The organism is Flavobacterium sp. (assembly GCF_035299005.1).
Lineage (GTDB): Bacteria > Bacteroidota > Bacteroidia > Flavobacteriales > Flavobacteriaceae > Flavobacterium.
Genome location: NZ_DATGXL010000013.1, coordinates 57672 through 173014, shown reverse-complemented (window position 1 = coordinate 173014; position 115343 = coordinate 57672). Strand labels below are relative to the sequence as shown.

90 protein-coding genes and 2 tRNA genes (2 of these 92 cut by a window edge) are annotated in these 115343 nt (G+C 32.2%); 42 read left to right on the top strand and 50 right to left on the bottom strand.

What is annotated here, in order from left to right; genetic code table 11:
- A protein-coding gene (locus VK164_RS08745; protein WP_324208974.1) for a TonB-dependent receptor plug domain-containing protein crosses the window boundary here: on the top strand, positions 1 to 471 show its 3' end. Its footprint begins 1728 nt before the window's first position; the window shows 471 of its 2199 coding nt (coding positions 1729-2199); its start codon lies beyond the left edge, outside the window; the stop codon is at positions 469 to 471.
- Between the two features lie 53 nt (positions 472 to 524).
- On the opposite strand, the gene accD is transcribed toward VK164_RS08745, so the two are convergent.
- The 3 genes from accD to VK164_RS08730 all read right to left on the bottom strand — a co-directional run bounded on the left by accD (position 525) and on the right by VK164_RS08730 (position 5122).
- Positions 525 to 1379 carry an acetyl-CoA carboxylase, carboxyltransferase subunit beta gene (gene accD / locus VK164_RS08740; RefSeq protein ID WP_324208973.1) on the bottom strand — a complete coding sequence of 285 codons (855 nt, stop codon included), beginning with the start codon at positions 1377 to 1379 and terminating at the stop codon, positions 525 to 527.
- 66 nt (positions 1380 to 1445) lie between these two features.
- Positions 1446 to 2513 (bottom strand): class II fructose-bisphosphate aldolase, encoded by a 1068-nt coding sequence (gene fbaA, locus VK164_RS08735; protein WP_324208972.1) that lies wholly within the window; start codon positions 2511 to 2513, stop codon positions 1446 to 1448.
- Positions 2514 to 2560: 47 nt separating this feature from the next.
- On the bottom strand, positions 2561 to 5122 hold the full coding sequence (locus VK164_RS08730) for a BamA/TamA family outer membrane protein (RefSeq protein ID WP_324208971.1): 2562 nt from the start codon (positions 5120 to 5122) through the stop codon (positions 2561 to 2563).
- A gap of 36 nt (positions 5123 to 5158) precedes the next feature.
- Here VK164_RS08730 and VK164_RS08725 point away from each other — a divergent pair, with 36 nt between their 5' ends.
- Positions 5159 to 5881, top strand: a complete 723-nt coding sequence (locus tag VK164_RS08725; RefSeq protein ID WP_324208970.1) for an RNA methyltransferase — start codon at positions 5159 to 5161, stop codon at positions 5879 to 5881.
- Positions 5882 to 5885: 4 nt separating this feature from the next.
- Here the strand turns inward: VK164_RS08725 and VK164_RS08720 are convergent, their stop codons facing one another.
- The 15 genes from VK164_RS08720 to pdxA form a co-directional block, all read right to left on the bottom strand.
- On the bottom strand, positions 5886 to 6578 hold the full coding sequence (locus VK164_RS08720) for a porin family protein (RefSeq protein WP_324208969.1): 693 nt from the start codon (positions 6576 to 6578) through the stop codon (positions 5886 to 5888).
- A gap of 1 nt (position 6579) precedes the next feature.
- Positions 6580 to 7311, bottom strand: coding sequence for a bifunctional demethylmenaquinone methyltransferase/2-methoxy-6-polyprenyl-1,4-benzoquinol methylase UbiE (gene ubiE, locus VK164_RS08715; protein WP_324208968.1), 732 nt, complete (start codon positions 7309 to 7311; stop codon positions 6580 to 6582).
- 53 nt (positions 7312 to 7364) lie between these two features.
- The gene (locus tag VK164_RS08710; protein ID WP_324208967.1) at positions 7365 to 7850 is read right to left on the bottom strand and encodes a dihydrofolate reductase; all 486 of its coding nucleotides are present in this window, start codon (positions 7848 to 7850) and stop codon (positions 7365 to 7367) included.
- Positions 7851 to 7854: 4 nt separating this feature from the next.
- Positions 7855 to 8778, bottom strand: coding sequence for an energy transducer TonB (locus VK164_RS08705; RefSeq protein WP_324208966.1), 924 nt, complete (start codon positions 8776 to 8778; stop codon positions 7855 to 7857).
- Positions 8779 to 8789: 11 nt separating this feature from the next.
- On the bottom strand, positions 8790 to 9614 hold the full coding sequence (locus VK164_RS08700) for a thymidylate synthase (protein ID WP_324208965.1): 825 nt from the start codon (positions 9612 to 9614) through the stop codon (positions 8790 to 8792).
- Between the two features lie 59 nt (positions 9615 to 9673).
- Positions 9674 to 10933 (bottom strand): nucleoside permease, encoded by a 1260-nt coding sequence (locus VK164_RS08695; RefSeq protein ID WP_324208964.1) that lies wholly within the window; start codon positions 10931 to 10933, stop codon positions 9674 to 9676.
- 18 nt (positions 10934 to 10951) lie between these two features.
- Positions 10952 to 11581: a bifunctional nuclease family protein gene (locus VK164_RS08690; RefSeq protein ID WP_324208963.1), complete on the bottom strand. Its 630-nt coding sequence runs from the start codon at positions 11579 to 11581 to the stop codon at positions 10952 to 10954.
- A gap of 166 nt (positions 11582 to 11747) precedes the next feature.
- Positions 11748 to 12716, bottom strand: a complete 969-nt coding sequence (locus VK164_RS08685; RefSeq protein ID WP_324208962.1) for an electron transfer flavoprotein subunit alpha/FixB family protein — start codon at positions 12714 to 12716, stop codon at positions 11748 to 11750.
- Between the two features lie 70 nt (positions 12717 to 12786).
- Positions 12787 to 13533, bottom strand: a complete 747-nt coding sequence (locus VK164_RS08680; protein WP_324208961.1) for an electron transfer flavoprotein subunit beta/FixA family protein — start codon at positions 13531 to 13533, stop codon at positions 12787 to 12789.
- A 158-nt stretch (positions 13534 to 13691) separates the two neighbouring features.
- On the bottom strand, positions 13692 to 15044 hold the full coding sequence (gene accC / locus VK164_RS08675) for an acetyl-CoA carboxylase biotin carboxylase subunit (protein ID WP_324208960.1): 1353 nt from the start codon (positions 15042 to 15044) through the stop codon (positions 13692 to 13694).
- 92 nt (positions 15045 to 15136) lie between these two features.
- Entirely contained in the window at positions 15137 to 15622 is a 486-nt protein-coding gene (gene accB, locus VK164_RS08670; RefSeq protein ID WP_166236965.1) for an acetyl-CoA carboxylase biotin carboxyl carrier protein, read from the bottom strand.
- A gap of 26 nt (positions 15623 to 15648) precedes the next feature.
- Complete coding sequence (locus VK164_RS08665) at positions 15649 to 16644, bottom strand: beta-ketoacyl-ACP synthase III (RefSeq protein WP_324208959.1); 996 nt, start codon at positions 16642 to 16644, stop codon at positions 15649 to 15651.
- Between the two features lie 162 nt (positions 16645 to 16806).
- On the bottom strand, positions 16807 to 17001 hold the full coding sequence (gene rpmF / locus VK164_RS08660; RefSeq protein WP_166236963.1) for a 50S ribosomal protein L32: 195 nt from the start codon (positions 16999 to 17001) through the stop codon (positions 16807 to 16809).
- Positions 17002 to 17010: 9 nt separating this feature from the next.
- Positions 17011 to 17547, bottom strand: a complete 537-nt coding sequence (locus VK164_RS08655; protein ID WP_324208958.1) for a DUF177 domain-containing protein — start codon at positions 17545 to 17547, stop codon at positions 17011 to 17013.
- 81 nt (positions 17548 to 17628) lie between these two features.
- The gene (gene pdxA, locus VK164_RS08650; protein WP_324208957.1) at positions 17629 to 18678 is read right to left on the bottom strand and encodes a 4-hydroxythreonine-4-phosphate dehydrogenase PdxA; all 1050 of its coding nucleotides are present in this window, start codon (positions 18676 to 18678) and stop codon (positions 17629 to 17631) included.
- A 58-nt stretch (positions 18679 to 18736) separates the two neighbouring features.
- Here pdxA and VK164_RS08645 point away from each other — a divergent pair, with 58 nt between their 5' ends.
- Positions 18737 to 19327, top strand: a complete 591-nt coding sequence (locus tag VK164_RS08645) for a riboflavin synthase (protein WP_324208956.1) — start codon at positions 18737 to 18739, stop codon at positions 19325 to 19327.
- Between the two features lie 11 nt (positions 19328 to 19338).
- Here the strand turns inward: VK164_RS08645 and VK164_RS08640 are convergent, their stop codons facing one another.
- From VK164_RS08640 to mce, 3 genes are all read right to left on the bottom strand, one after another.
- The gene (locus VK164_RS08640; RefSeq protein WP_166236959.1) at positions 19339 to 19542 is read right to left on the bottom strand and encodes a hypothetical protein; all 204 of its coding nucleotides are present in this window, start codon (positions 19540 to 19542) and stop codon (positions 19339 to 19341) included.
- Between the two features lie 218 nt (positions 19543 to 19760).
- Positions 19761 to 19834 (bottom strand) — tRNA-Ile (locus VK164_RS08635).
- Between the two features lie 58 nt (positions 19835 to 19892).
- Positions 19893 to 20294, bottom strand: a complete 402-nt coding sequence (gene mce, locus VK164_RS08630) for a methylmalonyl-CoA epimerase (protein WP_324208955.1) — start codon at positions 20292 to 20294, stop codon at positions 19893 to 19895.
- Between the two features lie 117 nt (positions 20295 to 20411).
- Between mce and rbfA the strand changes: the two genes are divergently transcribed.
- Positions 20412 to 20804, top strand: a complete 393-nt coding sequence (gene rbfA / locus VK164_RS08625; protein ID WP_166236957.1) for a 30S ribosome-binding factor RbfA — start codon at positions 20412 to 20414, stop codon at positions 20802 to 20804.
- Position 20805: 1 nt separating this feature from the next.
- A complete protein-coding gene (locus VK164_RS08620) occupies positions 20806 to 22005 on the top strand; it encodes an ABC transporter permease (protein ID WP_324208954.1) in 1200 nt (399 codons plus the stop codon).
- A gap of 69 nt (positions 22006 to 22074) precedes the next feature.
- Here VK164_RS08620 and VK164_RS08615 read toward each other — a convergent pair whose 3' ends face one another.
- Positions 22075 to 24228 (bottom strand): carboxy terminal-processing peptidase, encoded by a 2154-nt coding sequence (locus tag VK164_RS08615; RefSeq protein WP_324208953.1) that lies wholly within the window; start codon positions 24226 to 24228, stop codon positions 22075 to 22077.
- 141 nt (positions 24229 to 24369) lie between these two features.
- On the opposite strand from VK164_RS08615, the gene surE reads away from it, so the two are divergent.
- Genes surE through VK164_RS08600 form a run of 3 tightly spaced genes read left to right on the top strand, consistent with a single transcriptional unit; the run spans position 24370 to position 28280 of the window.
- Positions 24370 to 25137, top strand: a complete 768-nt coding sequence (gene surE, locus VK164_RS08610) for a 5'/3'-nucleotidase SurE (protein WP_324208952.1) — start codon at positions 24370 to 24372, stop codon at positions 25135 to 25137.
- Between the two features lie 10 nt (positions 25138 to 25147).
- The gene (gene lpxB, locus VK164_RS08605) at positions 25148 to 26263 is read left to right on the top strand and encodes a lipid-A-disaccharide synthase (protein WP_324208951.1); all 1116 of its coding nucleotides are present in this window, start codon (positions 25148 to 25150) and stop codon (positions 26261 to 26263) included.
- Positions 26264 to 26267: 4 nt separating this feature from the next.
- Positions 26268 to 28280, top strand: coding sequence for a ComEC/Rec2 family competence protein (locus VK164_RS08600; RefSeq protein WP_324208950.1), 2013 nt, complete (start codon positions 26268 to 26270; stop codon positions 28278 to 28280).
- A gap of 1 nt (position 28281) precedes the next feature.
- On the opposite strand, the gene VK164_RS08595 is transcribed toward VK164_RS08600, so the two are convergent.
- From VK164_RS08595 to VK164_RS08575, 5 genes are all read right to left on the bottom strand, one after another.
- The gene (locus VK164_RS08595; protein WP_324208949.1) at positions 28282 to 28752 is read right to left on the bottom strand and encodes a thioredoxin family protein; all 471 of its coding nucleotides are present in this window, start codon (positions 28750 to 28752) and stop codon (positions 28282 to 28284) included.
- 50 nt (positions 28753 to 28802) lie between these two features.
- Positions 28803 to 30317 (bottom strand): peptide MFS transporter, encoded by a 1515-nt coding sequence (locus tag VK164_RS08590; RefSeq protein WP_324208948.1) that lies wholly within the window; start codon positions 30315 to 30317, stop codon positions 28803 to 28805.
- 1 nt (position 30318) lies between these two features.
- Positions 30319 to 31977, bottom strand: coding sequence for a peptide MFS transporter (locus VK164_RS08585; protein WP_324208947.1), 1659 nt, complete (start codon positions 31975 to 31977; stop codon positions 30319 to 30321).
- An 82-nt stretch (positions 31978 to 32059) separates the two neighbouring features.
- Complete coding sequence (locus VK164_RS08580; RefSeq protein ID WP_324208946.1) at positions 32060 to 33568, bottom strand: peptide MFS transporter; 1509 nt, start codon at positions 33566 to 33568, stop codon at positions 32060 to 32062.
- A gap of 26 nt (positions 33569 to 33594) precedes the next feature.
- Positions 33595 to 35766: a S9 family peptidase gene (locus VK164_RS08575; protein ID WP_324208945.1), complete on the bottom strand. Its 2172-nt coding sequence runs from the start codon at positions 35764 to 35766 to the stop codon at positions 33595 to 33597.
- A 655-nt stretch (positions 35767 to 36421) separates the two neighbouring features.
- On the opposite strand from VK164_RS08575, the gene VK164_RS08570 reads away from it, so the two are divergent.
- From VK164_RS08570 to VK164_RS08555, 4 genes are all read left to right on the top strand, one after another.
- Positions 36422 to 40249 (top strand): PAS domain S-box protein, encoded by a 3828-nt coding sequence (locus VK164_RS08570; RefSeq protein ID WP_324208944.1) that lies wholly within the window; start codon positions 36422 to 36424, stop codon positions 40247 to 40249.
- Between the two features lie 43 nt (positions 40250 to 40292).
- Complete coding sequence (locus tag VK164_RS08565; RefSeq protein WP_324208943.1) at positions 40293 to 41609, top strand: hydroxymethylglutaryl-CoA reductase, degradative; 1317 nt, start codon at positions 40293 to 40295, stop codon at positions 41607 to 41609.
- Positions 41609 to 42523: a GYDIA family GHMP kinase gene (locus VK164_RS08560; RefSeq protein WP_324208942.1), complete on the top strand. Its 915-nt coding sequence runs from the start codon at positions 41609 to 41611 to the stop codon at positions 42521 to 42523. Before VK164_RS08565 ends, VK164_RS08560 begins: the two co-directional genes overlap by 1 nt.
- Before the next feature lie 82 nt (positions 42524 to 42605).
- Positions 42606 to 43484: a cupin-like domain-containing protein gene (locus VK164_RS08555; protein WP_324208941.1), complete on the top strand. Its 879-nt coding sequence runs from the start codon at positions 42606 to 42608 to the stop codon at positions 43482 to 43484.
- Here the strand turns inward: VK164_RS08555 and VK164_RS08550 are convergent.
- Both VK164_RS08550 and VK164_RS08545 read right to left on the bottom strand, forming a co-directional pair.
- On the bottom strand, positions 43468 to 43983 hold the full coding sequence (locus VK164_RS08550; RefSeq protein WP_324208940.1) for a hypothetical protein: 516 nt from the start codon (positions 43981 to 43983) through the stop codon (positions 43468 to 43470). The two genes, VK164_RS08555 and VK164_RS08550, sit on opposite strands and share 17 nt — an antisense overlap.
- A 64-nt stretch (positions 43984 to 44047) precedes the next feature.
- A complete protein-coding gene (locus tag VK164_RS08545; RefSeq protein ID WP_324208939.1) occupies positions 44048 to 45961 on the bottom strand; it encodes a S9 family peptidase in 1914 nt (637 codons plus the stop codon).
- Positions 45962 to 46043: 82 nt separating this feature from the next.
- Here VK164_RS08545 and VK164_RS08540 point away from each other — a divergent pair, with 82 nt between their 5' ends.
- From VK164_RS08540 to VK164_RS08500, 9 genes are all read left to right on the top strand, one after another.
- A complete protein-coding gene (locus tag VK164_RS08540) occupies positions 46044 to 47276 on the top strand; it encodes a dicarboxylate/amino acid:cation symporter (protein ID WP_324208938.1) in 1233 nt (410 codons plus the stop codon).
- Between the two features lies 1 nt (position 47277).
- The gene (locus VK164_RS08535; RefSeq protein ID WP_324208937.1) at positions 47278 to 47955 is read left to right on the top strand and encodes a DedA family protein; all 678 of its coding nucleotides are present in this window, start codon (positions 47278 to 47280) and stop codon (positions 47953 to 47955) included.
- A gap of 14 nt (positions 47956 to 47969) precedes the next feature.
- Entirely contained in the window at positions 47970 to 49082 is a 1113-nt protein-coding gene (locus VK164_RS08530) for an FAD-dependent oxidoreductase (protein ID WP_324208936.1), read from the top strand.
- 4 nt (positions 49083 to 49086) lie between these two features.
- On the top strand, positions 49087 to 49818 hold the full coding sequence (gene mtgA / locus VK164_RS08525) for a monofunctional biosynthetic peptidoglycan transglycosylase (protein ID WP_324208935.1): 732 nt from the start codon (positions 49087 to 49089) through the stop codon (positions 49816 to 49818).
- Positions 49819 to 49828: 10 nt separating this feature from the next.
- Positions 49829 to 50647 carry an SDR family NAD(P)-dependent oxidoreductase gene (locus VK164_RS08520; protein WP_324208934.1) on the top strand — a complete coding sequence of 273 codons (819 nt, stop codon included), beginning with the start codon at positions 49829 to 49831 and terminating at the stop codon, positions 50645 to 50647.
- 65 nt (positions 50648 to 50712) lie between these two features.
- Positions 50713 to 51516, top strand: coding sequence for a TIGR00266 family protein (locus VK164_RS08515; RefSeq protein ID WP_324208998.1), 804 nt, complete (start codon positions 50713 to 50715; stop codon positions 51514 to 51516).
- A 137-nt stretch (positions 51517 to 51653) separates the two neighbouring features.
- Positions 51654 to 57461: a gliding motility-associated C-terminal domain-containing protein gene (locus VK164_RS08510; RefSeq protein ID WP_324208933.1), complete on the top strand. Its 5808-nt coding sequence runs from the start codon at positions 51654 to 51656 to the stop codon at positions 57459 to 57461.
- A gap of 55 nt (positions 57462 to 57516) precedes the next feature.
- Positions 57517 to 58437, top strand: coding sequence for a PorP/SprF family type IX secretion system membrane protein (locus VK164_RS08505; RefSeq protein WP_166236934.1), 921 nt, complete (start codon positions 57517 to 57519; stop codon positions 58435 to 58437).
- Positions 58438 to 58455: 18 nt separating this feature from the next.
- A complete protein-coding gene (locus VK164_RS08500) occupies positions 58456 to 60321 on the top strand; it encodes an OmpA family protein (protein ID WP_324208932.1) in 1866 nt (621 codons plus the stop codon).
- Between the two features lie 45 nt (positions 60322 to 60366).
- Here the strand turns inward: VK164_RS08500 and VK164_RS08495 are convergent, their stop codons facing one another.
- The 8 genes from VK164_RS08495 to VK164_RS08460 all read right to left on the bottom strand — a co-directional run bounded on the left by VK164_RS08495 (position 60367) and on the right by VK164_RS08460 (position 71084).
- Positions 60367 to 60819 carry a 6-carboxytetrahydropterin synthase gene (locus tag VK164_RS08495; RefSeq protein ID WP_324208931.1) on the bottom strand — a complete coding sequence of 151 codons (453 nt, stop codon included), beginning with the start codon at positions 60817 to 60819 and terminating at the stop codon, positions 60367 to 60369.
- 11 nt (positions 60820 to 60830) lie between these two features.
- On the bottom strand, positions 60831 to 61013 hold the full coding sequence (locus VK164_RS08490; protein WP_324208930.1) for a hypothetical protein: 183 nt from the start codon (positions 61011 to 61013) through the stop codon (positions 60831 to 60833).
- Entirely contained in the window at positions 61010 to 61768 is a 759-nt protein-coding gene (locus tag VK164_RS08485) for an enoyl-CoA hydratase/isomerase family protein (RefSeq protein ID WP_324208929.1), read from the bottom strand. Before VK164_RS08485 ends, VK164_RS08490 begins: the two co-directional genes overlap by 4 nt.
- Positions 61768 to 65118: a T9SS type B sorting domain-containing protein gene (locus tag VK164_RS08480; protein ID WP_324208928.1), complete on the bottom strand. Its 3351-nt coding sequence runs from the start codon at positions 65116 to 65118 to the stop codon at positions 61768 to 61770. Before VK164_RS08480 ends, VK164_RS08485 begins: the two co-directional genes overlap by 1 nt.
- 160 nt (positions 65119 to 65278) lie before the next feature.
- Positions 65279 to 68683 carry a hypothetical protein gene (locus tag VK164_RS08475; protein WP_324208927.1) on the bottom strand — a complete coding sequence of 1135 codons (3405 nt, stop codon included), beginning with the start codon at positions 68681 to 68683 and terminating at the stop codon, positions 65279 to 65281.
- Positions 68684 to 68809: 126 nt separating this feature from the next.
- Positions 68810 to 69343: a hypothetical protein gene (locus VK164_RS08470; RefSeq protein ID WP_324208926.1), complete on the bottom strand. Its 534-nt coding sequence runs from the start codon at positions 69341 to 69343 to the stop codon at positions 68810 to 68812.
- A 1-nt stretch (position 69344) separates the two neighbouring features.
- Entirely contained in the window at positions 69345 to 70598 is a 1254-nt protein-coding gene (locus tag VK164_RS08465; protein ID WP_324208925.1) for an aspartate kinase, read from the bottom strand.
- A 9-nt stretch (positions 70599 to 70607) separates the two neighbouring features.
- A complete protein-coding gene (locus VK164_RS08460) occupies positions 70608 to 71084 on the bottom strand; it encodes a GNAT family N-acetyltransferase (protein WP_324208924.1) in 477 nt (158 codons plus the stop codon).
- Positions 71085 to 71197: 113 nt separating this feature from the next.
- Between VK164_RS08460 and fbp the strand changes: the two genes are divergently transcribed.
- Positions 71198 to 72205 (top strand): class 1 fructose-bisphosphatase, encoded by a 1008-nt coding sequence (gene fbp / locus VK164_RS08455; protein ID WP_324208923.1) that lies wholly within the window; start codon positions 71198 to 71200, stop codon positions 72203 to 72205.
- 75 nt (positions 72206 to 72280) lie between these two features.
- On the opposite strand, the gene VK164_RS08450 is transcribed toward fbp, so the two are convergent.
- Entirely contained in the window at positions 72281 to 72715 is a 435-nt protein-coding gene (locus VK164_RS08450; RefSeq protein WP_324208922.1) for a TerB family tellurite resistance protein, read from the bottom strand.
- Between the two features lie 137 nt (positions 72716 to 72852).
- On the opposite strand from VK164_RS08450, the gene VK164_RS08445 reads away from it, so the two are divergent.
- From VK164_RS08445 to VK164_RS08435, 3 genes are read left to right on the top strand one after another with little or no spacing between them, the layout of a single operon-like run.
- On the top strand, positions 72853 to 73446 hold the full coding sequence (locus tag VK164_RS08445; protein WP_324208921.1) for a HupE/UreJ family protein: 594 nt from the start codon (positions 72853 to 72855) through the stop codon (positions 73444 to 73446).
- On the top strand, positions 73446 to 73874 hold the full coding sequence (locus VK164_RS08440) for a dCMP deaminase family protein (protein WP_324208920.1): 429 nt from the start codon (positions 73446 to 73448) through the stop codon (positions 73872 to 73874). The genes VK164_RS08445 and VK164_RS08440 overlap by 1 nt, the downstream gene beginning before the upstream one ends.
- Before the next feature lies 1 nt (position 73875).
- Complete coding sequence (locus tag VK164_RS08435) at positions 73876 to 75447, top strand: S41 family peptidase (protein ID WP_324208919.1); 1572 nt, start codon at positions 73876 to 73878, stop codon at positions 75445 to 75447.
- Here the strand turns inward: VK164_RS08435 and VK164_RS08430 are convergent, their stop codons facing one another.
- Genes VK164_RS08430 through VK164_RS08420 form a run of 3 tightly spaced genes read right to left on the bottom strand, consistent with a single transcriptional unit; the run spans position 75448 to position 76849 of the window.
- Complete coding sequence (locus VK164_RS08430) at positions 75448 to 76056, bottom strand: FAD-dependent oxidoreductase (RefSeq protein WP_324208918.1); 609 nt, start codon at positions 76054 to 76056, stop codon at positions 75448 to 75450. It lies immediately after the preceding gene.
- Positions 76057 to 76058: 2 nt separating this feature from the next.
- Complete coding sequence (locus VK164_RS08425) at positions 76059 to 76256, bottom strand: hypothetical protein (protein ID WP_324208917.1); 198 nt, start codon at positions 76254 to 76256, stop codon at positions 76059 to 76061.
- A gap of 11 nt (positions 76257 to 76267) precedes the next feature.
- Positions 76268 to 76849: a MarC family protein gene (locus VK164_RS08420; protein ID WP_324208916.1), complete on the bottom strand. Its 582-nt coding sequence runs from the start codon at positions 76847 to 76849 to the stop codon at positions 76268 to 76270.
- Between the two features lie 115 nt (positions 76850 to 76964).
- On the opposite strand from VK164_RS08420, the gene VK164_RS08415 reads away from it, so the two are divergent.
- From VK164_RS08415 to VK164_RS08380, 8 genes are all read left to right on the top strand, one after another.
- Positions 76965 to 77531 carry a DUF3109 family protein gene (locus tag VK164_RS08415; RefSeq protein ID WP_324208997.1) on the top strand — a complete coding sequence of 189 codons (567 nt, stop codon included), beginning with the start codon at positions 76965 to 76967 and terminating at the stop codon, positions 77529 to 77531.
- Between the two features lie 269 nt (positions 77532 to 77800).
- The gene (locus VK164_RS08410; protein WP_324208915.1) at positions 77801 to 78778 is read left to right on the top strand and encodes a ribonucleotide-diphosphate reductase subunit beta; all 978 of its coding nucleotides are present in this window, start codon (positions 77801 to 77803) and stop codon (positions 78776 to 78778) included.
- A 105-nt stretch (positions 78779 to 78883) separates the two neighbouring features.
- The gene (locus VK164_RS08405) at positions 78884 to 81313 is read left to right on the top strand and encodes a ribonucleoside-diphosphate reductase subunit alpha (protein WP_324208914.1); all 2430 of its coding nucleotides are present in this window, start codon (positions 78884 to 78886) and stop codon (positions 81311 to 81313) included.
- A gap of 16 nt (positions 81314 to 81329) precedes the next feature.
- Complete coding sequence (locus tag VK164_RS08400; protein ID WP_324208913.1) at positions 81330 to 81821, top strand: TlpA disulfide reductase family protein; 492 nt, start codon at positions 81330 to 81332, stop codon at positions 81819 to 81821.
- Between the two features lie 102 nt (positions 81822 to 81923).
- The gene (locus VK164_RS08395) at positions 81924 to 82148 is read left to right on the top strand and encodes a hypothetical protein (protein ID WP_324208912.1); all 225 of its coding nucleotides are present in this window, start codon (positions 81924 to 81926) and stop codon (positions 82146 to 82148) included.
- A gap of 5 nt (positions 82149 to 82153) precedes the next feature.
- Complete coding sequence (locus tag VK164_RS08390) at positions 82154 to 82600, top strand: GNAT family N-acetyltransferase (protein WP_324208911.1); 447 nt, start codon at positions 82154 to 82156, stop codon at positions 82598 to 82600.
- A 20-nt stretch (positions 82601 to 82620) separates the two neighbouring features.
- On the top strand, positions 82621 to 83964 hold the full coding sequence (dgt, locus tag VK164_RS08385) for a dGTP triphosphohydrolase (protein WP_324208996.1): 1344 nt from the start codon (positions 82621 to 82623) through the stop codon (positions 83962 to 83964).
- 89 nt (positions 83965 to 84053) lie between these two features.
- Positions 84054 to 87353, top strand: a complete 3300-nt coding sequence (locus VK164_RS08380) for a PA domain-containing protein (protein WP_324208910.1) — start codon at positions 84054 to 84056, stop codon at positions 87351 to 87353.
- 289 nt (positions 87354 to 87642) lie between these two features.
- On the opposite strand, the gene VK164_RS08375 is transcribed toward VK164_RS08380, so the two are convergent.
- From VK164_RS08375 to VK164_RS08360, 4 genes are read right to left on the bottom strand one after another with little or no spacing between them, the layout of a single operon-like run.
- Positions 87643 to 90540 carry an alpha-amylase family glycosyl hydrolase gene (locus tag VK164_RS08375; RefSeq protein WP_324208909.1) on the bottom strand — a complete coding sequence of 966 codons (2898 nt, stop codon included), beginning with the start codon at positions 90538 to 90540 and terminating at the stop codon, positions 87643 to 87645.
- Between the two features lie 57 nt (positions 90541 to 90597).
- Complete coding sequence (locus VK164_RS08370; protein ID WP_324208908.1) at positions 90598 to 91665, bottom strand: SusE domain-containing protein; 1068 nt, start codon at positions 91663 to 91665, stop codon at positions 90598 to 90600.
- A gap of 17 nt (positions 91666 to 91682) precedes the next feature.
- Positions 91683 to 93290 carry a RagB/SusD family nutrient uptake outer membrane protein gene (locus VK164_RS08365; protein WP_324208907.1) on the bottom strand — a complete coding sequence of 536 codons (1608 nt, stop codon included), beginning with the start codon at positions 93288 to 93290 and terminating at the stop codon, positions 91683 to 91685.
- 9 nt (positions 93291 to 93299) lie between these two features.
- Positions 93300 to 96191, bottom strand: coding sequence for a TonB-dependent receptor (locus VK164_RS08360; RefSeq protein ID WP_324208906.1), 2892 nt, complete (start codon positions 96189 to 96191; stop codon positions 93300 to 93302).
- A 224-nt stretch (positions 96192 to 96415) separates the two neighbouring features.
- Between VK164_RS08360 and VK164_RS08355 the strand changes: the two genes are divergently transcribed.
- The 5 genes from VK164_RS08355 to VK164_RS08335 all read left to right on the top strand — a co-directional run bounded on the left by VK164_RS08355 (position 96416) and on the right by VK164_RS08335 (position 103956).
- Complete coding sequence (locus VK164_RS08355) at positions 96416 to 97441, top strand: LacI family DNA-binding transcriptional regulator (RefSeq protein ID WP_324208905.1); 1026 nt, start codon at positions 96416 to 96418, stop codon at positions 97439 to 97441.
- Positions 97442 to 97636: 195 nt separating this feature from the next.
- Positions 97637 to 99025 (top strand): MFS transporter, encoded by a 1389-nt coding sequence (locus tag VK164_RS08350; RefSeq protein WP_324208904.1) that lies wholly within the window; start codon positions 97637 to 97639, stop codon positions 99023 to 99025.
- A gap of 3 nt (positions 99026 to 99028) precedes the next feature.
- A complete protein-coding gene (pgmB, locus tag VK164_RS08345) occupies positions 99029 to 99682 on the top strand; it encodes a beta-phosphoglucomutase (protein ID WP_324208903.1) in 654 nt (217 codons plus the stop codon).
- Positions 99683 to 99766: 84 nt separating this feature from the next.
- Positions 99767 to 102070: a glycoside hydrolase family 65 protein gene (locus VK164_RS08340; RefSeq protein ID WP_324208902.1), complete on the top strand. Its 2304-nt coding sequence runs from the start codon at positions 99767 to 99769 to the stop codon at positions 102068 to 102070.
- 53 nt (positions 102071 to 102123) lie between these two features.
- Complete coding sequence (locus VK164_RS08335) at positions 102124 to 103956, top strand: glycoside hydrolase family 13 protein (protein WP_324208901.1); 1833 nt, start codon at positions 102124 to 102126, stop codon at positions 103954 to 103956.
- 57 nt (positions 103957 to 104013) lie between these two features.
- Here the strand turns inward: VK164_RS08335 and VK164_RS08330 are convergent.
- A tRNA-Leu gene (locus tag VK164_RS08330) sits at positions 104014 to 104093 on the bottom strand.
- Between the two features lie 166 nt (positions 104094 to 104259).
- Here VK164_RS08330 and VK164_RS08325 point away from each other — a divergent pair.
- From VK164_RS08325 to VK164_RS08310, 4 genes are all read left to right on the top strand, one after another.
- A complete protein-coding gene (locus tag VK164_RS08325) occupies positions 104260 to 105201 on the top strand; it encodes a ribose-phosphate pyrophosphokinase (RefSeq protein WP_290819896.1) in 942 nt (313 codons plus the stop codon).
- Between the two features lie 49 nt (positions 105202 to 105250).
- Entirely contained in the window at positions 105251 to 105853 is a 603-nt protein-coding gene (locus tag VK164_RS08320; protein WP_166236886.1) for a 50S ribosomal protein L25/general stress protein Ctc, read from the top strand.
- A 144-nt stretch (positions 105854 to 105997) separates the two neighbouring features.
- On the top strand, positions 105998 to 106564 hold the full coding sequence (gene pth / locus VK164_RS08315) for an aminoacyl-tRNA hydrolase (protein ID WP_324208995.1): 567 nt from the start codon (positions 105998 to 106000) through the stop codon (positions 106562 to 106564).
- A gap of 77 nt (positions 106565 to 106641) precedes the next feature.
- Positions 106642 to 109014 (top strand): endonuclease, encoded by a 2373-nt coding sequence (locus tag VK164_RS08310; protein ID WP_324208900.1) that lies wholly within the window; start codon positions 106642 to 106644, stop codon positions 109012 to 109014.
- Positions 109015 to 109070: 56 nt separating this feature from the next.
- Here the strand turns inward: VK164_RS08310 and VK164_RS08305 are convergent, their stop codons facing one another.
- From VK164_RS08305 to VK164_RS08290, 4 genes are all read right to left on the bottom strand, one after another.
- Entirely contained in the window at positions 109071 to 111473 is a 2403-nt protein-coding gene (locus VK164_RS08305; RefSeq protein ID WP_324208899.1) for a beta-mannosidase, read from the bottom strand.
- Between the two features lie 97 nt (positions 111474 to 111570).
- Positions 111571 to 112245, bottom strand: coding sequence for a copper homeostasis protein CutC (locus tag VK164_RS08300; RefSeq protein ID WP_324208898.1), 675 nt, complete (start codon positions 112243 to 112245; stop codon positions 111571 to 111573).
- Between the two features lie 81 nt (positions 112246 to 112326).
- Entirely contained in the window at positions 112327 to 113325 is a 999-nt protein-coding gene (locus VK164_RS08295; RefSeq protein WP_324208897.1) for an isoaspartyl peptidase/L-asparaginase, read from the bottom strand.
- Positions 113325 to 115343, bottom strand: partial view of a glycoside hydrolase family 20 protein gene (locus VK164_RS08290; protein WP_324208896.1) — the 3' portion only. 243 nt of this gene lie beyond the right edge of the window; 2019 of the gene's 2262 nt are visible here — the last part of the coding sequence; its start codon lies beyond the right edge, outside the window — the gene reads right to left on this strand; it ends in the stop codon at positions 113325 to 113327. Before VK164_RS08290 ends, VK164_RS08295 begins: the two co-directional genes overlap by 1 nt.

Here is a 115343-nt window from a genome sequence, read left to right as displayed (position 1 = left end):
CAAGTTTTTGCAAACCAAAATAAAGGAAAAGCGTTTATTACAGGATTGTCAACAAATTTTAGCGCTGTGTTGCTGAACGATTTAATTTTCAATGCGAATTTCAATTATACATTAGGTAGAGTAGTTGAAAACGGAAACCAGTCGCCATTAGACCATATTTCTCCTTATTTTGGAAAAATTGGTTTTGTGTATTCAAAAAATTGGGCAAATTTTGAAGCTTACATGTTATATAATGGTAAAAAAGACGCTAGCGATTATTCAACTAGTGGTGAAGATAACGCACAATATGCACCTATAGGAGGAATGCCAGCTTGGGAAACCTATAATTTTAAAGCCGGTTTCAATGTGTATAAAGGAGCAACTCTTTTTGCAGGAGTTGAAAATATTTTAGATACCCAATACCGTGTTTTTGCTTCAGGGATTAATGCTCCTGGTAGAAATATCTATGGTGGATTGAAGTATAATTTTTAATTTCAACTAGGTTAAAAATAAAAATCCCGTTAGTTTGCTAACGGGATTTTTTATTATCTGATTTCTTGATTTTGAATTAAATCAATGTATAAGTTGATTTTGTCTTTTAGTTCTTTTCTTGGAGTGATAAAATCTAAAAATCCGTGCTCTAATAAAAATTCTGAAGTTTGAAATCCTTCAGGTAAGTCTTTACCAGTTGTGTCTTTTACAACACGAGGTCCTGCAAAGCCAATCAAAGCTCCTGGTTCACCAATGTTAATATCACCAAGCATTGCATAAGAAGCTGTTGTTCCACCAGTCGTAGGGTCTGTACATAATGAAATGTATGGAATTTTTGCTTCGGCTAGTTGTGCTAATTTTGCTGATGTTTTTGCTAATTGCATTAATGAATAAGCAGCTTCCATCATACGAGCTCCACCAGATTTAGAAATCAAAACAAACGGAACTTTATGCTTAATAGAATAATCAATTGCTCTGACAATTTTTTCACCCACAACAGCACCCATAGAGCCACCAATGAAAGCAAAATCCATACAAGAAACTACTAAATCTTTACCTTTCGATTTTCCAACGGCGGATCTTATAGCATCTTTTAGTTTGGTTTTGTCCATTACATCTTTTAAACGATCACTATATTTTTTAGTGTCTTCAAATTTCAATGGGTCTTTTGATGTTAGTTTGGCATCAAGTTCTGTAAATTCGTTATTGTCGAATAAAATTTCGAAATATTCTTTACTACCAATTCTTACATGATAATCATCTTCTGGGCTTACCCATAGATTTCTTGCCAATTCATCTTGGTCAATGATTTTTCCTGTTGGTGATTTATACCATAAACCTTTTGGAACATCTTTTTTGTCCTCAGTTGCAGTGGTGATTCCTTTTTCTTTTCTTTTAAACCAAGCCATTCTTTATTAGTTTAAGGTTGTAATGTTTCAAGTTTCAGGTTATGAATATGAAACTTGAAACAAATTTTACAAAGTGTTTACGTTATTTAAATCGGCAAAAGCTTGTTCTAATCTTGTGTTGAACGTTACTTCTCCTTCACGAACCCATTTTCTTGGATCGTAATGTTTTTTATTTGGACTGTCAGCTCCATCTGGGCTTCCAATTTGTGATCTTAAATAATCTATTTTATTTACCATGTAGTCACGAATTCCTTCTGTGAAAGCAAATTGTAAATCCGTATCAATATTCATTTTAATTACTCCATAAGAAATTGCTTCTCTAATTTCTTCTAAAGTCGAACCTGAACCTCCGTGAAAAACAAAATCAACTGGATTGTTTCCTGTGTTGAATTTATTTTGAACGTATTCTTGTGAATTTTTAAGGATTTTTGGTGTTAATTTTACATTTCCTGGCTTGTAAACCCCATGAACATTTCCAAAAGAAGCTGCGATTGTAAATCTTGGGCTCACTTTCATTAATTCTTCATAAGCATAAGCTACTTCTTCTGGTTGTGTGTATAATTTTGAACTATCTACATCAGAATTATCAACCCCATCTTCTTCACCACCAGTAATTCCTAATTCAATTTCTAGAGTCATTCCCATTTTACTCATTCTTTCTAAATATTTTTTAGAAATTTCAAGATTTTCTTCAATCGGTTCTTCCGATAAGTCAATCATGTGAGAACTAAAAAGTGATTTTCCTGTTTCTGCAAAATGCTTTTCAGAAGCATCTAACAAACCATCAATCCAAGGTAATAAATTTTTTGCACAATGGTCAGTATGTAAAATAACAGTTGCCCCATAAGCTTCTGCTAAAGTATGTATGTGTTTTGCGCCAGCAACAGCTCCCAAAATTGCTGATTTTTGATTTTCATTCGACAATCCTTTACCTGCATTAAATTGAGCGCCACCATTAGAAAATTGAATGATAACTGGAGCATTTAATTTTGCAGCAGTTTCTAAAACACCATTGATAGTGCTAGACCCAACAACGTTTACAGCTGGTAATGCAAATCCTTTTTGTTTTGCGTAGTTAAAAATTTCTTGCACTTGATCTCCGGTAGCAACACCAGGTTTAATATTGTGACTCATAGTTGTATGTTTTTATAATAAGAAAGCAAAAATAAGAATTTATAAAATTAGAATGGATAATTAATACCAAAATTTAGCACTGTTTTGCTAAAGTTAATTCCTTTGAACCATCGATCTTTAATTTCACGTGCTGGGTCATAGGTTTTATAGCCTAAATCAAATCGGAATACAAAAAAGTCAAAATCATATCTAAAACCTATACCTGAGCCTACTGCTAAATCTTGTAATGATTTTAACCCTGTGAATGTATAGCGCTCGTCTTCTACGTTGTCTAATACGTTCCAAATGTTTCCTACATCTACAAATAATGCACTATACAAATTCCCTCCCACTCTAAAACGATATTCTGTACTGAAGGCTAATTTTAAATTGGCTTCATTAAAATCTAATACGCCACCGCTTCTACCTGGTCCAAGACTATAAGCCTGCCAACCTCTATTGTCGTTTGAACCTCCAGAAAAATAACTACGAGAAAACGGAATTGATTTTGCATTACCATAAGGAATTGCAATACCCGCAAAGGAACGCATTGCTAATGTGTTTTTCTTGCCAAAATCCCAATGCTTTACAAAGTCAACTTCTGATTTTATGTATTGAGCATATTCTATTCCAAATAATTTTGTGTTTCCTGCCGTGCTTTCTTCTGTAGATAAATTTAAACTATTTCCTAAAAATGATAATAAATTTCCAGCAGATTCTATTTTAGCTTTGAAATTATAATAGTTTCGGTCATTTATGTTGTTTTTTGTTGTTCGGTTATAAACAAAACTGGATGAAACAATTAAATTGTCTTCAGCTAATCTTACATAGCGTTCAGAAATACTTAAAACAGATTTGAAATCAGCGTCATTCTGAGTCAAAGCTGTTGTTTCAGAAAGCACATCTACAATGAAATCTAAAACACTATCTTCTCTTAAATCTCCATTTGCGTCTTCATAACTACCATTTGTATTGTATATTGCAGCAATTTCATTAATTCGATTATACGAATTTCGGTAAACGTTAAAATAATTTCCCACATTCAGATTTCGTACATAATTGATTCCTAATAACTCAAATTTGAAATTGTTTTTATTGTTATTTGTAGACCAACTATAACTTATGCTACTTGAAAGACTTTGTTTGTCTAGTCCAATGTTCCTTTGGTTAGTGATACCTGTACTAATTTGAGTAGAAGGAAACATCTCTTTCTTAATGATATTTTTTACACTGATTGGAAAAAATATCCTTGGAAAATTTAGTTTGGCATCTGCACCGTATTCAGAAATATTAAAAAAAACATTGTTTGGATTAGCTAAATCTTGCGATGAACCAATATTTCCTCTGGTTGATAATTCTAGAATTTCTGCCCGTTTGAAAACATTTCGCCAAGTAAACGACATGTTTCCGCTAATACCAAATTCTTGTACATCAGAAGTTGAAACATCTATTGAAGGCGTCCACTTGAATTTAGGCTTATTGACTAAATAAATATTTGCAATCAAAGAAGTGTTGGTTGAATCAGCAGGATCTTGTGTGTATTCAATATTTGGATAATTAAAAACTTTTAAATTACTTAATGCTTTAGACGTTAATGTTCTGTCGTTATCACTAAAAAGTTTACCTTTTTCTATAAAAACAGCGTTAGTTAAAGCTTTTGGTTTATAATTCAATCGACCTGAGCTGTAAATGTTATAATTGTTGTAAACCGCACTGTCTTTTACATTGTTTTTCTCTTTTTTGGAAGTATTATTGGTAAAAATATTTACTTGACTAATTTTATAAATAGTGAATGGTTTTTTGATTAAGGTATCGCCTTCTTTGACATTTCTGTCTTCAATTTTCAACACAACATTCATTTTTTGAATAGAATCATCAATAATGGCATCAAATTTTACGTGATTTTCTTGAAAATGATATACACCATTATTTCTAAATTGTTGTGTAATTCTTTTTCGTTCATTATCAAAACTTTGATAGGAATATTGTGCGCCTTTTTTAAGGAAGGATTTGTTTTCTTCAGATGCAAATAAACTATCAATAGCAGGCGTTTCGATAACTCTTGAAATTGTGTCAATGTGATAAGGTTTGCCAGTTTCAACACGGTAAGTAATTTTACCTTTTTTATTGCCAACAGAATCAATAGCTAGTGTGACATTATTTTTTAAAAAACCATTGTTATAATAAAAACCAGACAGGCGTTCTTTTGAGATTTCAGCTTTGTTTGTATCAATAATAACTGGTGGTTCGCCAGTTTTCTTTAAAAAATTATTAAATCCTGAAACAACAAACGAGTTTCCTAAGCGTTGAATTTGTTTTTCAGATAACAATTTTACTAACCGAGCTCTTCGATTTGGTTTTTTGTTTAACCAAACTTGATAAGAAGAATCTGGATTTTTTTTGGCTAAATTATATAAACTTAAGCGCAAAGGATAAGCTAAGAATTTATTATTAGGTTGTTGTAAAACCAAATTATTGATTCGTTCTTCTTTTATTAGTTTTTCGTTTACAAAAATTTCGTTTTTAGATAATAGCTGTTTGCCTTCGGGTACACGCTTAACTAACGAACACGAATAAATTATTGTTCCGATTACAAATAATAATGTTATTTTTGGTAAATTATTTCTCAAAGCACTTTTTAAAAGTTAGTCAAAAATACAATTTTTATGGTTAGTAAAAACCAAATTAAACTAATAACGAGTTTACAGCAAAAAAAATATAGAAAACAAGAACAACTTTTTTTTGTTGAAGGTGTAAAAGGCGTTCAAGAATTGTTGGATTCTAACTTTGAATTGCATGAATTGTTTACTACAAAAGCTGATTTTGTTGCTGTAAGTAAAAGCAAAGTTCATACCATAACAGCTGACGAATTAAAAAAGATTAGTGCTTTAACAACACCAAATACTTGTTTGGCAACTTTTAAGATACCATCAGCAGTTACATTTGTAGAAAAAGGATTAATTGTAGCTTTGGATGATATTCGAGATCCAGGTAATTTGGGAACAATTATTCGTTTGTGTGATTGGTTTGGAATTAAAACTTTGTTTTGTTCTGAAGAATCGGTTGATGTGTATAATCCAAAAGTTGTACAAGCAACTATGGGTTCTATCAGTCGGGTTAATGTAGTGTATGGTAACCTAGAAAAATTTTTGTCTGAAACAAAATTACCCGTTTATGGCACTTTTATGGATGGGAAAAACATTTATAAAGAAAAACTTCCCAACGAAGGAATTATAGTAATGGGCAATGAAGCCAATGGTATTTCAAAACCGGTAGAAAATTTAGTTTCGCAACGCATAGCAATTCCTAGATTTGGAGATTTACAAGCTACAGAAAGTTTAAATGTAGCCACTGCCACTGCTATAATTTTGAGTGAGTTTAAACGATAATTTTTTAGTGAAACGTAAAATTCACAAAAAAGCCACGTGTTTTCATTTCTTGTACATTCCCAGTCCATGGACTTCCTGGCGTGTTGTCTCTAATTAATTCGTCGTTAATACTGAAAACACCGCGAATAGATGGCGAAAAGACAAAATATTCGAGATAAATATCAACTCCAAATCCAACTTCGTAAAAATTGGTCCATTTGGTCATTCTAAAACGTTCATTGTAGTTATCATCTGGAGCTTTGGCGTTACTTCCTAAGTTTAATGCAGTAGATAATCCTCCAACCAAGTATGGGCGAACATTTCCAGTTCGTAAAGCAGAATATTTAAGCAACAACGGAAAGAAAATATATGTAGATTTCACTTCTCTTAATCGATCGCTAGTATCTACAATATTTGGGTAGGTTAAATTACGTTGTGTAATGTATAATCCAGGCTCAAAACGTAAATCAAAATATTCGGTAAGTCTTAAATTTCCTACTAATCCTACATTAAATCCTGTGGTGGTTCCTACTTGAATATCATCTGTTACAGATAAGTAGTCAAATTTAAAGTCTAAACTATTAAATCCAAGAAAATAGCCCCAATGTACACGTTGTTTGTTCCAATTTTCTTTATTGATAATTGGGTCTTTGCCAAACATGCCGCCTTGAGCAAACGTAATTTGTGTAAAAAGTATAAGAGCAAATAATTTCTTCATATTATTTTTTAGATGCATGATAAATAGTAGCAACTCCAAATGTTTGAGGCATATGTTGCACATCTATAAACCCAATTTTTCTTAAAATATTGTTTAAAGCTTCTCCAAAAGGAAAATTTTGTGCTGAAGTCGATAAATATTGATAGGCTTTTTTATCTTTTGAAAATAATTTTCCAATGGTTGGCATTATAAAATTGGTATAGATATAATACCCTTGTTTAAACGGAAATTGTGTTGGCACCGAAGTCTCTAAAATGATAAATTGTCCGTTTGGTTTTAATGTTCTTAAGATTTCTGACAGACCTTTTTCTAGATTTTCAAAATTACGTACGCCATAAGCAACCGTAATTGCGTCAAAATAATTATCTGGATATGGAATATTTTCACCATTACCCAATACCATTTGAATTTTAGACTCCAAATATTGTGCTTCAATTTTTTTCTTTCCTATATCCAACATGCCTTGTGAAATATCCAAACCGATGATTTCTGTTGCCGATGTGTTTGCGAATAAAATGGCTAAATCACCTGTTCCCGTTGCAATATCTAAAATGGATTTTGGTTGTTTTGCCGCCACCATTTTCAAGATTTTCTTTTTCCATTTTGCATCGGTACCAAAAGAAATCACTTTGTTTAATCCATCATAACTACCAGAAATGGTGTCAAACATTTGAGCAACTTGTTCCTTTTTGCCTAAATCTGAATCTTTGTATGGCGTTATATTTTTCGACATTTTATTAATTTTGGAAAACAAAAGTACGATTAATAATCAAGAACTTAAAAATTTTACCTTTTAACATAAGTTAAAAAAGTAAAATCGTAATCGTGCTTTTCGTCTTTAGTATGGAATTCTTCAAAGACTAATTCCCATTTATCGGTATCAATTTCCGGAAAAAAAGTATCTGCATCAATGGTAGTATGCACACGTGTTAAATCGATTTTATCTGCAATTTCTATAGATTGTTTATAGATTTCGCCTCCGCCAATGATGAAAACTTCTTCGTTTTTTGGACATAAATCAATTGCTTTTTGTAAACTACTTGCTACCAAACAATCGTCAGGAGCTTCGTAGTTTTTTTGTCTAGTAATGATAATATGTGTACGATTTGGTAATGGTTTTGGGAAACTTTCAAAAGTTTTTCTTCCCATCACAATGTAATGTCCTGAAGTTAAATTTTTAAAACGCTTAAAGTCATCTGGCAAATGCCAAACCAATTGGTTGTCTTTTCCTAAAGCATTGTTTTCGGATGCGGCTGCAATTATGGTGAGCATGGATTTAACTTTGTTTTATCGTTATAGGTAATAAATATTGAACTTTTACGGCTTTTCCTCTATATTTTCCTGGGACCCATTTTCCGTATTCTTTTAATATTTCTATTGCAGATGCATCTAATTTAGGAGAAATTCCTTTCTTTATTTTTAGATCTATTAATTCACCATCTTTGTCTACAACAAATTGAATCATCATTTTTCCATACGAATCACCATCCACTTTTAGTTTTTTACCCACAAATTGATAAAAATGTTCAAATCCTTTTTTGGGTTTTGGTCTTATTTCAATTTCTCTGTATTCGTATGTTTCTCCATTTGTATAAACGGCTTTTCCAAAAATAAGCTTACCTTCTTCATAATTCTCTTGAACTGAATATTGTTTTGATTTTAGTTCCCAATTTCCTGATTTGCGGTAGTTTTGAACTTTTCCAACTTCATAGATGTTATTTTCTGGATCTATGTTTTTGTATTCACCATTTCCATTGATAACTAAATGATTGTTGTTTTTGTCCCAAAATTGACTAATTAATTTAATTTGACTTTTTGTTTTTTGGTCTTCCAAAAATTTAAATATTTCTTTAGATTGTCCATTATCATACCAAGTATTCACTTCATCGACTATTGAATTTTTTTCATAATAAGATATTTCAGCAATCACACCATTTTTATGATAGTTTACTACTTTCGCTTTTAGGTAGATATTTAACGTGTCATCAGTAAAAACATCTTTTTCTAATGTAGATTTTTTAAAATTTGAAATTTTAAAAATATAGTCTTTACCATAAAAAGAATACTCTTTTTTTATATAAAAGTTGTCTTCATTGGCTGTTTTACCTAAACTATCTTCATAAATTGTTTTTAATATTTCTGTTTGAGCAAAAGAACATGTGTATATAATAAAAAAACAAAAGGTAAATATTTTTTTCATAACTTTTAATTTTAAACCGCCACAACACCCTTAATATGTGGATGCGGGTCATAACCTTCTAACGTAAAATCCTCAAACTTGAAATCGAAAATATTTTTAATTTCAGGGTTTAATTTCATCGTTGGTAAAGGTCGGCACTCGCGTGAGAGTTGCAATTGTAGTTGCTCGATATGGTTGTTGTAAATATGCGCATCACCAAAAGTGTGGATGAATTCGCCTACTTGTAAATTGCAAACTTGTGCAATCATCATCGTAAACAAAGCATAAGATGCTATATTAAACGGAACGCCTAAGAAAATATCAGCACTGCGTTGGTACAACTGGCAACTTAATTTTCCATCCGCCACATAAAACTGAAAAAACGCATGACATGGAGGCAAAGCTGCTTTTCCATTAGCTACATTTTCTGCAAACGAAACGGAAGTATCTGGTAAAACACTAGGGTTCCATGCTGAAACTAACATTCTTCTGCTGTTTGGATTGGTTTTTAATGTTTCGATTAATTCGGTAATTTGGTCAATTTCTTCGCTGTTCCAATTGCGCCATTGGTGTCCGTAAACCGGACCCAAATCACCATTTTCATCAGCCCATTCGTTCCAAATTTTCACGCCATTTTCTTGTAAATATTTGATGTTGGTATCGCCATTTAAAAACCACAACAATTCGTAAATAATCGATTTTAAGTGTAATTTTTTTGTGGTTACCATTGGGAAACCTTCGCTTAAATCAAAACGCATTTGGTAACCAAAAACACTTAAGGTTCCAGTTCCTGTACGGTCGCCTTTTTGGTTGCCGTTTGCTAATACGTGTTTTACTAAATCGTGATATTGTTTCATTTTGAGTTTAAAAGTTTAATGGTTTAGAAGGTTAAAAGTTTTTTACGCTCTTTACCTAACTAATGCGAAACATTAGCAACGTCTTTGGGATTGTGTTTGTGTTTGAATAAAACAGCAAACGCAATTGCAATTACTAAAGCATAAGCAGCAAAAGTTAACCAGATGTTGTGCCAATCTTTTTCTCCAGTTGCAGCATCGGTAAAATACATACTGATGATTTGTCCGCTCACAACACTTCCTAAAACAGCTCCAAATCCGTTAGTCATCATCATGAATAAACCTTGTGCAGAAGAACGAATTTTAGAATCGGTTGAGGTTTCTACGAATAATGAACCTGAAATGTTGAAGAAATCAAATGCCATTCCGTAAACGATACATGATAAAATAATCATCCATAAACCATCACCAGGATTTCCGTAAGCGAATAATCCGAAACGTAAAACCCAAGCAATCATACTAAACAACATTACTTGTTTGATACCAAAACGTTTTAAGAAAAACGGAATCGCTAAGATGAATAAGGTTTCTGAAATTTGAGAAATCGACATAATTAAAGTCGAATATTTTACCACTAATGAATCTGCATAAATTGGATTGTGTTTAAAATCATCTAAAAACACATCACCATAAGCATTAGTTAATTGCAATGCAGCTCCAAGAAACATACTGAAGACAAAGAATAAAGCTAATTTGTAATCAGCAAATAATTTAAATGAGCTTAAACCGATTAATTCTACAAATGATTTATTTTCAGTAGTATTTCCTTCTGGTTTACATTTTGGTAGTGTAAACGAGTAAATTCCTAAGAATATAGCAGCAATTGCAGCAATGTAAAATTGATTTTCCGAAGCTTTGTTCCCAGTTAAGTTTGTAATCCACATTGCTACGATAAAACCAATTGTTCCCCAAACTCGAATTGGAGGAAAATCTTTCACTACGTCTAAGCCTCCTTTTTTCAAAGCGTTGTAAGCAACAGAATTAGAAAGTGCAATTGTTGGCATGTAAAAAATCATTGCGACTAAAATTACCCAGAAGAAATCAGTTGGATTACTAACTTGAGGAACGTACATAAGTGTTAGTCCGCCTAAAATATGTAGTGTTCCGTATAGTTTTTCTGCATTTATCCATCTATCGGCAATAATTCCACATAGAGTTGGCATAAATATAGAAGCAATTCCCATGGTTGAAAAAATTGCACCAAACTGAGCGCCATCCCAATTTTTTGTTCCAAACCAATAATTAGCTACTGTGATTAACCAAGCTCCCCAAACGAAGAACTGGAAAAAGTTCATTATCGTTAATCTGAATTTTACATTCATACTATTGTTTTTTATGTATTAAGATTCTTTTTTTGAGATTTCGTCTCTAATTTTTGCGGCTTTTTCGTAGTCTTCGTTTTGAACCGCTTGTTCTAGTTTGTCGTATAGTTCTTTTAAAGAATAACCAGAATAATTATCAGAAGGAACCACTACGTCTTCTTCTATGCCAAAAGTTTCTGGAGTAGTGAGAATTTCGTCGTTTTCTTCGTTTTGTTTTTCATTTTCTGAAGGATTAATGCTTAAGTATATTCCTGCTTTATCTAAAATGTTTTTGTAGGTAAAAATAGGCGCATTGAATCGAAGCGCCAGTGCAATAGCATCAGATGTTCTAGCATCAATAATTTCTTCGATTTTGTCTCTTTCGCAAATAATGCTAGAGTAGAAGACACCATCCACTAATTTATGAATAATCACTTGCTTGACTACAATATCAAATCGGTCAGCAAAGTTTTTGAATAAATCATGAGTTAGAGGACGTGGTGGCTTGATTTCTTTTTCTAAAGCGATAGCAATAGATTGTGCTTCAAATGCTCCAATGACTATTGGTAATTTTCGCTCACCATCCACTTCGTTTAAGATTAAGGCATAGGCTCCATTTTGTGTTTGGCTATAGGAAATACCTTTTATATTTAATTTTACGAGACTCATTATACTGTGTTAATTGTGGTTTTAAGAATCAGATTGTTCATTTTTTTATAACCAAAAATATTTTGTTTATAGATAGGAACCATCCGCTTCAAAAATAAAAAAAAGAGCTATCTAAACAAAGATAACTCTAATTTTAATTTTAATATATTTTAAAACAACTATTTTGTTATGAGTTGCTTGCTTTAAATGCTTTTAATTTTTCAATTAATTGAGGCACTACAGTGAAAGCATCACCTACAACGCCATAATCAGCCACTTTAAAGAATGGAGCTTCCGGGTCTGAATTGATTACTACTTTTACTTTTGATGAGTTAATACCAGCAATATGTTGAATTGCTCCTGAGATTCCAACCGCAATGTATAAGTTTGACGCTACAGGCTTTCCTGTTTGTCCCACGTGCTCACTGTGAGGTCTCCAGCCGATGTCAGAAACTGGTTTTGAACATGCTGTTGCTGCTCCTAAAACAGAAGCTAATTCTTCAATCATTCCCCAGTTTTCAGGACCTTTCATCCCACGACCAGCAGAAACTACGATTTCTGCATCGGCGATAGTTACTTTCCCAGTTACTTTTTCTACGTTTTCAACCTTTATACTGAAATCAGCATCGTTTAATGAAGGTGAGAAAATTTCTTCTGTTAATGAAGATGGGTTTTCAACTAAACCAAAAGAGTTTTTAGCAATTCCTAACACTTTTACTGGAGTTGAAATTTCGGTAATATTGAATGCTTTGTTTGAAAAAGCGTTTCTTTTTACTTGGAAAGGAGATGTGCTTTCTGGTAAAGCCACAACATTTGAGGCATAACCTGCTTCTAAACTTACAGCAACAAGTGGTGCTAAGTATAAGCTATCGGTTGATGAAGAAAGTAAAACTACTTGAGTTCCTTCTTTTTTTGCTGCCTGAGCAATCACATCAGCATATGCTTTTGCGTTAAAGTTGGTTAATTTATCGTTTGAAACGTTTAATACTTTATCAACGCCATAAGTTGCTAAAGTGCTATTGTCTGCATTGTTGATTGTAACAGCTGTAACAGTTGTATTCATTGAAGCAGCTACTTTTTTTGCGTAAGAAGCTAATTCAAATGCTACTTTTTTTATTTTTCCTTCTGCTGATTCAGCATATATTAATATTGACATGATTTTTAATTTAAAGATTGAAAAATTTGATGATTTAAAGATTTCTTAATTCGTAATTATTAATTCGTAATTAAATAACTTTAGCTTCGTTGTGTAATAAGTTAATTAACTCATCTAAATTATCAGCACTTACTAATTTAACAGCAGATTTTGCAGCTGGTTTTTCAAATTTAACTGCTTTGGTTGCAGATACATCTCCGGTTGGCTCTACTAAAGTTAGTGCTTTTGTTCTAGCCATCATGATTCCTCTCATGTTTGGAATACGTAAATCTTTTTCTTCTACTAAACCTTTTTGACCACCAATAATTAATGGTAAACTTGCTGAAATTGTTTCTTTTCCACCGTCAATTTCTCTAGTTACTTTAGCTTCGTTTCCGTTTACATCGATACCAACACAAGCGTTTACGAAATTGAAACCTAATAATCCAGCAACCATTCCAGGAACCATTCCTCCATTGTAATCTAAAGATTCTTTTCCTGCGATTACCAAGTCATATGAGCCGTTTTTAATCACTTCAGTTAATTGTTTTGCAACAAACATGCCATCAGTAGGGTTTGCGTTGATTCTTATTGCTTCGTCTGCACCAATCGCTAAAGCTTTTCTTAATGTTGCTTCTGCGTCTGCACCACCAACATTCACAACTGTTACATTTGCTCCTTGTTGTTCTTTAAACCATATTGCTCTTGTTAAGCCAAATTCGTCGTTTGGATTAATTACAAATTGCACACCATTAGTGTCAAACTCACTATCACCATTGGTGAAATTAATTTTTGAAGTAGTATCAGGTACATGACTGATGCAAACTAATATTTTCATTCTTTAGTTATTTAGATTTATTGTGGTAAAAATAGAAAATATATTTCTAATTTTTATATGCATGCATAATATTTTTTTATAATTACAACGTTTTCGTAATTATTGTACAAAAATACAAATTATAAAAAAACGCTCAACTAAATTGAGCGTTTTTATATTTAATCTTCAATTGGTTCTTTCATTACGAAAGATTCCATGAATTTTGTAGTGTAATTTCCTGCCACATAATCTGGTTCATCCATTAATTGTCTGTGGAAAGGAATTGTTGTTTTGATTCCTTCGATTACAAATTCGTCTAATGCACGTTTCATTTTTGCAATTGCTTCTTCTCTTGTTTGAGCAGTGGTAATCAATTTGGCAATCATTGAATCATAATTTGGCGGAATTGTATATCCAGCATATACGTGAGTGTCTAATCGAACCCCGTGACCTCCTGGAGCGTGTAAAACGGTAATTTTACCTGGAGAAGGTCTAAAATCGTTATATGGATCTTCAGCATTAATACGACACTCAATAGAATGTAATAAAGGAAAGTAGTTTTTACCTGAAATAGGAATTCCAGCAGCTACCATAATTTGTTCACGAATTAAATCGTAATCTACAACTTGTTCAGTGATTGGGTGTTCTACTTGAATACGTGTGTTCATTTCCATGAAGTAGAAATTTCTGTGTTTGTCAACTAAAAATTCTACTGTTCCAGCACCTTCATATTTAATATATTCAGCTGCTTTTACAGCTGCACTTCCCATTTTTTCACGTAATTCATCCGTCATAAAAGGAGACGGTGTTTCTTCGGTTAATTTTTGATGACGACGTTGTACTGAACAATCTCTTTCCGAAAGGTGACAAGCTTTACCATAAGAATCTCCAACAACTTGAATTTCAATATGACGAGGTTCTTCGATAAGTTTTTCCATGTACATCCCATCATTTCCGAATGCAGCGGCAGCTTCTTGACGAGCACTTTCCCAAGCTTTTAATAATTCGTCTTCTTTCCAGATGGCTCTCATTCCTTTTCCACCACCACCAGCTGTAGCCTTCATCATTACTGGATATCCAATTTCTTTAGCTACTTTTTTTGCTTGCTCAAAATTTTCTAAAATACCTTCAGAACCAGGAACACAAGGAACTCCAGCTTCAATCATTGTTGATTTTGCCGAGGCTTTGTCTCCCATACGGTCAATCATTTCTGGAGAGGCTCCAATAAATTTGATGCCGTGTTCTTGACAAATTTTTGAAAATTTTGCATTTTCAGATAAGAATCCGTATCCTGGGTGAATAGCATCTGCATTTGTAATTTCTGCGGCAGCTATAATGTTAGACATTTTTAAGTAAGATAAATTACTTGGAGGAGGGCCAATACATACTGCTTCGTCTGCAAATTTTACGTGCAAACTATCTGCGTCAGCTGTAGAATATACAGCTACTGTCTTGATGCCCATTTCTCTACAGGTTCTAATTACACGTAATGCAATTTCACCTCTATTGGCAATTAATATTTTTTTAAACATATCCTTTAAAATTAAAAATTAAGAATTAAAAATTAAGAATTAAGAAAACCATAATTGGAATTTTTAATTTATCATTCGCAATTTTTAATTGATTAAGATGGGTCTACCAAGAATAATGGTTGGTCAAACTCAACTGGAGATGAATCATCAACTAGTACTTTTACAATTTTACCAGATACTTCAGATTCAATTTCGTTGAATAATTTCATTGCTTCAATTACACAAAGTACATCACCTTTTCCTATTGACGATCCTACTTCAACAAAAACAGGTTTGTCTGGAGCTGGTTTTCTATAGAAAGTACCAATAATTGGGGATTTTACAGTAATATATTTTGAATTATCATCAGATGCAGGAGCAGAAACAGTGTCTGATACAGCTGGAGATGATACTACTTGTGGCGCTAACATTTGAGGTGCAGCAGCCATAGGCATTTGTTGAACATAAGTAGTTGTGCTTTCTGTGCCTTCAGCAGTAGTTTTTATGGTGATTTTAAAATCGTCCATTTCTAATTTTACTTCTGTAGCGCCTGATTTTGCTACAAATTTGATTAGGTTTTGAATCTCTCTAATATCCATAATATTTGATTTAGTTTAGTTTGTTTTTATTTAGTATAAGCCCATTTTAAATAGATAGCTCCCCATGTAAATCCTCCACCAAAAGCAGCAAATATAATATTATCTCCTTTTTTTAATTGGTTTTCAAAATCAGATAATAATAATGGTAATGTTGCAGATGTTGTATTTCCATATTTTTGAATGTTGATTAAAACTTTTGAATCGTCTAATCCCATTCTGTTTGAGGTTGCATCTATAATTCTTCTGTTTGCTTGATGTGCTACTAACCAATTTACATCGTCATGAGTAAGATTGTTTCGTTGCATAATTTTTTCGCTCACATCTGCCATTCCAGAAACAGCGTATTTAAAAACTGTTTTTCCGTCTTGGAATACAAAATGTTGTTTGTTTTTAACTGTTTCTTCTGTTGCAGGTAAAATAGAACCACCGGCTTCGATTTTTAAAAATTCTCTACCAATTCCATCGCTTTTTAAGATTTCATCTTGTAATCCTAATCCTTCTGAGTTTGGTTCAAAAAGAACTGCTCCAGCACCATCTCCAAATATGATACAAGTTGCTCTGTCGGTATAATCGATGATTGACGACATTTTGTCTGCGCCAATTAATAAAACTTTTTTATATTTTCCAGATGCGATATATGCTGAAGCTGTTGACATTCCATAAAGGAAGCTTGAACAAGCCGCTTGCAAATCAAATGCAAATGCATTTGTTGCTCCAATTTCTGTTGCAACATAAACGCCTGTTGATGCTACTGGCATATCTGGAGTTGCAGTCGCCATAATCACTAAATCAATTTCTTTAGGATCTAAATTGACTTTCTCTAATAAGTTTTGAGCTGCTTTAATAGCAAGGTAAGAGGTTCCTTTGCCTTCTTCTTTTAATAATCTTCTTTCTTTAATTCCTGTACGAGTGGTAATCCATTCGTCATTGGTGTCTACCAATGTTTCCAATACTTGATTTGATAAAACAAAGTCTGGAACATACGAACCAATAGCGGTAATTGCTGCTGTTATTTTATTCATAAAGGTTATTTTTTCTATTCGAATTTTTTTGATTCGAAAAGTGGTGGAAATTACAAAAAAAATTTTAAACCAATCCTATTCGTTATTATAAATATATAACAAACTGGCACTTAACAAAAAAACTCTCACAATGTGAGAGTTTTCTCTATTTTTTTGATGCAATTAAGCTACTGCTTCTGCTTTGTCAATTACAACTTGACCTCTGTAGTACATTTTACCTTCATGCCAGTAAGCTCTGTGGTATAAGTGTGCTTCACCAGTTATTGGACATGTAGCAATTTGTGCAACTGTCGCTTTGTAATGTGTTCTTCTTTTATCTCTTCTTGTTGACGACTGTCTTCTCTTAGGATGTGCCATTTTTCTATTTTATTTATCCGTTAATAGTTTTTTTAAATTTTCCCATCTAGGGTCTATATCATCTTTTTGTTCTTCTGTTTTGTTTTCTTTTGGAGCAAGTGATTCTAATTTTTCAACCACTTCTGATAAAGTACCATCTTTAACGCCAGGATGAACCCTTCTTAATGGAACTGACAATACGATTGATTCATAAATGTATTGTGCAACATTAACTTGAAATTCTCCATGAGGTAATATGAGCAACTCTTCATTTTCGTCATTAAAGGTGTCTCCAAATTTTACTAAAAGTTTTAATTTTCCTTTAATTGGCAAATCAAACTCTTCTCCAGAAACATCACAAGGTACATTTACTGTTCCTTTGTGCTTAAAGTCGAGTTCTAGCATGGTGCTTTTTTTCTCCAAAACAATATTTACTTTAACTGATGTATCGTTAAATCCATCGTAATCAAAGCTTTTAAAGAACGTGTTATCTATTTGATAATCAAACTGATGCTTCCCTATTTTTAATCCCACAAAAGGAATCAAATATTCTTTTAAATTGTTCATAACAACAGTTTTACCTTTTTAAAAGGTGTGCAAAGATATAAAATTATTACAAATTCAAACTAGTTGTAAACATTTTTTTGTTTATAACTGTTTTTCTTTTGTTTTTAAAGGGTTTTTGGTAAGCTCTTGATAGTTATTTCTTTTATTATAAATGTCAATTGCTAAATAAACCGCTTCCTTAAATGATTCATGATTTGCAATTCCTTTACCTGCGATTTCATATGCAGTTCCGTGATCTGGTGATGTGCGAATTTTATTTAATCCTGCGGTATAGTTCACTCCGTTGCCAAATGAAAGCGTTTTAAAAGGAATTAATCCTTGGTCGTGATATGTTGCAATAACTGCATCATATTTTTCGTATTGTCCTGAACCAAAAAAACCATCTGCGGAAAAAGGTCCAAAAACCATATTGCCTGATTCGAATAGTTTTTTTAGTGCGGGTTTAATAATTGTTTCTTCCTCATTGCCAATAACTCCATTATCACCTGAATGTGGGTTTAATCCTAAAACGGCAACTTTTGGTTTTTCAATTTCAAAATCTTGTTTTAATGTTTTGATAATGGTTTGAATTTTATTCGAAATTAATTTTTCGGTTAAATTCTTAGCCACTTCATTTACAGGAACATGGTCAGTAAGTAATCCTACCCTTAAATCTTCGTGAATCATCAACATTAAAGCATCACCTTCTAATTCAGTGTTTAAATAGTCTGTATGTCCAGGAAATTTAAAATCTTCAGATTGAATATTGTATTTGTTAATTGGTGCAGTGACTAATACATCAACAAATCCATCTTTCAGTGCTTTTGTGGCTGTAACAAAAGATTTTATAGCATAACTTCCAACTGTGTCGTCATTTTTGCCAAACTCTAAATTAACACCTTCACGCCAAACATTCAATACATTTATTTTACCTACGACAAGTTGTTCAAGTTTGTCTATTCCATGTATAGCAGTAGTTAAATTTAATTCTCTTTTTAAAAATGAGATGATTTTGACATTAGCAAAAATTACAGGAGTACACAATTCTAGCATTCGATTGTCTTCAAATGTTTTTAATATGACTTCACTTCCAATGCCATTTAAATCTCCAACCGAAATTCCTACAATTATATTTTCTGCTTTTTTAACCATAACAAATGTGATTTATTGCTTACTTTTGAAGTGCAAATTTAGTAAAATTAAATCAGTTATGTTTACCGGAATTATAGAAACGCTTGGAATTGTAAAAGAAATTCAAAAAGAGCAAGAAAACCTTCACTTAACAGTGACTTCTGATATTACTCATGAATTGAAAATTGACCAAAGTGTTGCGCATAATGGAATATGTTTGACGGTGGTAAAAATTCATCAAGACGAATATACGGTAACTGCAATCAAAGAAACGATAGATAAGACGTCGATTGGAACTTGGAAAGTGGGAGATGTTTTAAATATTGAACGCGCTATGAAACTTGGTGATAGATTAGATGGGCATATTGTTCAAGGACACGTCGATCAAATAGGTGTTTGTACAAATATTAAAGAAGTAAATGGTAGTTGGGTTTTTACATTTGAGTATAATAGAGCTTTGAACAATATTACTATAGAAAAAGGTTCTATAACAATTAATGGAACAAGTTTAACGGTTGTGAATTCTCAAATAAATTCATTCAGCGTTGCAATTATTCCATATACTTTTGAACATACAAATTTTCATACTTTTAAAATTGGAAGTCTTGTGAATTTAGAGTTTGATGTGATTGGAAAATATGTAGCTCGTTTAAATGAATTAAGAAAATAAAAAAAGGCTCTTTATAAAGAGCCTTTTTTTGTTGATATATATTTTTTAGATAAATAATAACCGGTTGCTAATGCTAAAAAGAACAGCACAACTATACTGCCATCAATAGGTAGGCCTGGTGGCGGTGGCGGCGTTGGCGGCGGCGGCGTTGGATCTGCAGCAATAGCTGCTTGAACACTGAAAATCACCATTATTAGGGTTAAGGTTTTATTCATAGTTTTGTTTATTGGGCGTAAAAGTATTAAAAATACTTACTTTTCAAATTAGAAAAGGTTATATTTAATAATAAGTTAATATTGATATCTGTTTAACTCATTATGTAATACGAAAATATAAATATTTTTATACTTTACAAGTTATTTTAACAAAAAAACTTAAAAAAAACTTAAAATTTAGCTTTTGTAGTGTTATTCTGTCATATTTCAAACTAAAGTGGTCCCACCTGGGCTCGAACCAGGGACCACCTGATTATGAGTCAGGTGCTCTAACCAACTGAGCTATAGGACCAGTTTGAGGTTGCAATATTACTACTAATTTTTATTGCAAACAAATCTTTTTTAAAAGTTTATTTTATTTCTTGACAAAGTTCAATTAAAACACCGTTAGTTCCTTTTGGATGAAGAAATGCAACTAGTTTGTTATCAGCTCCTTTTTTTGGAGTTTCGTTTAATACAATAAATCCCTCGTTTTTTAATCGTGTAATTTCTTCGTTTATATTTTCAACATCAAAAGCAATGTGATGAATACCTTCTCCTTTTTTATCTATAAATTTTGCAATTGGACTTTCAGGATTTGTGGCTTCCAAAAGTTCGATTTTGTTTGGACCATTCATAAAAAAAGATGTTTTTACACCTTCACTAACAACTTCTTCTTCCTTGTATGGAGGTTGTCCAAATAATTTTTCGAAGAGTAAATTAGATGTTTCTAAACTTTTTACTGCGATACCGATATGTTCAATTTTTCTCATGCTATTATATGTCAAAATATTATATTACAAAATTAGTAATTTTAAAAGCTTTTGTATCATATGTTCATAGAAAAACACAATTATTTATAGCTTGAAAAAAAATCGTATTTTTGCCAAATGGAAACAAATAGACAAAAAAAAATAGGAGCGCTTTTGCAAAATGACTTGGTCTCTATTTTGCAAGGAGAAATCCGTAAAAATAATATTAATAATTTAGTGATTTCGGTTTCAAAGGTTAATGTAACTACTGACTTGTCAATTGCTAAAGTGCATTTAAGTGTATTTCCAACTGAAAAAGCGGGAGAGATTTTAGCGGCTGTAAAAAGTAACGCTCCTTTAATTAAACATGATTTAGCACAGCGTGTTAAAAATCAATTGCGTAAAGTTCCTAACTTAATTTTCTATATCGATGATAGTTTAGATTATATCGAGCAAATTGATAAGGCACTTACTGGAGAAGAAAATCCAATTGAAAATCCAGATTTATTAGAAAAAAGAAAGAAATCTTAATTTGAACCTTTCATTATACATAGCCAAGCGTTATGCTATTAGTTTTAGCAAGAACAAAGCGATTAATATTATTACGGGGATTGCTTCTGTTGGAATTATTGCGAGTACTATGGCGTTGTTTATCTTTTTATCTGTTTTTAGTGGATTAAAAGAATTTACTCTAAATTTTGCTAGCGTAGCTGATCCCGATTTTAGATTAGAAACTTCAAAGGGGAAGTTTTTTACTATTTCACCTAAACAAGAACAGCAATTAAAGGCAAGTAAATACATTGCTTCCTATAGCAAAATAGTTGAAGAACGCGTTTATTTTTTATATAGCGAAAAAGAAATAGTTGCCCATATTAAAGGGGTTGATAAAAATTATAGTAAGGTAAATGATTTTAATAATCATTTATATGCTGGTGAATGGTTTGAATCGAATTCTGAGGAAGTTGTCGTAGGCGCTGAGATAAGTAGAAAGTTGGCTTTAGGTTTGTTTGATTATAGCAATGCATTAGAAGTTTTTGCGCCAAAACCAGGAAAAGGTAATATTGAAAACCCAAATGAAGCTTTTAACAAAGCAATGCTTTTTCCGTCAGGAATTTATTCCATTAACGAAGATTTAGATAGCAAATATGTTTTTTGTGATATTGTATTGGCTCAGAATTTATTAGGTTTACAATCTAATCAGTATACAAATATTGAGATAAAAGCTTCTCCAGAAAGTGATGAGGATGAATTTAGAAATGAAATTGAGAAAATTTTTGGCTCAACAATTAAGATTAAAAACAGAGCACAATTAAACGATTCGTTGTATAAAATGTTGCAATCTGAAAATTTATTCATTTATCTTTTCAGTACATTAGTAGTGATTTTAACATTGTTTTGTTTGGCAGGTGCTATCGTAATGATAATCATTGATAAAAAAGAGAATTTAAAAACGCTTTTTAATATAGGTGTTACTAAAAATTCTATCAGAAATATATTCTTTGCACAAGGAATAATTATTACCCTTTTTGGTTTATTTATTGGATTAGTATTGGCAATTGCAATAATTGTTTTGCAACAACAATTTTCTTTCATCATGATAACATCATCAATGCCTTATCCAGTTTCTTTTGAATGGAGTAATATTGCAATTGTTGTAGCAACGATTATTATTCTAGGGATTATTTCATCTTGGATTGCATCAGGAACTGTGACTAAAAATTTATTAAAATAATAAATTGGTATATTTACATAATAAAAAAAACACTCTATTTAGAGTGTTTTTTTTATTATGTAAAAGGGATTAATTCATGCTAAATTTTGCTGTAATTCCTTTTGGTTTTGGTAGTGCTTTCATGTCAATTATTACATTTAAAGCCTCGTCTATATATACATCTTTTTGCAAATCTTCATGCCAGCGTTCGCGTTTTTGTTTTAATAGTGAATCTTTTTCAAATAGTACTACTTCATTTGGCAAAGATTGGAATTGTAATTTATTATTGTAATCAGAAATAGCTTTAAATTTTTTAATTTTTGCATCTGAAATAGCCATTTCTTTTTTGAATTCGTTTAAGTTTAGACTATAATCATTTTCATCTTTACGCTCAAAAATCCATTTTGCATTTTCATCAATTAAATTAAAATAACTATTAGCTGCAATTCTTCTTTTGCTATTTGCTATAATGTTGTCATAATTAATGTTTAATGGTTCATATTTTGCAGGTTCAATTTTGTCCCAAGGCAATGCACTTTCTTCATCACGTTCTCCCATGTCTAAATAAGAAAATCTGTCAGGAAAAACTATATCGCTTTGTACTCCTTCACGTTGTGTTGACCCACCATTAATTCGGTAAAATTTTTGAATAGTTGTTTTCAAAGCACCTAAATCGCCATACGAATTACCTCTGATAAATTGATTTAAGTCAATTACATTTTGAACAGTTCCTTTACCGTATGAATGTTTGCTTCCTACAACAATTCCTCTCTTATAATCTTGAATAGCTGCCGCAAAAATTTCAGAAGCCGAAGCTGAAAAATTATTAATCATTACAACAAGCGGTCCGTCATATTGTACTTTTTTGTCTGGATCTGGTAAAATTTCAGGGTTTCGTCCAGGAGCTTTTACTTGTACTACTGGTCCTTCTGGAATGAATAATCCTACCATTTTTACAACGGTTTCAAGAGAACCTCCGCCGTTATCACGCAAGTCCATGATAATACCATCAATATTTTGAGCTTTTAAGCGTTCAATTTCAGTAGCGACATCTTTATAAGCGTCTCTATTTTCTTTGTTTTCAAAACTAATGTAAAATTTTGGCAGATAGATTATTCCAAATCTCTTTCCATCTTTTTCTACCACAGATGATTTAGCGAATGTTTCTTCAGTTTCTACTTCATCTCTAATGATAGTAATAACCTTAATGGAACCATCTACTTTTTTAACGGTTAATCTTACTTCAGTTCCTTTTGGACCTTTGATTTTCTTAACTACGTCGTCTAATCGCATACCCGCTACATCGATAGGTTCTTCTTTTCCTTGTCCTACTTTTAAAATTAAATCACCAGCTTCTAATTCTTTTCCTTTCCAAGCTGGGCCTCCTGAAATTAATTCAGAAACTTCAACGGCATCATTTTTCTTTTGCAAACGCGCTCCAATTCCTTCAAAAGTTCCGCTCATGCTTACATCAAATTTTTCTTTGTCATCTGGAGAAAAATAAAATGTATGCGGATCAAATCGCTCTACAATTGAGTTTAAAAATATAGAAAACCAATCGTTTCTGTCTAATTCTTTTTGAATAAAATCAAAATATTCATTTAACGATTTTAATGAGTTTTCACGAACTTCTTTTTCAATTTCGTCAAACGATTTAATTTGGTAAGAAGCATCTTTTGCTTTTTTATCTTCTTCTAATTTTTGTTTATCTGTTATGGATGATAATGCTTGTAATTTTAATTGCTTTCTCCATCTATCTGCTAATTCTTTTTTATTTTTTGCAAATGGAAGTTTTTCATAATCTACGTTGATGCTTTCATTTGTATTAAAATCAAATGGGTTGTCTAAAATAGATGAGTAAATATCTCTAGATTCTTCCATTCTTTGTAACAAACGAGAATTTGTTAGATTAAAGAAAGTTAAATCTTTATCCTTTATCATGTCATCAATTTGAGTTTCATATTTACTGAACTCATCAATATCGCTTTGTAAAAAGAAACGTTTGGTTGGGTCAATGCCATCCAAATATTTTGCATACACTTTTTTAGAAAAAGCATCATCTAAAGCTACCGGACTATAATGGCCTTTTTCTAATACAAAAGTTAATAACTCTAGTAATAATTTGTCTTTTTCAGGGTCTTCCTTTTTATCTTTAGGAATAAAACTCCACAAAACTGCTGATAAAGCAGTTATTAGCAAAATAACCTTATAATTTCTTTTCATAAATTCCACAATTCGTTTCATTAAAAAATTTTCAACTAAATTACACAAAAAATCATGCCACAAGTCCGCAATTTACTATAAATTTTTGTTAAACCTGTATTTTTTTTGTTACAGAAAAAAGGTTTCGATATAAATTAATTAATTTAGCAAAAAATGATTAAAATGTCAAAACCACTTATACTTATTACAAACGACGACGGTATAGTAGCGCCAGGAATTAGAGCTTTGATTGAAGTTATGAAAGAAATAGGTGATGTTGTAGTGGTTGCCCCAGACAGTCCTCAAAGTGCTATGGGACACGCAATTACCATAAATAATACACTTAAACTTGAAAAAGTACATTTGGACAAAGAAATAACACAAGAATATAGTTGTAGTGGAACACCTGTAGATTGTGTAAAAATTGCGGTTAATGAAATTTTAAAAAGAAAACCCGATTTGTGTGTTTCGGGGATTAATCATGGTTCAAATTCATCTATTAATGTAATTTATTCTGGTACCATGAGTGCTGCTGTGGAAGCTGGTATTGAAGGAATTCCTGCCGTTGGTTTCTCGTTGTTAGATTATAGTTGGGATGCCGATTTTGAACCAATAAAGAGTCACGTAAAAGAAATTGCGCTTAATGTTTTAGAAAAAGGATTGCCAAATGGAGTTGTTTTGAATGTTAATTTTCCTAAATTAGTCAAAGAAGAAATTAAAGGCATCAAAATTTGTCGTCAGGCAAAAGCCATGTGGCATGAAGAATTTGACAAGCGAACAAATCCGCAAGGAAAAGAATATTATTGGTTAACAGGTAAATTTGTCAACCAAGATAAAGGAACTGATACGGATGAATGGGCATTAGAGAATGGTTATATTTCAATTGTTCCAGTTCAGTTTGATTTAACAGCGCATCATGCCATTCAGCAATTGAATACATGGGAATTATAAAGAAAAATAGATGAAATACTATATCATAGCAGGAGAAGCTTCGGGTGATTTACATGGTTCTAACTTAATGAAAGCGTTGTACGAAAAAGATCCAACAGCAGAGATTCGTTTTTGGGGTGGTGATTTGATGCAAAGTGTAGGCGGAACTTTGGTAAAACATTATCGCGAATTAGCATTTATGGGTTTTATAGAAGTTATTATGAACCTAAAAACAATTTTGAATAACATCAAAATTTGCAAAAAAGACATTGAAGCGTTTCAACCTGATGCAATTATTTTTATAGACTACCCTGGTTTTAACATGCGCATTGCTACATGGGCAAAAGAACGAAATATTCCAACACATTATTACATTTCGCCTCAAATTTGGGCTTGGAAAGAAAATCGTATCAAAGCTATTAAACGCGATGTGGATTTCATGTATGTAATTCTTCCGTTTGAGAAAGATTTTTACGAGAAAAAACACCGTTTTCCAGTTCATTTTGTAGGTCATCCATTAATTGATGCAATAGCAAGTAGAACCGAAATTTCAGACGACGTTTTTAGAACGGAAAATAATTTATCTAACAAACCCATTATCGCTTTATTGCCCGGAAGCAGAAAACAAGAAATTTCAAAAATGCTTTCAATTATGCTTTCGGTGGTAAATGATTTCCCTGATTATCAATTTGTAATTGCTGGCGCTCCAAGTCAGGAATATACATTTTATAAAACATTTTTGACAAGTGATAATGTGAAATTTATTTCGAATAAAACCTATGATTTATTGAGTCATTCGCATGCTGCATTGGTAACTTCGGGTACGGCAACATTAGAAACAGCTTTGTTTAATGTGCCAGAAGTAGTGTGTTATAAAGGAAGTTGGATATCCTATCAAATTGCTAAACGAATTATCACGTTGAAATACATTTCTTTAGTGAATTTAATAATGGATAAAGAAGTAGTAAAAGAGTTGATTCAGGACGAATTGAATACGAAAAATTTAAAACTTGAATTAGTAAAAATTTTAAATCCAGAAAACAGATCGGATTTATTGAATAATTATATTGAACTTAAACAAAATCTTGGTGGAGAAGGAGCAAGTAAAAAAACAGCCGAATTAATTGTAGATTCTTTAAAAAAGTAGATTTTTGAAGCCACTTAAATTTCCCCTAATTACGATAACCAGCGCTTTTACGGTTGGAATTATTGCCCAATATTATTGGAAAATATCTTTTTATGCTTTACTGTTTAGTTGTTTGTCTGGGGCTATTATATTTGGAGTTTTGTATTGGAAAAGCAATAAACAAATCATTCAAAAAAGCGCTTTTGGAATAGTAACTTATTTACTTTCCTTTGTTTTAGGAATGATTACTTTCTTTGTTCATTCGGATAGCAACAAACAAAATCATTATTCCAAGCAAACTTTTGAAACAACTAATTCTATAAGAGGAATTGTTCAATCATCGTTAAAACCAAATATTAAATATAATAAATACTTTGTTACTATAAAAACTTTTAATCAAGTTGATGTTTCTGGTAAATTATTGATTTATGTTCCGAAAACAGCCAAGACAATATTGCACTCTGGCGATGAAATTTGGTTAACCGCTCCAGTTTATTCTATTCCGAAAGCATATAATCCATATCAATTTGATTATGCAAATTATTTAGAAAAACAAAATGTTTATCATCAGGTTTATGCAAATGAAAATTATTTGAAGGTAATCCAACAACATCATAATTTAGATTATTTTTTAGAAAATTTGCGTAATTCTTTAAGTCATAGTTTTGATATTCATCATTTTGATACTAAGACCAAAGCTATAATAGATGCTTTATTATTGGGACAAAGAGTTGAAATGGATACCCAAACAGTTGCTGATTATTCAAATGCTGGAGTAATTCATGTGTTAGCCATTTCTGGGTTACATATTTCAATTCTTTATTTTGTTTTGGTATTTCTTTTAAAGCCTTTAAAAAGATTGAAGTTTGGTAATGAAATGCAACTTGTTCTCATACTTTGTTTTCTTTGGCTTTTTGCTTTGTTAACAGGATTGCCCGCCTCGGTAACAAGAGCGGTTACTTTATTTAGTTTTATTAGTATTGGAAACTACTTTAATCAACCTAGAGCTATTTACAATGCTATGGCTATTTCGGCTTTTTTAATTTTACTATTTGTTCCAAATGCTATTTTCGATATTGGATTTCAGTTGAGTTATGCTGCTGTTTTGGCAATTATTTTATTTCAACCATTTTATAAGAAATTTCATTTTACAAAAAACAAAATTGGAATTTATTTTATAGATACTATTTTGGTTTCTATTGCGGCTCAAATTGGAGTTTTACCATTGAGTTTATATTATTTTAATCAATTGCCAATGCTATTTTTATTGGCAAATTTGGTCATCATTCCACTTTCTAGTTTTGTATTAATTTATGGAATTTTGATTTTAGTACTTAATTTTATTTTCTCTGAAGCAGCTGTTTTTTTAGGAAAACTTTTGTCTTTTTTAATTCAATTGATGAATAATTATATTCATTGGATTGCACAATTCAAAAGTGGAATAATTACCAATATATCGTTTTCGGCTATTATGGTTTTAACGCTTTATGTTTTCATTATAAGCTGTTTGTTTTGGATTTACAAGAAAAAAAGAAAGCACATTGTATATGTTTTAGTTGCACTTTTTATTTTTCAAATCAGTTTTATTTTTAATAAAATTGCTGAGAATAGAGGCTCTGAGTTAATTGTTTTTAATGATAAGAGTAGTTTGATAGGGATAAAAAATAAAAATACCATCATCGCTTACACTGATGCTCCTGAAAATCACATTACAACATTGAATCATTATAGTAGAGGAACTTTTTCGGATTCACTACGCATTTTTCCTATGCAGAATGTGTTGTCGTTTGACGAAAAGAGAATTTTAATTATCGATAGTTTGGGAATTTATAAAACTTCTATCAAACCAGAAATTGTTATTTTAATGCAAAGCCCAAAAATTAATTTATCTCGCTTAATTAAAGATGTAAAACCAAAACTAATTATTGCTGATAAAACTAATTATAGAAACTTATTAAAATTGTGGAGTGTAACATGCAGAAAAGAAAAAATCCCTTTCCATGCCATAGCCGAAAAGGGATTTTATAGATTGAAATAAATTATTTCTTTTTGATAATTTGATTAGCGCCTTCAAGCCATTTTTCAGGTCCGCCTGCTACATAGCCTGTACTTCCTAAAGCTGTTAAATTTATTTTAGCATCAGCTGTTTTAGTTGCGTTTACAAACCACACTGTTGGATAGCCTTTAACTTGTAATTGTTGTTGAAGTTGGGCGTTTTGCATTTTTACTGCATCCGTTTGTTCGTTTTTTCTAGGAAAATCTAATTCTACTAAAACTACGCTTTCTTTTGCCCATTTAATAAATTCTGGAGTTTTGAAAACTTCTTTTTGCAAACGAATACACCATCCACACCAATCAGAACCTGTAAAAAACAAGAACATTGGTTTGTTTTCTTTGATTGAAATATCAGTTGCTTTAGACATATCTGTATGCCATGTTAACTCTTCTTGCGCTTGAATTGATAAGGAAGAAATAGCTAGTAATAAAGTGATAAATATTTTCTTAGTCATTTTTTTATTTTTTTTATATAGTTTTCAAAAACAATGCCGAAAAGTACAAATTATTTTACTTCTTGCATTAATTTTTTTATTAGAGGTGAAATTGCAATTAGAATTAGACCAGCTATTAAAGCGTATAGGCCAAGCTGTTTATATCCATCTGCATAGGTTATAAGAATTTCTGATTTTGAAGCACCTTCTTTTGCTTCAGACAAAAATGCGCCAATATATCCCGCAACATATTGACCATATGCTGAAGCTAAAAACCACATTCCCATCATCATCCCTTGAAGGTTTTTAGTAGATAGTTTGGTCATAATTGATAATCCAATTGGTGATAAACAAAGTTCTCCAAATGTGATTACTAAAAGTGCTAGTGTGAACACATTTAATGAGGTAATTCCAGAAACAGTTGCGAAAAATTTAGTTGCAAAAAGAACGTAATAACCTAATCCTAAGAAAATAAATCCTAATCCAAACTTAATAAGTGTATTTGGTTCAAACTTTCTTTTGCTTAGCCATATCCATAACAATCCTAATAATGGTGCTAGTAAAATAATGAAGAAAGCTCCACCAGAATTGTTAACTCCATTTGGATCTAAAGTCATGCCTAAAAGATTTTTATCTAAATTTTCTGCAGCAAAAATGCTTAACGAACCTCCACTTTGTTCATAAATTCCCCAGAAAATAATTGAAAATAAAATAAAGACTAATGCCGCCCACAATTTTTTTCTCTCTGACGGTGTCACTTTTGTCATTTCATAGAAAAGATAGAGTAGCGTTAAAGGTCCGATTGTCCACATAAAATAATCGGTATATTCAGTTTTTGAAACCATTATTTGTATAATAGGAACTAATAAAATTGTTCCCGCATAGACAGAATATTCTAACCACTTAGAAATTGGTTTTGATTTCACTTCTGCCAAAGGATGGCCAGGCTGTAAGCCAATTATTCCTAATGATTTCTGTGTAAAAATAAAGTTGATTAAGCTAATAATCATAACGATTGCAGCTAGACCAAAAGCAATATTCCATCTTTTATCTTCAGGGATTGAATTTGCTAACATTTCACCTTTCCCAATAGCAATACAAATATAGCCTCCTAGCAATGCACCAAGATTTATACCAGCGTAAAATAATGAAAAACCAGCATCAGTTCTAGAATCTCCAGCCTTGTATAACTTCCCAACCATTGTTGAAATATTTGGTTTAAAAAAACCTGTTCCAATAATAGTAAATGAAATTCCTAAAAAGAAATATTGATGAGGGTCTGTTGCTAAAATAGCACTTCCTACAATCATTAATATTCCGCCCCAAAAAAGTGATTTTCTAAAGCCTAGAATTTTATCTGCAAAAAGGCCACCAATAAAAGTGAATGCGTAGACGAATGCTTGTGTAGCTCCATATTGCAAATTAGCTTCTGTTTTGTGAAAACTAAGTTCCGAAATCATGAAAAAAACTAACATTCCTCTCATTCCATAGAAACAGAAACGTTCCCACATTTCGCTAAAAAATAAACTCCAAATTTGTTTTGGATATTTTCCTTTAAAGTCTTGTATTTGTTCTATTGTTTGCATCTTAGTGAATTCCTTTTTCTTGCATTACTTTGTTTAGTTGTTTCAATAAAATAAACATCAACATGGTCGCAAACATTAATAATCCGAAGTTAATCCAAAAGAAGTCTTGCTTGTTGTCATAGGTATCCCAAAGACTAGCTAAAACACCACTTAATTTATTTCCGATTGAAGTTGATAAAAACCAACCACCCATCATTAAAGAAGTAATATTCGTTGGACTCAATTTAGAAACTACTGACAATCCCATCGGGCTTAAGAATAATTCTCCAATAGTAATTACTCCGTAATTGGCTACTAACCACCAAACGCTTACTTTTTCAGAACCATTTGCTCCCATATTTACGGCCGCAATCATTACTAAAACGGATAAAGCTGAAATCAATAATCCGAATGCAATTTTGGTTGGTGTAGATGGCTCTTTCTTTCTACTTCTTAAAAATGTAAAGAATGCCACAACTAATGGTGTTAAAATAATTACCCAACCTGGATTGATCGACTGACTCAAATTGGTTGCCCAAAGCGAAACTTTTGAGCCTTCTTCAGGTAATTTATCTTTTGCTACGTTTCTAAAGTAAACTGGATAATCGACTGTTTTTTGAACTTCTCCATCTACTTTTTGAATACGGAAGCTAGAATCATATAATTCAACGGTGTCTTTTTTGTATTCTACTTCCTTGGCTAATTTCAGTCCGTTGAAAACGGCTTGTGTATTTCCAGTGATTTCTCTGTCTGTATAGCGGTCTGCCCAAGTTGTTAATGCCGAGCCATTTAATTTGAATACCGCCCAGAATAAAATTACTACGGCAAATATTGTTAATAATGCACCAATTGGTCTTTTATCTTCAGATTTTGCTTTAAAATACAAACTTCCGTAAAAGAAGATTACTGGAATACATGCAAAAATAAAAGCATCTGTACTATCAGAACCAAAAATGGCGCTATTTAAGTTTATATCAGATTGTACTCCTTTGATTAACCAGCCTATTATTCCAAATACAGCAGATGGTACTAAGATAAACATTACAATTTTCCAAAAAGGCATATCGCCAGGTTGTACTCCTTTTTTTTCGGTTTGATTTCCATAATGTTTGGTGCCTAATAAGAAAACAATTACTCCAATAAACATTCCTACTCCAGCTGCCATAAAAGCATATTGCCAGCCTAGTAAAATTTGTAAAGCCGCTCCAAAGAAATTACAAATAAAAGCACCAACATTGATTCCCATGTAGAATATATTGTAGCCTTCATCTTTCTTTTCTTTGTATTTGTCTTCAGAATAGAAGTTTCCTAATAGTGTTGAAATGTTTGGCTTAAAGAACCCATTTCCAACAATCACTAGAGTCATAGCAATGTAAAGCATTGTAATATCATGAATTCCCATCATAAAATAACCAGCTCCCATCATTAGACCACCTATTATGATGGATTTTTTATAACCCCAATATCTATCGGCAATCAATCCACCTATAAAAGGAGTTAAAAACACCAAAGCAATGAAAGTTCCATATAAATCGGAAGCTTCTTTTTCAGTCATGGCAAATCCGGCTTCAACATCTTTAAGATATAAGGTAAAAATACCAATCATTAAATAGTAACCGAAACGTTCCCACATTTCAGATAAAAACAAGTAAGGCAATGCTTTAGGATGACTTTTCCACATAATTTATTGTATTAAAAAAACAAACCTACAAGGATTTCTTGTAGGTTTGAAAGATATAAAAAATATTTTTAAATATTATTAACTATTCAGGTTGTCCTTCTATATGGTCGTTGTGCATTCTTTTTTCCAGCCAAGAGCTTAAAATAAAAAGAATAGCAGCAGCAGCACCAGACATAATGATAAACAACACAAAGAATTCATATAAATTAGTAATTTGGAATCCTAAAAATGAAGTTGCGCCACCTGTTCCATCTTCTCCACCTGGAATTAAAGCACTTAATGTTCCCGCAAATTTATTAGCCGCAGCATTTGCTAAGAACCAAGTTCCCATCATTAAAGATGATAAACGTAAAGGAGCTAATTTAGAAACCATTGATAATCCTATTGGTGACAAACACAATTCCCCAATAGTGTGGATTATATATAAACCAATTAACCACCACATTGAAACTTTTTCTCCTAATCCTAAACCTTTAACTGCAATAGCTATTACAACATATCCTAATGCTACCAAGCCGAGTCCTATTGCCATTTTTTTTGGAGATGATGGTTCCAATTTTCGTGCATATAAAAATCCCCAAACAATTGTCATTATTGGAGCTAAAGAAATTACAGCTAAAGGATTTACAGATTGAAAATAGGACGCAGGCATTTCCCATCCAAAAATGGTTCTTTCAGTTTGTCTATCAGCAAACAATGTTAGTGATGCTCCAGCTTGTTCAAAAGCACCCCAAAAGAAAATCACAAAGAAAGCTAAAAGAAAAATTACTGTTATTCTTTGTGTTTCAATTTTTGATAAACTTTTATCACTGAAAATTAATATTGGCATTGCTATCATTGCGCCATAAATAAAATAACTAATAATATCTACATCGCTTTTAAACATTTGCTTGAAGTTCAACATAAAGAAAATAATTCCTATTGAACCAATAATCATTGCAATACTTTTTGCATCCAATTTTTTAACAGGAAGTCCGATGTGTTTGCCTTCTTCAGAAATAAGATATTTTTTTTGACCAAAGATGAATGCTACTAACCCAATTAACATACCAATACCAGCAGCTAAAAATCCCCATTTAAAATCCATAGAACCACAAACTAACGGTGAAAAGAAGGCGCCTAAATTAATTCCCATATAGAAAATAGTGAAAGCACTATCAATTCTTCTGTCGTTTGCTGGATATAATTGTCCAACCATTGTAGAAATATTTGGTTTAAAGAAACCATTTCCAATAATGATTGCTGTCAGTCCCATCCACATTAACGAAACTCCTCCATTTGCTCCAACAGAAGCACTGAAAAACATAAAAAATTGCCCAATAGCCATCAAAAGACCACCAATAACAATACTTCTTCTGTTTCCTAAAAACTTGTCACATAAATAGCCTCCTAAAAGCGGTGTTAAGTATACTAAACCTGTATAACTTCCATAAATTTCAGAAGCATCAGCATCTTTCATTAATAGTACTTTAGTCATAAAAAGAATGAAGATAGCTCTCATTCCATAATAACTGAATCGCTCCCACATTTCTGTGAAGAATAAAAAGTACAATCCTTTAGGATGTCCAGTTTTTACAGCATTGTTTTCCATATAATTTGTTTTAGTTTATTGGTTTATTATAATTTTTCTTTAATAAAATTTGTCATTTTAGTATACAATTGTAAACGTGTTTTTCCGCCATAAATGCCGTGGTTTTTATCTGGATAAATGGCCCAATCAAATTGTTTGTTGGCTTGTACTAATGCTTCTACCATTTTCATTGTATTTTGAACATGAACGTTATCATCGGCTGTTCCATGAACTAACAAAAAGTTTCCTTTCAATTTGCTAACATGATTGATAGGTGAGTTATTGTCGTAACCACTAGCATTTTCTTGTGGTGTTTGCATGTAACGCTCTGTGTAAATACTATCATAATATCTCCATGAAGTTACTGGAGCTACTGCAATTGCCATTTTGAACACATCAGCCCCTTGGAACAAACAGTTTGACGACATAAATCCACCATAGCTCCAACCAAAAATCCCAATTCTTGAAGCGTCAACATAGTTGTATTTTCCGATTATTTTAGCCGCATCGATTTGATCTTCTACTTCGTATTTTCCTAATTCTTTTTGCGTGCATTTTTTGAAAGCAGCTCCTTTGAAACCTGTTCCTCTTCCGTCCACACAAGCTACAATGTAACCTTGCTGGGCTAACATCATAAACCAATAATCATCTGTACTATTCCAATCGTTATTAACTTGTTGTGATCCAGGGCCAGAATATTGATACATGAAAACAGGATACTTCTTAGTTGCATCAAAGTTTTTTGGTTTTATCATCCAAGCGTTTAATTGATGTCCTTTTTCTGTTGTTAAAACAAAAAACTCTTTTGGTGCTACATCATATTTGGCTAATTTTTGTTCAACTGCTTCATTAGAAATAATTGTTTTTACAAGCGCGCCAGTTTTTGAGTTGTTTAATGTGTGTGTTGGTGCAACTGTTGCGCTAGAATAAGCATTTATAAAAAATTGAAAATTAGGACTAAATGTTGCGTTATTAGTTCCAGTTTTAGAAGATAATCTTACTTTTGATTTTCCGTCAATCTTAATGGCATAAACATCTCTATTGATTGAACCATTTTCTACTGATTGGTAGTATATTATTCCTGATTTTTCATCAAAACCATAGTAATTTGTTACTTCCCAAGCTCCTTTGGTGATTTGCTTTTTTAATTTACCTGTCTTGTCATAGTGGTATATATGATTGAATCCGTCTTTTTCGGAGGTCCAAATAAAGCTGTTGTCTTTTAAGAAAGTTAAATTGTCAGTGATGTCAATATAAGCTTTGTCTTTTTCATTTAAAACAATTTTTGTGCTGCCAGTTGTTGCATCTACGAAGTGTAAGTCTAAGTTGTTTTGGTGACGATTCATTACTTGGACACTCAATGTATTTGTTTCATTTGTCCATTTTATTCTAGGAATATAAAAGTCATTATAATTCCCTAAATTGATTTTTTGTGTTGTATTTGTCTTTAAGTCATATATGTGTAGAGAAACAATAGCATTTTTTTCTCCTGCTTTCGGGTATTTAAAAGCACTTTGAGTAGGATATAAACCTTCATTGTATAAATCCATTGAAAATTCTGGAACTTCTGTTTCGTCAAATTTGATGTATGCAATTTTGCTTCCGGAAATATTCCAATCGTATGCCTTTACAAATGCAAACTCTTCTTCATATACCCAGTCAGTAATTCCATTAATGATTGCGTTTTTCTTGCCATCAAATGTTAGTGTAACTGTTGCATCTGAAATATAATCATAGACATATAAGTTGTTTTCAAAGCCGTATGCGATTTTAGTTCCATCTGCAGAAAAAGTTGGCTCTTGAATTTGTCTATTTGTGAATTTGCTGATTTTTCGTGTTGTAATATCATAAACAAAATAGTCAGCTGTGAAAGAATGACGAAAAATAGGATTTGAATTGGTTGCTATCAATATCTTTTTTTCGTTTTTGTCAAAAGAGTAACTGTCAATTGAAGTTATCTCGGAATGATTTTTAGTATCAAATAATGTGCTTACTTTTTCTAAAGTAGCAAAATCATACAAATCAATTTGAAAACTTTTTGAAGCTCGGTCAAAATTTAACACCGTATACTGGTTGGTGTTTTTCATTGCATTCAATTCGTCCATTCCTTTGGTACGGAAGGCGCCACCCCAAATTTCTTCTAATGTAATTTTTTGTTGGGCAGTAGCTGATAATGAGCATGCTACAATAAATAGTAGCGTAATAAGATATTTTTTCATGAGAATTATGTTCTAAAAAACACCAATTTTAGTGAAAATTTATCAAATAACCATATTTTTAACTTCATTTAATCAAGTTTTTGATTTTTTAAATTTTTTTTAATTATATTTATAAACGATATTTTAATAGTATTGAATGATATTACCCCTACAAAAAGATATTAGTTTATTATCAGGAAACTTTGGTGCTTCTTATTTTTATATTGTTTTTTATGTCGTTATTTTAATTATTTTTTTAACAGCATTATTACATCATCAATTACGAACTTCAAAAATTGATTTAACAACCTTTAAGAGTAAAATTACCAATCAATCTTCACAAGAATATCAGTTTTACTTTCTTTATTTGGCTTTAATTTTTCCAATAACTGAAATTTTTTATTCTTTTTTCGAAATACATATTGATATCAATTTTTATTCAGGTTATTCGATAGGGGCAATTTGTATTTTGCTGTTTGCTTTAACCTCTTTTAAAAAAATCACAAAATATTCGAGCGCCTTTTTTACTTATTGTTTTTTAATTCTTTGGGCAATTATAAGCTATAATTTTTTTATTAAATCTGTTCATTTTATTCTTTTTTCTAAATATATCCTTATTTTATTCTTTGCGCTTTTTGTTTTTAAAAGATTTACATATTATATCTATTTTGTTTTTGTGAATTTTCTTTTATTGTTAGCATTATTGTATCAAAAACCAACAGAAACTTTTGTAATTATTGTGCTTTTGAATTGTCTTTTTATAACATTAATAATTCATTTGTCTCAATTTATAAGAAATGTCAAGAACAATGAAAAATTACTTTTTACTCAAGATATAATTGATAATACAAATTCTATCATTATTGCAACAGATAACTTAGGAAAAGTATTGTATTGCAACGAATCAATAAGTAAAATACTAGGATATTCCCCCGAAGAAGTACTAGGAGATGCTTTTTGGGCATTGACTGAAGATGCAGATTTTGAAGCGGGAGATTATAATCTTAAATTTAAACCTAATGCAGTTTATTTTAGGAAATTAAAGTGTAAAAATGGCGATTATAAGTTTATTCAGTGGACCGATTTTAAACATACTAAAAACATTTATGTTGCAACAGGTCAAGATGTTACTTCAAAAATAAATTTAGAACGAAAATATGCAAATCTAATTCAAAACGCTAAAGATATTATTTATGAAAGTGATAAATATGGAACTATTACTTATGTAAATAAATTTACTCTAAAATTATCAGGGTATAAAATTGACGAAATCATTGGAAAAAATTACAGCTTTTTTATTCGTGCAGACTATAGAGAATCTGTTATGAATTATTACATTAATAATATTAATCAAGAAACAGATGAATATGATTTATTAGAATTTCCAATCTTAAAGAAAAACAAAGAAGAACTTTGGGTTTCTCAAAAAGTATCAGTGAAGAGAGACGAAAACAATGAAATTATTGGATATTCATGTATTATTAGAGATATTACTTTTTCAAAATCAATAGAAATTGAAGAACAAAAACGAATGGAAGAAATTTCGCGTTTAAATGCAGTTTCTAATCGTTTGTCTACGTTGAACTTTTTAAACTTTCCAGATCTAGAATCTATCATACAACATATTTGTAAAGAAACTGCCATTGGGTTAAACATTGACCGTGTTAGTATTTGGAAAAATCATTTAGATAGTATTGAACTTCATAATATTTATGTGTATAATGAAGATAAACATTATGCAGACTTAACATTATATAAAAAAGATTTTAAAAATTATTTTGAAGCAATTAAACAAGAACCAATAATTATTGCTTCTGATGTATTTTCTAATTCTGCCTTAAATGAGTTTTATGTCGATTATTTTCCAAAATTTAATATTAAGTCATTGTTAGATTTTCCAATATATATCGCAGGAGAATTAGAAGCTATTTTCTGTTTAGAAGCTACTAATGAAATAAGATATTGGTCAAATGAAGATATTAATTTCGCAAAAACAATTGCAGACATTGTTGCCTTAGCGATAGAAACAACTAAAAGAAAAACAGCTGAAAGACAAATTTTATATAAAAATGAAATTTTAACAGCAATTGCTACAGTAACAAGCAATTTGCTGATTCATAAAGACAAAAACAGCATTTTTGACAACTCAATAGAGCTAATCGGAAAAACGTTAAAAGTTGACAGGTTATATTATTTCGAAAATGATGAAAAAACCAATTTATTAAGTCAACGTTTTGAATGGGTTTCTGAAACTGATTTACAAGAAATTGATAATCCAGATCTTCAAGGTGTTCCGCATGAAGCTTTCCCGGATTTTATGGAGAATATTTTGAGTAAAAGAACATATAAAAGTCTCACTAAAGATATTCCCGAAGGGGATTTTAAAAACATATTAACTAGCCAAAAAATTATTTCAATATTAGTAATTCCGCTTTTTGATAACGATTTATTTTTAGGATTTATTGGGTTTGATGATTGTAAAAATGAAAGAATTTGGACAGAAGAAGAAATAAGCATTTTGCAAACATTAGCAAATAACATTTCATCTACTATTATTAGAATTAATAGCGAAAAAGCAATTGCTGAGAGTGAAGAAAAATTTAGATTATTAGCAAATAATATTCCTGCTTCAGTATTTTTAGTGAAATATGATAAAGCACGGACAAAAGTTTATTTGAACGACGAAATAGAAAAATTAACAGGTTATCACAGAGATGATTTTATGAATAATAGAATTTCATTGGTAGATTTATATCATCCCGATGAAATAGAAGCTGTAAGAGAAAAAATAGAATCTGCACTTCAAAATAAAAAGCCATATCAAGTCACTTGTCGACTTCGAAAAAAGGACGGAACTTTTGTCTGGATTGAAGAATATGGAGAAGGTGTTGTAATTAATAATCAATTGGCATTTATTGAAGGCGTATTAATTGATATTACAGAACGAAAAACTGCCGAAGAAGCAGTAGTTGCAAAAGAATTTGCCGAATCTTCTAATAAAGCAAAATCAGAATTTCTTGCCAATATGAGTCACGAAATTCGTACACCTCTTAACGGGATTATAGGTTTTAGTAAGTTGCTTTTAAATTCTGAATTATCTGAAATTCAAAAACAATATTTAACAACGGTAAATCAATCTGCTGAAACTTTGTTGGATGTTGTCAATGACATTTTAGATATTTCAAAAATTGAAGCAGGAAAGCTTATAATAAATGAAGAAAAATCTAGTTTGCACAATCTAATTAATCAATCAGTTGATATGATGAAATTTATGGCACATCAAAAAAACTTAGAATTAATTGTAAACATACATGAAAATGTACATTGTGCTGTTTGGGTAGATGAAATAAGATTAAAACAAATTCTTCAAAATCTATTAAGTAATGCTATAAAATTTACACCAAAAGGTCAAATAGAAATAGAAGTAACTGCAAAAGTGATTAATGAGAAAGAATCCAAATTTAAATTTGCAGTAAAAGATACTGGAATAGGAATAAAAAAAGAAAACAAAACAAAAATATTAGAAGCTTTTACACAAGAAGATAACTCAACAACTCGAAATTTTGGAGGTACTGGATTAGGATTAACAATTTCAAATAGCCTTTTAAAATTGATGAACAGTAAACTTGAAATTTCTAGTAAACCAAATGTTGGTTCAGTGTTTAGTTTCGAATTGATTTTAAAAGCTGAATTTTGTAATAATCATTTGGTTTTAGAAAATAATTACATCAAGAAAGCACTTTTAATTGAAGATAATCCATTGGTGGCTAGCATAATTCAAAAAATGTTGGGCGCTTATCAAATTAAAACAAAAAATATACTACTTGAAGATCTCGATGGCTTGTTATTTGCTGAAAAAAACAAACACCAACTTCTGCTTTTAGATTTAGAATACATTGGTAAAGAAAATGTACTGAGTTTGCTTAAAAAGCTAGAAAAAATAAAAAATATTATGGTCTTAGTGATGCAAAATTCAACATCGGATTTTCCAGATATTAATTATTATAAAAATGTTCAAAGCATAATTAAGCCTGTTAAATTTAGTGTTCTCCAAAACTATTTTAGTAAAATAACAGAAGAAAAACAATTGGTAAAAACAGCTGAAAACATTGATGTTAACCATTTGAACGATGTGAAGTTTTTAGTTGTTGATGATAATAAAATTAATATGCTATTAACCAAGACACTCATTTTAAACAAGCTGCCAAATTGTACTGTATTTGAAGCTTCAAATGGTTTAGAAGCGGTTGAAATTGCCAAAAAAGAACTTCCAGATATTATTTTTATGGATATACAAATGCCAATTATGAATGGATATGAAGCCACAACTGAAATTAAAAAATATAATCCAAACAGTATTATTATAGCTTTAACTGCAGGAATTATTACCGGAGAAAAAGAGAAATGTATTGATATTGGTATGAACGATTTTATAATAAAACCAATAGATAAAAATTTATTTGAAGAAACCACAATTAAATGGATAAACAGCATTCATAATTAATGCAATTAGTATCTTTGCTTTTCATTTGATTATTACAACTGCTATGACTCAAAACGTAAAAGGATTTTCAAAACTTTCTAAAGAAGAAAAAATAAATTGGATTACAAACAATTATTTTATCAATCCTTTAGAAGCAAAAGAAAGTCTTACAAAATATTGGAATTCTGACGAAAATCTGCAAAAATTACATGATGAATTCATCGAAAACACGTTAACCAATTTTTATTTACCCTATGGTGTAGCACCAAATTTTATTATTAACGGAAAAAGTTATACGATACCAATGGCTATTGAAGAAAGTTCGGTAGTTGCAGCAGCTTCAAAAGCGGCAAAATTTTGGGGTGAACGTGGTGGTTTTAAAACAACTATTATTAACACCGAAAAAATAGGTCAAGTACATTTCCTATTTAATGGAACTACCGAAAAGTTAACTACTTTTTTCAATCATATTAAAGCACAATTCTTTTCAGATACTGCCGAAATTACCAAAAATATGCAAAAACGAGGTGGCGGAATTTTAGATATTGAATTGCGCGATAAAACTCATGAAATTGCAAATTATTTTCAACTGCATGCAACTTTTAATACAAAAGATAGCATGGGTGCAAATTTTATCAACACTTGTTTAGAACAATTTGCAAAAACACTAGAAACACTAGCAAATGATTTTGATGGATTTTCATCTGAGGAGAAAAACATACAAATTATTATGAGTATTTTGAGTAATTATGTACCAAATTGTGTAGTTAGAGCCGAAGTTTCTTGTCCAGTTAGTCAACTTTCAGAATCGGCAACTATTGATTCAAATGAATTTGCCCAAAAATTTGCAACTGCAGTAAAAATAGCAGAAATAGAACCTTATCGAGCCGTAACACACAATAAAGGTATAATGAATGGAATTGACGCTGTAGTTTTAGCCACAGGAAATGATTTTAGAGCTGTAGAAGCTGGAATTCACGCCTATGCAAGTAAATCGGGACAATATGCAAGTTTATCGCATGTGAAAATTGAAAACGAAATTTTTACTTTTTGGATGGACGTTCCTTTAGCACTTGGAACCGTTGGCGGACTAACTTCTTTGCACCCATTAGTAAAATTCTCAATGGAATTATTACAAAAACCCTCGGCTGAAGAATTAATGCAAATTGTTGCTGCAGCAGGTTTGGCGCAAAATTTTGCTGCGTTACGATCACTAACCACAACTGGAATTCAACAAGGACACATGAAAATGCACTTGATGAACATTTTAAACCAACATCAAGCAACAAAAGAAGAAAAACAAAAAGTATTAGATTATTTCAAAGACACAACAGTTTCTCACAGTTTAGTAATCGATTATTTAGAAAAAATAAGAAGTTAATGCAAAATCAAACATTTTACAGCAACGGAAAACTACTGCTAACAGGTGAGTATGTAGTTTTAGACGGAGCCAAAGCATTAGCAGTTCCTACTCGTTTTGGACAAAATCTCATCGTAAAAAAAGGAAACAACCAATTAATAAAATGGATAAGTTTTGATGCAGATGAAACAATTTGGTTTCAAGATATAATTACTTTTGAGGAAATAAAAAACAAATCACTTAGTTATACTAATAATAAAGTAAAAAACACCTTAATTGAAATTTTGTATCAAGCTTTCATGCAACAACCTAATTTTTTAAATGCAGAAGGTTATGAAATTGAAACACATTTAACTTTTCCAAGAATTTGGGGTTTAGGCACTTCTTCAACGCTGATAAATAACATTGGTCAATGGTTGCAAATAGATGCTTTTGAATTATTGAGCAAAAGTTTTGGTGGAAGTGGTTATGATGTGGCTTGTGCAAAAAGCAATTTGCCAATTATTTATCAATTAGAGAACGAAGTTCCTCATTTTAAGGCCATACATTTTAATCCACAATTTAAAGAAAACATTCATTTTGTCTATTTGAATCAGAAGCAAAGTAGTAAATCAGCTATTTCAAATTATTTAACCCAACGCCATAAAACTGGGAAAATAATTTCAAAAATAAACACCATTACTTATCAAGCTATTGACTGCAAAGAAGGAAAAGAATTTGCTAAACTAATGGAGCAGCATGAAGTCATAATGAGTGATGTTTTAGAAACTAAAACGGTCCAAGAAAAATTATTTCCTGATTTTAAAGGAGTTGTTAAAAGTCTAGGGGCTTGGGGCGGTGATTTTGTAATGGTTTTGTCTAAAGAAAATCCAAAAGATTATTTTTTAGAAAAGGGATATTCAACTATTTTAAGCTATGAAGACATGGTATTGTGATGTGTATATAATTCTAAAGTTATCATAAAATTAGTGCTATTTTCATAAGTGTTTGATAATTTTGTTCTTTAAATATTAATTTATGGGTGGAATTCATTTAGCTGAAATTGAGCGTGTAAAAAATATTTCTAAAGTAGATTTTTACAATAATTATGTAAAAAAACAAATACCAGTTGTTATTGAAAATGCCACTGAAACTTGGCCAGCATTTTCAAAATGGAATTTAAATTACATAAAAGAAGTAGCTGGTGAAAAAACAGTTCCTTTGTATGACGACAGACCTGTTTCACATAATGACGGCTTCAACGAAGCACATGCCGAAATGAAAATGAGCGATTATATTGATTTGTTGCAATCAAAGCCCACAAATTATCGTATTTTTTTATATAATTTAATGAAAGAAGTACCGCAACTTCAAAATGATTTTGTTTGGCCTAAAATGGGATTGCGATTAGTCAAACAACTGCCCATGTTGTTTTTTGGTGGAGAAAATTCAAAAGTGTTTATGCATTTTGATATTGATTATTCTAATATTTTACACTTTCATTTCCATGGTACAAAGCAGTGTATTTTATTTGCACCTAATCAAACACCTTATTTGTATAAAGTTCCATATTCATTAATTTCAAGAGAAGATATTGATTTTGACAAACCTGATTTTGACAAATTTCCTGCTTTAAAGTATGCAAAAGGCTTAGTTTGTAATTTAAAACACGGTGAAATGCTGTACATGCCAGAAGGTTATTGGCACTATATGAAATATGTAACACCAGGATTTTCTATGAGTTTGAGAGCTTTTCCTAGAAAGCCTAAAAATTTAATAAAAGCAGTTTATAACGTTTTTTTTATGCGTCATTTTGATAATTTTATGAGAAAGCGAAAAGGACAAGCTTGGATAGATTATAAAAATAAAAAAGCGATAACGAATACAATGAAGTTAAAAATTAAGGAAGTGATTTGATTAACTCCTCGATTTCTTTTTTTTGTAATTCATATTTTAATCGCAATGGATTAGCTTCTTTTTCAGAACGATTGTAATATAGCATTGCTTTTTCAGCAAAAAATTTTTGATGATACACAGTAGCTATTGGGACTAATGGAAATTCTTTGTGAAACAACATTTCATAATAAGCCTGCCATTCGCGCTCGTTTTTATCTTGAAGTGCGATATCTTTCGATTTTTGTTTCACGTGTATCATCTCATGAGCTAGCAAATTAAGCATCAAAATTAATGGAAATTCAAAAGTGTTTTCAGGAATTCTAATAATTTGAGGATTACCAATTTCGCCTTCAGTTGTCATTAAGATAAAATCTGGTTTTGCGGCTTCTCTAAATTCAAAGCCTGCAAAATTTGAATGCTCAATTTGATAGATTTTTAATAACCACAATGCCGCTTCTTTCGTTAAGCCGTGCTTGTGAAAGGTTTTAATAGTGAGTTTTATGTCTTCAAATGGCATCATTTTAATGGTCAAAATCAAATACAAGAGCAATCTAAAATTTGAGCTTGCCCTTGTATTTATGCTTTTAAAGTGTTTCTTTCAACCAACCAAAAAATTCTTTTTGCCAAACCAACGCGTTTTGTGGTTTTAATACCCAATGGTTTTCATCTGGGAACAACAAGAATTTACTTTTAATTCCTTTTAATTGTGCAGCTTGAAAGGCTTCTTGTCCTTGTCCGATAGGCACACGGTAATCTTTTCCGCCTTGAATAATTAAAATCGGTTTATTCCAATTGTTGATTAATTTAATTGGGTTGAATTCGTTATATGTTTTTTGTGCTATAGTATTGTCTTTTTCCCAATAAGCGCCCCCTGAATCCCAATTAGTAAAGAAAACTTCTTCCGTAGTTCCATACATGCTTTCTGTATTAAAAATACCACAGTGCGAAATGAATGTTTTGAAACGATTTTTGTGAATTCCAGCCAATTGAAACACAGAATATCCACCATAACTTGCACCAACAGCACCTAAACGTGTTTTATCAACATAAGATTCCTTAGCTACATCATCAATAGCAGCTAAATAATCTTCCATAACTTGTCCGCCCCAATCGCCAGAAATTTGCTCATTCCATTTTACACCATGACCTGGCATTCCTCTTCTGTTTGGCGCAACAATAATGTAGCCTTGTGACGCCATCAATTGGAAATTCCAACGGAATGAATAATATTGCGTTAACGCACTTTGTGGTCCCCCTTGGCAGTACAAAAGGGTCGGATATTTTTTAGTTTTATCAAAATTTGGAGGTAAAATAACCCAAACCAACATTTTTTTGCCGTCTGTTGTAGTTACCCAGCGTTTTTCGGAAGTACATTTAGCAATTTTTGAATACGTTTCGTCATTTACGTGTGTAATTTGTTTCCAAGACTTTACTTTTAAATCATACGAAAATACTTCTGTAGCCATATTGTGTGTTGTTTTTGCTACTAAAACAGAAGTGCCTGAAAAACCAATTATTGTATTTACATCAAAATCACCATCTGTTAATTGGTTCACACGAACTGCGATTTTTGTTAACCCAGGAAAATTAACTTCAAACAATTGCTTGGTTCCTCCAACAGGCGCAATAAAATAAACTTTTTTGCCGTCTTTACTCCATGTAAAACTATCAACTGTTCCGTCCCAACCAGCAGTTAAATTAATATCCATTCCTTTGTGACGAACTATGACATCATTTTTATCGGCTTCAAAACCATCGCGTTTCATTTGTAACCATGATAAATCACCATTTGGAGAAAATGTTGGGTGTGTATCGTAACCTAAATTATTTATGGTAAGATTTTTTGTGGTTTTTGTTGCTAAATCGTATTCGTATAAATCTGTGTTGGTGCTGGTTGCATAAGCTGTTCCAGCTTTCTTTTTACAAACGTATATTATTTTTGATCCATCAGGTGACCAAATGTAATCTTCATCACCGCCAAACGGTTTTTGAGGAGCATCATAAGGTTCATTTGGCATAATATCAACTGGAGGTAATACTCTTTCTGTTTCCGAACCTATAGTGCTGTAAAAAACATGATTGTGTGTACCGTCATTCCAAGTATCCCAATGACGATAATCTAAACCAGTATACACTTGAGCTGTAGTTTTTGATAATTCAGGATAAATGTCTTTACCTAATAGTTTTTCAATTTTTACTTCTTGAGAAGACAATAAATGCTTTCCGTTTGGAGAAACATTCTTATCGACTAGCAATGATTTATAATCTTCTACAAAAGTTGCATTTCCACCTTGAATTGGAATGGTATAGTATTTTGAATTGATTTTGTTCTCTTCAATAGAAGGTGTTCCCACTTTGAAAACTAATAATTTTCCATCTTTTGAAATTCCCAAAGGAGTTACTCTTCCTAATTGCCATAAAATTTCTGGAGTTAGGTTTTGCTGTGCTAATGTACTCATAGTTATCATGCTGAAAATGAGAAAAATGTATTTTTTCATACTGATTAAATTTAAAACGATGCTAAATGTAGTACTTTTTTAAAAAAATATAAGTATTTTCACAAACTAAAAATAGAGTACCGTGAAGAACAATAAACTATTTATATTAATCATTGTTTCGCTAATCATTGGCGTTGCTTTAGGAGGAATTGTACATTATCAGTTTCCTGATGCGATTGAGTCTTTTTCAAAAAATATAAAATTACTCGGAACAATATTTATCCGATTAGTGCAAATGATTATTGCACCATTGGTTTTTTCTACATTAGTAGTTGGAATTGCAAAAATGGGCGATATGAAAATGGTTGGAAGAGTTGGTGGAAAAGCAATGGCTTGGTTTATTTCAGCTTCATTGATTTCATTACTTCTTGGAATGGTTTTAGTAAACTTTTTTGCACCAGGAAAAGGAACAACAATTAAATTAGATGATACTTCAAGCGCTTCTGAATTAGTTGAAAATTCAAAAGGATTTTCATTAGAAGAGTTTGTCAAACACGTAATTCCTAAAAGTTTATTTGAAGCATTGGCTACTAATGAAATTTTGCAAATTGTAATTTTTTCAATCTTGTTTGGGGTGGCTTTGGCAGCTTTTAGTAAGAAAGAAGCCAAACCAGTTTTAAAACTTTTAGATACAGTGTCACATGTAGTTTTAAAAATGGTAACTTATATAATGTGGACTGCTCCACTTGGGGTTTTAGGTGCTGTAGCAAGTGCAATTGCCAAACATGGATTTGAAGTTTTTACATTATATGCTAAGTATTTAGGTGCTTTTTTTGTAGGGATTTTAGCGCTTTGGATAATATTGCTTACTGTGGGTTATTTGATATTAGGAAAACGTTTGTTTGTATTGTTAGAACGTATTAAGAGTCCATTATTAATTGCTTTTTCCACCACGAGTAGTGAGGCAGTTTTTCCAAAAATGGTAGAAGAATTAGAGCGTTTTGGATGCCAACCAAAAATTGTTTCGTTTACTTTGCCATTAGGTTATTCTTTTAACCTTGATGGGAGCATGATGTATATGACTTTTGCAAGTATTTTTATAGCTCAAGTATATGGAATCGACATGTCTTTAGGTGAACAATTGACTATGTTGTTGGTGTTAATGTTGACGAGTAAAGGGGTTGCTGGAGTTCCAAGAGCTTCATTAATTGTAGTAGTAGCTACTTGTGCTATGTTTGGAATTCCACCTGAAGGAATTGCATTAATATTACCGATTGATCATTTTTGTGATATGGCACGTAGTATGACAAATGTGTTAGGAAATGCACTTTCAACAGCTGCTATTGATAAATGGGAAACTAAAATAGAAGAATAAAATGAACGATTTTCATTGGACCAAACTTTTTAATCCTGAATTCTATATTACAATGGAAGTTGGAGGAATTCCTATTGGAATTTATATGGTGTTGTTCATTGTTTTTGCCGAAACAGGCTTGTTTGCGGGTTTCTTTTTACCAGGTGATAGTTTGTTATTTCTTTCTGGAATTTACAGTAGAGAGTTAGTTGAAACTTTCTTCATGATTCCAAGCGATTTTTCTAATGTTACTATTTTGTCATTATTAATTGCAGCTGCGGCTACATTAGGAAATATTTTTGGTTATTGGTTTGGGGCTACAAGCGGACAATTTTTATATAATAAAGAGGATAGTTTTTTCTTTAAAAAGAAATATTTGTTTGAATCTCAAGCTTTCTTTGAAAAGCATGGAGGTGTTGCTATTATTTTTGCGCGTTTTTTACCTATTGTACGCACCTTTGTACCCATCATTGCTGGAATTGTACACATGCCGAAAAGTAAATTTATGTTCTACAATGTATTGAGTTCGTTGTTGTGGTCATTTTTATTGGTTTTTGCAGGACATTATCTATATGGTTTTTTTAATGATGAATTTGGTATAGATTTGAAAAAACATATTGAAACTATTATATTAATTTTAATTGCAGTAACTTCATTTCCTTTAATAATGAAAGCAATTAAAGCAAGAAGGAAAACCTAAAATTTTGAAGAATAATGCAACTTAGTTATTGGGAATTAAAAAATTGGTTTTCAAATGTTGATTTCACTATTATAGGTAGTGGAATTGTTGGTTTACATACTGCATTAGCGTTGCGCGAACGATTTCCTTCTGCTAAAATATTAATTCTTGAAAAAGGAATTTTACCACAAGGAGCCAGCACAAAAAATGCTGGATTTGCCTGTTTTGGGAGTCTGTCTGAAATTATTGATGATTTAAAAACGCATACGGAAGAAGAAGTTATTCAACTAGTTCAAAAACGATATGCTGGTTTGCAATTACTTCGAAGAAATTTAGGTGATGCAGTTTTGGATTTAAAACCTTATGGTGGCTATGAGTTGTTTCTAAAAGAAGACGAATCTTTTTATAATGAGTGTGTTCAAAAAATGCCATTTATAAATGATATCTTGAAACCACTTTTTAAAACCGATGTATTTTCAAAAGAAGTTGATCGTTTTAATTTTAATAATACATTCGAGTATTTAATTTTCAATCCTTTTGAGGCCCAAATTGATACTGGAAATATGATGCAAGCCTTGTTGAAAAAGGCTCATGATAATAATATTCTTATTTTAAATAGTCAATCCGTAACAAGTTTTCAAGAATTAAGCGATAATGTTGAGGTAGTCACCAATGGAATTTCTTTTAAAACTAAAAAATTGTTATATACAACAAATGGTTTTGCTGCACAATTGACCAATAATCAAGTAAAGCCTGCTCGAGCACAAGTTTTGATCACCAAACCCATTCCAAATTTAGATATAAAAGGGACTTTTCATTTAGATAAGGGCTTTTATTATTTCAGAAATATTAACGATAGAATCCTTTTTGGTGGAGGTAGAAATTTAGATTTTGAGGGTGAAACCACAACTTCTCATGATACAACCGAATTAATTCAAAATAAATTGGAAGAATTATTAAAAACAGTAATTTTGCCGAATATCAAATTTGAAGTAGAGCATCGTTGGAGTGGAACAATGGGAGTTGGAATGCATAAAAAACCTATAGTTGAACAACTTTCAAGTCACGTTTATTGTGGTGTAAGAATGGGTGGAATGGGTGTTGCCATAGGAGGTTTAGTAGGACAAGAATTAGCAGATTTAGTTTAAAAGTATGGTAAAAAAATCGACGCAAAATAAAACCGCAAAAAAACCAGTAAAAAGAACTGCTGGACAAAAAATACTTCGTTTCTTTTGGTTGACTTTTCTTTGGTTCAATATCATTAGTTTTTTATTGGTTTTATTGTTCAAATTTGTACCCGTTCCCTTTACTCCATTAATGGGAATTAGGGCAATGGAACACAAAAAAGAAGGTAAAGAAATGACATGTAGTCATGAATGGGTTCCAATAGAAGAAATTTCTTTAAATCTTCAAAAAGCTGTAATTGCTAGTGAAGATGGTCGTTTTTTAGAACATTGGGGTTTCGATTTTGAAGCGATGCAAAAAGCTTATAAAAGCAACCAAAAGGGGAAAAAAATAAAAGGAGGAAGCACTATTTCGCAACAAACAGCAAAAAATGTTTTTTTATGGCAAGGAAGGAGCTATGTTCGTAAAGCACTTGAAGCCTATTATACAGTTTTAATTGAATTGGTTTGGGGTAAAAAACGTATCATGGAAGTTTATCTCAATAGTATAGAAATGGGTGATGGGGTTTATGGTGCAGAAGCCGCTGCCAAGCATTGGTTTAGAAAAGATGCTGCAAATTTAACACGATATGAAGCCGCCGGAATTGCAGCCATTTTGCCAAATCCAAGAAAATACAAAGCATCAAATTCATCATCATATATCAACCGAAGAAAAGCAAAAATTTCACGCTATATTCCAATGATTAAACTGGATTATTAAAACGAGTCTATTGAAAAAAACAGTACTAATCACTGGAGCTGCTAGTGGAATTGGAAAGCATACGGCACTTTTTTTTGCAGAAAAAGGCTGGAATGTAATAGCAACAATGTTATCCGTACAAGAAACTATTGATTTTAATAATTATTCCAATATTAAATGCTATGAATTAGATGTGACAAGCTCAGAAAGTATTGAACTTGCTAGACTGAAAATAATGCAAGAAAATTCAAAAATTGATGTAATTATTAATAATGCTGGCGTAGGTTATAGAAGCTTTGTAGAACTTTCTGAAGATGAAAAAATTGACGCTATTGTTGCTATTAATTGGCTGGGCGTTGTAAAAGTTTGTAGAGCATTTATTCCGGTTTTCAGAGCGCAAAAAGGAGGTCTTTTTATCAATATTTCATCAATTGCTGGATTAGTAAATCTGCCATTAGGAAGTTTTTATCATTCTACAAAACAGGCAGTTGAAAGTTTTTCAGAATGTATGGCTTATGAATTATATGATTTGAATATAAAAGTTTGTACAGTTCAATTTGGGAATGCACCTACTTCTTTCCAAAAAAATGTTGCAAAATGCCCTTCAACTTCAGTAAAATCATATAATGATTTGATGAAAAAAGTAACTGATTTACTTCAAAAAAAATCAAATAAAAACACTAATCTTACCCCGTTGATTACTGAAAAATTATATGAAATAGCGGAAAATCCAAGTAAAAAATTCAGAAGATATACTATTGGTTTTGACGCAAATTTTATGAAATTTCTTAGAAGAGGATTAGGATACCGACTATTTAATAGCTTAATTAGAAAATACACGCTGAAATAATTTTAATTTTTTAGTAACTTTTGTTTTTTGTGAACGACATATTAGAAACTTTTAGAAAAGAAAATATGAAAGCTCACGAAATAGATTACCATATTTATGGTGAAGAGATGCAATATGTTGAAATTGAATTAGATCCACAAGAAGTAGTTGTTGCTGAAGCAGGAAGTTTCATGATGATGGAGAATGGTATCAAGATGGAAACTATTTTTGGTGATGGTAGTCAAGATCAACAATCAGGAATTTTTGGAAAACTTTTGTCTGCTGGAAAACGTGTTTTAACAGGTGAGAGTTTGTTTATGACTGCCTATCAAAACATTGATATGGGAAAAAGAAAAGTATCATTTGCTTCTCCATATCCTGGTAAAATTGTTCCAATCGATTTACAACAATTTGGAGGAAAGTTTATATGTCAAAAAGATTCTTTTTTATGTGCTGCCAAAGGTGTTGCCGTAGGAATTGAATTTTCTAAAAAATTAGGAACAGGTTTGTTTGGTGGGGAAGGTTTTATTATGCAAAAGATTGAAGGAGATGGAATGGCTTTTGTACATTCTGGTGGAACTTTAGCCAAAAAAGAATTGCAAGCAGGAGAATTATTACGTGTCGATACAGGTTGCTTAGTTGGTTTTACCAAAGACGTAGATTATGATATTGAATTTGTAGGAGGTATTAAAAATACAATCTTTGGTGGAGAAGGAATTTTCTTTGCTACATTACGTGGTCCAGGTGTTGTTTATATTCAATCTTTGCCATTTACTCGTTTAGCAGATAGAATCATAGCATCTGCTCCAAAAGCTGGTGGAAGTAGTAGAGAAGAAGGTAGTCTGTTAGGTGGTTTGGGTAGAATGTTAGATGGTGATAATCGATTTTAATATTTTATTTGTAACATTTAAGCATCATTATGTGTAATTTGTCGATAAAAGACATCATTTAATCGATAGAGTTTTGTTTTTGATATGATTTATTTAATTTTGAGAAATTAATCAAACCATAACAAAAAAATAACATAATGAAAAAACTTTTACTTTTTTTCATGTCGTTCTTCACTATCTTCAGTTACGCACAGTTTCCTGAAGGTTTTGAAAATGCATCTTTCCCGCCAGCTGGTTGGGCAAGATTCGACAATGGAATTGGATTAGCTCAACAGTGGAATGAGACGACAAACGCCACATTAGTTTATGCGGGAGCTAAAGCAGCATTTTTGAATAGAGAAAATGTTACTGATGGTACAACTGCTTTAGATTGGTTAGTGTCGCCTGTAACTACGGTGCCTGCAAATGGGCAGTTGCGTTTTTACACAAGAAAAACTCAAAATGGGAACTTTGGTAGTATTTATACTATTCGGGTTTCTACAACTTCACAAACTACAGCAGCTTCTTTTACTACTGTTCAAACTTGGACAGAGGCTGATCTAGTGACAACGTATAACGTTTATGAACAAAAATTTGTAAACCTAAGTGCTTATGCGGGTCAAAATGTTTATATCGCTTTTGTTATGGAAAATGACAATGGAGATAGATGGTTGGTAGATAATATTAATCTAGATCCAATTTGTCAAGTTAATACAGCATTAACTGCAACACCATTGGCTACTTCGGCATCTTTATCTTGGACAAGTCCAAATACTGGGCCATGGGAAATTGAATATGGGCCAGCAGGTTTTGTTCAAGGTACAGGAACAATAGTTTCTGCAGCAACTAATACAAACTTTGTAATATCTCCTCTTAACCCATTAACAAATTATAGTTTTTATGTAAGAACGTTATGTGCGGCAGATAATCCAAGTGCATGGTCAGCTGTAGGTAATTTTCAAACTTCCGCTCTTCCACCTGGTTGTGGAGGTAACTTTATAGATTCTGGAGGGGCTTCTGGAGCATATTCAAATAGTGAAAATATTACAACAACAATATGTCCTACAACAGCAGGAGATATGGTAACAGTATTTTTTACATCTTTTAACACTGAGGCAACTTGGGATGCTTTGTATGTGTACGATGGTCCATCTACTGCATCTCCATTGATTGCAAGTACCAATGGAGCAGGAAACGTACCTGGTGGTTTGGCAGGTGGTTGGTGGGGAACAACAGTTCCAGGGCCATTTACATCGACTCATCCTTCAGGGTGTTTGACATTTGTGTTTAGAAGTGATACTTCAGTTACAAATCCAGGTTGGACAGCCAATGTAACATGTGGACCTCCGCCAGCTTGTGTGCAACCTTCAGGACTTACTGTTACAAATATAACTTCTGATAGTGCAACTCTATCGTGGATTGATAATAATATTACTCCTCCAGTTGGTGGATGGCAAATTGTGGTTCAACCAGTGGCTTTAGGTTATCCAACAGGTACCTCAACGATAATTATGGCTCCAACGAGTACATTTACTGTTACAAATTTAACGCCGAATACCTCTTATGAGTTTTATGTGCTATCTGATTGTGGTTCAACAGATGGAGTAAGTTTTTGGTCAGGACCAAGAGCATTTAATACATTATTTCCAGGTTGTAATGGTTCAACTCCAGCAGGAGATATTTGTGCAACAGCTGCACCAGTGTGTAACTTAGATGGTTATTGTGGAAATACTTCATCAACATATGGAGATGACTCATGGGGAGCATTAGATACTGCTTTTTGTGGATCAATAGAAAATAATTCATTCTTAACATTCCAAGCAGCTTCCACTTCAATTTCAATGAATGTTAATGTTGGAAACTGTACTAATGGAAGTGGAATTCAATTTATGATATTTACTACTCCAACATGTGGTTCTGGAGCAGTAACAAGTTTAGGTTGTTTTGGTAATATGGCTCCGGGGTTAAATGCTTTGACTTTTACAGGACTTATTCCAGGACAAAATTATTTCTTAATGATTGATGGTTTTGCTGGAGCAGTTTGTGACTATTCGGTAACATTAACATCAGGGGGTTCTGCAATTACGGATGTAACTTTAACACCAGATACTCCAACTATGTGTATGGGCCAAACATTAACACTTACAGCTGGTGGAGGTAATGGAGTATATAACTGGTCTCCAGCTACTGGATTAAGTGCTTTAACAGGAACTTCAGTTGTGTTTACACCTCCAGCTCCTGGAACATACACAGTTACAGTTCAATCAACAGATACAAATGCACTGTGTTCTACTATTAAATCAACAGTAATTACTGTTTTAGATGTAGTGACACCAACATTTACACAACCTGCACCAATATGTTTTGGAGATACTGCACCAGTTTTACCGACAACATCTAACAATGGTGTTACAGGAACATGGTCACCAGCGGTTGTTGATAATCTAAATTCTGCAACTTATGTGTTTACACCGACTGCAGGTCAGTGTGGAACAGTTGTTAGTTTAGATGTAACCGTTTTAGATCAAACAATACCTTCTTTTATTACGCCTTCTCCAATTTGTTCAGGAGATGTAGCGCCAGTATTGCCAACAACATCAAATAATGGTATTACAGGAACATGGTCACCAGCAGTAGTTAGTAATACAGCTTCTGGAACGTATGTGTTCACTCCAAATGCTGGACAATGTGCTACTACAAATTCAGTTTATGTTGAAGTATTAGCGACATGTACTTTTAATGCTTTTGCAACTGCAGCTTGGATTGAAAATTGTACAAATTCAGCAACAGATGGTGATTTCTTTAATATTACAGGTTCAGGTACTGATATTATCGGTCCTGTTGCGAATGTATTCCCAAGTTCTGACTTAGGGAACTATGTTCAAAATTCTGGAAATTTAATTTTTAGAGGTGCTGAATTAAAAACATTTAAAACAGCAACTTCAAATGTTTGTAGTGCTCGTTTAAATTATAGAGTTTATGAAGTTTCTGCTACACCAGGAGCGTTCACAGTAATAAATCTACCTTTCTTTGATAACTGTGGTGCTGGAACATTCCCTACTGGAGGTTCATGTGACCCAGGAGATCAAAAATGGCAAGAAATATTATCTGATTCAGAATCTCCAGTTGATTTAACAACATTTGCTCCAGGAAATTATAGAATTGAAGTTTTCTTTGACGTTACTGGAGATAATGATAATCCTGCTCAATGTGATGATACTATATTTGTTAACAATGCAGGAGCAAATTATTCAGCTACTTTCTCTATACAGTCTAACCCAGTATTAGTTTCTACTAACCCAACAACATGTAATGGTACTGAGGGTACAATCACAATAAGTGGATTTACTCCTAATGTTACTTACAGTGTAACTTATTCAGATGATACTGTAGTAGTTGGACCTGCAAATTATACTGCTAACGTATCAGGAGAAATTAATTTAATTGGTCTTAATGCAGGAGTTTATAATAACTTTAGCTTTGTAGTTAATGGATGTACATTTACAAGTGCTACTCAAATAACATTAGTAGATCCTGTTTATGTTCCAACGTTCGCGCCAATTGGACCTTTCTGTGTTGGTGATACAGTTACTTTACCATCAACTTCTATTGAAGGATTCCCTGGAAGTTGGACATTAGGAGGTAATCCTGTTACAACATTTGATTCTTCAGTTGCGGGTACATATACATTAAACTTTGTTCCTGCTGCAGGGCAATGTGTTAATAATTCAGGAACTTTATCGGTTCTTGTTAATCCAATTCCAACTATTACAAGTGTACTTAATCCAGCAGTTTGTTTTGGGAATAATGCTGTATTTACTATAATATCTAGTCCAAATACAACAATTAATTATACAATAAATGCTGGTCTTCCATTAGTGTTAAATGTAGATGGAACAGGTGTAGCTACAATTACTGTAAATAATCCAGCTGTAGGAAATGTTGTTTTAGCATTAAGTCAAATTAATAATGGCGCTTGTACTACTACACTAGGAACGTCATATACGGTTGTAGTTAATCCGTTACCTACAGCTTCTATTGCAGCAGTAGATGGAAATATTTGTATCGGTATTGGAAATGCTGAATTTACAATCACAGGAACTCCAAATGCAACTGTTACATATACAATTAATGGGGGATCTCCTCAAACAGCTGTTTTGAGTGCTACGGGTACTTACACAATTACTCAAGTAACTCCAGCTGCTGATGTAGTTGTTGCTTTAACTAGTGTTGCAAGTACAAGTTGTACAGTGCCACTTACTCAGACTTCAACAGTAGTTGTTACGACTATTGCTGTCCCAACTATTAATGTTACGGCTCAGCCAGTATGTTCTAATCAAACAGCAACTTTTGATGTAATTTCACCACTTAATTTACAATTAAACTTTCCTTCGGATTTATTTATTTCTGAGGTAACCGATGCACAAACAGGATCTTTAACTTATGTGGAAATTTACAATGGTACTGGAAGTGCTAAAAATTTAGCTAATTACAAGTTGAAAATTATGACTAATGGTAATCCAACTCCATCAGCTGCTTGTAATATTACTTTAAGTGGAACCATTGCAAACAATGATGTTGTAGTAGTAAAATTAAGTAATAGTGCTAATATCACAGGTATTGTTCCAGATTTAACATATACTACATGTAATGGTGTAAATAATAATGATAAAATTGCTCTTGCAACTATTGCAGATGTAGAACTTGATGTATGGGGAACTTCTGATGGAACTCCATTTACTCCAAGTAATGGTGTTGGATATGTTTATAGAAGACTTAATTCTGCAACATTACCATCTACAACATGGAATCCTGCTGATTGGACAGCTTTAGATCCTGAAGTTTATGGAGATGTTGGTTTCTATAGTTTATATGTTTCTAATTATGAATATATTTTAGACGGAACAACAACTCAATCTAATGTTACATTTACAGGTGTTGTACCGGGAACCCACACTTTAGTAGCTCATGATTTAATGACAGGATGTTTTTCTCAACCATTAACATTTACAATTAACCCTGTTGTATATACAAATCCTGTAGTTACATTCTCATATACTACTCCAGTATGTATTTCTAGTACAACAAACCCTTTGCCTGATACTTCAGCGGCTGGTTTTGCTAATGGAGGTACATATTCATCTACAACTGGTTTAGCAATAAATAGCGTTACGGGTGAAATTGATTTATCAAATAGTACTGTAGGTTCTTATGTGGTTACTTATTCAGTTGCTGCTGATGCTGCTAACTGTACCAACGCTGGTACAAGTACAGCAAATATTGTTATTTCACCACTAAATAGTTCTACTTTTAATAGTCTTGGTGATGTTTGTGAAAATTCAGTATCACCTGCACTTCCTGCTACTTCTGTTGAAGGATATACAGGTACGTGGTCGCCATCAACTATTGATAGTGCATTAGTAGGGAATACGACTTATACATTTACTCCAGATGCGGGACAATGTGCTGCAGTAGGAACGTTAGTAGTAACTGTAATTAATAGAGAAACGCCAACATTTAATCCTATTCTTGATTTATGTATTGGTTCTTTAGATGTTACTTTACCAGTAACTTCAATTGAAGGTTATGCAGGAACTTGGTCTCCAGCAGCTATTAACACCTCAGCTGTAGGTACTACTACCTATACTTTTACTCCTGATGCATCAATATGTGCTTCATCTACTACTTTAGATGTTGTTGTTATTAATTGTGAAATACCTAAAGGAATTTCTCCAAATAATGATACTAAAAATGATACTTGGGATTTATCAGGATATGATATTAGAAAAGTTGAAATATTCAATCGTTATGGAACAATCGTTTACAGCAAATCTGGATATGAAAACGAATGGTATGGTCAATCAGACAATGGAAATGAGCTTCCTGATGGAACTTACTATTATGTTATAGAATTTAACGACTTACCTGCAAAAACAGGTTGGGTATATATTAATAGAGAGCAATAATTAAAAAAGTAGGCTGCTTCAAATTTGAGGCAGCCAGCTTTAAAAATCAAAAATAATGAAGAAACTATATTTAGTAGCTTTAGTAGTAATTGCCACCGTAGTGGATTTACACGCACAACAAGATCCACATTATACACAATACATGTATAATATGAATGTTATCAATCCAGCTTATGCTGGAAGTAAAGAAAATTTATCAATCGGTATGTTGTATCGTAAACAATGGGTAGAAATTGAAGACGCTCCAACAACTGCAACATTATCAGGTCATGCGCCAGTAGGTAAAAATGTAGGTTTAGGATTATCTGTTATTTCTGATAAAATTGGACCAGTTGAAGAGAATAATATTTATGCTGATTTCTCTTATACTTTAAATTTAGGAGGTGAACATAAATTAGCATTCGGTTTAAAAACAGGTATAACATTACACAATGTTGCTTTGTATAGTGATATTTATAATACACTTCCTCAGCCAAATGACCCAGCATTTTCAGAAGATACAAATAATTCTTACTTGAATATGGGAGCTGGATTTTTCTATTATACAAACAAGTATTATTTAGCATTATCTGTTCCAAATATGATTAAGTCAAAGCATTTAGATTTTAATGGAAGAGAATTTGGTTCTGAAACCTCACATTATTTTTTAACTGGAGGTTATGTATTTGATGTTTCTGAAAATATCAAATTCAAACCTTTCTTCATGTTAAAATCTGCATTTAATGCACCTTCATCTTTAGATTTGTCTACAAACTTTTTATTCAATCAAAAGTTTGAAGCAGGTGTAACATATCGTTTAGATGATAGTTTTGGAGCTATGGTAAACTATGCAATTACCCCTAATGTTAAATTAGGTTATGCATATGATCATATAGTATCGGATTTGAATGTAACAACTCCATCCTCACATGAGATTATCTTGTTGTTTGATTTGAACTTCCCGAAAAAAGTATCAAGTTCACCAAGATTTTTCTAACCTAAAAGCGATAACGACATGAAAAAAATATATTTAACATTGAGTTTTGTAATCGCAAGTGGTTTACTTAGTGCACAAAACAAAGACACCAAAGTTGCAGACAAACTATTCGATAGATACGAGTATGTAGATGCAGCTAAAGAGTATTTAAAACTTACTGAAAGTGGTAAAGCAGATACTTACGTATATAAACAATTAGCAGATAGTTATTACAACGTTTTTAATACAAAAGAAGCTGTAAAGTGGTATGCGAAAGCAATTGAGCAAAAACAAGACGCAGAAACTTATTATAAGTATGCTCAAATGCTAAAGGCGGAGGGAAATTACACGGAAGCAGATAAGCAAATGAGACAATTTGCAAGTTTAGCTCCAAGCGATCAAAGAGCTAAGACTTTTTCAAGTAATCCTAACTATTTACCGACTTTAAAAAATCAGTCGAAATTATACGATGTTGTAAAATCTGACATTAGTAGTGATAAAACTGATTTTGGTACTGTATTGACTAATGATAATAACGTTTATTTTTCAAGTGCTAGAAATACTTCAAGAAGAAATAGCAATTGGAATGAAGAACCATATTTAGATTTATACAAAGCTACTTATAATGCAAATGGTACAATAAGTGAAGCTGTTGCTATTGATAACTTGAATACAAAATGGCATGATGGTCCCGCTTCTATTAGTTCAGACGGGAATACAATGTATTATGGTAGTGAAAGTTTCAACGAAAAGGAGTATACAAAGGATAAAGAAAAGAAAGCAAAATTCGGCAAAATTTATCTTTATAAAGCTACAAATGCTGGAGGTTCTTGGTCAAATGGTAAACCGTTACCTTTTAATAATGCGGCATACGACGTAAGAAACCCAAGTATAAGTAAAGATGGTAAAACTTTATATTTTTCTTCAAATATGCCAGGTGGTTTTGGTGGAGAAGATATTTGGAAGGTTTCTGTTAATGGAGATGAATATGGGACTCCTGAAAATTTAGGAGCAAAAGTTAATACTGAAGCAAATGAAAGTTTTCCTTTTATAACTGATGATAATATACTTTTCTTTTCTTCAAATGGGAAACAAGGATTTGGGGGATTAGATGTTTTTAAAATTGATTTTAATAAAGGAGCTGATGCTGTCAATGTTGGTGCACCTGTAAATACTGAAAAAGACGATTTTTCATTTACTTACAATACAAGTAAAAAAGTTGGTTTTTTCTCAAGTAATAGAGCTGGTAACGATGATATTTATAAAGCAGATCCTGTTTGTGGTGTTCAAGCTATTGCTTTAGTTAAAGATGCTAAAACAGGCAATGTAATTGGTGATGCTTCAGTTGTATTAGTTGATTCTAAAGAAAAAGTTGTTGGTAATCAGTCTACTAGTGCTGATGGAAAAACTTCATTTGGTGTTAATTGTAATATGCCATACAATTTCCAAGTTTCAAAACAAGGATATGAGAGTGGTGTGTTTGAAGTTGCTAAGACTGATGGTGGTGAGGTAGTAGTTGAAGCTTTATTACAGCCAATCATGCCAATTATTACTGAAAATGAAGTTATACTTCAGCCAATTTATTTTGAGTTTAATAGAAGTAATATTACACAGCAAGGAGCTGCTGAACTTGACAAGTTAGTTCAAGTGATGAACGAGCATCCAACGATGGTAATCTTTGCAAAATCTCATACAGATAGTAGAGGTAGTGATAAATATAATTTGAACTTATCAGATAGAAGAGCAAAATCTACAGTTCAATATTTAGTTTCTAAAGGAATTGCTAAGGATAGAATTTCTGGACAAGGATTCGGTGAAAGCGAGCCTAAAGTTACATGTGATAAATGTACTGAAGAAGAGCATTCTCAAAATAGAAGAAGTGAATTCTTAATTGTAAAGAAATAGTTTTAAGAATAAATATAAAAAGCCTCGCAAATGCGAGGCTTTTTTTTAGTCATTATCACTTGCAAACCATTCCGCAAATGAAGTTTCTGTTTCTTGTAGCCTTAATGAGTGTAATTTTATATTTTCAGGTAATAAGTTTTTAATTTTATTAGAAAAGTCAATAACCATATTCTCACTTGTGGGTTGATAGTCAACTAAGATTACATGGTGACCGCGTTTTTTTAATTCGTGTGCTAATTCAACATGTGGTGTGTTTTTATTAAAAACGGTAGCGTGATCAAATATATCAACAATTTGTTCTTTAACAATTTTTTTTAAATCACCAAAATCTATAACCATACCATATTTTACATTGGTAGTATCAGCTATTGGAGATCCAATCACTGTTACAGAAAGTTTGTAGCTGTGTCCGTGAACATTTTTGCATTTCCCGTCATAACCAAATAAAGCATGACCAGTTTCAAAACTAAATTGCTTGGTGATTCTAATTTTTGACATCAGTATAATTGTTAGTTATTTAGATTTTTTTCTTTCTTTTTAGCTCGATAGTATAAAAAATAGGCTAAACCAACCAAAACTATGAAAGGCACAAATGAGCCAATTAAAACACCGATTTGATAATTCTCATCAGGAGCTGTTTTTAATTTTTCTTCAATATTAACTTGCTGCAAAGCTATAAGTAAACTTCTCATTTTTTAAATTTTTGTAATGCTTCTTTAGTGTATTCTGAGAGCACTAATCTACCTGAAATTGCTGCTCTTTCATAGAGTAAGTTATCCCAACTTTCAGTTCCTTCCCAGAATATTTTTTTTATTTCTTCTAATGCTTCTATATTATAGTTAGATAATTCGAATACAAATGTATTTAATCTCTCATCTAATTCTTCTAATGTGCTAAAAACCTCTGAAAACAAACCGTTATCTTTTGCCCACTTAGCCGATTTCCATTCGGTTGGTGTTAATGTCATTTCTGAAAAAGCTCTTTTGCTTATTTTGCGACTAACAGCTGGTTCAATTACAAATGGTCCTATTCCAATAGCTATTTCAGATAATTTGATATCGCTTTTTTCGGTTGCAAAAACATAATCACAGGCGGCAGCTAGTCCAACTCCTCCTCCTACAGCTTTACCTTGGATTCTTCCAATAATAAGTTTAGAACATTTTCTCATGGAGTTGATAACATTCGCAAAACCAGAAAAAAACTTATTGCCATTTTCAAAATTTGAAATTAAAAGAAGTTCATCAAATGAAGCTCCTGCACAGAAAGCACCAGTGCCGTCACTTTGAAGAACAATAACAGCAACTTCTTTGTTTTTGTCTAATTCATAAAATTCATCAGTTAGTTTTTGTAGTAATTCACTAGGAAAAGAATTACTTGCCGGATGCGAAAATGTTATAATCGCAACGGCGTCTTGTATAACTGTATTTATTGAACCTGATAGTATCATTATCTTTTTAAACTAAAGTGCGATTTAAATTCTTTACGTTTGTTGTTTTCTGTATATTCTACCTTGAACCAATAGTCTGTAGAAGGAAGTAGATTTCCATTATATGTTCCATCCCACCCATTTCCATTGGCACTGATTTGTTTAATTAATTTTCCATATCTGTCATAAATAGAAATTATTCCATAATACTCTGTTGGTAGGCTAACAATCCAAGTGTCATTAAATCCATCTGCATTTGGTGTAAAATAATTTGGATACGTTATTGTTTGAATTTCATCAGAAGCTAATAACCCACATCCTTGTATGTCTCTAACATATACAGTGTAACTTCCGTTTTCCAATTCAGAAAATATTGGGCTAGATTGCCAATCAATAGCATTTAAACTATATTCATAAACTCCAAATCCACCAGTAGCAATCGCTTCTATTGTTGCCAAACCACTTGAAAATGCAGGAGTAATTAAATTAGCATCAAATGTTGCTGGTTCAGATGAAAAAGTAGCAAGAATTGTATCAAAATTTTGACAATTAGTAACGGTATTAGTTACTACAACAGAATAAGTTCCAGGAGCAGTAATATTATAAAAAGGTGAATTTCCTAATGGATTTACGGGTGTCCACACATAAGAATAATTCCCTGAAGTTGCAGGAGTTGCATCAACAATTTGAGAGCCAATTCCAGTAACTGGATCTAAGCAAAGTGCAAAATTTTCACCTAAATTAACATCTGGTAATGGGTTTACAATTAATCTTAAAAATGGCCCTAAACCAGCACATTCATATAAATTACTTTCAATTCTTACCCAAATAGTTTGGTTGTTAGGAATGGTATTTCTAAAATTTAGAAAAGTAGTAATCGCATTTTGTTCACTAATTGCATCAGCTTCATTTAAATAATAAGAGTATGTATAAGATTGACCAACAGGAAATAGGACCGTTAACAAAGGTTCAATTTCTGTAAGATTAAAATAATCAATTCCATCAACGTCAGTGTCAGCTAAACTTATATAATCATCACATTCTTCAATAGTATATGAGTAATTTTGAGAAATAGTAGTTGCAGAAACAATTAAATTAACTTGAGCTACTCTAAAACACCCTAAAGTATTAGTAATCCTTGCCCATACAATACTTCCATTAGCCGCTGAATGTGAAATATCATTGGTTACTAAATCGTTGTTATTTAATGCTCCCGATTGGCTATTATGATAAGTAAAAGTATTTGTTAAATCAGTCGAAATGATTGTATTTGCTTGAGTTAAATTAAAATCAGTAACCGCGTCAGTATCAGTGTCACATTGTTTTAATGTAACAATTGAATTTACCGATGGTAACGGTTTTACAATTAAATTGAACGAAGTAGTACTATAACAACTTGTAGCTGTATTAGTTAATCTTACATAGATAATTCTGTCATTGGTATAAATAGACGTAATAGCATTTTGGCCAAGTAGAGCATCGTTCGGATCTGTATGGTATGTGGCAACAACTCCTGATTGAGTACCTACTGCTTCTATATCTTTCGATGTTAGATTAAAAGTAACAAATCCATTCGTGTCATTTCCATCTATATTATTATCACATAATTCGTAATTGGAAATAGGAAAAATTTGAGGGATTAAATTTTTGGTTACATTAATTTCAGCAAAAGATGATTCACAAATTCCAGTTCCAGGAATTGAGTAAGTATATATCCCAGATGAGTCAACGCTTGGGTTAAATATGCCATTTCCAGAACTTAAATTTGGAGACCAATTCCCGCCTGAGACTGCACCTGGACCTAATAAATCGAATAAATTGATTAAAGAATTATTTTCACAAATAGAAATTGAATTACTTGTTCCAACAAAAGGAGCTATTTCAATTGTAACATTAACTTTAATTGTAATTACAAGAGATGAACTATCACATATTTTGTTAAAGGTGTAAAAATAATCTCCTCCAATATTTTGTGATGGATTAAAAGTATTATTTACAATTGGATTTCCACCTGACGGACTAGTCCAAGTTCCACCTGGTTCAGGATTTCCATTAATTGCATCTAAAAGATTGATTGTTTGATTAGAGCATATTTTCACATCTGTATCCAAAGGTGTGCTTCCAAAGCCAGAATAATATCCCCCAAATCCTGCAACACCACTGTATCCAAAAACGCCCACTGCTAAGGGGCCTGTTGATGTAATCTTAGTGTCTCCAGTTTGGTTTTCAATTTTATATGTTACCCATGTATTATTTCCAATTAGAGGTTCTGGTAATGATGCTACAGGTGTGTCATTAATTGATAATACGGCTGTGTTAGTTGTTATTGCAATAACGTCGCTATCGTAAATGACTGTTCCTATTTGATCTATGCTAGGTATTAAGTCTACAGATTTTTGAAAAAAACAGCTTAATGGAGGTATGAAATTCAATCCATTTGTTGCATCACTAATACTTCCAGCAATAATTTGGTACATATAAATAGCGTTATTACTAGTAATGTACATGTTTTTGTTATTCGTTCCTTGATAAAGGGAATTAGGAACTAAATAATATTGTCCCGCGCTTAATGTAATTAGTGGTGTAGTGTTTCCGTTTACGTAAATTTGTGTATTGTCTTGAGTTGCAATAACTAATGGGTATTCTGATAAGTTACTTCCATTTCCTCTTACCAACGCATATTCCGTGCCTACTTTTTCTACAGGTACTATTTGATCTAAAGTAAAATCTTGCCCATCTTCTGGTGTTCCCATTCCAGCCAAACTATTTCCAGAATTAACTACAATTGGTTTACTTGAAGTGACTAATGCGCCGACAAAACCATCAAGATTTGCTGCTATATCAGAATATCCCGAAAGCACAACTACTTGTCCAGCATCTAATGTAAAATTTTGTGTATTTGAAAGGATATCATTTCCAGCAGAATGAAACACAACGTCTGTATTGTATCCAGACACATCTATCTCGGTATCGTCTTCTGTTGCCATAAAACTTGCAACAAAATTTCTAGCGTCACCTAAATAAGCTTGAGGTAAACTTCCCAATCTAAATTCTGTACCTAGGCCATCTCTCCCTTTTAAAATTAAGGTTTCAGCATGATTTGTAGATTTCACCCTAAAACTGGCGTAAAATTCTTTGGTGCCTTCTAAAATTAATCCTTTGTTGTTCACAACCATATTAAGATTGTTTGCATCTAAGAACATTAAAGAAGGTTGTTGATTGTTAATATAAACTCTAACCGGATTTCCTTGAGATATTGTAAATGGAGAGCCTGAAATAGGAGAACCATTCCCAGTAGTTATTGTTACTTGAAAAGGCGTTGGTTCTGGAGTCGACAAATATACATAGTGTTCTTGAACAACTGAGCTCACTCTAGAGTGCAAAGGAGGTAGCCAATGTTTATTACTTAATTGTGAGTAACATACATTTGAAATTATAATCAGAAAAAATAATATTTTTTTTAACATAGTTCTTTTTTATCGGGATAGCTTGTAAAATTAAGCAGAAATGTAGAATTAATCTAAATATTAACTAAAAAAACGCTCTTAGTTGTATATTTCCTGTATGGATGGTCTTACTAGTTTCGCTATTTCTGCCTTGATAGTTGATATTAATATCTAAATATTGTGTTAAATTTTTCTGCAAAAGCAATCGCCACGTTTTATTTTTGCCTGGTTGTAAGCCTTCTAACATTTGAAAACCTACTGCTGATAAAGCATTTCCATCATACGAATTGTTATACATCGAAAATTCGCCATTCATGCTAAATCCTTTTTCACTATTAAACATAAATGATGTTCCTAATTTAGTTTGGGTTAAGGTTTCAAATGCACCAATTTGATTTTCTTTTTGTTGGTATTCGTAAAAAACAGTCCAACTTGCGTTTTTAGAAAATAAATACCCAATTTTTGGCTCAATTTTATAACTTTTAATTTCAAAATTTCTGCTTGGATAATTTTCAGAAATAGATTGGGATGATGTTTTGCTCCCAGAGAAATTAAACAACCAACTTTTCTTTACCAAATGTTGATATTGTAATTGATGCGATTGATTTTTAGACGAAATGCTTCCCACAGAAAGCAAATTTTGACTTTCGTTCAGCAAGAACGAATAAGTCGTAGAATGATTTTGTTTTCCTCGATTAAAAAATAAACTATTTCTAAAATTCGTGCTCAAACCAATTAATTCATCTTCTTCTTTTGAAAACGGATTCAAATCAAAATTTGCTCCATTTCTTTTTATTTTTCGATCAATTAAAAACGAAGTTTGATTGTAAAAGTGCGAAGCAAATTTCTTAAAACCTTTTTCATTTTGCCATTGGTTAAAATTGAAATTCAGAGCTTGCGAAAATTTATTTTGGTGGGTTCGTACAAAAACTTGATTTGGTAAAAACACTCGAACGTAAATCGCTAAATCAGAATATGGAGCAATTTCAAACTCTTGCAATTCCTGAATTCCATTGCCATTATAATCATTCCACATGTAAACGCCTTGTCCTGGTTCTACTTCTAAATAGGTAAATTCTTGTTGAGCAATCGTACCTGAACTGGTTTCGTAAGCAGTTGTAGTCTGAATTAATTGTCCAAAAAATCTATCGGAATACAAAATTCGTGAATTTAACGAAGGTTCGTCTTTTAAATTGGAATCTTCATATTTCAATGTTCTATAATTCAAAAAGATACTCAAATTGCTTTTTTCGGTTTTAATTAATTGCGATTTTAAGTAATACGAATTCGAATGATTTACGCGCTCAATTCGGTTGTTTTGCAAACTATCATTCTGGCGTTGTAAAAATCCCAATTCCACAAAAACCTTCGTAGAATCGCCTCTTCCTACAAAAGCACCATATTCTAAAAAGCGTTGGCTCAAGGCCGAAAATGTACTAGTTGCTTTTAGTTTTTCGGAATTATTTTCCAAATTTACTGTCGCACCAACCCAATTTTTACCAAATTTATACGACGAACGATTTTCACTTCTAGAAAATGATGAATTTGAAAGTTCGGAATCGCTTTTCATTACGCTCGAATTACTCCAAATCATCCAATTTTTCGTAGCATATCTTCCGGATAAAGTGTGTTTATTTCCTGAAAAAGTATCGCCAAAAGTTAAATTTTCAAACTGATAAAGCGCTTTTCCTTTGTTATTGAAATTAAAATCCAATCCCGAAGTCAAAAAGCTTTGATTACCAAAAAAAGTAGAAGTAATGTTCCAATCTCTATTAAATTCGATGTTGTACAAACGTTCAATGGTTTTGAAGTTTTCTTGCACCAACTGATAATTCGCAAAGGCATCAATTTTGGTTTTACCATTAAAAAGACGTTGTTTACCATTGAATTTTCCGGCAAAACCTTTGTTATTATTGTCGTCTAAATTCGAATATAAATTTTGATCGCTGTTACTTAATGCTACTTCAAAATCTAAAAGCGTTTTCTCACTCGGATTGTATTTTCCTAAAATCGTTGCCATTTGAATTTTTGTTGGCGCAATCAAACGAACAATCGGTTCATAATTTCCTTGCGGAATTCCGCCAATTGGCGCAACATATTCATAAATTTTTCCAACGGCTTGATTGTTGACCAAAACATAATTTCCTTGATTGTTTCCCACTAATGAAAATCGCACATTGTACAATTCATCAGTTGGATTATTCGAATATTCAAAAACTTCAGCCGCACCAATAATTACTTTTTTGTACAGAATTTTATTCTCGGAATAGGTGTCTAAATACGCTGAAGGTCCGTTCATTTGAGAAATATCATCGCCAGCGTTTTGCAAAATATCAATTTGTTCCGAAGATAAATTTTGTTGCAACGGCTGATTTTTCACATCGCTTTCCGAATACACATAACCACCAATTTGCCAATTTTCTCGCTCGTGCGAAATTCCTCCGTAAGTAATAAATCGGGTAAAATTTCTATCGGTATATTGATATTCTACGTTGATTCGCATTTCGGAAGTAATCGGAAATAAAGAAGTAAAAATGATTTCTCCGGCATTGTAATCTATGATATAATCGTTGTTTTCTCCACGCGTTTTCAAAATCCCGTTCACGTAAACACGTTCTGAACCTGAAATCACTAAAACATACAATTCGTTGTTATTTCCTCGTAATTTATATGGTCCTTGATTTCCTTCTTGACCTACAAAAGCACTGCGAGCATATTGTCCACGCACCAAAGCTCCAGAAGCAACTACTTCTGTTTTTTTATCAGGTGTTCCAAAGGTAAAATGAGTTGATAAGCCTTGTACTTTTTTGTTGAAATTAAGGAAAGCTGATTTTCTATTTTCCAGAAATAAATCACCAGCGCGAATATTCCATTTATCGGAAAATAATTCGATGAAGATTTGATCAAATTCATCTAGTTTTTGCGAATAACCACCTTCTTGCAGCGGAATGTTACTATCTTGAATGGAAGCTCGTAAACTCACTTTTTCCGAGATTTTCCCTGTGATTTGCAAATCTAAATTTGAATTCACCACCGTATTTTGATTGTTGCCAACGGTTATGCCTCGTGTAATACTTCCAGAAGTATTTAATCCATCGAAAGGTTTGAATTTTGTGTTTTTGTCTTTTTTGAAAACGATTAATTTTCCAGCTTCGTTTGAAACCACTTTGTCGTCATCATAAATAGAATACGTTTTAGTTAAAAACTCTGGAAATTTTGAATAGCGAACTACTAACGAATCGGAAGTTGTGATTTCTTTTGTAAAAACTAAGGTTCCTTTTTGGAAATTTACTTTGTAGAAGCTCGTATCAATGACTTTTCCGCTTTTGTCTTTAATTTCAAAAAAGGAATTATTTAAACTGAACTTTTCAATTGAAATTGTATCTTTTGAAAACGCAATTTTTTTAGTTGGATACGGTTGTAGCGTTTCCTGAGCAAAACCGCCCAAAACACAAAACAGAAATCCCGCTAAAAAAACAATTTTTTGCATAAATACTATAACTCCGAATCTTCAAAAGTAGTATTTATTGTTGGAAAGTTTAGAGTTATTTTCTTGAAAAGTAAAAAACACAATCTTGTCATGTTAACGTAGGGAAACGTCACATTATGAGATTTTTCATGCTTCGGAATGACAAGATTGTGTGGGAATTATATGTTTTTTATAATTTATTATTTGAGTCGATTTTTTATAGAAGAAAAGCAATAATCCCAAAAATAGCATTACTAAACCATCAAATAAAAAATCTAGAATTACATTTGGCATAAATCCTCCTGTGAATCTAAAAACTATTCTCAAATAATCCCAAAGTAATAAGTCTAATTTAAATAATAGAAAAGCAATCAACAAGGCCAAAACAGAATTTAACCAAAACCATTTTCTGTAAATAGAAATGCTAAACGAAATTATAAAAGCGACCAGTAAACCGATAAATTTTGAAACTCCAGTTATCATAAAAAAATCACTCATTCTTTTTGTATCAAATGGGACTTCTTCAAAAACGGGCATTTCGTTTCTGTTTTTTATGATGAATTCTGTGAATTCAATGTCATGTAAATAAGATAGAATATAAAACGAATGAATAAAAAACCATGTTGCAATAAAGTGCAATAGAATATGCTTCCAATTCAGGTGTTTTAATATTTCTTTCATTTTATTCCTTCGTTATAACCTGCATCGTTTCTCTCGAAATTTGTCGCAACAATATTGTTTTATTAGTTTCTACGACTTTTGCAGCGTTTTCGTCAAAATGTCTTATAGTGTAAAGTGATACGTTTTCGTTATAAGAAACTTTGAATTTTTTAGCTAATACTTTTCGTAACTCTTCAAAGCTGTTGTATTTGTCTTCGATACAAACCGAGAAACTAATCGCAGTGTTTTGAATTAAATTCACTTTCACTTTGAATTTTGCAAATAAAGCAAAGATTTCACTGATGTGATTTTCCATTATAAAGTCGAAATCAATAGACGATAACGATAATAACAACTGGTTTTTCTTTACAATGAAACAAGGTGTGTGTGGTTCTAAATCGGCACCTTTTGAAACGCTAGTTCCCGGTAATGTTGGGTTGATAAATGATTTTACAAACAACGGGATTTCTTTTTTTTGTAAAGGTTGTAACGTTTTTGGGTGAATAACCGAAGCTCCGTAAAACGCTAACTCAATCGCTTCTCTGTACGAAATTTGGTTTAATAAAACCGCGTTTTCAAAATATCTTGGATCAGCATTTAAAACTCCAGGAACGTCTTTCCAAATGGTAACGCTTTCGGCACCTAAACAATAAGCAAAAATTGCAGCTGTATAATCTGAACCTTCACGACCTAAAGTAGTCGTAAAATTATTTTCATCTGAACCTAAAAATCCTTGAGTGATGTTTAATGTTTTCTTTTTAACTCCTTTTGGAATTAATTTTTGAGTAGTTTCCCAGTCTACTTGCCCATCACGGTAATTGTTATCAGTTTTAATCAACGGACGCACATCAATCCAATTGTTTTTCAATCCTTTGTAATTGAAATAGTGACTTACTATTGTGGTTGATACTAATTCTCCTACGCTTACCACTTGGTCATAAACAAAACTATAATTTGGTGATTTGTTACTGCGAATAAAATATTCCAAATCATCAAAATGAGCAGTTACATCAAAAAACACATCGTGTTCTTCGTCCTCAAATAAATCTAATAAAATTTGGTTGTGGTACTTTCGAACCTCTTGAAGGGAAGCATTTAATTCTTTTGACTTTTCAAAATAGTTTTTGATTACCACTTCTAGAGCATTTGTGGTTTTTCCCATTGCAGAAATTACCAATAAAACATCTTCGTGTCCTACCATGTTTAAAACGTGTAATACGTTTTTTACGCCTTCGGCATCTTTAACCGATGCACCTCCAAATTTAAAAATTTTCATTTTGAAGTATTATATAGTTGTGTTTAAAAATTGTTCAATTCCTTTGTCGTCCATATGCACCACACGCCAATCGCCTAAAACTTTAGCACCCGATTTTTCATAGAAATCAATAGCTGGTGTGTTCCAATCTAAGACATTCCATTCGATTCTACGGACATTTTCTGCTTTTCCTTGTTTGATGATTTCTTTGTAAAGCGAAAAGCCAGCACCTGTTCCGCGTTTGTTTTCTTTTACAATTAAATCTTCTAAATGAATGGTTTTGCCTTTCCAAGTTGAATATCGATAATAAAACAAAGCCATTCCGATTATTTCGTTATCAACTTCAGCAACAAAACATTGAAAAAGCGGATTTTCAGAAAAACCATCACGAACCAGATCATCAACAGTTACTACAACTGCATCAGGTTCTTTTTCAAAAATAGCTAATTCTTGTATCAATTCTAGTACAGATGGCATATCTTTTTTCAAGGCTTTTCGGATGATCATTTTTGTATTTTTTTACAAAAGTAAAATTAAGTTAAACATCTTTTCAAATTAATATGCTCTTTTAACAAAATTCACGATATTTGTGCCACAAACACAACTACAACGTTTTCGTAATGGAAGAAAGAAATAGAACATTAGGCGAATTTATTATTGAACATCAAAATTCGTTTCAGTACTCAACAGGAGAATTATCGCGTATTATTAACTCTATTCGTTTGGCTGCAAAAGTAGTTAATTATAAAGTTAATAAGGCAGGTTTAGTTGATATTGTTGGTGCAGCCGGAGAGCAAAATATTCAAGGAGAAGATCAACAAAAATTAGACGTTTATGCGAATGAGGTTTTTATTCAAACCTTAATTAATCGTGAAATTGTTTGCGGGATTGGTTCGGAAGAAAATGATGATTTCATTACTGTTGCTGGTTCGGATAATTCACATAATAACAAATATGTGGTTTTGATGGATCCGTTGGATGGATCTTCTAATATTGATGTAAATGTTTCTGTTGGAACAATTTTTTCGGTTTTTAGAAGAATTACACCTGTGGGAACTCCAGTAACTATTGAAGATTTCTTGCAACCAGGAATCAATCAAGTGGCAGCTGGTTATGTGATTTATGGAACGTCAACCATGTTAGTTTATACAACAGGTCATGGTGTAAACGGATTTACATTGAATCCAGCTATAGGAACTTTTTATTTGTCGCACCCAAATATGAAATATGCTGAAAACGGAAAAATCTATTCTATCAATGAAGGAAATTATGTTCATTTCCCACAAGGCGTAAAAGATTATATTAAATATTGTCAGTTAGAAGAAGGAGACAGACCTTATACTTCTCGCTATATAGGAAGTTTAGTGTCAGATTTTCATAGAAACATGATTAAAGGTGGGATTTATTTGTATCCAACTACTTCAAAAACACCAAATGGAAAGTTACGTTTGTTATACGAGTGTAATCCAATGGCATTTATAGCTGAGCAAGCAGGCGGAAAAGCATCGGATGGTTTTAAAAGAATTATGGAGATTCAGCCAACTGAACTTCATCAAAGGGTTCCTTTTTTCTGTGGAAACAAAGAAATGGTTGAAAAGGCAGAAGAATTTATGTCAAAGGCGAAATAAATTATTTAAATTGATAAAATCAAAAAAGCACAAATTCTAATGAGTTTGTGCTTTTGTATTTTAAAACAGTTTGAATTATCTGTTCATGTGTTGCATTTCGTAAGTGAATGTATCTAAATCTACATTCATGTCTACTAATTTTAATGCTTTGTCCACAATATAATTTACATTACCAGCTGTAAATCCTAAAGCCAAAGCAAAACGAGTTAATAAATTATGCTCTTTTTCAGCCATTACATGCTCGTCAGTGTAAACCATTCTTGCTAAATCATACAAACGCTCTAAGCGGTGCGTATGCATTAATGGTGGGTTTACTGGATATTTTAAAGGATTTTCTAAAATTTCTTCATACTCTGCTTGAGAAATTTCTAATTTGATAGCTAATTTGTCTAAAAATTGTTTTTCCTCTTGAGAAATTGCTCCGTCAGACAAAGCAACTCTTACAATTGCTGAAAAGTGACCTTTATTTCTATTTCTAAAACCACTATCGAATAAATCTGAAATTGACATGTTGATTGTTTTTTATATTGTGCAAAATTACACAAAAAATCTTTTTTTTGGAAACAATTTCACAAGCTTTTCTGAAAGATTTTGTCAACTTCTAAAAATAAATTGTAAGTTTGAATTCCCCAATAAATAGTATCGCTATGTCAGAATTTTGGTTGTATTTTAATATTGGTCTTAAGCATGTTTTAGATATTAATGCCTACGATCACGTTTTGTTCTTGATTGCTTTAATGGTGCCTTATGCCTTTAAAGACTGGACAAAAGTTTTAATTTTAGTTTCTTTATTTACATTAGGACACACTTTGGCTTTGTTGATTTCTGTGTATGGAGTAGTTCAAATTCAAGCAAGTTTGGTAGAATTTTTAATTCCTATAACCATTTTAATAACAGCTGTTTTTCATTTATTTACTGCAGGTAAATCTTCAAAAAACGAAAGTATTACTTTTGTGGCTATAGTAACTTTATTTTTCGGAATTATTCACGGACTTGGTTTTTCTAATTACTTCAAAACTATTTTACCAGGAAATGCTACTGACAAACTTTTGCCACTATTGGAATTCGCTGTTGGCATTGAAGCCGCTCAAGTAATTGTGGTTTTGGTGGTATTAATTATATCTTACATCGTGCAAACATTTTTTAGATTTTCTAAAAGAGATTGGGCTTTAGTACTATCTGCATTTATAATTGGTGTAGTTTTGCCAATGCTAATTGAAAGCGAAATTTGGAACAGATAATGAAAAAAGAAAAAAAAGAAAAATACGATAAAGCTTATTTACGAATTGCTAAAGAATGGGGAAATTTATCCTATTGTCAACGCAAAAAAGTTGGCGCAATTATTGTAAAAAATAAAATGATTATTTCGGATGGATATAATGGTACGCCATCTGGATTTGAGAATTGTTGTGAAGATGATCATAATGTTACTAAATGGTATGTGCTTCATGCAGAGGCAAATGCTATTTTAAAAGTGGCTCGTTCTACTCAATCATGTGAAGATGCAACATTATATATCACACTTTCACCTTGTAAAGATTGTAGCAAATTAATTCACCAATCGGGAATCAAAAGAGTGGTATATTATCAAGAATATAAAGATACATCTGGAGTTGATTTTTTAAGAAAAGCAGGCGTTGAAGTAGAATTAATTGAAGATTTAGATTAAAATGAAAATGAATAAAGTATATTTTCCAATTGTTATTGCAGTAGCTATTGCAATAGGATTGTTGTTGGGAAGTAAACTTAATTCTTCTACAGATAACAACCTTTTCAGTCGAAATGCTAATAAAAATAAATTAAATAAACTGATTGATTTTATTGAAAAAGAATATGTTGATAGTCTAAATACCGATTCAATAGTAGATTTAACCGTTAACGGAATTCTTGAAAAACTAGATCCACATTCTGTATATATTCCTAAAAGTGATTTAGATGCAATTACGCAAAGTATGCGTGGTGATTTTGTTGGAATTGGTGTGAATTTTTATATGTATAATGATTCTTTAGCAGTTATTAAACCTATAGCTTCTGGGCCTTCAGAAAGAGTAGGTATTAAAGCAGGTGACCGAATTCTTTTTGCGGGTAAATCGCAACTTTACAACAAAAAAATTGCAACGGATAGTCTTTTTGCAATACTTAAAGGGGAACAAGGTTCTACAATTAAATTAACTGTTTTTAGAAAATCAGAGAACAAAAAATTTGCAGTAAATGTAAAACGCGATGTCATTCCTATAAAAAGCGTTGACGTTGCAACTATGGTTACCAAAACGGCAGGTTATATTAAAGTAAATCGTTTTGCAGAAACCACTTATGATGAATTTTTTAAGGGGTTGTCGCAATTAAAAAAACAAGGAGCAAAAGAAATTATTATCGATTTGAGGGACAATGGCGGAGGATATCTTGAATCAGCGGTTGCTATTGCAGATGAATTTTTGAAAGACAATGAATTAATTGTAAAAACAAAAAATAAAAAGGGAAAAATAGATACCACATTAGCCACCGAAAAAGGAATTTTTGAAAATGGAAAAGTCACCATTTTAATCAATGAAAACACCGCTTCGGCAAGTGAAATTTTAGCTGGCGCCATTCAAGATAACGATAGAGGAACCATTGTTGGAAGACGTTCTTTTGGAAAAGGATTAGTGCAGCGCGAAATGCCGCTTGGAGATGGTTCTGCGGTTCGATTAACTGTTGCAAGATATTACACACCTTCTGGTCGTTCGATTCAAAAGCCATATGAAGACAAAGCTGAAAACTATTTTAACGAATTTGAAAAGCGTTTTGAAAGTGGCGAATTATATGAAAAAGACAAAACGAAAATAGCAGATAGTTTAAAATTTAAGACTAAAAAAGGACGAACTGTTTATGGAGGTGGTGGAATTATTCCAGATATTTTTGTGCCTTTTGAAGGAAAGCACGGAGAAGAGATGACTACTTTAATGTTGCAATCTGGTTTTGTGAATTATTTTGTTTTTGAGCAGATTGATAAAAACCGAAATAAGTTTACTAAAATGTCCATTGATGAAATCAAAAAAGAATTGTACCAAAACGACAATTATTTTAATGCATTTAAAAAGCATATTGCAACAAGTGGTTTGATGCTAAATTTAGATAATCAAAAAGAAAAAACTTTGCATTATATTCATGCTGAATTTGTACACCAATTGTTTGATGAAAAACAATATTATCAATTACTACTAAAAGAGGATGTGATGCTAAATAAGGTTTTGAGTAGGTAATTACTTTTCTACAGCATCATGTACCATCGTATGATTTCCATCATTCCACAAGGTCAAAATGTCGGTTGCAACAGCAGCTCCACTTCCAGCCGCTATTGATAATTGACTTCTATGTCCAGCTAACACTCCGGCAACATAAATCCCTTCAGTTACTAAATGATCATTGTTTTTTAATTGGATTCTGTTTTTAAAGGCAGGTATTTTTTGATGTGGTTCAATATATTGTTCTAAACCTTCAAATGTAAAAGGATTTCCAGCTCCAACAGCAACGACTATAATTTTAGCTTGATAGTTTGATTTGTTTGTTGAAATAGTAAAATCTCCAGCTTCACCAGAAATTGAAAGTACTTTTTCACCTTCGATTTGCAAAACATGAGGATAAGATTTTGATAAATGTTCCTTGCTTTCTTCTAGCAATTCGCTACCCAATTTCCCTGCTGCAATTCCGTATGCATTGTTAAAAAGAGCATTTTGCAAAGAAGATGCTTTTTGATGTGCAATAATTCCTATTTTTTTATCACCTGCAAAAGGTTTGTTTTTTGCAGAACCTAGCACTAATGCGCAAGAAACACCTGAAACGCCAGCTCCAATAATTAAAACATCAAGCATAATTATTCTTTAGTTTTTTCAACAATCATTTTTGAAAAACGCAATAAAAGCAATAATAAAATAGCACAAACTCCCGCTACGACCCCAATTATTGCGATTGTACTATTTCCTTCAAATGGATTACTATAATCAATTTGAAATAAGTTAAAAACAATTAATCCTAAAGCGATAGCAATAGCTATGTAAGTAAAAATTTTCATTTGTATATTTTCTAAATAAATAATCCTTTAACGTTGGCTGCAAATAATTTTACAGCAATTGCGAGTAAAATTACGCCAAATATTTTACGAATTACACCTAATCCGTTATTTCCTAATAATCGTTCAATTTTACCCGATGATTTTAAAACGCCATAAACCACTATAACATTAATAATAATAGCGATAATAATGTTTATATTGTCATAAACTGCTCGCAAAGACAAGATAGTTGTCATCGTTCCTGCACCTGCTATCAATGGGAAAGCAATAGGAACAATTGAAGCAGTGCTTGGGTTGTCTTCTTTGTATAATCTGATGCCTAAGATCATTTCTAGAGCTAGAAAAAATAATACAAACGAACCAGCAACAGCAAACGAATTGGCGTCTATACCAATTAATTTCAAAATTTCTTCTCCAACAAACAAAAAAGCAATCATAATTACTGCTGCTACAATAGTTGCTTTTTCTGATTGAATGTGCCCCATTTTACTACGTAAATCTACAATAATTGGAATACTCCCTACAATATCTATTACTGCAAAAAGAATCATACCTATTGTAAAAACATCTTTCCAATTAATTCCTAAATCCATTTGTAACAATTTTTTGCAAATATAAGCATAATGTGATAAAGCTAATTTGAATTTAACGATACATTGGGATGACTTATTATTATTTGTATATTTGCCTTTTAATCCAATAGAGTATATGTTTCAGCTTAATAAAACCATTGTATCCGAAGAAATCTTAGAAAAAGAATTCGTTTGTAATCTATCTGCTTGCCAAGGAGCTTGTTGTGTAGATGGAGATGCTGGTGCACCTTTAGATGAAGCAGAAACAAAAATTTTAGCTGAAATTTTCGAAAAAGTAAAACCATTTCTTCGTCCAGAAGGGGTAAAAGCAATCGAAGAACAAGGTACTCACGTAACTTCAGATTTTGGAGAATTAGAAACGCCACTCATCGACGGAAAAGATTGTGCCTATGTAATTTTTGATGGCAAAACTGCACTTTGTGGTATTGAACAAGCTTATAATGAAGGAATTGTAGATTGGAAAAAGCCGGTCTCGTGTCATTTATATCCTATTCGCGTAAAAGAATATTCTGATTTTTCAGCCGTAAATTATCACAAATGGCATATTTGTTCAGATGCTTGTGCTTTAGGTGAAGAATTAGGAGTTCCAGTATATCAATTTGTGAAAGAAGCTTTGGTTAGAAAGTTTGGACAACAGTGGTATGACGAATTAGAAAAAGTAGCTCAAGATTTGAAAAAATAAGCTCTTTTTTATAGCTCAAAAAAATGATGTGAAGAGCTGATTTTTCAGTTGCTCACAAGAATTTAACTCTTGTTTATTGTGTTTTTAAATTATTGATAATCAGCAATTTAAAAAACATATATTAAATTACTGACAAATATCATCTTTGTTAAAAACTTACCTCAATTGTGAATAAGTTTGCCTTTCTTTTTTCATTTCAAATGACAAACTTTGTAAACCCCAAATGAGCCAACTTATCCAATCATTAACAATATAAAAATCAAAGAGCTATGTCAGTAGTGGAACCAATTTTGCAAGAAAACAAAGATCGATTTGTAATTTTCCCTATCAAACACCAAGATATTTGGGAGTGGTATAAAAAGCAAGAAGCTTGTATTTGGACAGCAGAAGAAATCGATTTGCATACTGATTTGAATGACTGGAACAATAAATTAAATGAAGATGAAAAGTACTTCATTAAGCATATTTTGGCTTTTTTTGCAGCTTCAGACGGAATTGTAAATGAAAACTTGGCTGAAAATTTTGTAAGTGAAGTGCAGTATCCAGAAGCCAAATTCTTTTATGGATTTCAATTAATGATGGAAAACATTCACAGTGAAACGTATTCATTATTAATTGATACTTATGTAAAAGATGAAGCAGAAAAGCACACATTATTTCATGCTATTGAAACTTTTCCTGCAATTAAAGAAAAAGCAGAATGGGCATTAAAATGGATTGAATCACCAAGTTTTGCAGAGCGTTTAATTGCTTTTGCTGCTGTGGAAGGGATTTTCTTCTCAGGATCATTTTGTTCAATTTACTGGTTGAAAAAACGTGGATTGATGCCGGGATTAACCTTTTCTAACGAATTAATTTCGCGTGACGAAGGTATGCATTGTGATTTTGCGGTGCATTTACACACACACCATATTGTAAATAAAGTACCAAAAGCAAGAATTACAGAAATTCTAACTAACGCTTTAGATATCGAAAGAAAATTCATTACAGAGTCATTGCCAGTAAGTTTAATTGGAATGAATGCAACTTTAATGACACAATATTTGGAATTTGTAACCGATAGATTGTTAGTAGAGTTAGGTTGTGATAGAGTTTACAATTCTTCTAACCCGTTTGATTTTATGGATATGATTTCATTGCAAGGAAAAACAAATTTCTTTGAAAAACGTGTTGGCGAATATCAAAAAGCTGGTGTAATGAATTCTGATGCAGAATCAAGTAAAATAAGCTTCGACGCTGATTTTTAAAGTTTTCTGAGCGCTATAAAATGTCGGGAGACTCGCGCTTCAATTTATTTAATATTAACCCGAGAGCAGAGAAGGGATTGTCTGTTTTCAAAAACTAAAAAGCTTATGTATGTAGTAAAAAGAGATGGCCATAAGGAGCCAGTAATGTTTGACAAAATCACAGATAGAATCAAAAAACTATGTTATGGATTGAATGATATGGTAGATGCTGTTAAAGTGGCAATGCGTGTAATTGAAGGATTATATGATGGTGTTACCACTTCTGAATTAGATAATTTAGCAGCAGAAACCGCAGCTTCCATGACGGTTACGCACCCAGATTATGCTCAATTAGCGGCTCGTATTGCAATTTCTAATCTACACAAAAATACTAATAAATCATTCTCGGAAACGATGAGTGAAATGTATCACTATGTAAATCCAAGAACAAACCAAGAGGCTCCTCTGATTTCAGATGAGGTGTACGAAGTAATAAAAGCAAATGCAGAATTTTTAAATTCTCATATCATATATAACCGTGATTTTAACTATGATTACTTCGGTTTTAAAACGTTAGAACGTTCGTATTTACTAAGAATTAACGGGAAAATTGTTGAACGTCCACAACAAATGTTAATGCGTGTGGCTGTAGGTATTCACTTGAATGATTTGGAAGCAGTTATAGAAACATACGAATTAATGTCGAAAAAGTTTTTTACACATGCTACTCCAACTTTATTTAATGCTGGAACTCCAAAACCTCAAATGTCATCATGTTTCTTGTTAACAATGAAAGATGATAGTATTGACGGAATTTATGATACGTTAAAACAAACCGCAAAAATTTCGCAATCAGCTGGAGGAATTGGTTTAGCAATTCATAATGTAAGAGCAACAGGTTCATATATTCGCGGGACAAACGGAACTTCAAATGGGATTGTTCCAATGTTACGTGTTTTTAATGATACCGCTCGTTATGTAGATCAAGGTGGAGGAAAACGTAAAGGAAGCTTTGCTATTTATTTAGAGACTTGGCATGCCGATATTTTTGAATTCTTAGATTTGAAAAAGAATACAGGGAAAGAAGAAATGCGTGCAAGAGATTTATTTTTCGCCATGTGGACTTCTGATTTATTCATGAAACGAGTAGAAGAGGATTCGACATGGACTTTAATGTGTCCAAATGAATGTCCTGGATTAGACAACGTTTATGGAGATGAATTTGAAGCTTTATACACTTCATACGAAGCACAAGGAAAAGGCAGAAAAACAATCAAAGCCCGTGAACTTTGGGAAAAAATATTAGAATCTCAAATTGAGACTGGAACTCCATATATGCTGTACAAAGATGCCGCGAACAGAAAATCGAACCAAAAGAATTTGGGAACCATTCGCTCATCTAATTTATGTACCGAAATTATGGAATACACTTCAGCAGATGAAATTGCAGTGTGTAACTTGGCGTCTATTTCGTTACCAATGTTTGTTGAAAACGGAGCATTTAATCACAAATTGTTATACGATGTAACAAAACGCGTTACTCGCAATTTAAATAAGGTAATCGATAGAAATTATTATCCTGTTAAAGAAGCAGAAAACTCAAACATGCGCCATCGTCCAGTTGGATTAGGAGTACAAGGTTTAGCAGATGCTTTCATCATGTTGAGAATGCCTTTTACAAGTGATGAAGCTAAGAAATTAAACCAAGAAATCTTCGAAACCTTATATTTTGCAGCCGTAACCGCTTCTATGGAAATGGCTAAAGAAGAAGGTCCATATTCAACTTTTGAAGGTTCGCCAATTGCTAATGGAGAATTCCAACACAACCTTTGGGGATTAAAAGACGAAGAACTTTCTGGTCGTTGGGATTGGGCAAGTTTAAGAAAAGAAGTAATGGCAAACGGTGTAAGAAACTCATTATTAGTTGCACCAATGCCAACCGCTTCTACTTCTCAAATTTTAGGAAATAACGAAGCTTTTGAACCATATACTTCAAATATTTACACTCGTCGTGTATTATCTGGAGAATTTATTGTTGTAAATAAACATTTATTAAACGATTTGGTAGGAAGAGGTCTATGGAACGAAACATTGAAGCAAGAAATCATGCGTCACAATGGTTCGGTACAAAATATCGAGAGAATTCCGCAAGATTTAAAAGATTTGTACAAGACAGTTTGGGAAATGTCGATGAAAGACATTATCGATATGAGTCGTCAAAGAGGATATTTTATTGACCAATCGCAATCGTTGAACTTGTTCATGCAAGATGCAAATTATGCAAAATTAACTTCGATGCATTTCTACGCTTGGAAATCAGGTTTAAAAACTGGGATGTATTATTTAAGAACAAAATCTGCAGTAGATGCAATTAAGTTTACTTTAAATAATGATAAAAAAGCAGAACCAATTGAAGTGCAAGAACAACCAATTCAAAAATTAGAAAGTATCGCAGTTTTAAACGAACCAGTTGAAATGACTGCTGAAGAATACAGAGCAATGATTGAGATGGCAAAAAATGCTGGACCAGACGAATGTGAAATGTGTGGTTCTTAAATTGATTAATATATAAATGAAAAAAATAAGTGCAATTTTAGTTTTGTTTTTGTCGGTAATAGTTAATGGACAAGAAAAAAAAATTTGGGCAAAATCTTTCATCAACAAAGAAGCACCAACCATTGTGGTTGAAGAATGGCTGTCAGAAGTCCCTGAAATGGAAGGTAAATTTGTTTTAGTTGACTTTTGGGCTACTTGGTGTGGACCATGTAAAAAAGCAATTCCTGAATTGAATTCCTTTCAAAAAGAATTTCAAAATGATTTGGTTGTAATTGGAATTAGCGATGAAACTAAAGAAAAAGTGTTAAAACAAGTGAACCCAAAAATAGAATATTATAGTGCTATTGATTCTTTCAAAAGATTAAATAAGATTTTTGGAGTAAAAGGTATTCCACATTGCGTTTTAATTGATCCAAAAGGCATAGTGAGATGGGAAGGATGGCCGCAATTAGAAGGCTATGAATTAACTTCAGAAGTAATTAAAGAAATTATTGCCGAGTATAAATAATTTAAAACTTTTAAATTACATAAAAAAACAGCCATCACCACGATGGCTGTTTTTGTTATAAAAAATTGCTTTTCAATTCGTACATTTGAAAAAAAATAGATTATGTCAAAAGATAAAAAAGGTATTTACACTGGAATCATAGAAAAAGACGCTGACGGAAACTATTTCTGTGGCGAATATTTATTGGATTATCAATATACCGAAAAAAAATTCAAAATAGGAGACGAAGTTAATATCAAATCGGTTATTGTAAATCCTAGTGATAAGAGTTATAATCAGTACCCAAAAAAATCGAGAAATTTCTTTTTGGCTAACGAAAAAGAGTAATACGAATGTTTGTTATAAAAAGAACTACTTCCGAAAACACTGATTTTAGATATTTAACGCATTTATTTGATGAATATCTAGTAGAAATTGATGGTGACGAAAAAGATTTCTTTGCTCAATTCAATCAAATTTATATTAAAAATGTGGTTGTTTTTTATGAAAATAATACTGCTGTGGGTTGTGGAGCATTTAAAGAATATGAGCCAAATGTAGCAGAATTAAAACGAATGTTTGTTGTTTCAGAGTCAAGAGGAAAAGGAATCGCATCTAAGATTTTGACCGAATTAGAACGCTGGGCAAAAGAAGAAGGTTTTACATGCTGTATTTTGGAAACTTCATTTAAATTAGAAAATGCTATTTTGTTATATAAAAAATTTGGTTTTGAAATAACAGAACGTTATGGTCAATATGTAGGGGTTGAAAGCAGTGTTTGTATGAAAAAATCACTTTAATTAAATATTATTATTCCATGATGCATTGGGAACAATTGCTGTCCTTAAAAAGACAAGGCGACACCAGTAAACGTTTACGAAAAGAGCAAGACGATACGCGTTTAGGCTTTGAAGTAGATTATGACAGAATTATTTTTTCTGCTGCTTTTAGAAGTTTGCAAGATAAAACACAAGTCATTCCACTATCTAAAACTGATTTCGTGCACAATCGATTGACACATAGTTTGGAAGTTTCGGTAGTTGGTCGTTCATTAGGGCGTTTGGTAGGCAAACAAATTATTTCCAATTATCCGCATTTACAAGAAGTGCATGGTTATCAAGCGAATGATTTTGGTGCTATTGTGGCTGCTGCTGCATTATCTCACGATATTGGAAATCCACCTTTTGGCCATTCAGGAGAAAAAGCTATTGGTGAATATTTCAAAACAGGAAACGGATTGCAATACAAAGACCAATTAACCGAAAAACAATGGCAAGATTTAATAGATTTTGAAGGAAATGCAAATGGTTTTTCTGTCTTAGCATCATCTCGCGAAGGAATTGAAGGAGGTTTGCGTATTTCGTATGCGACTTTGGGTGCTTTTATGAAATATCCAAAAGAAAGTTTGCCTAAAAAACCAACACAAAAAATTTGTGATAAGAAATATGGTTTTTTTCAACAAGACAAAACCTTTTTTGTTGAGGTTGCCAATGAATTAGGTTTGATTTCTAATAAAACCGGAACAGATATTGGTTTTGAACGCCATCCACTAGCATATTTAGTTGAAGCAGCTGATGATATTTGTTACACGATTATCGATTTTGAAGACGGAATTAATTTAGGTTTAATTCCAGAAGAATATGCGCTAGAATACTTAATTAAATTAGTGAAAAACGGAATTGACACCAAAAAATATAACGAGTTACTTACTAAAGAAGATAGAATCAGTTATTTGCGCGCATTAGCTATTGGAAGCTTAATCAATGATGCCGTTGCTGTTTTTATGGAAAATGAAAAAGCTATTTTAGCAGGAGAATTTCCATACGCATTGATGGATAAAAGTCAATACAAAGCACAAATGAATGATATCATTCAAATTAGCATAAAAAACGTATATCAAAGTAAGGAAGTAATTCATAAAGAAGTAATGGGTTACAAAGTAATCAATACATTGTTAGATTGTTTTTGCACTGCAACAAATAAAAAAGAAATTGGAACGGCTTCAAATTACGATGAACTTCTGTTAAAATTGCTTCCTGAAAGATTTCAGTTTCAAAAAGAAAATCTATATGACAGATTATTGCATATTTGTCATTTTGTATCCTTGTTAACTGATGGAAAAGCTGTTGAATTATATAAAACTATTCAGGCAAACAAAAGTTAAATCTCTAAAATAAACACATAAAAATTTTGAAAATTACTATAAAACGCTAATTTTGTTGTAATTATATTTAATCTAACCCTTAATTAACCATGAAAAAACAATTACTACTATTGTTAAGTGCATTGTTCTTATTTGTTACAGGTTATTCTCAAGAAACAAGCCAGCAACAAAAAACACAAATTGATGCAGTAAATATGAATGAAAAAGAAGAAACAAATTCTAACGTTAAGAATGTTTCTAATGTTTCTTCAAAACCAGATAAAAAAACAAAAAAGCTTAGAAAACTTCATGAAAAACATTTGGCAAATAGTCCTTTTAAAAAGACTTTACAAATGTCTAAAAGTGAGAGAAAAGCAGCTGGAATTCCACCAAATAAATATCTCGAGCAAGAATGGGAATTAACTATGAATCCACAAACAGGAAAAGTAGATATTGAAAATTTAAGAGTTATTAGAGATAATTTATCTAGAGAGAGAGCACAAGCTATTGCGTTGGGTAGAACTCCAGGTGATGGAAGTGATAATAGTTGGGTTGAAAGAGGTCCAAATAATGTTGGAGGTAGAACAAGAGCAATAATTTTTGATCCTAATGATCCTACATATAATACTGTTATCGCTGGAGGCGTTAGTGGTGGATTATGGAAAAATACAAATATTTCAAGTTCAAGTTCTACATGGACTAGAATAAACATACCTGAAAATCTTAATGTTTCTTCAATAACTTATGATCCTAACAATACAAATATTTTTTATGCAGGTACAGGAGAATCTTATGTTTTTGGTGATGTAAGCGGTGATGGGTTATGGAAATCTTCTGATGCGGGACTTACTTGGACTAAGGTTTTTGGCGGAATTACAGGAAATACCTTTTTTCAATCATCTTCAAGCTTAACTATTAATGCTCCTTCGGGTATTGCTGGTTCTTATCCAGTTGTTCCAACAACTGCATTTGGTACCGCTTTATCAAGTTCATTGACAAATGATATAGTGCTAATTTCAGATGATACCCCTCCGACTTCTGATGGTTGTGATGGAATTTTAAATGGAGCTGCACTAAATGGTAAAATTGCCTTAATAAGAAGAGGCTCATGTACATTTGTTATAAAAGTCAAAGCGGCTCAAGATGCTGGAGCAGTTGCCGTTATTGTGATGAATAATGTTGCAGGAGCAGGTCCAGCCTCTATGGGAGGTACAGATCCAACAATTACAATACCATCATTTGCTGTTTCTAAAGAAACGGGAGATATGTTAGAGGCAGCATTAGCTTCAAATACAGTAAATGGCACGTTGAATACACCTGCTACAGGGGTTCCTTCAGGATTTATAGTACCGGGTATTCAGCATATTAATGACGTAGTTGTTAAAAATAATGGGGGAAGTTCTGAAATATATGTTGCTGCAGGAGATACATTTTATTCTTCTTCAGCAAATGCAACTTATCAAGGTAGTACAACATATGGAGTATATAAGTCTACTGATGGAGGTTCAAATTGGACATTATTAAATTTACCATTAACTGTTAATGGAAATAAGCATTGTCCTAATGATATAGAAATAGGAGTAGATGGCACAATTTGGGTTTCAACTACTAATAGTTGGTCCTTTGGAGATGGAGGAGGTAAAATTTTCTCTTCAACTGATGGCGGAAATACTTTTGTTGACAAATATACAGTTACAAATGGAGCTAGAACAGAGATTGAAGTTTCTAATACAACTGCTAATAAATTGTATGTTTTATCTGAAATTGATGCAGTTGCACCTTCTACAATTGAAATCACTATGCTTGTTACTAATAATGGATTTAGTACTGCTCCAACTGTTTTAACGTTACCAACAGGTAATGAAACTAGGGAAATTACATATGGTTTTACTGGACAGCAGGCTTTTTATGATTTAATGATTGAGTCTGATCCATCAAATGATCAAATCCTATATGTTGGTGGTATTGATTTATATAGATCTACTGATGGTGCTAATTCTTGGGTCACAATTTCTGATTGGACTTCTAATGTTCACGCTGACCAACATGCAATGGCTTTTAAACCAAATAATTCAAATATTGCTATTTTTGGTAATGATGGAGGTGTTTACTACTCAGGAAATTTATCTGCAACAGGAACACCTGCAACGTCAAGAAACAATGGATTTAATGTTACTCAATTTCATTCGGTTGCTGTTGCTCCGACAGGTGCCACAGGAGGGAATCTAGTAAATGATTATTTTTCGGCTGGTGCACAAGATAATGGAACAAATTATTTCGCAAGCGTTGGCCCTGGAATTAACCCAAGTGTTGAATCTCAAGGGGGAGATGGTGGAACAACAGTGTTTGATCAAGGGGCAGATAAATATTACATTTCAAGTTATGTATATAATGTAAATATTAATTATAGATCTACAGCTGGTAACGTAAGAGCAATTAGTAATGATGCTGGTTCTGCAGCTAATGGCGCATTTTATCCAGCAATGGCGTTAGATTCTGGATTAGATATTCTTTATACAGACTATTCATCTGGAACTTCATATATAGTTAGAAGATATACTAATTTAAAATCTGGAATAGTTGGTAGAACAAGTATAACAAACGCGCTATTAACTGGTAGTCCAACAGCACTTAAAGTTTCTCCATATACTTCAGGTTCTTCTACACTTTTAGTTGGTACTAAAAACGGGAAGTTATTAAGAGTAACAGGAATTAATAATACTACTGGAACCTGGACAGACATTACAGGTTCAGGTTTTGTAGGTAGTATCTCTGATGTAGAGTATGGTCTTTCAAATGATGAAATTTTTGTTACTGTACATAATTATGGTGTTACTAGTATATGGTATACTTCAAATGGAACTTCGGCAACTCCAACATGGTTGAATAAAGAAGGGAATTTACCTGATTTACCAGTTAAGTGTATCTTACAAAATCCTTTAAATACTAATGAGGTTATTATTGGGACTGATTTAGGTGTTTGGTATACAAATAATTTCACTGCTTCTTCACCTACATGGAACCAATCATATAATGGAATGAGCAATGTAAAAGTGCCAGATATGGATTTAAGAAACGATAATAAGGTATTTGCGGCTACATATGGAAGAGGAGTATTCTCTGGTAGTTTTACAGCAGTTAGCTTGTCTAATGATGACATTGCACTTAATAATGAAGTTAAGATTTATCCAAATCCTTCAAAAGGAATGATAAATATTTCAATTCCAAGTTATTCAGGCGAACTAAAGGTTAATTTGTTTGATATTAATGGTAGAGAAGTATTGTCAAGTGCTGAAAATTTTTCAATAGAGAAATCAATAAATCTTAAAGGATTAGAATCTGGAATTTATGTTTTAAAACTTCAAGGTAATGATGGTTTATCTTATACTGAGAAAATAGTTTTAGAATAGAGCTTTAAAATCATAAAAAAACACCCATTTGGGTGTTTTTTTATGATTTATAGTCAATAAATCAAATTTGATTTATGCATTTGATATATAAACGTTTTATATCAGGAATCATAATAATAAGAGTTTACGGATGCTGTTTTTACAATTCAAATTAAGGTTAATTATATATCAATTGGATTCATATAGAATATGTTGTTTTTACTATTCACACAAATTTTAACAAGCCTTTCCATAATTAATTAAATAAAAAAGCCGGCTAAACCGGCTTTTTTTCTAACTAACTATAAATTTATTCCTTTATTAATTTCTTTGTTTGGCTTAGACCATTATTATCTGTAACTTTTATTATATAAATTCCTGTTTGAAGACTTTCTATGTTCAGTTGATATTCTGCACTAACATTCTTAAATAATTTTACTAGCTGACCTGTTAAAGTGTAAATTTCTACTTGTTTTACTTCTTTTGAAACTGAAAAACTATTTCTAGTAGGATTTGGATATATAAAAATTTCATTTGAAATTGTATCAAAATTATCAGAACTAAGTGTTGAAGGTTGATTGCCAAATACTCTAAATCTTCCCGAATTTACAGCTATTAGAGCAGTTGGGCTACTGATAACTACTGGTGTATTGTTGTCCATTAAGTCATACCATGTCATTGGATAAGTATATACATCTGTTGGGAAACTTGGGTTAATAGTCAAATTAGCTACAGAAAAATTAGCTAAAACCACTACATTTCTCAGTTGAGTTGTTGGAAATGAATTGTTATAGATATAAATTCGTTGTTTAACATTATTTGAATCAGGACTAATCGCGTGATCTCCCATAAATACAGGTTCGGATGTTTTTAATTTGATCATTTTAGACCAATCACTTAATATAGAAGTTCTTCTTGAGTCAGCTAACCAATTTTGTGTCCATTGTACTTGTTCTTTTGTAGATAGTTTACAATCTCCGGGAGTAGTTGCACTTTCATCATTTACTGTACCATTATCACAGGTATAAATTGATTGGTTATTTCCTAATTCAGCAAAATGCCATATCATTTTTGGACCAGGAACTAAAATGCTTGTAGCTCCAATTGAACCCATACGGTTTAATGCATTTGTTAAGTTTCCGTTTACAGGAAAAGCTCCTGCGCCATTTCCATATGTTACTGCTTCATACATCATTCTGTCTTTATCATGACTCTCTGGATAACCCATTAATCTTTTTCCAGTAAAACCACGACTTGTATGTGACATTCTAGAAATATTTTGCGTAGCATATCCCATTGCTAATTCTCTATACTGAGTATACATTTCACCCCACATCATAATTCCTTTGCCTTCACCTAATCTGTAATTAGCCCATTGTTGTTCCTCAGAGTCTGTTCCTAAATGTTCGAAAATTACATAAAAGTCATTATCTAGTGTCCAAGAATAATCAGCATACTCTTTTAGAACATCAACTCTGTCCTGTTGGTATGCGTTTGTACATGCGTCATCACCACTAGAACAAGCTTGTGTGAAACCTTTTGTCAAATCCCATCTAAAACCGTCGATTTTAAATTCTGTTATCCAATGATTTATTGTTTGTTTTACATAGTTTTTTGTGTACGTTGATGAGTGATTAAAGTCTTCTCCAACACTATAACTGTGTCTTGCAGTTGTATTAAAATATGGGTTATCACTTGCTGGACCACCCCATCCATCACCTTCAGGGTCGTTCATCCACATTCTAATTAAAGGATTTCTTCCAAATGCGTGATTAAAAGCAATATCTAAAATCACAGCAATACCATTTTGATGACATAAATCAACTAATTCTTTAAATTTTTCTGGAGTACCATAAAATTTATCTAAAGCCATATGAAAAGCGGTGTTGTATCCCCAGCTTTCATTTCCTTCAAATTCCATTACAGGCATTAACTCTATTGCATTTATACCTAAATCTTTAAAATATTGAATTCTGTCAATTACATCTTGAAAATTTCTATCAGCATCAAAATCTCTAATTAACAATTCATAAACTACTAATTTGTCTTTATTTGGTTTTGTAAAACTTGTAGAGATCCAATTGTATGGTGTTTGACCTGTTTTTAATAATGTAACTTCTCTTTCTTGTCCTGATGCTGTTGGAAAAGCAGGTAAACTTGGATAAGTTGTACTTGGAATCCATGGATCGTCGTATGAAGAAAGTACTGTTGTAGAGCAAGGATCTGCTGTTTTTACTAATGCTGGTGAATTTGCAATTGGCGTTTGATCTACAACCCAATATTGATATGAATAATTTACTCCAGAAGTCAATCCCGTAAGTTCCAACCAAAATTTACCCGTTGTAGGGTCTTTTTTCATTGCATAGCTACTATTAGGATTCCAGTTATTGAAGCTACCTGCTACATAAACAAAATCTTTACCAGGCGCATCTAATACAAGAGTAGCCTTTGAAAAGTCTGATGTATTATAATTTATGCCATTTTTTAGCCCTGCAGGTAATGCCTCAGAGATGGTTGTAGGTGTTACAATTACTGAAAATCTTCTTGTGATAGTTGAAGCTCCTATAGTGACTTCAAGTTCATAACTTGTATTTGAAGTAATATTAGTGTGATTGTATGAATATGATGCCGTTGTAGCTGTATTTATGCTTGTGCCATTGGCTTTTAAGTTATAATTAGCATTTCCTCCTGTGTTCGTAGCAGCAATATTTAAGTTTCCACCTGCAGACATAATAGTTGCACTATTATTAGAAGGTGAAGTTAAGTTAACCTGAAAAGTTCCAACATTAAATATAAAGTCACCACATGAAGGAGGTAATTTTAAGGTTTGGCTTCCATTTGCATTTCTGAATACCATTCCAAGTTTTGTAGCATTAGCTTGTTGTGTTGTGTTTAATCCAAAATAAGTACTTGGTGTTAATGTTATGCTCCAAGTTCCATTTCCATTGTTTGTCATTAATCCTATACTGTCGTCTTGTCCCCAGTTTCCAACAACTCCAAAACCGAACGCATTAGAGTCATCTCCAATTCCTGCGTGCATATACACTTTTGTTGGAGATGTTCCTACTAAGTTACAAGTTTGTGCTGCAGTTGAAACTGTAATTGTTATTTGGTCAGTTACATTAAAACTACTAGGTGTAATGGTTACTTGCGCTTGAGAAACAATACTTGTTAGAAAAAATAAAATAAATAGTAGGGTTTTTTTCATAGCTATTTGATTTAATAAAAAGGCTGTCTCATAAAAGACAGCCTTTTAAGGTTTTTATTATTGTGGTGTTAATGTGTATGTGTAAGCTCTTGGATTAGATAAGTCTAATTCTACTAAATAATCACCAGTAGAAGGAACTGCAATATTAGACCCACCTTCTTCTAAAGAAGCATCAGCGCCATTATCGCCATAATTTAATCCCCAAGCATCATTGGCTCTAAATTTGATTTCTTGACCTCCCACTAAGTTGATAACTATTGACCATTTTTTAGTAGTTGAGTTATACGTCATATTTGCATCTGTACCCCAACCGTCACCACCTGTAACAGGAGCTGTAGCAGAACCTAACACTCCCCAAGTTGTTAGTGTTGTAGTGTATGCTAGAGTTGCAGTATTTGCATTGATTTTATAATAACCAGCAGTTGCAGTACAATTAGACTCACCTGTTAATGCTAACATCCCTGAAAATGTTCCATCATCACCCCAATCATCATTACCCCATTCATAAGCGCCAGAACCATTAGGACCAACAAATTTAAATTCACCATCTAAAGCAACGTAACCTTCATAATCGGTTTGTCCAAACCCTGATGCAGCTAATCTTGGAGCTGTGCTTGGTGACCATCCTTGATGGTTACCTGGAACTGCGATTTGTGGTAGATCTGTAGTGAATGGTGTTACTGTTATAGTTACTTTATTTGATCCCATTAAATCAAAACCAGAAGCGCTAGATACTACTCTAACATCAAAACTAGCAGCTGTGTAAGGAGTTGCACCAAGTGCCAAACATGCAGTATTTAAAGTTTCTTGAGATACAGAAAGCTGCAAAGCTCCTGTTGTTCCTCCTAAACTTTGAGGAGCAGAGAAATCTCCACCTTCAACATCAATTTCTAAAGCATAACTAATTGCTACATCTCCATTATAATTTGCTTTTGACCAAACAAAACGCTCTGCTTGTTGAGCCATAGTTGCAGGAGATAAAACGTATGAACTTCCTGATTCTGGAGCTGATAATACTGGTGAGTCTACACCTTCAATAACTGGTCTGTCTTGAACATCATCAACACTACATGATACTGCAAGAGCACCAAATAAAATAAATACTGATTTTACTATATTTTTCATATTCTATTTTTTAATTATTAATAACCTGTGTTTTGAATTAATTTAGGATTAACATTTATAGCATCCTGTGGAATTGGGAAAACATTTCTGTAGCTTGGGGTCGGTGCTCCATTAGGAACGTTACCTTTCCATGGCCATATATACGAGCTTCCAGTAAATTTTCCAAAACGAATTAAATCAGTTCTTCTATGTCCTTCCCAATGTAATTCTCTTGCTCTTTCGTCTAACACAAATTGTAAAGCATCAGATGGTAAGCTTGAAATGTTTCCAGAAGTGTTGCCATAAGCTCTTTCTCTAAGCGCGTTAATATATCCAACAGCTGTAGAAGCTGATCCCCCGGCACCTCTTACAAAACATTCAACATACATTAAATACGCATCAGCTAAACGAAATACTGGAAAATCAATATCAACAAAATCTCCAGCAGCATCCGATCCTTGAACACCATTTATATCTACATTTTTCCATTTCGAAATTGCATATCCATCAGTAAATGTTCCTACATTAGCGATCTCTAAAGTTTGTCCAGATGTGTAAAATTGCTTTCTTAAGTCATTGTCCATTCCATTAAATTTACTAACAAAAGCAGATGTAGTTCTTAATCCAGCCCATCCACCATTGATACCGAAATTAGAAGCTGTCATACTTCCTCCAACTGGAGCGTGAGTTAAATATGTTGTTCCTCCGTATGTTTTTGTATGTAATCCGTCAAAAGCTACAGCAAAGATAAACTCATTTTGAGCTCCATTAGTGTCATTATCAGCTAAGAATAAATTTCTATAGTTTGGATTAATAGAATAGCTTGTTTCTGTTATTACTTTGTTGATATATGTTAATGCGTCTGCATATCTATCAGTTCCCACATATACTTGAGCATTCATTAATAATTTAGCTTTTAACATCCACGCAGCAGCTTTGTCAACTCTAAATTGTTCATTTGAATTAGGAGCCATTAAATCGGTCTCTATATCTGTTAATTCTTGCTCTACAAAAGCAAATAATTCTGCTCTATTTGCATAATCTGGCAAGTGAAATTCAGTTGATGAGTTTTCAGTTTCTAAAGAAGCACCACCAAACAAATCAATTATGTGCCAGTAGCTCATAGCTCTTAAAAAACGAGCTTCTGCACGATAGATTTTAATTTCATTACGAATTGCTCCCGTAATTCCTCTAGCATCTAATTTTTCATCTGTAGTTTGTCTTAAATATTCATTACAATTAGTTACTTGAAAAGCTAATCTATAATATGTAGCCTTAACAAAACCATCAGAAGCTGTCCATGTATGCCAATGAAAATCTTTAATTGTTGCATCATTCCATGCGATAATTGCCTCATCAGTTGTTAATTCTTGAAAGTTCCAATAATTTCTAATGTATTGACTAAATCCTTCGTCGATTCCTGCTACGTCTCCACTACCTGCTGGTCCTTGTTGTCCAGTAGTAGCTAAACCAGCATATAACTTAGCTAAAAATTGTTTGTAAGATGCTGGATCTTGAAACAATTCTTCAGCGGTTTGCTGTGTTCCTTCAGGTTCTGTGCTAAGCTCATCTACACATGAAGTAGAAATTAGTGCTAAAACAAAAACTGAAGCCAAGCTTAAAAGTTTAAATTTTAAATTTTTCATAGTTTTTTATTAAAAGTTTACATTTAATCCTAATGTATAAATTCTTGGTCTAGGGTAAATATTATTATCAATACCTCCACTTACTTCTGGATCAATACCTTTGTAATCAGTGATTAATAATAAATTTTGCCCACCCAATGATAGTTTAGCGCTAACTTTTTCAGACATAAATTTCTCAAAATTGTATCCAATAGTAAGGTTGTCTAAACGTACAAAACTAGCATCTTGTATATAATAATCAGACTGGAATCTTTCGGCTGATGTTGAGCTAAAATTAGTGTTTAAAATTTCAGTAACTGCATTTCCTAAGTCTGTTTCTCTAATTAAAACTTGATTACTCCATCCTAAATTAGAATCTACGTTATTGTATACATAATTACCCCAACTTCCTCTCCAAGACATAGACATATCCCAGTTTTTGTATGTTAAGTTTGTATAAAAACCGTAAAAAATATCAGCACTTGGTTTTTTATAAATATAACGGTCAGCAGTTGTAATAGAACCATCACCGTTTCGGTCAATGAATACACCATCAATAGGTTTTCCTTGATTATCATATGCTTGCTCGTAAACAAAGAATGAATTTGGTGTGTATCCAACAGTTTGAATTTGAATGTTATTACCAATTCCTCCTGCAATTCCTCCAGTTTCTATTCCAAAACCTGGTGCACCATCAATTAAATCAGTAAGTTCTGAATTTTGGAAAGTAATATTTCCACCAATACTTAGTGTGAAATTATCATTTTTCACAGGAATTACTTCAGCAGCAATTTCTATACCTTGATTTTTTGTTTTTCCAATATTGTAGTTGTCGTAGTTTGAAAAACCAAAGAATGGTGGATTTGGAATAAATGCTAATAAATCTTTTGTTCTTTTTTCGTAAACATCTACAGAACCAGTAATTCTATCATTTAAGAAACCAAAATCTAATCCAATATTTCTAGTTTCAGTTTCTTCCCATTTTAGGTTAGGATTATATCTTTCTGGACGAACTGTAGTGTAAAATTGATTGCCAAATTGGTATTGTGCTTGCGCATCAGATGATAAATAAGTAGGTTGAGAAGGGTAGAAACTTCCAATATCTTGTTGGCCAGTAATACCCCATCCTAATCTTAATTTAAGATTTGAAATTGAAGAAACGTTTTTGATAAAACTTTCTTCATCCATTTTCCATGCAAATGCTGCAGAAGGGAAGTTACCCCATCTAAAGTTTTCAGTAAATCTTGACGAACCATCTCTTCTGTAGGTTGCTGTTAAAATATATTTGTCGTATAAATTAACAATTGCTCTTCCAAAAAATGATTGTAAGTTTAATTCATTATAATAAGGAGCACTATTTGAAATAACAGCATTATTTACAGATAGTCCGCTTCCATAGTATTCTAAGTTTTGATAATTATAACCAGCGGTTAATTCAACAGAACCATTTATTGCATTGATGTCTCTTTTGTAGTTGAAAAACAAATCCATTAAGCGGTTTCTACTGTAATTTTTGTTTTCATAGTTATCTGTTACATCATAAGCATAATCAGGTGAAGAATTTCCATAACTTCTACCAGTTGTATAATCATATCCAAAATTGGCAACTAATTTTAATTCTGGCAAGAAGTGTAGTTTATATTCTGTTTGAACGTTTCCTAAACTTCTAAAGTTGTTACCATAATTGTTGAATTGTTCCAATAAAGCAACAGGATTTCTGCCTGCTAATTGGTTATTCCATTCAAAATATGTTCCGTCTGGATTTTTTACATTTTGTGTAGGATCAAAAGAAACAGCTGAACCAATAGCGCCTCTATTACTGTAATTGTTTTTCATTACAGAAGTTTTATTGTTTAACTCCACTTTCAAATGATTGTCAAAAAAGTTACCCACTAAAGCCACACCTGTCGTAGCTCTATTCATATTGTCTCTTTTTAAGATACCATTCATATCGGTTAAACCAACAGATGCTCTATATGTAATATTGTCAATTCCTCCAGATAAAGATACGTTGTGATCAGTTCCTAAGGCTTTTCTGTAAACCTCGTTTTGCCAATCTGTATTTGCTGTACCTAGAAGTGCTTGTTGATTTGCACTACCAAAAGTATTTACATAATCTCTTAATTGATTAGCACTTAAAACATCTACCTTAGTAGAAATTTCACTTAAAGAAACATTTCCGTTATAATTTACTTTTAAGTCTCCAGTTTTACCTTTTTTGGTTGTAATAATAATTACCCCATTAGAAGCTCTAGATCCATAAATAGCTGTTGCAGATGCATCTTTTAAAACAGTAACAGATTCAATATCGTTTTGGTTAATTGTTGCTAATGGATTTCTACCACCAGTGTTATCTGCAGCTACTGGAACTCCATCAATAACAAATAAAGGAGAGTTGTTAGCCTTTAAAGAAGAACCTTGTCTGATTCTAATTTCTGCCCCTTCACCAGGTGCTCCACCTCCGTTAGTAATTTGAACCCCAGCAACTTTACCTTGAATCATTTGATCCGCAGCAACTACTGGTCCTTTTACGAAGTTTTTAGAAGTCATAGTTGTTACAGATCCAGTAGCATCTTTCTTTTTAACAGATCCATACCCAATTACAACAACATCTTTTAATTCTTGTGTGTCTTCTTGTAAAGTTATCTTTACAGTTGATTGATTTTCATAAACCAATGTTTGATCTTTAAATCCTAAATAAGAGAAAATTAATTTTTGTCCTTTTTTTAGATTTGGTAACGAAAAATTACCATCAAAATCAGTTGACGTTACTATGTTAGTACCTTCTATTACAATGGTTGCGCTAGGCAAAGGCTGTTGCGAACTACCATCTAAAACGACACCTTTAAGTGTGTTTTGTGCAAAAATACCTATCGGAAAGATAAGTAAGAAAAGTAATAACTTTTTTTGCAGTGTTTTCATACAAATTGTTTAGGTTAAAATTGTTTTTTAATTGCTTATAACTTTACTTCTAAAGTTAAATTTATGTAAAAATTGGTTATAAAAAAATGAGAATCAATTTTATAGCTCGCGAAAACGTTTTCGTGTTGAAAACTTTATTAATTAAGCAGTTTTTTTAGCAAAAATTACGATACATAAAAAAATAAACATACATTTAATAAAAATTTATAATCTCTCTTTTTATCATGAGGAAAAAAGTTACTTTAAAACAAATTGCGAAGGAATTAGATGTTTCTATTTCAACTGTTTCAAAATCACTGCGTGATAGTCACGAAATTAGCGAAGATACTCGGCTAAAAGTTCAAGCTTTTGCAAAACTGTATAACTATAAGCCAAATAATATTGCATTAAGTTTAAAAAACAAAAAAACAAAGACAATTGGAATTATTATTCCTGAAATTGTGCATCATTTTTTTGCAACTGTTATTAGTGGAATTGAGCAAGTTGCTAATGAAAATGGATATAACGTGATTGTTTGTTTGTCAGACGAATCTTTTGATAAAGAAGTAATTAACTTAGAAATGTTAGCAAATGGAAGTACGGATGGTTTCATTATGTCTTTATCCAAAGAAACACAACAAAAAAGAGATTTTCATCATATTCAAGAAGTAATTAATCAGGGAATGCCTGTAGTGCTTTTTGATAGAGTAACTAACGATGTTTTTTGCGACAAAGTAATCATAGATGACAAACAAGCTGCATTTGATGCAGTGCATTTTTTAATTGAGCAAGGATTTAAAAAAATCGCTTTAATAACTACTGTTGATTATGTAAGTGTTGGTAAATTAAGAACTGATGGTTACAAGAAAGCATTGAAATCCAATAACATCTTAGTTGATGAAGAATTAATAGTAAAAATTGAAGATATAGAAAATTGCGCTGTAAAAATTGAAAATCTAATTAAGGAGCAAAATTGTGATGCTATTTTTGCTGTGAATGAATTGTTTGCTGTAACTGCTATTAAGATTGCTGCAAAGAATAATCTCAAGGTTCCAGATGATATTTCGATAATTGGTTTTACAGATGGAATTATTTCTCAATTTTCTACACCTAGTATTTCTACAGTTAGTCAAAATGGTATTAAAATGGGAAGAAAAGCCGCCCAAATGCTTATTGATAGATTGGAATTAGAAGATGAAGAAGACGAGCATTACAAAACAGAAATCATTGAGACTAATTTGATTGTTAGAGAATCTACTACAACGAAATAGTTTGTGTTAAATGATTGATTAACAATAGTATATAATTATTAAAATCAAAAACTAACGTTGCGTTTTTTGATTAAGTATTGTTTTATTCAAAAAAATATTTTTAAATTTACAAAATCAAAGCTTATAACTTCACTTCTAAAAATAATAAGTTTTGATAAGCAAAGTGCTTATCGTATTTTAATTTAAATTACGATAATGAAAAAACCGAATTTAAGTTTTTGGCAAATATGGAATCTTAGTTTTGGATTTCTAGGTGTCCAAATAGGCTATTCGTTGCAAAATGGTAACACTAGTAGAATTCTCGAAGCATTAGGTGCTAATGTTGACAAGATTAATTATTTTTGGCTTGCTGCTCCCTTAGCAGGTTTAGTCGTTCAACCCATTATAGGTCTTTCAAGTGATAAAACTTGGACCCGTTTAGGGAGAAGAATTCCTTTTATATTACTTGGTTCTATAATTTCGGCTTTGGCTATGTTTTTTATGCCAAATTCTGGAAATTTTGCCAATCTATTACCAGCTTTGGTATTTGGAGGTGTAATGTTATTGTTAATGGATACGTCTTTCAATATTACAATGCAGCCTTTTAGATCATTAGTTGGTGATATGGTGAATGATGAGCAAAAAAATCTTGGGTATTCTTTGCAGAGCGCATTAATCAACTTTGGGGCAGTTTTTGGCTCTTTGCTTCCTTGGATTTTAGCAAAACTAAATGTATCAAATGTTCCTGATGCAGGTGAAAAAGTTGCAGACTCTGTAATTTGGTCCTTCTATATTGGAGGTACAATTCTTTTGTTAAGCGTGCTTTGGACAGTTTTTAGAACCAAAGAGTATGCACCAAAAGAACATGCCGAATTTAATAATATTGATTTAAACGCTACAGAGGTAAAAGAAAAAACAAGCATAATAGAATTGTTAAAAACAGCGCCGAAAGTATTTTGGCAATTGGGCTTAGTTCAATTTTTTTCGTGGTTTGCTTTATTCTTAATGTGGGTCTATACAACTAGAGCAATTGCAAATCAAGTATGGGGAGATGCAGCGGCTGATCCTCGTTCTTTGTCATTTAACGAAGCGGGTGATTGGACTGGTGTTTTGTTTGCGTTTTATAGCGCTGTTGCAGCTTTATTTGCATTATCAATTCCTTCCATCGCAAAAATTATTGGGAGAAAGAAAACGTACAGCTATTCACTTATTTTTGGTGGGGTAGGGTTAATTTCAATGTACTTTTTTCATGATAAATACATTTTATTTTTCTCAATGATTGGGGTTGGAGTAGCATGGGCTGCTATTTTGGCAATTCCATATGCAATGCTATCAAGTGCACTGCCAGCAAATAAAATGGGAGTTTATATGGGTTTGTTTAATGGAACCATAACTATTCCTCAAATTGTAGCTGGTGCTTTTGGTGGAATTATTTTAGGTGTGCAAAAAGGAGCTATCTTTTATAATGAAGCAAATGTTAAATGTATAGAACCTGCAAACAAAGGTTTATTTTCAGGTGATGCAGTTTTAATGATTGTTGTTGCTGGAATTTCATTACTTATTGCAGGATTGGCCGTTACATCGATTCAAGAGAAAACAGAATAAACAATGATAAAAAAAGCATTCATATTCGACCTTGATGGTGTAATTGTAGATACTGCTAAATATCATTTTCTAGCTTGGCAAAAATTAGCCAATCAACTAGGAATTGAATTTACACATGAACACAATGAGGGATTAAAAGGGGTTAGTCGAGTTCGTTCATTAGAAATAATTTTAGAACTTGGAAAAATTCAAGCTACTGAAGAAGATAAAAACCAATGGTTAATTCAAAAAAACGAGGAGTATTTGTCTTATTTAGTAACAATGGATGAAAAAGAACTTTTGCCTGATGTAATTCGTGTTTTGCAATATTTGAAAGATAAAAATCAATTTATAGCTTTAGGTTCAGCAAGTAAAAATGCTAGACCAATATTAGAAAAGACAAATATTATGCGCTTTTTTGATGCAATTGTTGATGGTAATGATGTTTCAAATGCAAAACCAGATCCAGAAGTTTTTTTAAGAGCAGCGCAATTAGTTGGCGTTTCTAATGAAAATGCAATTGTTTTTGAAGATTCAGTTGCAGGAATTCAAGCAGCTAATATTGCCAATATGACTAGTGTTGGAATTGGAGACCAATCCGTTTTGCACGAAGCTAAATACAATTTTAAAGATTTTACATTTATTGATGAGGCTACTCTAGATAAATTAATACACTAATATTTTGTTTGAAATTTAAATTTATGGGCTCAAAAAGCAACCCTAACTTTTAAACTTTTAAACTTTTAAACAAGAAAAAATAAAATGAATCAAGATTATATTAAACCAGACAATTGGTCGATTATTGAGGAAGGATTTGATGCAGAAAAGGTTAAGTCATCCGAAAGTTTGTTTAGTATCGGAAACGGTGCTATGGGGCAACGCGCTAATTTTGAAGAATATTATTCAGGTAAAACTTTTCAAGGAAGTTATATCGCCGGAATTTATTATCCCGACAAAACAAAAGTGGGATGGTGGAAAAATGGTTATCCTGAATATTTTGCCAAAGTATTAAATGCACCTAACTGGATTGGAATTGAAATAGAAATTAATGGAGAAAATTTAGATTTAGCCAAATGTAAATCTGTTTCAAATTTTAAGCGTGAATTGAATATGAAAGAAGGTATTTATTATCGTTCTTTTGAAGCTACATTAGCAAACGGTACTGAGATTGCGGTTAAAGTACGTCGTTTCTTATCATTAGATTTAGATGAAGTTGGTGTTATTAATTATGAAATCACAACACTAAATTCAGATGCAAAAATTGTATTTAAACCATATGTTGATGCTGGAGTGCATAACGAAGATGCTAATTGGGAAGAAAAGTTTTGGGAGCCAATTAGTGTAAAAAATGTTGCTAATGAAGCTTTTGTTACAGCAAGAACTTTTAAGACACATTTTACTGCTACTACCTTTATGCACAACAGTGTTTTATTAGATGGTTCAAACTTAAGTGTAACACCAATAAATGTTCAAACAACAACAGAAAAAATACAATTTTCTTACGAAATTGCTGTTGCAAAAGGTCAAACTACTACCCTACAAAAAATAGGTGGTTACACTGTTTCAATGAATCACGAAAACACAGTTAAAGCAGCTGAAAACGTAATTTTAAAAGCTCTAGAAATTGGTGTAAATCAATTAACTGAAGACCAAAAATTGGCTTGGGCAAAAATATGGGAAATGAGTGATATTACCATTGATGGAGATGTAAAAGCACAACAAGGTATTCGTTTCAATATTTTCCAATTGAATCAAACTTATTTAGGAAAAGATTCAAGATTAAATATTGGTCCAAAAGGGTTTACAGGTGAAAAATATGGAGGCTCAACCTATTGGGATACAGAAGCTTATTGTATACCTTTTTACATGGCCACAAAAGACCAGCAAGTAGCACGAAATTTACTAGCATATCGTTATAATCAATTAGATAAGGCGATTGAAAATGCTGAGAAGTTAGGGTTCAAAAATGGAGCTGCTTTATATCCAATGGTAACAATGAATGGTGAAGAATGTCATAACGAATGGGAAATTACGTTTGAAGAAATTCATAGAAACGGAGCTATCGCTTTTGCAATTTATAATTATTATAGATTCACCGGTGATTATTCATATATACCAGAAAAAGGATTGGAAGTGTTAATTGGAATTGCTCGTTTTTGGCATCAAAGAGCTACTTTTTCTACCAATAGAAACCAATATGTAATTTTAGGTGTAACTGGTCCAAATGAATATGAAAACAACGTAAACAATAATTTCTATACGAACTATATAGCAAAATGGTGTATTGATTATACCATTGAGCAAATTCAAAAAATAGAGACAGAATACCCATTAGATTACACAAGAATTTTCAATAAGGTGAAGTTATCACAATCAGAAATTTCTGAGATGAAAAATGTAGCTGACAATATGTATTTTCCTTATTCTGAAGAGCATGGAGTATATTTACAGCAAGATGGTTTCTTAGATAAAGAGCTGATTACAGTGGCTAATCTAGATAAATCGCAACGACCAATTAATCAAAAATGGTCATGGGATAGAATTTTACGTTCGCCATACATCAAACAAGCTGATACTTTACAAGGGTTTTATTTCTTTGAAGATCATTTTACCAAAGAACAATTGGAAAAACATTTTGATTTTTATGAACCATTTACAGTACATGAAAGTTCACTTTCTCCTTGTGTTCACTCAATTCAAGCTGCCGTTTTAGGCAGAATGGAACAAGCTTATACATTCTATTTAAGAACTTCGCGTTTAGATTTAGATGATTATAACAAAGAAGTTGAAGAAGGTTTACATATTACTTCAATGGCTGGAACTTGGATGAGTATTGTAGAAGGTTTTGGAGGAATGCGTGTTAAAAATAACCAATTGCATTTTGAGCCAAGAATTCCAAAAGAATGGAATGGCTATTCCTTTAAAATTAATTTCAGAAATCAAATTTTAAAAGTAGAAATAAAACAAAGTGCTACTAATTTCTCATTAGAAGGAGAAAAAGAAATTTTAGTAAATGTAAATGGAAAACAAGTTACAGTGGAGCCAAACGGATTGGTAACTGTTTAATAAAAATTCAGCCCATATATAATTAAACTATATGGGCTTTTTAATTTAATCTTATGAAAAAAATCTTATTTTTTTTACTACTAACAACTTATTCATTTGCACAAGTTGACCGAATGGAGCCGCCCTTTTGGTGGAGTGATATGAATTATTCAGATGTGCAAATTATGTTTTATGGGAAAAATATTGCACAAAATGAAATTTCTGTTTCTAATGGAATTGTAATCAAAGGAATTCAAAAAACCGAAAATCCTAATTATGTTTTCGTAACCATTGATACAAAAAATATTCCAACACAAGATTTTGTTTTCACGTTTAAAAACAAGAACAGGTCGTTTACAAAACAATACTCGATTAAAGCAAGAAGGGAAAATTCAAAAAACCGTAAAAGTTTTGATTCCTCAGACTTGATCTATTTAATTATGTCTGATCGTTTTGCAAATGGAAATTCAAATAACGATAGTACAAAGGAGACTATCGAGAAAGTAAACAGAAGCAATAAGGATGGTCGTCATGGTGGTGATATAGAAGGAATTATTAAAAATTTAGATTATATAAAAGAATTAGGTGCAACTGCAATCTGGCCAACACCTCTTTGTGAAGATAATGATGAAAGAGGCTCATATCACACTTACGGACAATCAGATGTTTATAAAATTGACTCTCGATTTGGGACAAATGAAGATTATCTTCGTTTAAGTGCCGAATTACACAAGCGAGGGATGAAGAATATCATGGATTATGTTACTAACCATTGGGGTTACAATCACTGGATGATGAAAGATTTACCTACTTATGAATGGATTCATCAATTTCCAGGTTATGCCCAAACTAATTATAGAATGGCAAGTCAGTTTGATGTAAATGCATCCAAAAAAGACTTTAATCTGTGCATGGATGGATGGTTTGTAAAATCAATGCCCGATTTGAATCAATCAAATCCATTAGTTTTAAATTATTTAATTCAAAACGCTATTTGGTGGATTGAATATGCCGATTTAGATGGTTTTAGAGTAGATACATATTCTTATAACGACAAAACTGCTATCGCTAAATGGACTAAATCTATTACAGATGAATATCCTAACTTTAATATTGTTGGAGAAGTTTGGATGTATGATCAAGCGCAAATGGCTTATTGGCAAAAAGATAGTAAAATAGGAGCTATTCAAAGTTATAATTCGAATTTGCCGAGCGTAATGGATTTTACTTTACAAGAAGCAATTCATAATGGGGCTTTTAATGAAGATAAGCAGGAATGGCGTAATGGAATAGTCAAAGTGTATGAAAATTTCAATAATGATTTTTTATATCCAAACATCAATAATTTGCTAGTTTTCTTTGAAAATCATGACACTAATAGAATTAACCATATCTATAAAAATGATTTCAAAAAATATCAAATGGCATTAACCTTAATTGCTACCGTAAGAGGAATTCCGCAAATATATTATGGTTCAGAAATTGGAATGGCAGGTGATAAAGGTATTGGTGATGGAGATATTCGCAGAGATTTTCCAGGAGGATGGGCAGGTGATAAAAATAATGCTTTTTTAAAATCAGAAAGAACTGCAGAACAAGAACAATTCCATGCTTTTACCAGTAAATTATTTAATTGGAGGAAAAATAAAACTGTAATTCATACTGGAAAGACCACACATTATGTTCCTGAGAACAATGTTTATGTTTATTTTAGACATAATGAAAAAGAAACTGTAATGGTGGTTGTAAATAACAATCCTGAAAAGCAAACATTTAAAACCAATAGGTTTTCTGAAAACATTAAAAATTTTAAAGAAGGTGTAGATGTATTGACTACCGTAAAGATGGATTTAAGAAATGATATTTCAATAGATGGAAAATCAGTCTTGATTTTAGAGTTGAAATAAAATGAGATAACTTTATTAAAAAAGCCTTTTAAACAAAATGTTTAAAAGGCTTTTTAGTACCCGGAGTGGGAATCGAACCCACACACCTAAGTACACGAGTTTGAGTCGTGCGCGTCTACCAATTCCGCCATCCGGGCAATGGAAAATGATATTTGTATCATTAAGTGGGTGCAAATGTAAAAAATATTTCTGCAAATCATAAAAAAATAGTTAAAAATATCCTTTCAGAGTTCAATTTTATTTCTAAATTTGCACCTCGTTAACACGACACAACACTAACTAACTACTAAACAATAAATTAACATGCTGTATCAAGAACCGGAAGCAAAAATTTTTGCATGTTCTCAGAGTGTGTATTTAGCCGAACAAATTGCTGAAAAGTATGGTGTTCCGCTAGGTAAGATTACGTTCTCTAAATATAGTGATGGCGAATTTCAGCCTTCTTTTGAAGAATCAATAAGAGGATTGCGCGTATTCCTAGTTTGTTCTACATTTCCAAGTGCAGACAATTTAATGGAATTATTATTGATGATAGATGCTGCAAAAAGAGCATCTGCCAGACATATTACCGCGGTTATCCCTTATTTTGGTTGGGCAAGACAAGACCGAAAAGACAAGCCAAGAGTGCCAATTGGAGCTAAATTAGTTGCAAAACTATTAGAGACTGCTGGAGCAACCCGAATTATGACCATGGATTTACATGCCGATCAAATTCAAGGTTTCTTTGAAAAACCAGTAGATCATTTGTTTGCTTCAACTATCTTTTTGCCTTATGTGAGAAGTTTAAATTTAGAAAATTTAACTATCGCATCTCCAGACATGGGAGGTTCAAAAAGAGCATACGCTTATTCTAAATTTTTAGAATCTGACGTTGTAGTTTGTTACAAACAAAGAAAAAAAGCAAATGTAATTGACACTATGGAGTTAATTGGAGATGTAAAAGGCAGAAATGTTATCTTAGTTGACGATATGATTGACACCGGAGGAACATTAGCAAAAGCTGCTGATGTTATGATGGAAAAAGGAGCATTAAGCGTAAGAGCAATATGTACACACCCAATTTTATCAGGTGAAGCATACGAAAAAATTGAAAACTCTCAATTATTAGAGTTAATTGTTACCGATTCTATTCCGTTACGAAAAGAATCAAAGAAAATAAGAGTGGTAAGTTGTGCACCATTATTTGCAGAAGTAATGCACATGGTACAAAACAACAACTCAATCAGTGGTAAATTTTTGATGTAATCAAGAGTAACCACTTTAATAAGTATTTATTAATTATATATATTTTACAATGAAATCAATTACGATTAAAGGATCAGAAAGAGAAAACGTAGGTAAAAAGGCAACTAAAGCCGTACGTGATGCTGGAATGGTTCCTTGCGTTATCTACGGAGGAAATCAACCAGTTCATTTTGTTGCAGACGAAAGAGCATTTAAAGATTTGGTTTACACTCCAAACGCACACACAGTTGTAGTTGAGTTAAACGGAACGTCTTACAATGTTATTATGCAAGACATTCAGTTTCACCCAGTTTCTGACAAAATTTTACACATTGACTTCTTCCAATTGAGTGATGACAAAGAAATCATCATGGAAGTACCAGTTAAAATTACAGGAACTTCTCCAGGTGTATTATTAGGAGGTGTTTTACGTTTAAACCAACGTCGTTTAAAAGTTAAAGCTTTACCTAAAAACTTACCTGACTTTGTTGAAGCAAGTATTTCTGAATTACAAATGGGTAACAAATTGTATGTAACTAAATTGGAAACAAACAATTTTAAATTAATGCACCCAGACAACACTGTTGTTTGTCAAGTAAGAATTTCTCGTGCTGCAATGAAAGCTGCTCAAGAAGCTGCAAAAGCAGAAAAAGGTGGAAAAAAGAAAAAATAATTTCTTTACAAACTATAATAAAGAAGCATCAGTTATACTGGTGCTTTTTTTATGTTTTAATTTTCATAAACTTTATGTTACTTTTACACCATGAAATGGTTTTTAACTCTATTTAAGAAAAACAAACAAGAAGACACAATTCCAATGAAGAAATTCTTAATTGTAGGGCTTGGAAATATAGGCTCAGAATATGCAAATACACGACATAATATTGGTTTTAAAGTTTTAGATTATATAGCTAACCAAGAAGGGATTTCATTTCAAACGGTAAAATTAGGTGAAATAGCTGAGTTAAAAATCAAAGGAAGAACCTTACTGTTATTAAAACCAAATACCTACATGAATCTGAGCGGTAAAGCGGTAAAATATTGGCTAGAAAAGGAAAATATCGAAAAAGAGAATATGTTGGTTATCACAGATGATTTGAATTTAGCTTTTGGAACCATCCGAATTAAAACAAAAGGTAGTGATGGTGGTCATAACGGACTAAAAAATATTCAATTATTATTAAACTCAACTGAATATCCTCGTTTTAGATTTGGTATTAGTGATGCCTTTAAAAAAGGACAACAAGTCAATTATGTTTTAGGTGAATGGGATGGAGAAGAAAAAGAAAAACTAAAAGAACGATTACAGTTAAGTGCAGAAATTGTAAAATCATTTGCTTTAGCAGGGCTTAACAATACTATGAACACTTATAACGGTAAATAAAAGAAAATCTTAAGAATAGTACCTCTTTGTTTCAGAGTTTTTTTATTACCTTGGTTTCCCCAAATTTTAAAAAAAACATGAAAACAAAGTTACTTTTTTTGCTTTTATCATTTTATAGTTATGCACAAATACCGGCATATTATAGTTCAATAGATTTTACTCAAACGGGTAATGCTTTAAAAACACAATTAGCAGGTTTAATTACAACCACTCATACAACACAATTACCCTATACAGCTACAACCACAGACGTCTGGGACGCATTGCAAGCGTGTGATAAAAATCCTTTAAATTCAGCTCAAGTATTATTAATTTATGGATATAATGATGTTGATGCTATTTATAAAAACGACAGATTAGATGATGTTACAAATATTTGCAGCACTTTATGTCCAACAGGTGCATGGAATAGAGAGCATTGTTACGCACTTTCATTAGGAACACCAGCTTTAGTAACATCATCAGCTGGTCCAGGAACTGATGCACATCATATTAGAGCAGCTGATGTTACATTTAACGCAGATAGAGGAAATAGACTTTATGCTGATGGAGAAGGAGATGCGGGTCCTGTAGGTATTTATTGGTATCCGGGTGATGAATGGAAGGGAGATATAGCACGGATGATGATGTATATGTATGTGCGCTATAATACGAGATGCTTAGCAACAAATGTTGGTTCAGGCACAACATCTTACAATGCAGACATGCCAGATATTTTTCTAGAATGGAATGAAGAGGATCCAGTAAGTGATTTCGAAAGAATCAGAAATAACACATTACAATCTATTCAAGGGAATAGAAATCCTTTCATTGATAACCCATATTTAGCAACTAGAATTTGGGGAGGGCCACAAGCTCCAGATACTTGGAATACTTTGTCATGTACAACTACTACAACTTGGAACGGTACATCATGGAGTAATGGAATTCCAAACAAAGATGTAAAGGCTGTATTTTCGGGGGATTATACATCTATAGGAGATTTAACAGCATGTTCATTAACAATAATTGGCACAGCTCAAGTTGTATTACAATCAAATCATACTTTTACAATTGTTAGAGATGTAAATGTCGCTACAACAGCAAGTTTTATAATTCAAAATAATGCCAATTTAATTCAAATTAATCATGTTGCAAATTCTGGAATAGTTACATTGCTAAAAGAAAGTGCGCAGATTTTAAGATTAGATTACACAGCTTGGTCAACTCCAGTAAACAATCAAAACCTTTTAGCTTTTTCTCCTCAAACACTCACTAATCGATTTTATGAATACGTTACTTCTGGTACTACACCAGCAACAGCATATAGTTCGGTTAATCCTGCGGTAAATAGTTTTATTGGGGCTAAAGGATACTTGATAAGAGCGCCTAACAATTGGTCATCAATAGTGGCCAGCTCTTTTTTAGGAAACTTTTCTGGAATTCCAAATAATGATGAATATTTTCCTTCTATAAATCTCGGATTTAATTTATTGGGAAATCCATATCCAGCCACGCTGCAAGCAAGTCATTTTATTGGCTTAAACAGAACTGTCGAAACAGTTTATTTTTGGACACATACCGCTCAAGCTGTTGGTGGAATTTATCCCGTAAATAATTATGCGTCTTTTACAAAATTAGGAGGGGTTGCAGCTGCGGCAGGCGGTCAAATACCTGATGGAACGATAAAAGCTGGCCAAGGATTTTATGTTTATTCTTCCGAAAACACAACTGCTTGGTTTCATAATGCATTAAGATATGATTTGAAAAATACTCAATTTTTCAAATCAGAAAATTCAACAGAAAAGAATATTTTCAGATTAAATTTAACAGATTCAAATAAAGCATATAATCAAATTTTAATTGGATACATTCCAGAAGCAACTAATGGATTTGATATAGGTATTGATGGAAAAGCTTTTGAAACTCAAAATACAATGTTGTATACATTAATCGATAATAAAGAATATGTTATTGAAGGAAGATCAGAATTTGAAAATAATGATGTTGTTCCATTAGGATTAAAAATATTAACACCAGGAACATATTCTATTGCTATTGAAAATGTTGATGGATTATTTAAAACACAAGATGTATTTATTAAAGACAAGTACAACAATAGTATTCATGATGTTAAACAAACTCCATATTCATTCTCAACACAAGACGGAATATTTACAGACCGTTTTGAGGTGGTGTACAAAAACACATTAGCAAATGAAGATTTTGTAAATGAAAACAATATTACGGTTTACACTACAGCAAACGGTATTACAATTACTGCTACTGAAAACATCAAAGAAATTACAATATTTGATGTATTAGGCAGAAAACTATATCACAACGACAAAGTAAATGACAAAGAAATGATTGTTTCTAAATTAACTGCTACAAATCAAGCGTTACTTGTGAAAACTACATTAACTAATGGTCAGACTATCACTAAGAAAGTAATATGTGTGATATATTGATAAATGAATAGAATAATTATTTAAGTATACAAAACGCCTCAACTAAGGCGTTTTTTTTATTTCATTGTATCAAATAATGATTTCACTTTTATCCCATTTACCGCTTTAGAAACTTTGATGATTCGTTTTTCATTTGGTAATAAATCAAAATAATTGTCTTCAAAAAAAACCTCGTTTTCCGAAGACAGAAAAACATCCTTAGCTAAAACATCAGAAGAAATTTCAATGGTTACTTCATCAATCGTTTTGATTTGAATGTTTGGCTTTGATAATTTCAAATTTTTAGGTTTTTCAAAAAAGACAACACTTTCAAAATGATTTTCCTCTGAAGTAAATTCTAATTTTAAATATGAATTTTGTTTGTTAATTTCCTCTAAAGGAGCAAACGGCAATAATATAACTTTCACAATTGAATTAGCATCTGATTTACAATAAGCCATTTTCTCACATAAAAGTTGACCCTTAAAATTTCTAATTTCCGCTTTTAATTCTCCTGCGTAATTTTGCATCCCATCATTGATAACAAAAAACTTATAAATTCCACTATTCGTTACCTCGGCTGACAAAAGTACGTTCTCAAAGCTTCGCTTCGCTTGATAATGAAACGCTTTCCAATTTCCGTAATAATCCAACGAACTCCAAGACGTAACTGGCCAACAATCATTGAATTGCCAATATAACGTTCCCATACAATAGGGTTTAGCTCTTCGATGGGCTTCAATTGCGGTTTTCATTCCACGAGCTTGCAAGAGTTGCGAAACATAAAGATAATTTTCAAAATCTTTTGGCACCACATAATCGCGCTCCATATATTCGTTTATGGTTTGGTAACCTGTTGGGTGTTTTTGATGATTTTTAAAAGCTTCAGAAGTAAAATTCAAATCTTCTTTGTTCATCACTTTTTGCAACGTTTCTAAATTAGGCATGCCTTGAAAACCGTATTCGCTCATGAAACGTCCAACTTTTTTCTCATATATTTCAAACGGTTCTTTTCCCCACCAAACGCCCCAATAGTGCGAATCACCTTGCAACAAACTTTCTTTTCTTCCCCAACCAATGGATGGCGATGAAGACCAATAAATATTTTTTTCTTTCGGAAGTAAACTATCTAATGTCTGCGGAATCATTTCATGAAATACTTTTTTGTAATCGTTCCAAATTTGAGTCGAATCGGCTTTTGAATAGTTAAATTGTTTTTGCCAACCCCAATTTTGCCAACCTTCATCGTTTTCATTATTTCCACACCAAATGGCAATACTTGGATGATTTTGTAACCGATTCACGTTATCAATTACTTCTTGTTTTACGTTTTGCACAAATTTTTCATCGCCTGGATGCATAGAACAGGCAAACATAAAATCTTGCCATACTAAAATTCCGTTGGCATCACAAGCTTCATAAAACGCATCATCAAAATAAACGCCGCCACCCCAAACACGAAGCATATTCATGTTCGCTTTTTTTGCGTTTTCAACTAAAGAAAAATAAGTGGAATCGGAAACTCGTGGTAAAAAACTATCTGGTGGAACGACATTTGCTCCTTTCATGAAAACCGATTTTCCATTTAATTTGAAATAAAAACTTTTACCAACTTGGTCTTTTTCCTGAATTAATTCGATAGTTCGCAAGCCAATATTTAGCTTTTTAGCATCTAAAAACTGCTTTTTCTGTTGGATTTCGATAGTAAAAGGATATAAATTTGCATCACCTAATCCATTACACCACCACAATTTTGGATTAGTGATTTCATATGGCATTTTGATTTTATTCTTTCCTTTTTTAAGATTGAAAGTTTGAGATTTGTCATTGATTTTCAACTGAATCGTTTTGACTTTGGAAACGTAAATTTCGGTTGTGAATTCTAAAATCGCTTTTTTGTCATTCAATTCAACTTGACTGAATTTTATGTTTTCGATTTTAGCCGAATTCCAAAATTTCAATTGTACTTTCTTCCAAATTCCTGCCGTAACGAATCGTGGTCCCCAATCCCAACCGAATTGATACTGCGCTTTTCGAACAAAAACACGTTCTTTTTCGGGTAACGTATAAGATAATTTTGAAGCTTCCTCTTTTCCTTTTTGAACTGCAGAATGAAAAATCACTTTTAGATGATTAGTTCCAATTTTCAAATGTAATTTGGCAGAAATTGTCCATTTTCGGAACATATTATTGGCTTCTAAAACTGCTTTTCCGTTTAAAAAAACAGTTGCATAAGTATCCAAACCTTCAAACTCCAAATCGATATTTTGATTTTTTAGTTCGGATTCTGACAGTGTAAAATGTGTTTCGTATTCCCAATTTTCATTTTCAATCCACTGTAATTGCTTTTCATTGTTTCCAAAAAACGGATCAGGAATTAATTGGTTTTGAAACAAATCGGTGTGAACGGTTCCGGGAATAGTTGCTTTATGTTTTTTAGATTCGTTTTGCTTGTTGAATGTCCAGTTTTCTGTTGACAAATTGCGACAGGAAGTCTGTGCCGAAACCGAACAGTAAATTAGAATCAAAAACAAGAATATTTTTTTAAACATATAAGGCATACAAGTTCATTTAAGATTACAACTTTTTCTTTAGTTGAATGATTTCTTCTAGATTGGCAATTTCATTACCATCGGTAATTGCTGATGAATGGTACCAATTAGCATTAACCATTTTATTTAATTCCGAAATATTGGTTGAACGCAATCCGCCACCAGGCATGATTTCAATGCGATTATTGGCTTGAATGACTAATTGTTTCAAAACTTCTTTTCCTTCCATCACATTTGGAAAAGTTCCAGAAGTTAGAATGTTTGAAAATCCACAAGAAATAATATCTTCTAATGATTTTTTGTAATCTGAAACTTCATCAAAAGCTCTGTGAAACGTGCTAGAAAATGGTTTTGCTAATTCAACTAAGACTTTATTTTGTTCGATATTAATTGTTTTATCTTCATTTAAAATCCCAAAAACAAATCCATTGACACCTAACTTTTTGATGGTTTCGATTTCTGATTTCATCTGTTCAAATTCTACTTCTGAGTAAACAAAATTTCCTCCTCTTGGGCGAATCATTACATAGAAATCGATGGTCAAATGTTCGCGAGCTTGTTGGATTATTTCTATTGTTGGAGTTGTACCACCAACCGATATGTCTGCACATAATTCGACTCTATCAGCTCCAGCTTTTTGTGCGATGAGAGCAGATTCAAGATTAAAACAAGCGATTTCTATTTTTTTATTTTGGAACATAAGTCATGAATATTAGCCTCGGATTACACAAATTCTCACGGATTAAATAATTCTTAAAATCCTTTAATCTGTGGCGAAAAATTATTTCAAAAAGTAATTTGCATCGATTAATTTATTTCCGGTTGCATCGTGAACGGCATAATTGAAGCCGCCTTGCACACAATACGAACCATATTCACCTTTTTTATTCAAAGCGATGAAACCAACTTGGATATTTTTTAGATTTTTTCCTCGATTTTGCGTCAGTTTTACAATTCGCATCACCGCTTCTTCACAAGCATTTTGTGGCGATTTCCCTTGACGCATTAATTCTACTACTAAATGACAACCCGTTATTCGGATTACTTCTTCTCCGTGACCTGTTGCTGTTGCTGCTCCAATTTCATTATCCACATACAAACCTGCACCGATAATTGGGGAATCGCCAACTCTTCCATGCATTTTGAAAGCCATTCCGCTAGTTGTACAAGCTCCAGATAAATTGCCTTGCGCATCTAAAGCAATCATTCCTATGGTGTCGTGGTTTTCGATGTTGGCTTTTGGCAAATATTCACTGGTTTTTAGCCATTCTTTCCATTCTTTTTCGGAAGCTTCTAACAATAAATTTTCTTTTTGAAACCCTTGCGATAAAGCAAATTGTAAAGCGCCATCACCAACTAACATGACGTGAGGCGTTTTTTCCATCACCATTCTTGCTACAGAAATAGGATGTTTTATGTGCTCCAAACACGCTACCGAACCAATATTCGAAAATTCATCCATAATACAAGCGTCTAATGTTACGCGACCATCTCTATCTGGACGACCGCCGTAACCTACACTTCTTTCATTTGGATCGCCTTCTGGAATTTTCACACCAGCTTCTACTGCATCTAAAGCGCGACCTTTATTTTTAAGCACTTCCCAAGCAGCTTCATTGGCTTTCAAGCCAAAATTCCATGTAGAAAGCACAATTGGTTTATTCACTTTTTCCGAATTGATATCCATTTCAACTTCATCAGATTTTCCATTGAAAGCCTGAAACGCCAGACCAGCAGTTGCTAAAGCGGTTGTTTTTAAAAAATTTCTTCTGTTTGTCATTATTCTACACTTATTTCGTCTACAAATAACCAACTGTTTGAACCTGCGCCAGGTTTTCCATCTGCTATGATTCCGTTGTTTTCTGCGATGACTTTTATAAATTGAACGCTTTGTTTGTCAAATTCAACTACAATTTTTCCTTTATTTTCATAAATTTCTTTAGATGTAACTATTCTAATTGGAATGTAATTTTCTCCATCATTTGAAACTGAAATTCCGATGCTTTTTGGATAATAAATCCAACTTCCTTCTGATGAAAGGGTATTAATACTGATTTTTGAAATCATTTCTGTTTTACCTAAATCGATAGTAGCGTTCATATCTTTTCCCCAGAAACCTAACCAATCTCTTCCAAATTTAGAAGTGTTTCCTTTTATGCCATCTACTAAAGTAAAAGAGCCACCAATTCCATAATTTTCGTGAGGTTGATGCACCAATTCTATCTTTTTTCTAGTTGATTTAGTAATGAAAAACGGTTGTTTGATAATGGCGCTTTTGGCTTTTCCATTTTCGAAATATGCTGCTTTAATGGTTTTATTTTTTGTAACTAGAATTGGTGTTTCGTAAGAAATAGAATTTACATTCGGTTCCGAACCATCAGTTGTATATTTGATTCCGTTTGGATTGACAGATTTTAATTCGAATGCTATTCCGTTTTCAGCTGGATTTACTTTTGAAGTTACTTCAAAAATGGCTTTGCTGTAATTGATTTCTTTTTTCTCATACATTTCAAAATGTTGAATTAATCTTTTTTCAAATTCTTTGTAATTATTTGGATCAGAAGTTCCCCATAGCACTTCAGAAAGTGCTGCTATTCTTGGAAAAACCATATATTCAACGTGTTCTGGCGTATTGATATATTCTGTCCAAAGATTGGCTTGAGCACCAAGAATATATTTCGATTCTTCTGCTAAAAGTTCTTTTGGAATTGGATTGAATGAATACACTTTTTCCACATTTGTATAACCTCCAAAAGCAATCGGTTCGTTTTTGGGCTCACCTTGATAATGATCAAAATAACAATGTGAACCTGGTGACATCACTACGAAATGTTTTTGCTTTGCTGCTGCAATTCCGCCTTCGGTGCCGCGCCAACTCATTACGGCTGCGTTTGGTGCTAGTCCGCCTTCTAAAATTTCATCCCAACCGATTATTTTTCGACCTTTACTGTTGACAAATTTTTCGATTCTTTGGATGAAATAACTTTGCAATTCGTGTTCGTCTTTTAGATGTTCCTCTTTGATTCTTTTTTGACAATGCGGACAACTTTTCCAACGGACTTTTGGAGATTCATCACCACCAATGTGAATATATTCGGATGGAAATAACACTATAACTTCTGTCAAAATATTTTCTAAAAACGTAAATGTTTCGTCTTTTGGACAAAAAACATCTTCTAAAACACCCCAAGTTTTTCCCACTTCAAAAGGTCCACCTATACAAGAAAATTCGGGATAAGAAGCTAATGCTGCTAAAGCATGACCTGGCATTTCGATTTCGGGAACAATGGTGATGTGGCGTTCTTTTGCGTAAGCTACAATTTCTTTGATTTCTTCTTGGGTATAAAATCCACCATAGCGAATGTCGTCAAAAGTTTGATCGGTGTAATGTCCAATCATGGAACCGTTACGCCATGCGCCGACTTCCGTTAATTTTGGATATTTTTTGATTTCGATGCGCCAACCTTGATCATCGGTCAAATGCCAATGAAAAGTATTCATTTTATACATCGCTAAATAATCAATGTATTTTTTGATAAAATCTTTTGGAAAGAAATGACGAGAAACGTCTAAATGCATGCCGCGCCATTGGAATTTGGGTTCATCTGTTATATTCGAACAAGGTATTTTTATTTCGAATGATTTCTCTAATGGAAGTAATTGAATTAATGTTTGAATACCGTAGAAAATTCCTTGATTTTCAGTTGCTTTTATAACTATTTCATTGTTTGAAATTGATAAATTATACCATTCTTTGAAAGTCTTTTTTTCTTCGATAATTTTAGTTACAAAAATAAT

What these genes read in the sequence shown, in the direction of transcription:
- VK164_RS08575 (WP_324208945.1), bottom strand. Translation starts at nt 35,766, where the DNA reads ATGAAAAAATATCTTATTACGCTACTATTTATTGTAGCATGCTCATTA.
- rbfA (WP_166236957.1), top strand. Translation starts at nt 20,412, where the DNA reads ATGGAAACAAATAGACAAAAAAAAATAGGAGCGCTTTTGCAAAATGAC.
- rpmF (WP_166236963.1), bottom strand. Translation starts at nt 17,001, where the DNA reads ATGGCACATCCTAAGAGAAGACAGTCGTCAACAAGAAGAGATAAAAGA.
- mce (WP_324208955.1), bottom strand. Translation starts at nt 20,294, where the DNA reads ATGAGAAAAATTGAACATATCGGTATCGCAGTAAAAAGTTTAGAAACA.
- VK164_RS08300 (WP_324208898.1), bottom strand. Translation starts at nt 112,245, where the DNA reads ATGTTCCAAAATAAAAAAATAGAAATCGCTTGTTTTAATCTTGAATCT.
- VK164_RS08535 (WP_324208937.1), top strand. Translation starts at nt 47,278, where the DNA reads ATGAACGATTTTCATTGGACCAAACTTTTTAATCCTGAATTCTATATT.
- VK164_RS08465 (WP_324208925.1), bottom strand. Translation starts at nt 70,598, where the DNA reads ATGAAAATTTTTAAATTTGGAGGTGCATCGGTTAAAGATGCCGAAGGC.
- VK164_RS08590 (WP_324208948.1), bottom strand. Translation starts at nt 30,317, where the DNA reads ATGCAAACAATAGAACAAATACAAGACTTTAAAGGAAAATATCCAAAA.
- VK164_RS08500 (WP_324208932.1), top strand. Translation starts at nt 58,456, where the DNA reads ATGAAAAAAATATATTTAACATTGAGTTTTGTAATCGCAAGTGGTTTA.
- VK164_RS08645 (WP_324208956.1), top strand. Translation starts at nt 18,737, where the DNA reads ATGTTTACCGGAATTATAGAAACGCTTGGAATTGTAAAAGAAATTCAA.
- accC (WP_324208960.1), bottom strand. Translation starts at nt 15,044, where the DNA reads ATGTTTAAAAAAATATTAATTGCCAATAGAGGTGAAATTGCATTACGT.
- VK164_RS08475 (WP_324208927.1), bottom strand. Translation starts at nt 68,683, where the DNA reads ATGCAAAAAATTGTTTTTTTAGCGGGATTTCTGTTTTGTGTTTTGGGC.
- VK164_RS08700 (WP_324208965.1), bottom strand. Translation starts at nt 9,614, where the DNA reads ATGAAACAATATCACGATTTAGTAAAACACGTATTAGCAAACGGCAAC.
- VK164_RS08655 (WP_324208958.1), bottom strand. Translation starts at nt 17,547, where the DNA reads ATGAACAATTTAAAAGAATATTTGATTCCTTTTGTGGGATTAAAAATA.
- VK164_RS08470 (WP_324208926.1), bottom strand. Translation starts at nt 69,343, where the DNA reads ATGAAAGAAATATTAAAACACCTGAATTGGAAGCATATTCTATTGCAC.
- VK164_RS08485 (WP_324208929.1), bottom strand. Translation starts at nt 61,768, where the DNA reads ATGATACTATCAGGTTCAATAAATACAGTTATACAAGACGCCGTTGCG.
- VK164_RS08515 (WP_324208998.1), top strand. Translation starts at nt 50,713, where the DNA reads ATGAAAGCTCACGAAATAGATTACCATATTTATGGTGAAGAGATGCAA.
- VK164_RS08380 (WP_324208910.1), top strand. Translation starts at nt 84,054, where the DNA reads ATGAAAAAACAATTACTACTATTGTTAAGTGCATTGTTCTTATTTGTT.
- VK164_RS08720 (WP_324208969.1), bottom strand. Translation starts at nt 6,578, where the DNA reads ATGAAGAAATTATTTGCTCTTATACTTTTTACACAAATTACGTTTGCT.
- fbp (WP_324208923.1), top strand. Translation starts at nt 71,198, where the DNA reads ATGGAAGAAAGAAATAGAACATTAGGCGAATTTATTATTGAACATCAA.
- VK164_RS08560 (WP_324208942.1), top strand. Translation starts at nt 41,609, where the DNA reads ATGCAAAATCAAACATTTTACAGCAACGGAAAACTACTGCTAACAGGT.
- VK164_RS08310 (WP_324208900.1), top strand. Translation starts at nt 106,642, where the DNA reads ATGAAAACAAAGTTACTTTTTTTGCTTTTATCATTTTATAGTTATGCA.
- lpxB (WP_324208951.1), top strand. Translation starts at nt 25,148, where the DNA reads ATGAAATACTATATCATAGCAGGAGAAGCTTCGGGTGATTTACATGGT.
- VK164_RS08680 (WP_324208961.1), bottom strand. Translation starts at nt 13,533, where the DNA reads ATGAAAATATTAGTTTGCATCAGTCATGTACCTGATACTACTTCAAAA.
- VK164_RS08640 (WP_166236959.1), bottom strand. Translation starts at nt 19,542, where the DNA reads ATGAATAAAACCTTAACCCTAATAATGGTGATTTTCAGTGTTCAAGCA.
- VK164_RS08510 (WP_324208933.1), top strand. Translation starts at nt 51,654, where the DNA reads ATGAAAAAACTTTTACTTTTTTTCATGTCGTTCTTCACTATCTTCAGT.
- VK164_RS08495 (WP_324208931.1), bottom strand. Translation starts at nt 60,819, where the DNA reads ATGTCAAAAATTAGAATCACCAAGCAATTTAGTTTTGAAACTGGTCAT.
- VK164_RS08460 (WP_324208924.1), bottom strand. Translation starts at nt 71,084, where the DNA reads ATGATCATCCGAAAAGCCTTGAAAAAAGATATGCCATCTGTACTAGAA.
- VK164_RS08295 (WP_324208897.1), bottom strand. Translation starts at nt 113,325, where the DNA reads ATGACAAACAGAAGAAATTTTTTAAAAACAACCGCTTTAGCAACTGCT.
- VK164_RS08490 (WP_324208930.1), bottom strand. Translation starts at nt 61,013, where the DNA reads ATGAGAAGTTTACTTATAGCTTTGCAGCAAGTTAATATTGAAGAAAAA.
- VK164_RS08445 (WP_324208921.1), top strand. Translation starts at nt 72,853, where the DNA reads ATGTCAGAATTTTGGTTGTATTTTAATATTGGTCTTAAGCATGTTTTA.
- VK164_RS08375 (WP_324208909.1), bottom strand. Translation starts at nt 90,540, where the DNA reads ATGAAAAAAACCCTACTATTTATTTTATTTTTTCTAACAAGTATTGTT.
- VK164_RS08355 (WP_324208905.1), top strand. Translation starts at nt 96,416, where the DNA reads ATGAGGAAAAAAGTTACTTTAAAACAAATTGCGAAGGAATTAGATGTT.
- VK164_RS08580 (WP_324208946.1), bottom strand. Translation starts at nt 33,568, where the DNA reads ATGGAAAACAATGCTGTAAAAACTGGACATCCTAAAGGATTGTACTTT.
- VK164_RS08565 (WP_324208943.1), top strand. Translation starts at nt 40,293, where the DNA reads ATGACTCAAAACGTAAAAGGATTTTCAAAACTTTCTAAAGAAGAAAAA.
- dgt (WP_324208996.1), top strand. Translation starts at nt 82,621, where the DNA reads ATGCATTGGGAACAATTGCTGTCCTTAAAAAGACAAGGCGACACCAGT.
- VK164_RS08665 (WP_324208959.1), bottom strand. Translation starts at nt 16,644, where the DNA reads ATGAATAAAATAACAGCAGCAATTACCGCTATTGGTTCGTATGTTCCA.
- VK164_RS08435 (WP_324208919.1), top strand. Translation starts at nt 73,876, where the DNA reads ATGAAAATGAATAAAGTATATTTTCCAATTGTTATTGCAGTAGCTATT.
- VK164_RS08685 (WP_324208962.1), bottom strand. Translation starts at nt 12,716, where the DNA reads ATGTCAATATTAATATATGCTGAATCAGCAGAAGGAAAAATAAAAAAA.
- VK164_RS08320 (WP_166236886.1), top strand. Translation starts at nt 105,251, where the DNA reads ATGAAATCAATTACGATTAAAGGATCAGAAAGAGAAAACGTAGGTAAA.
- VK164_RS08695 (WP_324208964.1), bottom strand. Translation starts at nt 10,933, where the DNA reads ATGAATGTAAAATTCAGATTAACGATAATGAACTTTTTCCAGTTCTTC.
- accD (WP_324208973.1), bottom strand. Translation starts at nt 1,379, where the DNA reads ATGGCTTGGTTTAAAAGAAAAGAAAAAGGAATCACCACTGCAACTGAG.
- VK164_RS08705 (WP_324208966.1), bottom strand. Translation starts at nt 8,778, where the DNA reads ATGAAAAAAATATTTACCTTTTGTTTTTTTATTATATACACATGTTCT.
- VK164_RS08350 (WP_324208904.1), top strand. Translation starts at nt 97,637, where the DNA reads ATGAAAAAACCGAATTTAAGTTTTTGGCAAATATGGAATCTTAGTTTT.
- VK164_RS08595 (WP_324208949.1), bottom strand. Translation starts at nt 28,752, where the DNA reads ATGACTAAGAAAATATTTATCACTTTATTACTAGCTATTTCTTCCTTA.
- VK164_RS08390 (WP_324208911.1), top strand. Translation starts at nt 82,154, where the DNA reads ATGTTTGTTATAAAAAGAACTACTTCCGAAAACACTGATTTTAGATAT.
- VK164_RS08425 (WP_324208917.1), bottom strand. Translation starts at nt 76,256, where the DNA reads ATGAAAATTTTTACTTACATAGCTATTGCTATCGCTTTAGGATTAATT.
- VK164_RS08505 (WP_166236934.1), top strand. Translation starts at nt 57,517, where the DNA reads ATGAAGAAACTATATTTAGTAGCTTTAGTAGTAATTGCCACCGTAGTG.
- VK164_RS08360 (WP_324208906.1), bottom strand. Translation starts at nt 96,191, where the DNA reads ATGAAAACACTGCAAAAAAAGTTATTACTTTTCTTACTTATCTTTCCG.
- VK164_RS08420 (WP_324208916.1), bottom strand. Translation starts at nt 76,849, where the DNA reads ATGGATTTAGGAATTAATTGGAAAGATGTTTTTACAATAGGTATGATT.
- pgmB (WP_324208903.1), top strand. Translation starts at nt 99,029, where the DNA reads ATGATAAAAAAAGCATTCATATTCGACCTTGATGGTGTAATTGTAGAT.
- VK164_RS08555 (WP_324208941.1), top strand. Translation starts at nt 42,606, where the DNA reads ATGGGTGGAATTCATTTAGCTGAAATTGAGCGTGTAAAAAATATTTCT.
- VK164_RS08340 (WP_324208902.1), top strand. Translation starts at nt 99,767, where the DNA reads ATGAATCAAGATTATATTAAACCAGACAATTGGTCGATTATTGAGGAA.
- VK164_RS08550 (WP_324208940.1), bottom strand. Translation starts at nt 43,983, where the DNA reads ATGATGCCATTTGAAGACATAAAACTCACTATTAAAACCTTTCACAAG.
- VK164_RS08710 (WP_324208967.1), bottom strand. Translation starts at nt 7,850, where the DNA reads ATGCTCACCATAATTGCAGCCGCATCCGAAAACAATGCTTTAGGAAAA.
- VK164_RS08370 (WP_324208908.1), bottom strand. Translation starts at nt 91,665, where the DNA reads ATGAAAAATATAGTAAAATCAGTATTTATTTTATTTGGTGCTCTTGCA.
- VK164_RS08325 (WP_290819896.1), top strand. Translation starts at nt 104,260, where the DNA reads ATGCTGTATCAAGAACCGGAAGCAAAAATTTTTGCATGTTCTCAGAGT.
- VK164_RS08615 (WP_324208953.1), bottom strand. Translation starts at nt 24,228, where the DNA reads ATGAAACGAATTGTGGAATTTATGAAAAGAAATTATAAGGTTATTTTG.
- VK164_RS08440 (WP_324208920.1), top strand. Translation starts at nt 73,446, where the DNA reads ATGAAAAAAGAAAAAAAAGAAAAATACGATAAAGCTTATTTACGAATT.
- VK164_RS08365 (WP_324208907.1), bottom strand. Translation starts at nt 93,290, where the DNA reads ATGAAAAATTTAAAATTTAAACTTTTAAGCTTGGCTTCAGTTTTTGTT.
- accB (WP_166236965.1), bottom strand. Translation starts at nt 15,622, where the DNA reads ATGGATATTAGAGAGATTCAAAACCTAATCAAATTTGTAGCAAAATCA.
- VK164_RS08335 (WP_324208901.1), top strand. Translation starts at nt 102,124, where the DNA reads ATGAAAAAAATCTTATTTTTTTTACTACTAACAACTTATTCATTTGCA.
- VK164_RS08395 (WP_324208912.1), top strand. Translation starts at nt 81,924, where the DNA reads ATGTCAAAAGATAAAAAAGGTATTTACACTGGAATCATAGAAAAAGAC.
- VK164_RS08410 (WP_324208915.1), top strand. Translation starts at nt 77,801, where the DNA reads ATGTCAGTAGTGGAACCAATTTTGCAAGAAAACAAAGATCGATTTGTA.
- VK164_RS08725 (WP_324208970.1), top strand. Translation starts at nt 5,159, where the DNA reads ATGGTTAGTAAAAACCAAATTAAACTAATAACGAGTTTACAGCAAAAA.
- VK164_RS08430 (WP_324208918.1), bottom strand. Translation starts at nt 76,056, where the DNA reads ATGCTTGATGTTTTAATTATTGGAGCTGGCGTTTCAGGTGTTTCTTGC.
- VK164_RS08690 (WP_324208963.1), bottom strand. Translation starts at nt 11,581, where the DNA reads ATGAGTCTCGTAAAATTAAATATAAAAGGTATTTCCTATAGCCAAACA.
- ubiE (WP_324208968.1), bottom strand. Translation starts at nt 7,311, where the DNA reads ATGTCGAAAAATATAACGCCATACAAAGATTCAGATTTAGGCAAAAAG.
- VK164_RS08545 (WP_324208939.1), bottom strand. Translation starts at nt 45,961, where the DNA reads ATGAAAAAATACATTTTTCTCATTTTCAGCATGATAACTATGAGTACA.
- VK164_RS08530 (WP_324208936.1), top strand. Translation starts at nt 47,970, where the DNA reads ATGCAACTTAGTTATTGGGAATTAAAAAATTGGTTTTCAAATGTTGAT.
- VK164_RS08405 (WP_324208914.1), top strand. Translation starts at nt 78,884, where the DNA reads ATGTATGTAGTAAAAAGAGATGGCCATAAGGAGCCAGTAATGTTTGAC.
- VK164_RS08415 (WP_324208997.1), top strand. Translation starts at nt 76,965, where the DNA reads ATGTTTCAGCTTAATAAAACCATTGTATCCGAAGAAATCTTAGAAAAA.
- surE (WP_324208952.1), top strand. Translation starts at nt 24,370, where the DNA reads ATGTCAAAACCACTTATACTTATTACAAACGACGACGGTATAGTAGCG.
- mtgA (WP_324208935.1), top strand. Translation starts at nt 49,087, where the DNA reads ATGGTAAAAAAATCGACGCAAAATAAAACCGCAAAAAAACCAGTAAAA.
- fbaA (WP_324208972.1), bottom strand. Translation starts at nt 2,513, where the DNA reads ATGAGTCACAATATTAAACCTGGTGTTGCTACCGGAGATCAAGTGCAA.
- pth (WP_324208995.1), top strand. Translation starts at nt 105,998, where the DNA reads ATGAAGAAATTCTTAATTGTAGGGCTTGGAAATATAGGCTCAGAATAT.
- pdxA (WP_324208957.1), bottom strand. Translation starts at nt 18,678, where the DNA reads ATGGTTAAAAAAGCAGAAAATATAATTGTAGGAATTTCGGTTGGAGAT.
- VK164_RS08585 (WP_324208947.1), bottom strand. Translation starts at nt 31,977, where the DNA reads ATGTGGAAAAGTCATCCTAAAGCATTGCCTTACTTGTTTTTATCTGAA.
- VK164_RS08450 (WP_324208922.1), bottom strand. Translation starts at nt 72,715, where the DNA reads ATGTCAATTTCAGATTTATTCGATAGTGGTTTTAGAAATAGAAATAAA.
- VK164_RS08400 (WP_324208913.1), top strand. Translation starts at nt 81,330, where the DNA reads ATGAAAAAAATAAGTGCAATTTTAGTTTTGTTTTTGTCGGTAATAGTT.